Origin of the sequence: Kitasatospora saccharophila (genome assembly GCF_039529925.1) — a bacterium.
GTDB classification, from domain to species: domain Bacteria; phylum Actinomycetota; class Actinomycetes; order Streptomycetales; family Streptomycetaceae; genus Kitasatospora; species Kitasatospora saccharophila.
This window is the reverse complement of record NZ_BAAANS010000002.1, coordinates 111,340-226,682: the sequence shown is the minus strand read 5'-3', so window position 1 is coordinate 226,682 and position 115,343 is coordinate 111,340. Positions and strand designations below refer to the sequence as shown.

The window sequence follows — 115,343 nt, the reverse complement described above, 5'->3', positions numbered from 1 at the left end:
AGGCACGACCGAACACCTCAGGAGCCGTACCGTGTCCCAGCGCACTCTCGTCCTGCTCAAGCCCGACGCCGTGCAGCGCGGCCTGGCCGGCGAGATCATCAGCCGGATCGAGCGCAAGGCCGGTTGGCGGTTCGCTGCGATGGAGCTTCGCACCTTCGACCGCGCCACCCTCGAACAGCACTACGCCGAGCACGTCGGCCGCGACTTCTACGAGCCGCTGCTGGGCTTCATGACCTCCGGCCCGTCGATCGCGCTGATCGTCGAGGGCGAGAACGTCGTCCCCGGCATCCGCGCGCTGGCCGGCGCGACCGACCCGCTGGCGGCCGGCGCGGGCACCATCCGCGGCGACTACGCGACCATCACCCGGGAGAACCTGATCCACGCCTCGGACTCCCCGGAGTCGGCCGAGCGCGAGATCAAGATCTTCTTCCCGGCCCACGCGTGAGGATCCGGTAGCGGTTCGGTGCCCCTGTCCCCATCCGGGCATGGGGCGCCGTTCACGGGGAAGCAGCAGCTCAGCGGCCGGATGGCGGGCCGGGTTGCTCCCTCTGGGCGTTAATCGTCAAATCACGGAACCCTACACTCCGACACGGCGTCCCAATGCCAGGAGAAGGCGATTCGCCCCCGGAGAATGGGCGGCACGCCGTACCCGCCGCCCGCGCTGACCGGCGTGACTACGATGGACCCAACTCACGGGCACGGAGCGGCTGCTCAGCCGCCGTCAGCCCTGCCGCGGGCCCGTACGGCCGGCCCGCTCCCCGCCCTTGATCCGAACTCGGGAAGGCACTCGACATCCCATGGCGAACAACCTGTCGTTTCTCGGCCGGGACCTGGCGATCGACCTAGGCACCGCGAACACGCTGGTGTACGTCCGGGGCAAGGGCATCGTGCTGAACGAGCCGTCCGTGGTGGCGGTCAACACCAACACCGGCGGGATCCTCGCGGTCGGGGCCGAGGCGAAGAAGATGATCGGCCGCACCCCCGGCAACATCGTCGCGATCCGCCCGCTCAAGGACGGCGTGATCGCCGACTTCGAGATCACCGAGCGGATGCTGCGGTACTTCATCATGAAGATCCACCGCCGCCGCTACCTGGTCCGCCCGCGGGTCGTGGTCTGCGTCCCCTCCGGCATCACCGGCGTCGAGCGCCGCGCCGTGGTGGAGGCCAGCATCCAGGCCGGCGCCCGCCAGGTGCACATCATCGAGGAGCCGATGGCCGCGGCGATCGGCTCCGGCCTGCCCGTGCACGAGCCCACCGGCAACATGGTGGTCGACATCGGCGGCGGCACCACCGAGGTCGCGGTGATCTCGCTCGGCGGGATCGTCACCGCCCAGTCCCTGCGGGTGGCCGGCGACGAACTGGACAGCGCGATCGTCCAGCACATCAAGAAGGAGTACAGCCTGCTGCTGGGCGAGCGCTCCGCCGAGCAGATCAAGATGTCGATCGGCTCCGCCTTCGGCCTGGAGGGCGAGAAGGACGAGCACGCCGAGATCCGCGGCCGCGACCTGGTCTCCGGGCTGCCGAAGACCGTGGTGATCTCGGCCGCCGAGGTCCGCGAGGCCATCGACGAGCCCGTCAACTCGATCATCGACTCGGTCAAGACCACCCTGGACCAGTGCCCGCCGGAGCTCGCGGGCGACGTGATGGACCGCGGCATCGTGCTCACCGGCGGCGGCGCCCTGCTGCGCGGCCTGGACGAGCGGCTGCGCCGGGAGACCGGCATGCCGGTGCACATCGCGGAGAACCCGCTGGACTCGGTGGCGCTGGGGGCGGGCAAGTGCGTCGAGGAGTTCGAGGCGCTGCAGCAGGTACTGGACGCCCAGCCGCGTCGTTGAGCAAGGCAATTCGAATACACACCGAGCTGAGCTGATGAGCATTCAGCACGAAGGGGCGGCGGCGTCACCGTGAGGGACACCCGACAGAGTCGACTACTGCTGGTCCTGCTGGTCCTGGTGGCCTTCGCACTGATCACCGTGGACATCAAGGGCGGTGACGACTCGCCGCTCGGCGGTGCCCGCCGGGCCACCGCCGCCGCGCTCGGCCCGGTGGAGAACGCCGCGGCCTCCGCGGTCGACCCGGTGGCCGGCTACATCCGGGCGATCCGCGACGCGGGCACCCACCAGCAGCGGCTCGACCAGATCACCCGGGAGAACACCGAACTGCGCCAGAAGCTCGCCTCCTCGGACGCCGCCGCGGGGCGCAGCAAGCAGCTCGACGACATGCTGCGCACCGCCGGGGCCGGCGGCTACACCGTCAAGGCCGCCCAGGTGATCGCGATCGGCGCCGCCCAGGGCTTCTCCTGGACCATCACCATCGACGCCGGCAGCGACGACGGCCTGACCCGGGACATGACCGTGGTCGACGGCCAGGGCCTGGTCGGCCGGATCACCACCGTCGCGCCCACCACCGCCACCGTGCTGCTCGCCTCCGACCCCGGCTTCACCGCCGGCGTCCGGCTGGAGGGCAGCGGCGAGATCGGCTTCGCCGCCGGCCAGGGCGCCTCGCCGATGAAGGTCGAGCTGCTGAACGGCCGGGCCCAGGTGAAGGCCGGCGACCGGCTGGTCTCCTTCGGCTCGCAGAGCGGCCGCCCGTTCGTGCCCGGCGTGCCGGTCGGCACCGTCAAGGAGGTGCAGGCCACCCCCGGCCAGCTCACCAAGACCATCCTGGTCGAGCCGTACGTGCAGTTCACCCGGCTCGACCTGGTCGGCGTGGTGGTGGTCCCGCCGCGCACCGACCCGCGGGACGCGGTGCTGCCGCCGGCGCCCACCGCCTCCGCCGGCGCCGACGGGAACCCGCAGGCGCCGATCGCCGCCGTACCGCCGACCACCGGGGGGAACTGATGCCGCGTGTGAACCGGATCCTGCTGTCCGCCGTGCTGCTGGTGCTGGCCCTGGTGATCCAGGTCAGCATCCTCGGCCGGCTCCAACTGCCCGGCGCCACCCCGGACCTGCTGATGCTGGTGGTGGTCGGCCTGGGCCTGGTGTACGGGCCCACCGGCGGCTGCGCCGTCGGCTTCTGCGCCGGCCTGCTGGCCGACCTCGCCCCGCCCTCCGACCACGCGGTCGGCCGGTACGCGCTGGTGCTGTGCCTCGTCGGCTACGGCGCCGGACTGCTGAAGCCGGAGGGCGGCCGGCAGCGCTCGGCGCTGTCCGCGCTGGGCGTGGTGGCGGTCGCCGCGGTGGTCTCCACCCTGCTGTACGCCACGGTCGGCGCCCTGGTCGGCGACACCGCGGCCCGGCACGTCGGCCTGACCGGCCTGGTGTTCAGCGCCCTGCTGTACGACGTGCTGCTGGCCCCGTTCACGGTGCCGCTGGTGATGCTGCTGGCCCGCCGCTTCGACGGCGACCGGGTGGTCAACGAGACGGTGCGCGGCGCGGACGGCGGCTCCGGCCTCGGCGCGCTGGCCCGCTACCGCACCACCCGCGAGCCCTCCGCCACCCCCTACAAGAAGAAGCGCGCGCTCGGCCTCGCCAAGCGCCCCTGAACCGGGACGGAGTCCGCGCACGTGAGCAACATCCCCGAGACCGGCCGGACCCGCCGGGTGACGATCCGGTTGGTCGTCCTCCAGGTGCTGGTCCTGTCGCTGCTGGCCACCCTCGGCGGCCGGCTGTGGTACCTGCAGATCCGCAACGGCAAGGAGTTCACCGAGAAGGCCCAGGGCAACCACATCCGCGAGGTGGTGGAGCCCGCCGTCCGCGGCGAGATCCTGGACGCCTCCGGGCGGATCCTGGCCGGCAACGAGACCAAGCTGGTGGTGTCGGTCTCCCGGACCGCGCTGCTGCAGCAGAAGGACCACGGCAAGGCCGTGCTGACCCGGCTCGCCGACGTCCTGGGCGTCCCGGCCGACGACGTCAAGAACAAGGTCCGGCTGTGCGACGCCAAGACGCCGCAGCCCTGCTGGAACGGCTCCCCGTACCAGCCGATCCCGGTCACCCAGCAGGCCACCACCCAGCAGGCGATGCAGATAATGGAACGCCGCGAGGACTTCCCCGGCGTCACCGCCCAGCCCACCGCGCTGCGCCGCTACACCAACGCGGAGGGCGCCAGCGCGGCCCAGATCCTCGGCTACCTCTCGCCGGTCACCGACGACGAGGTCACCAAGAGCGCCGACAAGGCCGGCCGGGAGCGCCGGCTGCCCTCCGACCAGATCGGCCGGGCCGGCCTGGAGTCGGTGTACGACGACGACCTGCGCGGCACCACCGGCGTCGACCGGCTGGAGGTCGACAACCTCGGCCGGGTGATCGGCAGCGCCGGCAACACCCCCGCGCAGTCCGGCAACAACCTGGTCACCTCGATCGACGCCCGGGTGCAGAAGGTGGTCGAGGACCAGCTGGTCCAGGCGATGGCCGACGCCCGCACCCAGTACGACAAGGAGACCCACCGCAACTACATCGCCGACTCCGGCGCCGCCGTCGTGATGGACGTGCACACCGGCCGGATCGTGGCGATGGCCAGCGCCCCCACCTACGACCCCAACCTGTGGGTCGGCGGCATCTCCGCCAAGGACTACCAGGCGCTGAACAGCGACGAGTCCAACCACCCGCTGATCAACCGGGCCATACAGGGTCAGTCCGCCCCCGGCTCCACCTTCAAGGTGATCTCCACCACCGCCGCCGTGCAGGCCGGCTACGACCTCAACGGGCGCTACCCGTGCCCGAAGTCGCTGACCATCGGCGGCCGCGAGTTCAAGAACTTCGAGAGCGAGCAGTTCGGCGACATCACCCTGGAGAAGGCCCTGGAGGTGTCCTGCGACACCGTCTTCTACGGCCTGGCCTACGACCAGTGGATGAAGGACGGCGGCCTCAAGCCCAAGAAGGACGCCCAGGACTGGTTCTTCAAGACCGCCCACGAGTTCGGCCTCGGCGCCAAGACCGGCGTCGACCTGCCCGGCGAGGTGGCCGGCCGGGTCCCCGACCGGCAGTGGAAGCAGTCGTACTACGACGCGATGAAGAACTCCTGGTGCGAGCAGGCGGCCAAGGGCGGCCACGAGTACGCCGACGAGATCGCCCGCGAGAACTGCGCCGACGGCAACCAGATGCGCGCCGGTGACATGGTCAACTTCGCCATCGGCCAGGGCGACACCCTGGTCACCCCGCTGCAGATGGCCCGGATCTACTCGGCGCTCGCCAACGGCGGCACGCTGTACCGGCCCACCATCGGCAAGGCCGTGGTCAGCCCCGACGGCACCCTGGTGCGCGACATCGCCCCGCACGAGGACGGCAAGATCCCGGCCCAGGGCAAGCTGCTGGAGTACATCGACCAGGCCACCGCCGGCGTCGTCACCTCCGGCACCGCCGCCTGGAAGTTCGTCGGCTCCAACTGGCCGCAGGGCAAGATCGAGCTGCACGCCAAGACCGGCACCGCCGAGGTCGCCGGCAAGCAGACCACCTCCTGGCTGACCACCTACAGCAACGACTACGCGGTGGTCATGACGATCAGCCAGGGCGGCACCGGCTCCGGCGGCTCCGGCGACTCGGTGCGCCGGATCTACCAGGCGCTGTACGGCGTCGACGACAAGGGCGCCATCGACAACTCCAAGGCGCTGCTGCCCAAGCCGCAGGCCGAACTGCCCAAGTTCAACCCGGACGGCACCGCGATCGTCCCCACCACCTTCAGCTACGAGCCCGGCGCGACCTTCCTGGACCCGGCCCCGCCGGCCCAGGCCGACCAGGTGGCGAGCGTGCTGCTGGCCGCCGTCGAACCCACCCGCGGCGGCGGGTACGGAAGGGGCCGGGCATGACCCCGTACGACTCCTACCGCAACTTCCGGCTGTCGCCCCGGCGCTCCTCGCTGGGCCGGGCGCTGGCCAAGGACTCCCCGCTGCGGCGGCTCGACTGGATCATGATCCTGGCGGCGCTGGCGCTCTCCCTGGTCGGCTCGCTGCTGGTCTGGTCCGCCACCCGCGGCCGGGACTCGCTGACCCACGGCGACCCGCAGTACTTCCTGTACCGGCACCTGACCAACCTGATGATCGGCCTCGGCCTGTGCGCGGCGGTGATCCTGCTCGGCACCCGCCGGCTGCGCACCGCGGTGCCGTTCATCTACCTGGCCGTGATCCTGCTGCTGTTCGCGGTGCTCAGCCCGCTCGGCTCGACCATCAACGGCGCGCACTCCTGGATCCAGTTCGGCGGCGGCTTCTCCATCCAGCCCGCCGAGTTCGCCAAACTGGCGATCGTGCTGGGGATGGCCGTGGTGCTGTCCTCCCGGGTCGACGCGGGCGAGCGGGAGTTCCCGCCCACCCGCAGCGTGCTGCAGTCGCTCGCGGTGGCCGGCTTCCCGATGGCCGTGGTCATGCTGATGCCGGACCTCGGCTCGGTGATGGTCATGGTGGTCACCATGCTCGGCGTGCTGATGGCCTCCGGCGCCGCCAACCGCTGGGTGATCGGCCTGCTGGCCGGCGGCACCGCCGGGGCGCTGGCGATCTGGAAGCTCGGCATCCTCAGCCAGTACCAGATCGACCGCTTCGCGGCCTTCGCCAACCCGGCCCTCGACCCGGCCGGCGTCGGCTACAACACCGCGCAGGCCCGGATCGCGATCGGCTCCGGCGGCCTGACCGGCATGGGCCTGTTCCACGGCACCCAGACCATAGGGCAGTTCGTCCCCGAGCAGCAGACCGACTTCGTGTTCAGCGTGGCCGGCGAGGAGCTCGGCTTCGCCGGCGGCCTGCTGATGCTCGGCCTGCTCGGCGTCATCCTGTGGCGCGCCTGCCGGATAGCGCGCCAGGCCACCGACCTGTACGGGACGATCCTGGCGGCCGGCGCGGTCACCTGGTTCGCCTTCCAGGCGTTCGAGAACATCGGCATGAACCTCGGCATCATGCCGGTCGCGGGCATCCCGCTGCCGTTCGTCTCCTACGGCGGCTCCTCGATGTTCGCGGTCTGGATCGCGATCGGACTGCTGCAGTCGGTGCGCTCCCAGCGGCCGATAGGGATCTAGCGCCGGTCGACGGTGTGGAAACGGTGACCCTCGGGGCTCGGCTACCCTGAAGGGTCACTGCTTTTTCTGCCGTAAAGGTCCTTGCGCATGACTGTCGAATCGGTCTTCCCACGCCTGGAGGCCCTCCTCCCGCACGTCCAGAAGCCGATCCAGTACGTCGGTGGCGAGCTCAACTCGACCGTCAAGGACTGGGACTCCTGCGACGTGCGCTGGGCGCTGATGTACCCGGACGCCTACGAGGTCGGCCTGCCCAACCAGGGCACCATGATCCTCTACGAGGTGCTGAACGAGCGCGAGGGCGTCCTCGCCGAGCGCAGCTACAGCGTCTGGCCGGACCTGGAAGCGCTGATGCGCGAGCACGGCGTCCCGCAGTTCACCGTCGACGCGCACCGCCCGATCAAGGCGTTCGACGTGTTCGGCCTGTCGTTCTCCACCGAGCTCGGCTACACCAACATGCTGACCGCGCTCGACCTGGCCGGCATCCCGCTGAACGCCGCCGACCGCACCATGGACGACCCGGTCGTCCTGGCGGGCGGCCACGCCGCGTTCAACCCCGAGCCGATCGCCGACTTCATCGACGCCGCCGTGATCGGCGACGGCGAGCAGGCCGTCCTCGACATCACCGACATCGTCCGGGCCTGGAAGGCCGAGGGCCGCCCCGGCGGCCGCGACGAGCTGCTGCTGCGGCTGGCCAGGACCGGCGGGGTGTACATCCCGCGGTTCTACGACGTCGAGTACCTGGCCGACGGCCGGATCGGGCGCGTCGTCCCGAACCGCCCCGGCGTGCCGTGGCGGGTCTCCAAGCACACCGTGATGGACCTCGACGAGTGGCCCTACCCGAAGCAGCCGCTGGTCCCGCTCGCCGAGACCGTGCACGAGCGGATGTCGGTGGAGATCTTCCGCGGCTGCACCCGCGGCTGCCGCTTCTGCCAGGCCGGCATGATCACGCGCCCCGTGCGGGAGCGAAGCATCACCGGCATCGGCGAGATGGTCGAGAAGGGCCTGAAGGCCACCGGCTTCGAGGAGGTCGGCCTGCTCTCGCTCTCCTCCGCCGACCACTCCGAGATCGCCGACATCACCAAGGGCCTGGCCGACCGCTACGCCGAGGACAAGGTCGGCCTCTCGCTGCCCTCCACCCGGGTCGACGCCTTCAACATCGACCTGGCCAACGAGCTGTCCCGCAACGGCCGCCGCTCCGGGCTCACCTTCGCCCCCGAGGGCGGCTCCGAGCGGATCCGCAAGGTCATCAACAAGATGGTCTCCGAAGAGGACCTGATCAACACGGTGGCCGCCGCGTACGGCAACGGCTGGCGCCAGGTGAAGCTGTACTTCATGTGCGGCCTGCCCACCGAGACCGACGAGGACGTCCTCCAGATCGGCACCATGGCGAAGAACGTGATCGCCAAGGGCCGCGAGGTCACCGGCACCAATGACGTCCGCTGCACGGTCTCGATCGGCGGCTTCGTCCCCAAGCCGCACACCCCCTTCCAGTGGGCCCCGCAGCTCTCCGCCGAGGCCACCGACGAGCGGCTCACCAAGCTGCGCGACTCGATCCGCGGCGACCGCAAGTTCGGCAAGAACATCGGCTTCCGCTACCACGACGGCAAGCCCGGCATCATCGAGGGCCTGCTCTCCCGCGGCGACCGCCGGATCGGCGCCGTCATCCGGGCCGTCTACGAGGACGGCGGCCGCTTCGACGGCTGGCGCGAGCACTTCTCGTACGACCGCTGGATCGCCTCCGCCGAGAAGGGCCTGGCCGGCACCGGCGTCGACGTCGACTGGTACACCACCCGCGAGCGCTCCTACGAGGAGGTGCTGCCCTGGGACCACCTGGACAGCGGCCTCGACAAGGACTGGCTCTGGGAGGACTGGCAGGACGCGCTGGAGGAGGTCGAGGTCGAGGACTGCCGCTGGACCCCGTGCTTCGACTGCGGCGTCTGCCCGCAGATGGACACCCACATCCAGGTCGGGCCGACCGGCAAGAAGCTGCTCCCGCTGACGGTCGTCAACGGCTGACGCGGCCTCACCCCGCAGGGCCCCCGCCACGACCCCGTGGCGGGGGCCCTTTGCCTGGGTATTACCATCGCCCGAACGGCCTACGGGGAGTGACGATGGTTCAGCAGCAGGGGCAGCCGCAGCAGGGCGGGGGGTGCCTGGTCGCGGTGGTGCGGCCGGTGGTGGTGGCGGTCGTGGTGCCGCTGCGGCTGCTGTGGGAGCTGGTGGTGCTGATCGGCCGCGGCGTCGGCTGGGTGGTCGACAAGGTGCTGCTGTGGCCGCTGCGGCTGCTGTGGCGGTACCTGCTGCGGCCGCTGCTGAAGTGGCTGGTGGTCGAGCCGCTGCGGCTGCTGTGGCGGTACGTGCTGGAGCCGGTGCTCGGGTTCCTCTGGAACTACGTGCTGGAACCGGCCTGGAACGGGACGGTCGCCGTCGCCCGCGGCTTCGGCCGGGTGATCGCCTGGCTGGGGTACTACCTGGTCGCGGTGCCGCTGCGGGCCTGCTGGCGCTGGGTGTTGGTGCCGATCGGCAAGGCCTTCCAGCACGGGCTGTGGCGGCCGGTGCTGTTCCCGGTGCTGCGCGCGCTGTGGCTGGCGTTCCGCTGGGCCTGGCGGATCGGCGGCCGGATCTGGCGCTTCACCGTGGTGGCCCCGTGCCGCTGGGTGCGCCGGGGCGTCTGGTGGCCCGTCAAGGCGGAGATCCGCCGGGTGGCCCGGGAGGTCCGCCGGGTGCTGTTCGGCTGACGCACCGCGTACCCTTGGTGAGGACAAGGTCCGGCCGGAGCCGCACGCGGTGCGAGGCCGGACGGGGACAACTGACGAAGGACTGAGCCCCCTGGCACGCCGCACGCCCGACGGTCCGCCGCCCGCGCCGACGGTGCAGCGCATCCGTCTCCGCTACACCAAGCGCGGCCGTCTGCGCTTCACCAGCCACCGGGACTTCCAGCGGGCGTTCGAGCGCGCGCTCCGCCGCTCGGCCGTCCCGATGGCCTACTCCGCGGGCTTCACCCCGCACCCCAAGGTCTCCTACGCCAACGCCGCCCCGACCGGCACCGCCAGCGAGGCCGAGTACCTGGAGATCGGCCTCGCCGAGCGCCGCGACCCGGAGGCGCTGCGCCGCCAACTGGACGAGTCGCTGCCCCCCGGCCTGGACGTCACCGAGGCCGTCGAGGTCGCCACGAGCAACTTCGTGGAGCGGCTGGAAGCCTCCGAATGGCTGCTGCGCCTGTCCGGCGTGGAGCCCGCCGAGGCCGAGAAGGCCGCCGCCGCGTTCCTCGCCGCCGACGCGGTCGAGGTCCAGCGGATGACCAAGAACGGCCTGCGCACCTTCGACGCGCGCGCCGCCGTCGCCGCCATCGGACTCGCTCCGGCGGACGCCGCCCTGGTCGGGATCGGTGACAACACGGCCACGGACGGTGCGGACGATGTTCGTACGGGTGCTCCCTGTGCGATACTGCGCCTGGTAGTACGACACGCCACACCCGCCGTACGACCCGACGACGTATTGTCCGGTCTCCGTTCGACGGCCGACCTGGCGCCGCCGGTCCCCGCAGAGGTGACCAGGCTGGCGCAGGGGCCGCTCGACGAGCAGACCGGCACGGTGACCGACCCGCTGGCGCTCGACCGCGCCGCGGCCGAGGTCGGCCGGTAGGCCACCCCGCCGCGCGCAACCGCCGTCCGCCGAGCGGGCGGGAGCGCAGGCACGGAGAGAACTCCGGGCCTGCCGCTTCCCGGCCCCCGCGGCTCCCCAGGGGAGCGAGCGTCGTCGCGCGCAGGCCCGGCCACCCCCTCGGCCAGGCCCTTGAAAACTGAGAAGACTGGTCAGACCAGAAGACTTTTCGCCTCCCCGCGCCCCGCGGGGGGCGAGCGAGACTACGAGCCCCTGTGCGGCCTCGCGTCCGCACGACGGCACCGTGGGAGCCGGACCGCCCGAAGCGGCCTCCGGCTGGTGAACGCGGTGGAGCGTCGTGCCAGGACGCGGAGCCCGGGGGCCTGACGGGAGACACACCCGCATGCTCGAAAACACCGAACCGCAGCCCGCTGCGGCCGACAACAACGACAACGGCCCCGCCGAGGGCGTCTCCGCGGCCCCGCCGCGGCGCCGCCGCCGGGCGGTGTCCCGCCCGGCCGGTTCGCCGCAGGGCGCCGCCGGCGAGGGCGCCGAGACGGTGGTCGCTCCCGCGCCCGCCGCCGAGGAGCCCGCGGCTCCGGCCGTCGAGGCCGAGCCCGCCGCCGAGAAGCCGGTCCGCGCCCGGCGCACCCGCAAGCGCGTCGAGGCACCGGCCGGTGCGCCGGAGGCGCCCGCCGCGGCCGAGCAGCCCGCCGCCCCGGCGGCCGAGGCCGAGCCGGCCGCCGCCGAGAGCGAGCCGGTGGCCGAGGAGAAGCCGGTCCGGGCCCGCCGGACCCGCAAGCGTGCCTCCGCCCCCGTGCAGTCGCCCGCCGTGGCCGAGGAGCCCGCCGAGGGCGTCGAGCCCGCCGTCGAGGGCGTCGAGGCCGTCGCGGAGGCCGAGCCGGCCGCCGTCGAGGCCGAGCCGGTGGCCGAGGAGAAGCCGGTCCGGGCCCGCCGGACCCGCAAGCGTGCCTCCGCCCCCGTGCAGTCGCCCGCCGTGGCCGAGGAGCCCGCCGCCGAGGCCGTCGAGACCGTCGAGGAGGAGCCGGAGGCCGAGGCCGAGCCGGTCGTCGAGGCCGTCGCGGAGCCCGAGCCGGTCGTCGAGGCCGAGCCGCCGCGCGCCCGCCGCCGGGCCGTCCGCCCGTCCACCGCGATCTTCCAGGCGCCGGTGTTCCAGGAGCCCGCGCCCTACGCCGCGCCCGCCGCGCAGCCCGCCAAGGCCGCCGCGCCCGCCGCCAAGGCCGCCGAGCCGGCCCCGGCCGTCGTGGCCGAGCCCGAGCAGACGGCCGCCGAGGAGGAGTTCGAGTACAGCGGCGTCGGCCGCCGCCGCCGGGTCCGCACCGCGGTGCGCGTCCAGCAGCCGGCCAAGCCCGCGAAGGCCGCCGCGCAGCCCGCGAAGGCCGCCGCGCCCGCCGCCGCCAAGGCCGCCGTGCCCGCCGCCCCGGTCGAGGCCCCGGCCGAGGTCGAGGCGCCCGCCGCCGGCCCCGAGCAGGACGCCGAGTGGGAGGACGACCGTCCGTCCCGCCGCCGCCGTCGTGGTGGCCGTCGCCGCCGCCGCGGTGAGGCCGAGGACGCGCACGAGACGGCCGAGGCCGAGGCCGCCGAGGTCGAGGAGGAGGCGTCCCACGAGGAGGCCGAGGACCACGACGAGGCCGAGGACGACCAGGACGACGACCTGGCCGCCGGCCTGTCCTCCTCGCGCCGCCGCCGTCGCCGTCGCCGTCGCAGCGGCGAGGGCGGCGCCGAGCAGCCCGAGACCACCGAGGACGGCGTGCGCACCGTGGTGAAGGTGCGCGAGCCGCGCCGCCGCTCCGCCGAGCCCGCGTTCGACCCGGACGAGGTGCAGTCGATCAAGGGCTCCACCCGCCTGGAGGCCAAGAAGCAGCGCCGCCGCGAGGGCCGCGAGCTGGGCCGCCGCCGGGTCCCGATCATCACCGAGGCCGAGTTCCTGGCCCGCCGCGAGTCCGTCGAGCGGGTCATGGTGGTCCGCCAGAACGGCGCCCGCACCCAGATCGGCGTGCTCGAGGACGGCGTGCTGGTCGAGCACTACGTCAACAAGGAGCAGGCCACCTCGTACGTCGGCAACGTGTACCTGGGCAAGGTGCAGAACGTGCTGCCGTCGATGGAGGCCGCGTTCGTCGACATCGGCAAGGGCCGCAACGCCGTGCTGTACGCGGGCGAGGTCAACTTCGGCGCGCTCGGCGGCCACGGCGGCCCGCGCCGGATCGAGTCGGTGCTGAAGTCCGGCCAGTCCGTGCTGGTGCAGGTCTCCAAGGACCCGATCGGCCACAAGGGCGCCCGCCTGACCAGCCAGATCTCGCTGCCCGGCCGCTACCTGGTGTACGTGCCCGAGGGCTCGATGACCGGCATCTCCCGCAAGCTGCCGGAGAACGAGCGGGCCCGCCTCAAGCAGATCCTCAAGAAGATCGTCCCGGACGACGCGGGCGTGATCGTGCGCACCGCCGCCGAGGGCGCCTCCGAGGAGGAGCTCACCCGCGACGTCCAGCGCCTGCAGACGCAGTGGGAGGAGATCCAGAAGAAGGCCGCCACCGGCAACGCCCCGGCGCTGCTCTACGGCGAGCCCGACATGACCGTCCGGGTGGTCCGCGACATCTTCAACGAGGACTTCACCAAGGTCATCGTCAGCGGCGCCGACGCCTGGAGCACCATCCACGACTACGTCTCCAACGTCGCCCCCGACCTCACCGAGCGCCTGCAGAAGTGGACCTCGGACGTCGACGTGTTCGCCACCTACCGGATCGACGAGCAGCTGATGAAGGCGCTGGACCGCAAGGTCTGGCTGCCCTCCGGCGGCTCGCTGGTGATCGACCGGACCGAGGCGATGGTCGTCGTCGACGTCAACACCGGCAAGTTCGTCGGCCAGGGCGGCAACCTGGAAGAGACCGTCACCCGCAACAACATCGAGGCGGCCGAGGAGATCGTCCGCCAGCTGCGGCTGCGCGACCTCGGCGGCATCATCGTGATCGACTTCATCGACATGGTGCTGGAGTCCAACCGGGACCTGGTGCTGCGCCGCCTGCTGGAGTGCCTGGGCCGCGACCGCACCAAGCACCAGGTGGCCGAGGTCACCTCGCTGGGCCTGGTCCAGATGACCCGCAAGCGGGTCGGCCAGGGCCTGCTGGAGTCCTTCTCCGAGCCCTGTGTGCACTGCAACGGCCGCGGCGTGATCGTCCACATGGACCAGCCCAGCCACAGCCACGGCTCGCACACCGCCGCGGCGGCCGGTGCGGGCGAGGGCGGCGGCAAGCGCCGCCGCCGGGGCCGCGGCGGGGCCGGGAACGCCGAGGCGGACGCGGTCGAGAGCACCACCGAGGCGATCGGCTCGGTGGAGCCCGAGGAGGTGGAGGAGGCCGTCGAGGCGGCCGAGGTCGCGCTCGACGTCGTCGAGGAGCTGGAGCCGGTCGAGGCCTTCGCCGACGCCGAGGTCGTCGAGACCGCCGCCGAGCCGGTGGCGGAGGAGAAGCCCGGCCCGGTGGAGGTCCCGCCGGCCGCCCCCGCGACGGCGGGCCGCCCCCGGCGCCGCGCGGTGCGCAGGGCCACCGCCCCGGCCGGGGCGTCCGGCGAGGCCGAGATCGTGGTCCTGCAGGCCCGCGCCGAGGCCGCGATGGAGGCCGCGCTGAGCGCCGCCGAGAGGTCGGCCGCCCAGGTCGCCGAGACCGCCGCGGAGGTGACGGCCGAGGCCGTCGCCGCGGTGGAGCCCGGGACCGGGGTCACCGTCGAGGTCGACACCGAGACCCCGGCTCCGGCCGAGGCCGAGGAGGCGGCGGCCGAGGAGGCCGCGCCGAAGAAGCGCGCCGCCCGGAAGACCGCCACCAAGACCGCCGCCAAGAAGACCACGGCGGCCAAGAAGACCGCGGCGAAGAAGACCACCACCGCCGCGGCCGCCAAGAAGACCACCGCCCGGAAGACCGCCACCAAGCGGACCGGAGCGGCGGCCAAGAAGGCCGCGACCGCCGAGGGTGACGGCGCCGCGGAGTGAGCCCGAGGGGGTCGGGAGCACCGCTGCGGCGGCGCTCCCGGCCCCCGCGCACGTCCCGGTTTGTCTTCGGATGGACGGGTCCGTATTCTTGACCATCGGCGTGTTGACGCCATGCTCCAGAGCACCTCACCTCCCGGGTGGTCGCCGCTTCGGCGCCCGTCGGGGGAGGCCGCTTGTGTCCATACCCAGGTGGCTGGCATCCGGAGTTCCGACCGAGTTAGGAAAGTAGGTACCGCATGTACGCGATCGTTCGCGCCGGCGGCCGCCAGCACAAGGTCGCCGTGGGCGACGTGCTGGAGATCGACCGCATCGACGCCAAGCCGGGTGACTCGGTCGAGCTCTCGACCATCCTCGTCGTCGACGGTGAGTCCATCACCTCCGACCCGTGGGTGCTCGGTGGCGTGAAGGCGCACGCCGAGGTCGTCGACCACACCAAGGGCGACAAGATCGTCATCCTGCGCTACAAGAACAAGACCGGCTACCGCCGTCGTCAGGGCCACCGCCAGAAGCACACCGCGGTGCGCATCACCAGCATCGACTCGGTCAGCAAGTAACAACTTCCTGCGGTCTTTCCTAGAAAGGGGATAGCCAGATGGCACACAAGAAGGGTGCGAGTTCCACTCGCAACGGTCGTGACTCGAACGCCCAGCGCCTCGGCGTGAAGCGCTTCGGCGGTCAGGTCGTCTCCGCCGGCGAGATCATCGTCCGCCAGCGCGGCACCCACTTCCACCCGGGCGCCAACGTCGGCCGTGGCGGCGACGACACCCTGTTCGCGCTGACCGCCGGTGCCGTGGAGTTCGGCAACCGTCGCGGCCGCAAGGTCGTCAACATCGTGGCCGTCGAGGCCTGAGTCCGTACAGACTCGCTGTGAAGGGTGGGCCGGGATGATCCGGGCCCACCCTTCCGCTTTACCGCAGGACAACCTCATTTCTTCGCACGGGAGGCACCCCTCATGACCACCTTCGTGGACCGCGTCGAACTGCACGTCGCCGCGGGTAACGGAGGCCATGGCTGCGCCTCCGTGCACCGGGAGAAGTTCAAGCCGCTGGGCGGCCCCGACGGGGGCAACGGCGGCGAGGGCGGCTCGGTGATCCTGGTCGTCGACTCGCAGGTCACCACGCTGCTGGAGTACCACCACTCGCCCAAGCGCAAGGCCACCAACGGCAAGCCCGGCGCCGGCGGCCACCGCACCGGCGCGCTCGGCCCCGACGTGGTGCTGCCGGTGCCGGACGGCACCGTGGTGCTGGACCGCCAGGGCAACGTGCTGGCCGACCTGGTCGGCCACGGCACCAGCTTCGTCGCCGCCCAGGGCGGCCGCGGCGGCCTGGGCAACGCGGCGCTGGCCTCGGCCCGCCGCAAGGCCCCCGGCTTCGCGCTGCTCGGCGAGCCCGGCGAGGCCCGCGACATCGTGATGGAGCTCAAGTCCGTCGCCGACGTCGCGCTGGTCGGCTACCCGAGCGCCGGCAAGTCCTCGCTGATCTCGGTGCTCTCCGCCGCCAAGCCGAAGATCGCCGACTACCCGTTCACCACCCTGGTCCCCAACCTCGGCGTGGTGACCGCCGGCGAGACCGTCTACACGATCGCCGACGTCCCCGGCCTGATCCCCGGCGCCAGCCAGGGCCGCGGCCTCGGCCTGGAGTTCCTGCGGCACGTCGAGCGCTGCGAGGTGCTGGTGCACGTGCTGGACTGCGCCACCCTGGAGCCGGGCCGCGACCCGCTCACCGACCTGGAGACCATCGAGGACGAACTCGCCCAGTACGGCGGCCTGGAGGACCGGCCGCGACTGGTCGCGCTCAACAAGGTCGACGTCCCGGACGGCCAGGACATCGCCGACCTGACCCGCGCCTCGCTGGAGGAGCGCGGCTACCGGGTCTTCGAGGTCTCCGCGCTCGCCCACAAGGGCCTGCGCGAACTCTCCTACGCGCTGGCCGAGATCGTCGCCGCCGCGCGCGCCGCCAAGCCCGTCGAGGAGAGCACCCGGATCGTCCTGCGGCCCACCGCCGTGGACGACGCCGGCTTCACCATCGAGGAGGAGGACGGCGCCTACCGGATCCGCGGCGGCAAGCCCGAACGCTGGGTCCGGCAGACCGACTTCGCCAACGACGAGGCGGTCGGCTACCTCGCCGACCGGCTGGCCCGGCTCGGCGTCGAGCAGCAGCTGTGGAAGATCGGCGCCAAGGAGGGCGACACGGTCATCATCGGCCCCGACGAGAACGCCGTGGTCTTCGACTGGGAGCCGACCATGGCCGCCGGTGCGGAGATGCTCGGCCGCCGCGGCGAGGACCACCGGATGGAGACCCAGCGCCCGGCCGTCGACCGCCGCCGCGAGCGCCAGCGCGGCCGCGACGCGGCGGAGCAGGAGTACCTGGACTTCGAGGCGCTCTCCTCCGGTCGCGAGGAGCTCGACCAGTAGTTCCGGGCGGGCCCGGCGGGACCGGGTGCGCTGACGTGCGACAGGGGCGCGGACTCACCGTCCGCGCCCCTGCGGCGTCCTCCGCGCCCGCCACGTCTCACGCCTCGTCGCGATTTCGTGACCCGCGAGCGCGCTCGCTAGATTGCGGACGTACACAGGCTGCGTCGGAAGGGTCGGACTGATGGTGGATCAGTTGCTCCGCGAGGAGGTCGTCTCGGCGCGGCGGATCGTGGTGAAGGTCGGCTCGTCCTCGCTGACCACCGCCGCCGGCGGGCTGGACGCGGACCGGGTGGACGCCCTGGTGGACGCGCTGGCCAAGCTGCGCTCCGGCAAGGACGCGCCCGAGGTCGTGCTGGTCTCCTCCGGCGCCATCGCGGCCGGCCTGGCCCCGCTCGGACTGGCCAAGCGCCCCAAGGACCTGGCCCGGCAGCAGGCCGCCGCCAGCGTCGGCCAGGGCCTGCTGGTGGCCCGGTACACCGCCTCGTTCGCCCGCTACGGGGTGCGGGTCGGCCAGGTGCTGCTGACCGCCGAGGACGCCAGTCGCCGGGCCCACTACCGCAACGCCTACCGGACGCTCGACCAGCTGCTGACGATGGGCGCGATGCCGGTCGTCAACGAGAACGACACCGTCGCCACCGCCGAGATCAAGTTCGGCGACAACGACCGGCTGGCCGCCCTGGTCGCCCACCTGGTGCGGGCCGACCTGCTGGTGCTGCTCTCCGACGTGGACGGCCTGTACGACGGCGACCCGGCCAAGCCCGGCAGCAGCCGGATCGAGGTGGTGCGCGGCCCCGAGGACCTGGCGGGCGTGGAGATCGGCAGCGCGGGCAAGGCGGGCGTCGGCACCGGCGGCATGGTCACCAAGGTCGAGGCGGCCCGGATCGCCACCGGCGCCGGCATCCCGGTGGTGCTCACCGCCGCCAGCCAGGCCGCCGACGCGCTGGCCGGCCGGCCCACCGGCACGCTGTTCCTGCGCACCGGCAGCCGCTCCGCCGACCGGCTGCTCTGGCTGGAGCACGCCTCCTCGCCGCGCGGTGCGCTGACCCTGGACGACGGCGCGGTGGCGGCCGTCGTGCACGGCGGCAAGTCGCTGCTGCCCGCCGGGGTGACCCGGGTGGAGGGCGAGTTCGCCGCGGGCGATCCGGTCGACCTTCTTGGCGAAAACGGTCACATCGTCGCCCGCGGACTGGTCAACTTTGATGCGAGGGAGTTGCCCCGTCTGCTCGGCCGGTCCACCCGAGAACTGGCCCAGGAGCTCGGTGCCGCGTACGAACGCGAGGTCGTCCACCGCGACGACCTGGTCGTGCTGCGCGGCTGAGCACGGGCGGCGGGGCCGGTACGGGGGGTGGGAGCAGCGGGCCGGGGGGTCCGCGCGACACGCTGAACAGGAGGCCGCCGGTGGTTCGCAGGCGGGAGGAAGCGCTGCCGGGACAGAGGCCCGAGCGGCGGCTCACCAGCATCGAGGGCGGCCGGGGCGTCGAGCAGCGGGCTCCGCAGGAGGCCGACCGGAACGCCGGGCCGGACACCGGGCAGGACGCCCCGGGCCCGGTGCGGGAGCAGGCCCGGATGTGGCACGTGGTGCTGAGCGTCGCGGGCGCGGCGACACCGCTGCCCGAGCTGCGGACGGCCCTGGAGAAACTGGCGCACGACCACTCGTTCTTCCTGACGGCCCGGTACGCGGCGGACCACGCCGAGGTCCGCTACTGGGAGGAGGCGCGGGACCTGCACGACGCGGCGGCGATCGCGCTGCGGCTGTGGGGCGAGCACAAGGCCAGCGCCAAGCTCCCGGCCTGGGAGATCGTCGGCCTGGAGGTGGTGGACCGCCCGACGTACCACAAGCGGGTCGCGGAGGGCTTCGGGGACCCGCCGCCGCAGCTGGGCGGCGTGCACCCGTACTGAGCGGGGTGCGTGCGTCCGTACCGGGCGGGGGCGTGCGTCCGCACCGGGCCGGGCCGATCGCTCCGGGGGCTCCGGGGGTTCCGGGGTGGACGTCTCAGCGGGCGAAATGTGCGGCGGGGCGGGGGCGTCGGCTCGCTAGGCTTGGCGGCATGAGCGCTCTCACCGCCACCGCCGACAGTCCCGTCCTCGCCGCCGCGCGCCGTGCCCGGGAGGCGGCCGCCGCCCTGGCCCCAGTGCCGCGCTCGGTGAAGGACGCCGCGCTGCTGGCGATCGCGGACGCGCTGGTCGAGCGGGCCGCCGAGATCACCGCCGCCAACGCGGAGGACGTCGAGCGGGCCCGCGCCGCGGGCACCGCCGAGTCGGTGATCGACCGGCTGACGCTGAACGCGGAGCGGATCGCCGCGATCGCCGCCGACGTCCGCAGCGTGGTCGGCCTGCCCGACCCGGTGGGCGAGGTGGTCCGCGGCTACACCCTGCCCAACGGTCTCGACGTGCGCCAGGTCCGGGTCCCGCTGGGCGTGGTCGGCATCATCTACGAGGCCCGGCCGAACGTCACGGTGGACGCCGCCGCCCTGTGCCTGAAGTCCGGCAACGCGGTGCTGCTGCGCGGCTCGGCCTCCGCGTACCGCTCCAACACCGCGCTGGTGGAGGTGCTGCGCGCGGCGGTGGTCGGCGCGGGCCTGCCGGCCGACGTGATCCAGCTGGTGCCGGGCGAGAGCCGCGAGTCGGTGCAGGAGCTGATGCGCGCGCGCGGCCTGGTCGACGTGCTGATCCCGCGCGGCGGCGCCTCGCTGATCCGCACCGTGGTCGAGGGCTCGACCGTCCCGGTGATCGAGACCGGCACCGGCAACTGCCACGTGTACGTGGACGCGCAGGCCGACCTGGCGATGGCCGTCGGCGTGCTGCTCAACTCCAAGGCGCAGCGGGTCAGCGTCTGCAACTCCGCCGAGACGCTGCTGGTCCACCAGGACGTCGCGGACGCCTTCCTGCCGCTCGCGCTGGCCGCGCTGGCCGGGGCCGGGGTCACCGTGCACGGCGACGACGCGGTGCTCAAGGCCGCCGAGGGCACCGGAGTGACGGCCGTCCCGGCGACCGAGGAGGACTGGGAGACCGAGTACCTGTCGCTGGACCTGGCGGCCGCGGTGGTGCCCTCGCTGGAGGCCGCGGTGGAGCACATCCGCCGATACTCCTCGGGCCACACCGAGGCGATCGTCACCGGCTCGCAGCCCGCCGCCCGCCGCTTCACCCAGCTCGTCGACTCCACCACGGTGGCCGTCAACGCCTCCACCCGGTTCACCGACGGCGGCGAGTTCGGCTTCGGCGCGGAGATCGGCATCTCCACCCAGAAGCTGCACGCCCGCGGCCCGATGGGCCTGCCGGAGCTGACCAGCACCAAGTACATCGTCACCGGCGACGGGCACGTGCGCGGCGAGGCCCGGCAGACCGTCGGCGGCTGACCGCGCGCTCGCCCGGGGGCGTCCCCGCGGGCTCCGCGGGTCCGTGCAGCTCGTGGGGCCGGTGGGGCTCACGCGGCCGAATGCCGTAGTCCGTCCGGACCCGATCGGCGAGACCCACAGACAAACGCCCCGGCCGGTAATACATTGAATCCGTGGCTGAGGATGTGGGGGGCTCGCCGTACTCCGACGGCGCCGACCACGGTGGTGCGGACGACGAGTTCGCCACCGTGGTCTTCGACGAGAGCTTCGTCCGCTCCGCCGCCGTGCACGAGCCGAGCGCCCGGGAGCGGCAACTCGCCGCCGCCGAGGCCCGGCTGGAGCCGGAACAGGCGGGGGCGGCCCGGAGCTACGAGTTCACCGAGCACCCGGAGCACGCGGAGCACCTCGGCGGCGCCGAGGCGCTGCCGCTGGAGCTGCGCCCGCTGCCCGGTGGACTGGACGAGGACCGCTTCTACCCCGACCCGTGGTCCGGCGGCGACCGGCAGGAGCGGCGCACCCGCCGCTCCCGGCTCCGCGCCTTCGACCCGCTGCGCGGCGGCACGGTCGCCCAGCAGCGCTGGCACCGGCCGGTGGCCTGGGTGCTGGCGCTGGTGATGGGCGTCGGCCTGGTCGCGCTGTCGGTCGCCGCGGTGTACCGGGGCGTCGGCGGGGCCGCGCCGCAGTCGCCGGCCCGGCCGAGCAGCGGCAGCAGCCAGAACGGCGGCGGCCAGAACGTCGGCGGTCGGAGCGGGGACCCCGTCGGCGGGAGCCCGGCCGCGGTGCCGGTGCAGCCGTCCGCGGTGGCCGCCGCGCCCGTCGGCTGACACCCTCGGCCGAGACCCCTCCGGGTGGGCAGCGGGCCGGCCTCGGGCGGGCGTCGGACGGGTGCCGAGCCGGCCCCGGGCGGGTGGCGAGTGGGCGTGGGGCTGGTGTCACTCGCCGTCGCGCGCTCGTTACCCGCGCGCCCTCGTCGCGGGCGGCCCGCGAGTCTACCCTGGTGTCATGGGTGACCCGCGCGAGCCTCCTGGGGGCACGCCCGAGGGTGGTTCCAACGATGACGAGTTCCGGTCCGTCGTCTTCGACGAATCGTTCGTCCGGGCTGCCCGGATCCAGGAGCTGTCCGCGCAGGAGCGGCTGGCGGGCGCCCTCGGCCGGGCCACCCGGCCGCGCGGCTGGGGCTGGCTGTCGGTGCCCCGGCAGGCGATCGTCCTGCTGCTGGTGGTCGCGATGGCGTTCGCCGCCGCCGTCTACTTCGGGATCAGCTCCCCGCGCGGCGAGACCGCCCCGCCCAGCGGCACCCAGCTGACCGTCAGCCTCACCCCGCTCGCCCCGCCCGGGGCGGTCACCGCGGCCGCCGACCGCGCCGACCCGTTCGCCGGGCTGCCCGCCGGGTACGCCGACGGCCAGGCCGGGTTCGGGATGCCGGCCGCCACCGCCACCGCGCACTTCACCGGCTCCCAGGTGCAGCGGGCCCTGGACTCCGTCCAGCAGTACCTGGTGGTCTCCGAGCTGACCCCGGCCACCCTCACCGCCAACCAGACCGCGCAGGTCCGGGCCCTGATCACGGCCGGCGAACTCTCCCAGTACGACGACAGCACCAACTCGCCCCGCGACGACCAGCACCACGCCGCCACCGGCTGGATGGTGCGCTTCGACCCCGGGCGGATCGCCCTGGCCACCGACACCGTCAGGACCACCGGAAGCGTGCACGTCGGCGAGCTCAACGCCGACACCCTGGAGGTCACCACCGACCACACCCTGGTGTACGCGCTGCGCCCGGCCGGCACGACCAGCGACCCGTCGGTCACCCTGTACGCGGTGCGCCGGGCGGTGCGCATCGACGTCGACCGCGCCGACCTCGACACCGGACGGCTGCGGGTGGTCGACGCGGCGGTGCAGGCCGGACCGAGTTCCTGTTCGGCCGGGCAGAGCGACTACCTGCAGCCGGTGCTGGCCACCACGGCGGGCGTCCGCGCGAGCGTCCCGCCCGCCGTGACCCCGGCCGACCACGGCCGGCCGGCCTGGCAGTCCTGCGGGGTGCTCGGGCCGATCACCGGCTGAAACCCGTCCGGGCCGGCCCGGGGCCGAAGGGTCAGTCCCGGGAGTCGCCGTCCTCCTTGTCGCCGCCGTTGCCGTTGTTGCCGCCGTTGCTGCGGCCGGCGCCCGCGAAGGTGTCGCGGAGCTTGCCGCCGACCGTGCCGACGCCGTTGCCCAGGTCGCGGAGCAGGCCCATCAGCGGGTCCTTGCTGTCCTTCACCGACTGCGAGTACGACTCGGCGGCGGCCTTCCACTGCGCGCCGACCGAGACGTCCGGGTCGTCGCCGCGGCGCGGGTACGCCCCGGCCATGATCGAGCGGTACTCCTCGCTCTCCGCCCACTTCTTCAGCTGGGCCACCCGCACCACCGCGAACGGGTGCGACTGCGGCAGCACCTGGAGCAGCTTCAGCACGCTGTCGCGCAGGTCGCCCGCCTTGTCGTACTCGGCGGCCTGCTCCAGGAACGCGTCCACGTTCATCTCGGCCATGTGCGCGCCGCCGGCCAGCTTCATCAGCGACCGCATCGACGCCTGCAGGTCCTGCCCCGCCAGCAGACCGGCCCGGTCGCTGGACAGCTCCGCCTTGCGGAACCACTCCTTGAGCGCGGTGATCAGCGCCATGATCGCCAGGTTGCCCAGCGGTATCCAGGCGATCCGGGTCGCCAGGTTGGTGAGGATCAGCAGCATGGTCTGGTAGACCGCGTGCCCCGACATCGCGTGACCGACCTCGTGGCCGATCACCGCGCGCAGCTCCTCCTCGTCCATCAGCTCGACCAGGCCGGTGGTGACCACGATCACCGGGGTGTCCATGCCGATGCAGTACGCGTTGACCTTCGGGTCCTGGGAGACGTACAGGTCCGGGACCTTGTCCAGGTCCAGGAGGTACGCGGCGTCGCGCACCATGTCGTACAGCTCCGGGAACTGACGCTCCGACGTCTTGACCGCGGTGGCCAGGAACATCAGGCGGACGCTGCGCTCCGACACCAGGCCGGCCAGCTTCTTCAGGACGTCGTCGAAGCCGCTGAGCTTGCGCAGCGCGACCAGGCCGGAGCGGTCCGCCGGGTGCTCCCAGGCCCGGGTGGAGATCTCCGGGAAGCGCTGGCGGCGGCGGCTCGGCGCAGAACCCTTGGTCATGTCGGTCATTGAGTACCTCTCCTGGATCGACGCCGGCACCGGCCCCCTGGCCGGCCCCCGCTGCTTTCCACTTCAACGTCGGTGTGTCCGTACTCGTCCCCGCGGTCACGCTACGCCGTCCGCCCCGCGCCCCGGGAGACCGGGGACGCCCCCGGACGGCCCGGACGGGGCGGGCGGACCCCGCGGGTGTCGGGGGTGCCGGGGCGGGGGCGGCGGTAAGCGGGACTACCCTGGCTCTGCCGTACCGAACAAGGAGCTCCGATGTCCACTGCCGCCCTGGTCCAGCTCGCCGGACCGATCTCCAGCGAGAACGGCCCCGGTCTGTTCCTGCGGATCATCCTGATCGCCTCCTTCGTCGGAGTCGGCCTGATGGTGTGGGCGCTGGCCCGGGCCGGCCGCGACGGCGCCAAGCGCGACGCGGCCCGCGCGGCCGCCCGCGAGGCCGAGCCGTCCGGCGCGGCCGGGCGGACCGCCGACGACCTGGGCTGAACCGGGTCCTTCCCGGGGCCGGTCCTGCGTTCGGCCGGTGCTCGGTCGGTGCTCGGTCGGTGCTCGGTCGGTGCTCGGTCGGCGTTCGACCGGTGCTCGGCCGGGGTCGGCGGGCGGAGGACGGCTCACGGGCGGTCAGACGCGGTGGGCCGCCGCGCGGTTGCGCGTCGGGCCCCCGTACGATGAGCGCGCGGGCCGTACGGTCCGTGACCGCCTGGTCCTCACACCGAGCCGAGAAGGTCCCGCCGATCATGAGCTCTGCTGCCCTGCCCGCCATCGCCCGCCTCGCCGAGGAGGGCGGTAACCACGACAGCCTCAACCCCCTGCTGACGGGCGGCGCGGCGCTGTTCATCCTGCTGCTCCTGCTGTTCATCACCACCCGCTTCAACCGCGACCGCTGACCGGCCGCGCCGCCGCCCCGCCGGCCGCGCCCCCGCGGCCTCCCGGGGTGGCGGGCGCGCGGCGGGCGTGCGGTGCGCCCGGGGACCGCTGACCGGCGGAACCCCCGGGACATTCGCGTCGCGTAAGGTGTGGCGCCATGAGAGAGCAGGTCGAGACCTCCGGGACGAACGTGGCGCCGGGCACCTCCGCGCCGGGCACCCCGGTACCGGACGGCGGTCCGCGCAGGCGACGGCTGGGCGTGATGGGCGGCACCTTCGACCCCATCCACCACGGCCACCTGGTCGCCGCGAGCGAGGTGGCGAGCGCCTTCCAGCTGGACGAGGTGATCTTCGTCCCCACCGGGCAGCCCTGGCAGAAGTCCGAGCGGCAGGTCTCGCCGGCCGAGGACCGCTACCTGATGACGGTGATCGCGACCGCCGAGAACCCCCAGTTCTCGGTCAGCCGGATCGACATCGACCGCGAGGGCCCCACCTACACCGTGGACACCCTGCGCGAGCTGAGCAGCCTGCACCCCGACGCCGAACTCTTCTTCATCACCGGCGCCGACGCCCTCGCGCAGATCATCTCCTGGCGCTCCTCCGAGGAGCTCTTCGACCTCGCGCACTTCATCGGCTGCACCAGGCCGGGCCATACTCTCTCCGACACCGGCCTGCCGGTCGGCGGCGTCTCGCTGGTCGAGGTGCCCGCGCTCGCCATCTCCTCCACCGACTGCCGGGTGCGCGTCGCCAAGGGCGAACCCATCTGGTACCTGGTGCCGGACGGCGTGGTCCGATACATCCACAAGCGGGCGCTGTACGCGTCGGCCCGGCCTTGATGCCCCCAGGAGGGACGACGTGACCGGAACGTCCGACGACCAGAACTGGTTCGGCCAGCAGCAGCCCCAGTCCCACTCCCGCCCGCCCCGCCCGGAGCACCCGCAGCAGCAGCCCGACTACTACGCGCAGCAGCAGGGGTACGAGGGCTCCGGGTACGAGCAGCAGGGGTACGAGCAGCAGGGGTACGAGGGGCAGGGCTACGAAGGGCAGCAGGGGTACGAGCAGCAGTCCGGCCCGCACGAGCAGGGCGGTCGGTACGACCAGTACGGCGCCCCCCAGTACCAGCAGCAGTACCAGCAGCACCAGCAGTCGTCCGGGGCGTACCCGCAGGACCCCTACGGCGGCGGGCAGCAGGCCCCCGCACCCGGGTACCCGGCGCAGGGCTACGGACAGGGCGGCCACCGGCAGGGCGGGTACGAGCAGGCGGGCTACGAGCCTTCCGGGTACGAGGCGCCCGGTTACGGGCAGGGCGGGTACGAGCCGCAGGGGTTCGAACAGCGCAGCCACGGGGGACAGTTCGACGGGCAGCAGGGCGGGGACGGGTACGGGCAGCAGTCCTACGACCCCTACTACGGGCAGCGGCAGCCGGAGCAGGCGCCGTACCAGCAGGGTGCGCAGTTCCCGGTGACGGCTCCCGGACAGGTTCCCGGACAGGCTTCCGGTCGGGCGGCGGGGCGTTCGGCGCCTCCGGTGAGCCCGGTGGGCGGGGCCGCCGCCGCGGGCGGTGCGTCCGGGGTGGCGGGTGCGGCGGGCGCGTCCGGGGCCACGGGGGCGGGGCGGCGGGCGCGTTCGGCCGGTGCTGCTCCGCCGGCCGGTGCGGCGAACGTGCCGGCGGAGGAGCCGTCCGAGCTGGTCGGCGGGCGGGCGGCGGCAGCGGCGGCGGCCCGCGCGAAGGGCAAGGGCGGTGACTCGTACACCACGTCCGAGTTCGACTTCGTCGACGAGCAGACGGAGGAGTCCGAGGACGCGATCGACTGGCTGAAGTTCGCCGATTCGCGCAGCGAGGTGCGGGCCGAGCGCCGGCGGCGGCTGCGCAACCGGCTGCTCTCGCTGCTGGTGGCGGTGGCGGTGCTGGCGGCCGGCGGCGTCGGCTACCTGTGGTGGAGCGGGAAGCTCGGCGGCAGCGGCGACGCCGACGCGGCGGTCGGCGGCCGGTACGTCAACGTGGTGCACTTGCGCGACCCGCAGGGCAAGGTCACCACCGCGCTGCTGGTCGACGACGAGGGCGGGAAGAAGGCGACCGTGCTGCTGCTGCCGGACACCCTGCAGCTGCCCAGCAACGGCGACTCCGCGACCACCACGGTCGGCAAGTCCCTGGACGAGATCGGCGCCTCCGCCACCCGTGACGGCCTCTCCGCGGTGCTCGGCGCCAAGGTGGCCGGCACCTGGCGACTGGACACCCCCTACCTGCTGCTGCTGGTCTCCCAGCTCGGCGGCATCAAGGTGGACACCAACGCCGAGGTGCGCGAGGACAACAAGGCGGACGGCAAGGTGCTCGCCAAGGCGGGCAAGGACGTCCTGCTGAACGGGCGCGCCGCCGTCGCCTACGCGACCCTCCAGGCGCCGGGGGAGAGCCGGGACGCCCAGCTCGCCCGCTTCGGGCAGGTGATGGCCGCGGTGATCGGCACCATGCCGACCACCATGTCGGACGCCACCGACGACGTGCACCGGATGAACTCGGTTCCGGACCCGTCGCTCCCGGAGAACGCGCTGGCCGGTGTGCTGGTCAACCTGGCCAAGCAGGGGAAGGCGGGGCACCTGTCCACCGTCACGCTCACCGCGAAGGCCGACGGCACCCTGGACGACGCCGTCGCGGGCAAGCAGGTGAAGGAGATCCTCGGCGGCACCATCGGCAAGGTCAAGGGCACCGGCGGCTCCACCCGGGTCACCCTGGTCAACGCCTCCGGCAACGACCTCTCGGCGGAAGCCGCAAAGGTCATGGTCATCAACGCGGGCATGGACCCGCTGCCCTCCAGCGCCAAGGCGTCCGAACAGGCGACCTCCGAGATCCGCTACACCGACGACGCCAAGCAGCCGGCGGCCCTCACCCTGGCCACCAGCATGAACCTGCCGGACTCGGCGGTGAAGAAGGTCACCGACGAGCAGAACGCGGACCTGGTGCTGGTGATCGGCAAGGACTACCAGCCGCCGGCGACGCAGAAGAACCAGTAGGGAGAACCGGCGGGGAGAACCGGAGGGGATCCCGGCGGGGATCCCGGAGGGGGAGGCCCCGCGGGACACCGCGGAAGCGCGGTCGGGGCCCCGGGCGGAAAACGCTCGGGGGTCCCGCCGCGTTCGTGAGATCCTGGGGGAGTATCCCCACAGCCGATCCGGAAGAGCATCGTGACCGTCACCGACCGAAGCCAGGAACTGATCACCGTCGCCGCGCAGGCGGCGGCCGACAAGCTGGCGCACGACATCATCGCCTTCGACGTCAGCGAGGTGCTGTCGATCACTGACGCCTTCCTGATCGCCTCCGCAGCCAACGACCGCCAGGTGCGGGCGATCGCCGAGGAGATCGAGGACCAACTGCGCGAGAAGCTCGACGTCAAGCCGGTGCGCCGCGAGGGCGAGCGCGAGGGCCGCTGGATCCTGCTCGACTACCTGGACATCGTGGTGCACGTCCAGCACTCCGAGGAGCGCTCCTTCTACTCGCTCGACCGCCTGTGGAAGGACTGCCCCGAGCTGCCGCTGCCCGAGGACGCCCTGGCGACCCGGAACCGGCCGGAGAACGCCGTCACCGACGCCGCCGGCAACGCCGTCTCCGGGGGCGACCTCTGAGCCGGGCCGGGGCCTGGCCGCGCATCGTCCTCTGGCGGCACGGCCAGACCTCCTGGAACCTCGAATCCCGGTTCCAGGGGACCACGGACATCGAGCTCACCGACCAGGGCGTCTTCCAGGCCCAGCGGGCGGCCCGACTGCTCGCCGGGCTCCGGCCCGACCTGTTGATCTCCTCCGACCTGCAGCGGGCCCGGCGCACCGCCGCCGAGCTCGCCGCCCTCACCGGCCTCGAAGTGCACCACCACGAGGGTCTGCGGGAGACCTATGCGGGGGAGTGGCAGGGGCTCACCAACGCCGAGATCCGGGCCCGCTACCCGGAGCAGTACGAGGCGTGGGCGAACGGCGAGCAGGTGCGGCGCGGCGGCGGCGAGCTGGCCACCGAGGTGGCCGACCGGGCCGTCCCGGTGGTGCTGGACGCGGTGGGCAAGCTGCCGGAGAACGGCACCCTGGTGGTGGTCAGCCACGGCGGCACCATCCGCACCATGATCGGCCGGATGCTGGGCCTGGAGCCGCAGATGTGGGAGCGCTTCGGCGGTCTCTCCAACTGCTGCTGGTCCGTCCTCGGCCAGGACTCGCGCGGTTGGCGACTGCTGGAGCACAACGCGGGCACGCTGCCGCAGCCGGTCATCGGCGACGAGACCTGAGGCGGCGCCCGGCGGCCGACCGACCCGGATTTCACAGTTCCGGCTCTGACCAGCTAGAGTCTTCCTCGTTCGCAGTGAGGAACGCAGACGGGAAACCGGGGGCGGGAGTCGCGGAACTGCGGGGCTATAGCTCAGTTGGTAGAGCGATTGCATGGCATGCAATAGGTCAGGAGTTCGATTCTCCTTAGCTCCACTCCGCACCGGTGGTCCGTGAGTGGTCGTCAGTGTCGCGGGGCTATAGCTCAGTTGGTAGAGCGATTGCATGGCATGCAATAGGTCAGGAGTTCGATTCTCCTTAGCTCCACAGCAGTTCCGTGAGGCCGTCATCCGAAGAGGGTGGCGGCCTTCGGTGTTGTTGCGGATGGGCGCGGGCGCCGGGTCGGCCGGGGGCACAGGGCGGACCCGGGGGCGCAGGGCGGACCGCCGCGAGGGCCACTGTGAGGGACGCTGCGAGAAGCACCGTGAGGAGTGCCGCGAGAGGTGCCGTGGGGGGTGCTGCGAGGGGGGCCGCGGGGATCATCGTGGGGCTCCGGAACGGATTAGGGCCGGGGGCGCCGACCGTGTACAGTTGTCGATGTCGCCGAGGGAAACCGCAGGTGGCAGCGGTGAAAGCATGGGGCTATAGCTCAGTTGGTAGAGCGATTGCATGGCATGCAATAGGTCAGGAGTTCGATTCTCCTTAGCTCCACAGCAGTCCGGAGGCCGTCCCACTAGGGGCGGCCTCCGGCCGTTCACCGGACTTCCCTGCCGAGCGGGGGACGGGGCCGCTACGGTCGTGACATGGCCGACCTGGTGCGAAAACGGAACGACGAACTCGCCCGGATACTCCACCAGCTCGGCTGGAGCCCGGAGCGGCTGGCCCGCGAGGTGAACGCGGTGCTCCCGGCCGGCATGGCGATCAGCGCCACCGCACCGTACAAGTGGCGCGACCGGGGGATGGTGCCGCGCTCGCCGCACGACCAGACCGTCTGCGAGGTGCTGGGCCGCAGCGTCGGCATCGCCGTCACCTACGAGCAGCTCTGGGGGCAGATGGGCTCCCACCGGGGCGCGAAGATGCTCTCGCCCCGGCTGCTGACCGACCCGTGGACCGCCGACACCGCACAGACCGCGCTCCGCGAGGCGGGTGCCGACGGTGCCCCGGTGCGCCTGACCGACCTGTTCCGCGGCGACGAACTGGAGCAGGCCGCCCGGCACTGGGCCTCCCCGCCCCCGCCGGTCGCTGGCGGGGAGGGCGCGCTGCGGATCGCCCCCGAGCAACTGGCCGACCTCCGGCTGTCCTACGAGTCCAAGCAGCGCCTGGAGCGCGCCTACGGCGGCGGCCTGATCCTCGACCTGGCCAAGGCGGAACTCGCCATGGTGGGCAAGCTGTTGGAGCTCGGCCGGTACGACGAGCCGCTCGGCCGCGAGCTCTACGGCGCGGCCAGCCGGCTGGCCCGACTGGTCGGCTGGGCCAACTACGACATGGGCAACGACGCCGCCGCGCAGCGCGCCTTCGTCGCCGCGCTGCGGGCCGCGCACGTCTCGGGCGACCCGCGGCTCGGCGTCGGCGTGGTCGGCTGCCTCGCCGTCCAGGCCACGTACAACTCCGGCGGGCGGGGGCTCGATCCGGTGGCGATGCTCTCCACCGCGCTGCGCGCCGCCGACGCCGTGCTGACGCCGCGTGAGCGGGCGCTGCAACTGGGGCGGATCGCCCGGGCGCACGGCCGCAAGGGGGAGCAGATCAGTGCGGAGGCCGTCGCGGAGCGGGCGTTCCGGGTGCTGGAGGGCGTGGAGGGGCACGCACAGGAGCGGGCTGACCTGGAGGGCATGGTCGGCGAGGGGTACCTGCTGCTGGGCGAGCACGCGCAGGCACGCAGCCTGCTGCTCGCCTCGATCGACGCCCTCTCGGTGGAACGGGCCAGGGCCAAGGCGCTGTTGATGGTGCGCCTCGCCGACTCCTACCGGCGCACCGGCGAGCGGGTCGAGGCCGAGCGCACCGCCGACCGGGCCCGGCTGCTCGCGGCCGGCATGCAGTCGGCGCGGGTGGCCCGGGCCCTGCGGGACTTCGACACCGCGATGCGCGCGGAGACGTAGCCCGTGGCCGGGCGGGGCGAGTCGGGCGGGGCGACTGGGGCGGCTGGTGCGGTCGGGGCGGTGCGGGCGGCGGTGGGGCGAGTGGCTGGTGGCGGTGTGGTCGGGCGGGTGCGGGCGGGGGTTGACGTGGTGACGCGAAAGCGGGTTGAGGGGGTGCGGTACCCTGAGCCCATGCGAACCGTGCGCCTGCTTCTTAGCCGGCCGCGCTGACCAGGACCGGCTTGAGGGCCGGAGTCGGCGTGGCGTCCCCTCCTGAGGAGGGGCTTTCTGCTTTCTACGGCCTGTTCGCTGACTGATGACGATGGAGCCTGAAGGACCATGAGCGAGACGACCCCCGCATCCGGCGCGGCCGAAGCCGCCACCGAGCCTTTCCGCTACGGCGCCGCGCTGGCCGCCGAGATCGAGTCCCGCTGGCAGGACTTGTGGGAGAAGGAGGGGACGTTCGACGCCCCCAACCCGACCGGCCCGCTGGCCGACGGGACGTCCGTCGCGACGAAGCCGCACAGCTTCATCATGGACATGTTCCCGTACCCGTCGGGCTCCGGCCTGCACGTGGGCCACCCGCTGGGCTACATCGCCACCGACGTGTACGCCCGCTACCAGCGGATGACCGGCCACAACGTGCTGCACACCCTGGGCTACGACGCCTTCGGCCTGCCCGCCGAGCAGTACGCCGTCCAGTACGGCATCCACCCGCGGGTGTCCACCGAGGACAACATCGCCAACATGCGCAAGCAGCTGCGCCGGCTGGGCCTGGGGCACGACTCGCGCCGCTCGATCTCCACGATCGACCCGGACTACTACCGCTGGACGCAGTGGATCTTCCTGCAGATCTTCAACTCCTGGTACGACGAGGACGCGGCCAAGGCCCGGCCGATCGCCGAACTGATCGCCCAGTTCGAGTCCGGTGAGCGTGCGGTCCCGGGCGGTCGCGCCTGGGCCGAGCTGTCCGGCGTCGAGCGCGACGAGGTGCTGGGCGAATACCGGCTGGCGTACTCCAAGGAGGTGCCGGTCAACTGGTGCCCCGGGCTGGGCACCGTGCTGGCCAACGAGGAGGTCACCGCGGACGGCCGCTCCGAGCGCGGCAACTTCCCGGTGTTCAAGTCCAACCTGCGCCAGTGGATGATGCGGATCACCGCCTACGCGGACCGCCTGATCAGCGACCTGGACCTGCTGGACTGGCCCGAGGCGATCAAGCTGCAGCAGCGCAACTGGATCGGCCGTTCCGAGGGCGCCCGGGTCGACTTCACCGTCGGCGCCGACACCGTCACCGTCTTCACCACCCGCCCCGACACCCTGTTCGGCGCCACCTACATGGTCCTGGCGCCCGAGCACGCCCTGGTCGACACCGTCGTCCCGGCCGAGTGGCCGGCCGGCACCCGCGAGGAGTGGACCGGCGGTGCCGCCGACCCGGCCACCGCCGTGGCCACGTACCGGGCGGTCGCCGCCGCCAAGTCCGACGTGGAGCGCCAGGCCGACGCCAAGGTCAAGACCGGCGTGTTCACCGGGGCCTACGCGACCAACCCGGTCAGCGGCGAGCAGATCCCGGTGTTCATCGCCGACTACGTGCTGATGGGCTACGGCACCGGCGCGATCATGGCCGTCCCGGCGCACGACAGCCGCGACTTCGCCTTCGCGCAGGCGTTCAACCTGCCGATGCGCTGCGTCGTCCGGCCCACCGACGGCCGCGGCGAGGACCCGCACACCTGGGACGACGCCTTCGACACCTACGACTCGGTGCTGGTCAACTCCGAGCGCGACGGCATCTCGCTGAACGGCCTGTCCGTGGTCGACGCCAAGGCCCGGATCACCGCTTGGCTGGCCGAGCAGGGCATCGGCGAGGGCACCGTCAACTTCCGCCTGCGCGACTGGCTGTTCAGCCGCCAGCGCTACTGGGGCGAGCCCTTCCCGATCGTCTACGACGAGAGCGGCGCGATGCACGCCCTGCCCGAGTCGATGCTGCCGGTCGAGGTCCCCCAGGTCGAGGACTACCTGCCGCACACCTACGACCCCGACGACGCCGCTTCCTCCCCGAAGACCCCGCTGTCCCGCAACGAGGACTGGGTCAACGTCGAGCTGGACCTGGGCGACGGCCCGAAGACCTACCGCCGCGAGACCAACACCATGCCCAACTGGGCGGGTTCGTGCTGGTACGAGCTGCGCTACATCGACCCGGTCAACTCGACCTCGGTCGTCGACCCCGCCAACGAGGCCTACTGGATGGGCCCGACGGCGGAGAAGCCGGCCGGCGGCGTCGACCTGTACGTCGGCGGCGCCGAGCACGCGGTCCTGCACCTGCTGTACGCCCGCTTCTGGCACAAGGTGCTGCACGACCTGGGCCACGTCTCCTCGGTCGAGCCGTTCCACAAGCTGTTCAACCAGGGCATGATCACCGCTGACGTCTTCCGCGACGACCGGGGCTTCCCGGTGCCCGCCGCCGAGGTCGAGGAGATCGGTGACGAGTTCTTCTGGAACGGCGAGAAGGTCCGCCGCGAGGCGGGCAAGATGGGCAAGTCGCTGAAGAACGCGATCGCCCCGGACGAGTTCGCCGACGAGTACGGCGCGGACACGCTGCGCCTGTACGAGATGTCGATGGGCCCGCTGGACGTCTCCCGCCCCTGGGACGCCCGCGCCGTGGTCGGCTCCTACCGCTTCCTGCAGCGCCTGTGGCGCAACATCGTCTCGGAGGTCACCGGCGAACTGGTGGTCACCGATGAGGAGCCGGACGAGGCGACGCTGCGCGCGCTGCACAAGGCGATCGACGGCATCCGCGGCGACATGGCGGGCATGCGGTTCAACACCGCCGTGGCCAAGGCCATCGAGCTGAACAACTTCCTGGTGAAGCGCGGCTCCACGCCGCGGCCGGTGGCCGAGCAGATCGTCCTGCTGATCGCCCCGCTGGCCCCGCACATCGCCGAGGAGCTGTGGCGCCGCCTGGGCCACGAGCAGTCGCTGGCCTTCGCGGACTACCCGGTGGCCGACCCGGCGTACGTGGTCGACGAGGCCGTGACCTGCGTCGTGCAGATCAAGGGGAAGGTGAAGGCCCGCCTGGAGGTCGCGCCGTCCATCTCGGACGCCGACCTGGAGGCGCTGGCCCTGGCCGACCCGGCCGTGGTCGCCGCCATCGGCGACGCCCAGGTGCGCAAGGTCATCGCGCGCGCGCCGAAGCTGGTGAACATCGTCACCGGCTGACGGAACTCCGGTCGGCACGTCGCCGGCCAGGCAGGGCCGGTCGTCCCCGTGGTGGGGCGGCCGGCCCTTCGCCGTTCGCGGACGGACCGGCGGACAGACCGGTGGATCGGTCGGCGTGCCGAGCGCCCGGACGGGCCGGGCGGGCCCGGCGGGGCGGCCGAGCCGGGGGAAGCGGGGGAGACGGGGAAGGGGGAGACGGTGGGGGGAAGCGGACAAGGTGGCTCCGTTCTTCGTGCGAGTGTGCTCCGGGATCCCGGGGCGATCGCTTGGGGACATCCCTGAGCTGTCCCTGATCTCGGGGGTGAGGAGCGCCTGCGACCTGCTGTCGACCGCCGCTCCGGGCTACGGTGGAAGTCCGGCGGACAAGCGGACCGCACCGGGCGGTCCAGGGCCGGTCACGGGCGGAAGGTGGGCTCCCGATGGAAGCGCTCGGTGTGGTGGTGGCTCTGGTCGCGCTCTTCGGGGTGACCCTCCTGGTGATGGCTGTGGTCGGGACGGTGAAGGCGGCGAGGGCGGTGGCGGCCAAGGTCGACCGGCACAGCGCCAACGCCCAGCGGGCGATGGAGAACGCGGCGCTGAAGGCGAAGAGCATCGCCAGGCCGGGTGAGCAGGGCCGGATCGCCGGCCTCCGGCTGTCCCTGCGCACCGCGCTGGACTCCACCCGCCAGGTGCTGCAGGGCGGCCTGCCGCAGGACGGCCAACTCGGCGACGCGCTCCAACTACTGGCCCGCCTCGACTCGCACGCCGCGGAACTCGACGCCGAGCTCCGCATGATGGAGCGCGAGCCGACGAACGGCCGGGTCGCCGCCAGGCTCCCCGAACTGCGTGAGCGCGCCGAGCGGATCACCCACTCCGCGGACTCCCTGCGCTGGGCCGCCCAGGACCGGATGCGCCGCTTCGCCGACGACGAACTCGCCCGCCTCGGCAAGGAGTGCCAGGACGAGGCCGGCGCCCTGCGCCACTGGACCTCGTCCGCCCCCGCCGCCGATGGGACGGACGCCTCCGGTACGGCCTCCGCGGCCGCCTCCGCCGAGGAGTCCGCTGACCGCCGCAAGGGACTCGGCTCCAACCGTTCGACCAGTGCCGAGGAACTGCTCGGGCTGGCCGCCGAGCCGCTCTCCCGCCTCGCCGACCGCCTCCGCAAGCCGAACCCGGCGGGCCCCAACCGCTCCTGACCCCGCGTCATGGTGCGGTCGCTCTCCGTGTGCGGAGAAGTTACCCGGCCCATTCCGGGCCAAACCATCGAATGACGACCGCTGTCATCCCGGCCCGGTGGCGGGTAACCTCCGGCTCATGCCCGGCCACCTCGCACTTGTCACGGATTCCACCGCGTATCTGCCCCAGGAGGCGGTGGACCGGCACCGGATCCGGGTGGTACCGCTCAGCGTCGCGGTGGGTGACGAGGTCTTCGCGGAGGGCGTCGAGATCTCCCCGAAGGACGTTGCCGAGGCGCTGCGTTCCAAGCAGCGGGTGACGACCTCCCGTCCCAGCCCCGAGACCTTCGCCGCCGCTTACTGGGCGGCCGCGGAAGCCGGTGCGCGCGGCATCGTCTCGATCCACCTGTCGGCCGAGCTCTCCGGTACGGCGGAGGCCGCCCGGCTGGCGTCCGCGGCCGTGCCGATCCCGGTCCGGGTGGTCGACAGCCGGCTCGTCGGCATGGCGCTGGGGAGCAGCGTCCTGGCCGCGGCCGAAGCGGCCGTGGCACTGGACGAGGCCCGCGCCGGATCGGAGTCCGACGCCGCCCCCGCGGGGGAGGGTGGAGTGGACGCCGGCGCCACCGAGGCGGACCTCGACCTGGTGGTCGCCGCGGCCGAGAACCGGGCAGCCGGTACCGCGGGCTTCTTCTACGTCGACACCCTGGAGCACCTGCGGCGCGGAGGCCGGATCGGAACGGCCCAGGCACTGGTCGGTTCCGCGCTGGCGGTGAAGCCGCTGCTGCACCTGGCCGGGGGCCGGATCGAACCGCTGGAGAAGGTCCGCACGGCCTCCCGGGCGATCGCCCGGCTCGAAGAGATCGCCGTCGAGTACGCCGGGCGGCAGCCGGTCGACGTCACCGTCCACCACCTGGCCGCCACGCACCGGGCCGAACCGCTGGCGGAACGGCTGCGGGAGCGGATCCCGGGCCTGAAGGAGCTCTACGTCAGCGAGGTCGGCGCGGTCATCGGGGCGCACGTCGGCCCCGGTCTGCTGGCCGTGGTGATTTCTCCGATCGTCGCATCGTCGCACTGAACTCGGCCGGATTCACTCGTCCGAGCGACAGGAGTTATCCACAGGCCCGAGTTGTCCACAGGGGCGGACGAATTCTCCGACGGTCCGCCGGCATCGATCTACTGTCCTCGCCATGAGGACCATCACCACACCCCAGACCCGTCGGCGCCAGGCAGGCGAGGCCGTCCGAACCCGCCTCGGCCGGCTCCTCCCGGCGGATCCGTCCAACGACTCCGACCTCTTCGACGCGTCCATCGAATGCGGCGCCGATCCCTCACCGCCGACGCGACCGGCGTGCGGAGCGGAGACCGGCCCGGACGGACAGTCGGAGCCCGAGCGTGGCACCTCCGGATCCACCGAGCCGCTCCGACCGGAGGGAACGGTGGAGCGGGAGCCGGAGGCAGTGCCCGATCCGGTGCCGGAGGCGGCGCCCGGGCCAGGGCTGTCGCCGACCGCCGGCCCGCCGTCGGCACTGTCGTCTTCGAGCGTCCTCGCGAGGTATGGCGCGGCCGCGCGTTGCGTTCGTCCGGCAGGGCCGCCACCGCCCAGCACCGGTGAAGCCGGTGCCTCCGGCCGCAGGAGAGCCGTTTCGCCGTCGGAGCGGGACCCGCCCGCAGCGGCGACCGCCCCGGACGGGACCGCCCAGCCGGAGCGCCCCGTGACACCCCGGTTCCCGCCTCCGGTACCGGACCGGCCCGATGCGTCGTCGGACCCGGAAAACCCGCCCGAACCCCCGTCCGCCCCGAAGCCCGCCACCGTGCCCCACACCACTCCGCCGAGACTCCCCCTGCGGCTGCGCCTCCCAGCCGCGTTCGCCCTCGACCGCCGGGCCGTGCTCGGCCTGACCGTCCTGCTCGTCCTCGCCACGGGCTACGCCGTCCAGCACTTCTGGCTCGGCCGGCCGCACCCCGTGCCCGTCCCGGCCATCGCCATGGCCGAAGCCGTGTCCGACCGGACCGCGGAAGGAGCGCCACCACAACAACCGACCGATCCGTCCCTCGTCGTCGACATCGCCGGGAAAGTCCAGCACCCCGGCCTGCGAACCCTCCCCGCGGGTTCACGGGTCGCCGATGCCCTGGCGGCCGCCGGCGGACCGCTCCCCGGGGCCGACACCAGCCTCCTCAACCTCGCCCGCCCGCTCACCGACGGGGAGCAGATCCTCGTGGACACCGGCCAGGCGCCCGGTGGCGTGGCCCCGACCGGGCCCACCGGCCCGGTGAGCCTCAACCACGCGGGCGCGGACCAACTCGATTCGCTCCCCGGGGTGGGGCCCGCACTGGCCCAACGCATCCTCCAGTACCGCCTCACCCACGGCCCTTTCCAGTCCATCGACCAACTCCGCCACGTCCCCGGCATCGGCGCCCGGAAGTACGAAGACCTCAAACCGCTCCTGACTCTCTGACCCGCCGGCCGACCGCCTCTCCGGCCGTGCACACCCGGAAGCACGGGGAACCGCCCTGACAAGCGGCAGCGCGGAACCGTGCCCCTGCGGAGAAGGCGCCCCTGCCGCCCGCACCCGCGCTCTGTCCTGGCCCGCCCCGCGGGGCGCGGCCGCCGCGACAACACCGCCCACGACTCGGAGGCCGCCCCTGGAACCGGACCCGCCGATCGGCACGACCTGAGCAGGCCCCCGCGCCGAGTGCAACACCCCTGCGGAGAAAGGACTTCGAAGCCTTTCGCACGCCGTCCCGACCCCGCCCGCGTCGATGAGAGGAGGAGCCCCGATGCCGGTCACACCAACCGCCGTCCGCCACCGGACCGACTACCGGCTCCTCCTGCCGGCCTGCACCGCGTGGGCCGTCACCGCCACCGTCCTCGGCCTGGCCCCGGACCGACACCCGGCAGTGCTCGCGGCCGCGCTGGTGGCTGCCGCAGTCTCCCCGGTCCTGCTCCGGGGCGGCGGCACCCGCCGCAAGGCCCACCGCCTGGCCGCCGCCGTCCTGCTGACCGCCGCCACCGCGGCCACCACCACCGTCCTGCACACCGCCGACCTGCACCGGGGCCCGCTACCCGCGCTGGCCCGCCCACCCGTCCCACCTACCGCCGCACCGTCCGTCAGGGCGGGGCCGCGGGCGGATGGCGACCAACGGGACACGGCAGAGCAACCCCGGAAGGAGGACACCGCAACTCCCGAGATCACCGTCGAGTTGACCGTCACGGGCGATCCGAAACAGCACGGCCCGCACACCCGGGGCAGCTCGCTGTCCCGGCCGACCCTGACCGTTCCGGCTCTGGTCACCGAAGTCCGGGCCGCCCCCGCCCGCCTCGGCGGCCCCGCCCCGCCGCCCATCGCCACCCGCACACCCGTCACCCTGCTGATCCGGTCCCCGCAGGACTACCCGTGGCAGCGGCTGATCCCCTCCACCGGTCTGGAACTACGGGCGGAGGTGCTGCCGGAACAGCCACCGGCGGCAGGCCGAGCGGGAAGGGTCGGCACCGACAGTGCGGCGCTGCTCGTCCCGCAGGGGCTGCCGCGGATCACCGACCGGCCGAACCTTCCGCAGCGCCTCGCGGCCCAGCTGCGAAAGGGGCTCCGCGACGCCTGCGACCACCTGCCGCCGGACGTTCGCGGGCTGCTCCCCGGGCTGGTGGTGGGAGACGTGTCCAGACTGCCCGACGACCTGTCGGACGCGTTCCGGGCCACCGACCTCGGCCACCTGGTCGCGGTGAGCGGCGCCAACCTGGCGATCGTCCTGGCCGTCCTGGTCGGTGGTGCGCCGAGCGAGCCCGACGCACCCGGTCGCGGCGGCCTGGCCGGGCTGCTGGGCCTCTCGTTCCGCACCACGGCGCTGTTCGGAACCGTGCTGACGCTGGCGTTCGTCACCGTCTGCCGGCCCGACCCGAGCGTGCTCAGAGCCGCCGCCACCGGGCTGATCGGACTGCTCGCCCTGGCCACCGGCCGCCCCCGGCGAGGGGTGCCGGCGCTGGCCGGAGCGGTGCTGGTCCTGATCCTGGTGGACCCGCACCTGGCCCGGTCGTACGGGTTCCTGCTCTCCTCACTGGCCACCGCCGGGCTACTGGTGCTCGGCCCGAGGTGGACGGCGGCGCTCCGGGCGCGCCGCTGGCCGCACCACCTGGCCTCGGCGGTCGGCGCCACCGCCGCGGCGCAGGCGTTGTGCTCACCGGTCACCATCCTGCTCGCACCCCGGGTCAGCCTGGTCGGGGTGCCGTGCAACCTGCTGGCCGAGATCGCGGTGGCCCCCGCCACCCTGCTCGGGTTCGCCGCGCTCGCGATCGCACCGCTCTGGAAGGGAGCGGCGGAGTTCCTGACGGACCTCGCGGCACTGCCGGCCGGTTGGCTGGTCGCCGTCGCACGGCGCGGTGCGGCGCTTCCGGGAGCCGAACTCGGCTGGCCCGCCGGGCCGTTCGGCGCGGCCTTGCTGGTCGTGGTGATCGTCTCGCTGGCCTGGTCGGTACCGCCGCTCCTGGCGGGTCACCGTGCCCGGGGGCGGAGGACCAGGGCACTGGTCGCGCTCGCTGTCGCCCTGGCGCTGCCGTTGGTCCTGCTGCGCCCGGCACCGGTCGTCCGACTGGCGACCGGCTGGCCCGCGCCGGGCTGGCGGATGGCGATGTGCGACATCGGTCAGGGCGACATGACGGTCCTGTCCGTCGAACCGGGGACCGCCGTGGTGGTGGACGCCGGGCCGGACCCCAAGACGGCCGACGCCTGCCTGCGCAGCCTCGGGGTGACCAGGGTCCCCGTGCTGATCCTCACCCACTTCCACGCCGACCACGCGGAGGGCATCCCCGGGGTCCTGCGCGGCCGGTCGGTCGGATCGATCGAGGTGACCGGCTCGGGCGAGCCGGACGGTGAGCGTTCCCGGGTGCTCCGCTGGGCGGCAGCCGGCGGCGTCCCGGTGGTGCGCGCACAGCGCGGCGAGCGGCGCACCGCCGGAGCGGAACTGGCGTGGGAAGTCCTCTGGCCCGCCTCGCCGTCGGCGCCCGGGGCCGAGGGCCCGAACAACTCCAGCATCGCGATCCTCGCCCTGCTCGGCCCGCCCGCCGCCGCGTTGCGGGTCGCCCTGATCGGAGACCTGGAACCCCCGGCCCAGGCCGCGTTGCTGGCGCTCGGCGCGCTGCCACGGCCGCCGCCCCGGGCCGGGGCCCCGGCCCGGCAGTCGGAGCGCGGGGCGGCCGGCGGCGGACCGACTCCCGGGGACGGAAAGGAGGCTGACCGTGTGGTACCTGCGGAGGAGGCCGGGAACGCCGGGCGGAGCACGGGCCCGAGCGGGCCGGGGCCGCCGCAGGGGACGGGCCCGCCGCGGGTGGGGAGGGTGGACGTCCTCAAGGTCGCGCACCACGGATCGGCGAACCAGGACTGGGCGTTGATGGCCGCGTTCCGGCCGCGGCTGGCCCTGATCTCCTGCGGGGTGGGGAACCCGTACGGGCACCCGGCGCCGCAGACCGTGGCCGGGCTCAGGGCGCTGGGTGCGACGGTGGTCCGGACCGACGACTCCGGGGACATCGCTGTCCTGGGCGACTCGCGGACCCTCGCGGTGGCGACGCGTTCGCGCTCCGGCCACGGCTGAACGGTCGCGCGGGAGCGGGCCCGGCGATCGGCGGCGGACAGCGGGGAGGCCCGCTGGGTGCGGCCCGGGGCCGGTACGGAAACGCCCGCCCGAGCGGGTGGGGTCACCTCGTTCGGGCGGGACCAAGGGGTGTCGAAGAGGAGGGAGTCAGCGGACGAGGGGAGGAGGGGAGGGCGTCAGCCCTGCTCGCGCCAGCCGTCCTGTTCGGCGACCAACTGGTCGAGCTCGGTCAGCAGTCGGGCGGTCCAGCCCTCGTCCTCGGGGGCCTCGACCACCACCAGCCACTGGGCGTCCTCAGCGTCGTCCTCGCCGGCGAGGGAGTCCCGGACCACCTCGACGTCACCCAGTTCGGGCCAGCGCGCACTCAGCTCCTCGGCGACCTCCTCCGCCGCATCGCGGTCGGGGAGGACGAGCAACTGACGGTCATTGTTCTCGATCACGTCATCATTCTCCCCAGCCCCGCACCCGGTACGGAATCGGCCCCGCTTCCCGGAACCGACGGGCGGGTGCGGGCGGGCAGGGCGCGATGGGGAGGGGAGCCGGCGAGGAGGAGCCGGGGTGCGGAGGGCTGTCGGCGCGGCGTGCGATCCTGGTAGGCGATGGCCAGGAAGAGTGCACCCGACGACCTGCTCGCCCCGCTGACCGTTGCGGTCGGCCAGGAGGAGCTGCTGCTCGACCGCGCGGTCGCCGAGGTGGTGGCCGCGGCGCGGGCGGCGGACCCGGAGACGGACGTCCGGGACCTCCCGCCGGGGGGCCTGCAGCCGGGCCAGTTGGCGGAGCTCACCACGCCCTCGCTCTTCGCGGAGCGGAAGGTCATCGTGGTCAGGGCCGCGCAGGACCTCTCGGCCGACTCGGTCAAGGAGGTCAAGGCGTACCTGGAGTCGCCCGCCGAAGAAGTGATCATGGTGCTGGTGCACGCGGGCGGCGCCAAGGGCAAGGGACTGCTGGACGCGGCGAAGAAGGCGGGCGCCCGGGAGGTCGCCTGCGCGAAGCTGACCAAGGCGAACGAGAAACTGGCCTTCATCCGCAACGAGTTCCGCACCCTGGGGCGGGCCGCTAGCCCCGAGGCGTGCCAGGCGCTGCTGGACTCCCTGGGCAGCGACCTGCGGGAACTGGCCGCCGCCTGCAGCCAGTTGACCGCTGACGTCGAGGGGCCGATCGACGAGACGGCGGTCGCCAAGTACTACAGCGGCCGCGCCGAGGCGACGGGCTTCGAGGTGGCCGACCTCGCGGTGACCGGCCGGGCCGCCGAAGCCCTGGAGCGGCTGCGCTGGGCCCTGGCCGTCGGCCAGCCGCCGACCGGCATCACCTACGCGCTCGCCTCCGGCGTCCGCAGCATCGGCCGACTCGCCTCCGCGGGCCGCAACATGCGGCCCGGTGACCTGGCGCGCGAACTCGGCATGCCGCCCTGGAAGGTCGACCGGGTGCGCCAGCAGATGCGCGGGTGGACCGGTGACGGGGTGGCCGCCGCCCTGACCGCCGTCGCCGAGGCCGACGCCGCGGTGAAGGGCGGCTCCGACGATCCCGCGTACGCGCTCGAACGCGCCGTCGTCGCCGTCGCCCGCGCCTCCCGGGCCGGGGCCCGCCCCTACTAGGGCCCGCCCGACCGGGCACAGCCGGGCCGTTCGGGCGGCGTTCAGGCGGCGTTCAGGCGGGGGAGCCGCCGAGGCCGCGCAGTATGTCGCGGGTGTCGCTGACGAGGGCGCTGCGGACCAGGTCGAGGTCGGGGGCGGCCGTCCGGCCGTCCAGGTAGGAGCCGGACCAGCCGGCGTAGCAGGTCATGCCGCCCTGCCGGACGTACAGGACCTGGGTCAGGTAGTGCCGGCCGGTGTCGCCGCGGTCCGGGTCGTCCAGGTAGCCGAGGTACGCCTCGTCGCCGAGTTCGGCCACCGGGCTGATCAGGTAGTGGCGTTGGGCCAGGCCGTCGCGCTGGGCGCCGAACTCCGGGCGCGGGTCGACCTGGTGGTGGAGCTGCACCTGGAGGTAGAGCGAGTAGTGCTCCGAGTCGCCCCCGGCCTTCTGGCGGTACTGGCTGCAGTACATCTCGTCCAGCACCCGGTGGCGCGTCGTGTAGTGGTACGGGCTGCCGGACGGGGACGGGTACAGCCGGGCGAAGGCGGGCAGCGCGGCGGTGGCGCACAGGTCGTCGGCGGCCCGGTAGCCGGCCGGCGCGGGGGCGGCGGGGCGGCCGAGGACGCCGCGCACCAGCGGCGGCAGGGTCAGTACGGCGGCCGACCACACCGCGGAGGCCAGGACCGCGCCGCCGACGCCCCACCACACCCCGCGCCCGCGCACCCGTCGCCGCCCCCGCCCGGCCCGCCCGGTCCGTCCGGCCCGACCGCCCCCGCTCGACGTGGCGCCGAATCCGCCGGCCCGCCCGGGCAGCACGGGGGCGGGGCCGTAGCCGGTGCCGGGAGCGGGTCCGTACCCGGGCGAGGGCGGCGGGGGCGGAGACGGCGGTGGAGTCGGCATCGTTCCCCTGCGTAGTCGGACGGGCACGGAAGGTGCCACGCACCCTACCGCCGCCGTCCGGCCGGAGCCGATTCCGCGCGGGTGCGCGGGTTGACGCCCGTCACCCGTTCACCTGAACCCGGGGCGGGGGAGGGGGCAGAGGGGCCGGAAACGCCGACTGCCCGCCCGGGAGGCCCGGGCGGGCAGTGGGGGTGAGGTCCCGGGGTCGGGCGCTCTCACCGTGGAGCTGGTGTACCGCACCCGCGTGGCGAACGCAGGCCGCGTGCGGTACGGATCGTGCGGCTCACCGGGATCCGGGTAGAGGGCCGGGGTCTCCGGGAGCGGGTGGTCGGCGGTAGCGGGTAGAGGGCCGCGGGTTCACGCCGACCGGGGTGGTGCCGGGAGCGGCACCGGGTGCACGGCGGGGCCGTGCGGGAAGAACCTGGATCAGGCGGCGGCGTTGACGCGCTTGGTGATCGCCGACTTCTTGTTGGCGGCCTGGTTCTTGTGGATGATGCCCTTGCTGACGGCCTTGTCGAGGGCCTTGGAGGCGGCGCGGGCGAGCTCGGTGGCCTTCTCCGACTCACCGGCGGCAGCGGCCTCGCGGGCCTTGCGCAGGGCGGTCTTCAGCGAGGACTTGACGGCCTTGTTGCGCAGGCGCGCCTTCTCGTTGGTCTTGTTGCGCTTGATCTGGGACTTGATGTTCGCCACGAAAGAGCCTCAGTCTGTGTGAATCGACGTGAATCGACGGGTAAACGGGTCGCACCCCGGTACCCGCTCGGGCCTGCTGAGAGGGCATGCCGAGGGCGGAGTGCAGCGCCCCACGCTACCAGGGCCGCAGCGGTCGGCCCAAACCGGACCGCCGGGCCCCGCGGTCGACGGTCCGCCGGCCGGCTGCCCGCACCCGCCCGGCCGCGCACCCGCCGGCCGTCAGGCGGTGAGCAGCGGCTCGCCGTAGTGCTCGACGGTCGGGAACGGGTCGTAGAAGCGGTGCAGCAGTTCGCGCCAGCGCCCGTACTCGGGGGAGCGGCGGAAGCCCTCGGTGTGGTCCTCCAGGGTGTCCCAGCCGACCTGCAGCAGGAAGCGCGAGCTGCTGCCCGCGTCCAGGCAGCGGCGCAGTTCCAGGGAGCGGAAGCCGTGCTGGGCGGCGATCAGGGGGCGGGCCTCGGCGAAGGCGGCGAGGAAGGCATCCTCCTGGCCGGGGAGGACGTCGAGCAGGGCGCTTTCCAAGATCATGGGGGGATCCTCCCGCACACCCGATCGGGCGGGAAGGACCGAGGGCCGTTCGGCATGGGAGGATGGGCGGAACCATATTGATCGGATCAGAAATCGGACCAAGGTGCCCGCGACCCCCAGCAACGTGCCAGAGCCCAGCCGTACTGACCCGGCGGTGATCCGCAACTTCTGCATCATCGCCCACATCGACCACGGCAAGTCGACGCTCGCCGACCGGATGCTGCAGATCACCGGCGTGGTGGACCCCCGGCAGATGCGCGCCCAGTACCTCGACCGGATGGACATCGAGCGCGAGCGCGGCATCACCATCAAGTCCCAGGCCGTCCGCCTCCCGTGGGCGCCCAGGTCCGGTGAGAACGCGGGTACGACGCACATCCTCAACATGATCGACACACCCGGCCACGTGGACTTCACGTACGAGGTGTCCCGCTCCCTCGCGGCCTGCGAGGGGACCGTCCTGGTGGTCGACGCCGCCCAGGGCATCGAGGCGCAGACCCTCGCCAACCTGTACCTGGCGCTGGAGAACGACCTCACGATCATCCCGGTGCTCAACAAGATCGACCTGCCGGCCGCCCAGCCGGAGAAGTACGCCGCCGAGATCGCGCACATCATCGGCTGCGACCCGGCGGACGTGCTGAAGGTCTCCGCGAAGACCGGCCTCGGCGTCGAGGACCTGCTCGACCACGTGGTCGAGAAGATCCCGGCCCCGGTCGGCGTCAAGGACGCCCCGGCCCGCGCGATGATCTTCGACTCGGTGTACGACGCCTACCGCGGCGTGGTCACCTACGTGCGAGTGGTGGACGGCCAGCTCACCAAGCGCGAGCGGATCGCCATGATGTCCACCGGCGCGACCCACGAGCTGCTGGAGATCGGCGTCATCTCGCCCGAGCCGAAGGTCGCCGACGGCCTCGGCGTCGGCGAGGTGGGCTACATCATCACCGGTGTGAAGGACGTCCGGCAGTCCAAGGTCGGCGACACCATCACCTCGCAGCACAAGGGCGCCACCGAGGCCCTCGGCGGCTACAAGGACCCGCGCCCGATGGTGTTCTCCGGCCTCTACCCGCTGGACGGCTCGGACTACCCGCTGCTGCGCGACGCGCTGGACAAGCTGCGGCTGAACGACGCCGCGCTGGTCTACGAGCCGGAGACCTCGGTCGCGCTCGGCTTCGGCTACCGCTGCGGCTTCCTCGGCCTGCTGCACCTGGAGATCATCCGGGAGCGGCTGGAGCGCGAGTTCAACCTCGACCTGATCTCCACCGCCCCGAACGTGATCTACCGGGTGATCATGGAGGACGGCACCGAGCACACCGTCACCAACCCGAGCGAGTTCCCCACCGGCAAGATCGCCGAGGTGTACGAGCCGGTGGTGCGCGGCACCATCCTCGCCCCGAACGAGTTCGTCGGCGCGATCATGGAGCTCTGCCAGTCCCGCCGCGGCACCCTGCAGGGCATGGACTACCTCTCCGAGGACCGGGTGGAGCTGCGCTACACCCTCCCGCTGGCCGAGATCGTCTTCGACTTCTTCGACCAGCTGAAGTCCAAGACCCGCGGCTACGCCTCGCTCGACTACGAGCCCATCGGCGAGGAGTCCGCGAACCTGGTCAAGGTCGACATCCTGCTGCACGGCGACGCGGTGGACGCGTTCTCCGCGATCGTGCACAAGGACAAGGCGTACAACTACGGCGTGATGATGGCCGGGAAGCTGCAGAAGCTCATCCCGCGCCAGCAGTTCGAGGTGCCGATCCAGGCCGCGATCGGCTCCCGGGTGATCGCCCGCGAGACGGTCCGGGCGATCCGCAAGGACGTCCTCGCCAAGTGCTACGGCGGTGACATCTCGCGCAAGCGCAAGCTGCTGGAGAAGCAGAAGGAAGGCAAGAAGCGGATGAAGATGGTCGGCCGGGTGGAGGTTCCGCAGGAAGCCTTCATCGCCGCGCTGTCGACGGACGCGGAGGCCCCGAAGGAGAAGAAGTAACTCCGGGGCAGCACGACGGCGGTGGGCCGGTTCCCCCTCCCGGGAGGGGGAACCGGCCCACCGCCGTTTCAGCGCAGCGACAGCGGCAGGCCCTTGACGATGCCCGCCTTGACCAGCCGCCCGGCCGCGCCGGTCAGCACCCGGGGCCGCATCGAGTCGTCGCCGTGGATCAGCTGCACCAGCGCCTCGCCGCGCCCCAGGCTCAGGCACTGGATGGCGTACCGGAACGCGAACGGCTTGCCGGTGCGGCCGGTGAGCAGCTTGGCCAGGTAGCGGCCCTGCGGCATCGCGGTGGCGCAGGCCATCCGCAGTTCGCCGATGCCGGGCACCTCGACGGCGGCGGCATCGCCGACCACGTACACCTCGGGGTGCGAGCGCGAGCGCAGGCGGTCGTCGACCAGGGCGCGGCCGCGCGCGTCGACGGCCAGGCCGGAGTCGGCGGCCAGCGGGTGCGGCTCCATCGAGGCGGCCCACACCACCACCTCCGCCGGGACCTCCCCGTCCTCGCAGGTCAGCCCGGCCGCGCTGACGGCGGTGACCCGGCGGTGCTCGTCGACGCGCACCCCGAGGCGGCCGAGCACCGCCAGGACGTGCGCCCGGCCGCGCTCCGACAGCCAGCCGCCGACCGGGCCGGAGGCGACCAGCCGGACCTGCCGGGCCGGGTACGCCTCGGCCAGCTCGGTGGCCAGTTCGATGCCGGTCGCCCCGCCGCCGACCACGGCCAGCGTCCCCGCCCCGGGGGCCCCGGCCAGCCGTCGGCGCAGCTCCTCGGCGCGCTCCGCCGAGTACGCGTGTTCGGCCACGCCCGGCACGCCGCCCCAGGCGGTGCGGCTGCCGAGCGCGTACACCAGGGTGTCGTACCCGATCCGCTCGCCGTCCTCGGTGCGCACCTCGCGGGCGGCCAGGTCGAGTTCGACTGCCCGGGTGGCCCGGTGGACGACCCGGCGCCCGCGCAGCACGTGGGCGATCTCGGGGCGGGCCACCCGGCGGCCGGCGGCGATCTCGTGCTGCCGGACGCGGTGGCCGAAGCGCTGCTCGGGGGCGATCAGGGTGACCCGGTCCGGCCCGCGGCCGATCCCGGCGGCGGCGGACAGCCCCGCGTAGCCCGCGCCGATCACCACGATGTGCTTGCCGGTCATCCCGTCCTCCTCCGTGAGGCCGCCGGTGGCGGTTCTGGAAGGGGGACGGGGCGGCCCGCCGGAGTGTGACCGTGATCCGGGTCACAGCTCCCGGAGGTGGCCGAGCTTCTCGGGGTTCACCATCACGTACGCGGCGGTGATCAGGCCGTTCTCGACGGTGAAGGCCATCACGCCGCCGACCGTGCCGGGCGCCGCGTACCAGACCGCGCCCGGTTCGCCGTTGACCACCGCGGGCAGCAGCGGGTGCTCGGCGTCGATCCAGCGGGTGGTGAGCTTGCGCAGCAGCCGGGAGACGTGGAGCGCGCCGAGCACCGGGCGGCGCACCGCGTTGACGATGCCGCCGCCGTCGGCGTGCCAGGCCACCTCGGGGTCGAGCAGCGACAGCAGCGCGGCCAGGTCGCCGCCGGTGGCCGCGGAGGTGAAGGCCGCCACCACCCGGTGGTGCTCGGCCGGGTCGACCGGGCCGCGCCGGCCGCCGTCCCGGATCCGGCGCCGGGCCCGCGAGGCGAGCTGCCGGGCGGCCTCGGGGGAGCGGTCCAGGGCGGGGGCGATCTCGTCGAAGCCGACCGCGAACACGTCGTGCAGCACGAACGCGGCCCGCTCGGCCGGGGTCAGCTGCTCCATCACCGCCAGCATCGCCACCGACACCTGCTCGCCGAGTTCGGCCAGCTCGGCCGGTTCGGCGGGGGCGGCGGCGCCGGCGGTGGTCAGCACCGGCTCCGGCAGCCACTCGCCGACGTACGCCTCCCGGCGGGCCCGGGCCGAGCCCAACTGGTCGTAGCAGAGCCGGGTGACCACCGTGGTCAGGTACGCGCGCGGGTCGGCGACGTCCGAGCGGTCGGCGGACTGCCAGCGCAGCCAGGCGTCCTGCAGCACGTCCTCGGCGTCGGCGACCGAACCGAGCAGGCGGTAGGCGACCGCGCCCAGGTAGCGGCGCTCGGCCTGGAAGGCGGCGGCCGCGACGGCCGCGACGGCCGCGGGGTCGGCGGGGGCGGTCACGGCGGGGTCGGCGGCGTCGGCGGCGTTCTGATCGGGCACCCGGCCACCGTAGCGCGGCGAACGGCGGCCGCGGCAGCCGGTGCTGACCCCGGGTCAGGAAGGAGCCGGGGGAGGCCCGCCGCAGCGAACCTCCCCCGGTGCGTCAGCCCGGCCCGGTCGACCGGCCCGGCCCGGCGCGGCGTCAGTCGACCTCGGCCACGGCCTGGGCGAACTGGGCCTGGTAGAGGCGGGCGTAGGCGCCGCCGGCGGCGATCAGTTCGTCGTGGCCGCCCTGTTCGACGATCGAGCCGTTCTCCATGACCAGGATGACGTCGGCGTCCCGGATGGTGGAGAGGCGGTGGGCGATCACGAAGCTGGTGCGGCCGGTGCGCAGTTCGGCCATCGCGCGCTGGATCAGCACCTCGGTGCGGGTGTCGACGGAGCTGGTGGCCTCGTCGAGGACCAGGATCGAGGGCTGGGCGAGGAAGGCCCGGGCGATGGTGATCAGCTGCTTCTCGCCGGCGCTGACGCCGGTGCCCTCGTCGTCCAGGACGGTGTCGTAGCCCTCGGGCAGGGTCCGCACGAAGCGGTCGACGTGGGCGGCCCTCGCGGCGGCGACGACCTGCTCGCGGGTGGCGGACTCGGCGCCGTACGCGATGTTCTCGGCGATGGTGCCGCCGAACAGCCAGGTGTCCTGGAGGACCATGCCGATGCCGGAGCGCAGGTCCTCGCGGGACATCGCGGCGATGTCCACGCCGTCCAGGGTGATCCGGCCGCCGCTGACCTCGTAGAAGCGCATCAGCAGGTTGACCATGGTGGTCTTGCCGGCGCCGGTCGGGCCGACGATGGCCACCGTGTGGCCGGGGTCGACCTTCAGGGACAGGCCGTCGATGAGGGGCTTGTCGGGGTCGTAGCGGAAGGAGACGTCCTCGAAGGCGACCCGGCCGCGGACCTCGGCGGGGCGCTCGGGGTGCCGGGGCTCGGGGGACTGCTCCTCGGCGTCCAGCAGTTCGAAGACCCGCTCGGCGGAGGCCACGCCGGACTGCACCAGGTTGGCCATCGAGGCGACCTGGCTGAGCGGCTGGCTGAACTGCCGGGAGTACTGGATGAACGCCTGCACGTCGCCGATCGACAGCGCGCCGGAGGCGACCCGCAGACCGCCGACCACCGCCACCAGCACGTAGTTGATGTTGCCGACCAGCATCATCGCGGGCTGGATGATGCCCGAGATGAACTGCGCCCGGTAGGACGCCTCGTAGAGCGCCTGGTTCTCCTGCTCGAAGAGCTCCGCGGCCTCCTTCTGGCGGCCGAAGACCTTCACCAGGCTGTGCCCGGTGAACATCTCCTCGATGTGCGCGTTCAGCTTGCCGGTGGAGCCCCACTGCTTGATGAACTGCGGCTGGGCGCGCTTGCCGACCTTGGTGGCGACCACCACCGAGACCGGCACCGAGACCAGCGCGATCACGGCCAGCAGCGGCGAGATCCAGAACATCATCGCCAGCACGCCGACGATGGTGAGCAGCGAGTTCACCACCTGGCCCATGGTCTGCTGCATGGACTGGTTGATGTTGTCGATGTCGTTGGTGACCCGGCTGAGCACCTCGCCGCGCGACTGCCGGTCGAAGTAGCTGAGCGGCAGCCGGGCCAGCTTCGCCTCGACCTCCTCGCGCAGCCGGAACACCGTCCGGTTGATCGCCAGCGCGGCCAGCCGGCCCTGCACCACGCCGAACAGGACCGCGGCCAGGTAGATGCCGAGCACCCAGAGCAGGACGGTGCCGATGGCGCCGAAGTCCATGCCCTGGCCGGGCGTGAAGTCGATGGTGGAGAGCAGGTCGGCCGTGGTGCCCTGGCCGCTGGCGCGCATCCCGTCCAGGACGGCCTGCTTGCTGGGGGCGCCGGCGAACCGCGGCCCGGTGGCCCCGGCCACGATCAGGTCGGTGGCCTTGCCGAGCACCCGGGGGCCGACCACCTGGCAGCCGATGGCGAGCACGCCGAGGCCGAGCACGGTGAACAGCAGCTTGCGCTCGGGGCCGAGCAGGGCGAACAGGCGCTTCGCGGAGCCGCCGAAGTCCTTGGACTTCTCGGCGCCCTGCGCGCCCATGAACCGGCCCGGGCCGCCCCCGCCGCGCCGCGCGGCGGCCTCCTGCGAACCGGACGCGGCCGGGGCGGCGGGCGCCCCGGGCCGCGCGGGCGCCTCGGAAGCACCGGAGGCTCCGGAAGCCCCGCCGTCCCCGGCCTTGGACAGGTCGGGTCCCTCGGGCCTGCCCGGGCCGCCGGGGGTCTCGGGGGTCTCGGGGCTGGTCACGCCGCCTCCTGCTCGGTGAGCTGGGAGAGCACGATCTCCCGGTACGTCGGGTTGTCGGCCATCAGCTCCCGGTGGGTGCCGGTGCCGACGACGGCGCCCTCGTCGAGGACGACGATCCGGTCCGCGTCGCGGATGGTGGAGACCCGCTGGGCGACGATCACCACGGTGGCGTCGCCGGTCTCCTGGGCGAGCGCGGCGCGCAGCCGGGCGTCGGTGGCGTAGTCGAGGGCCGAGAAGGAGTCGTCGAACAGGTAGATCTCCGGCTTGCGGACCAGCGCGCGGGCGATCGCCAGGCGCTGGCGCTGGCCGCCGGAGACGTTGGTGCCGCCCTGGGCGATCGGGGCGTCCAGGCCCTCGGGGAACTTCTGCACGAAGTCCTTGGCCTGGGCGGTCTCCAGCGCCTGCCAGAGCTCCTCGTCGGTGGCTTCGGGCTTGCCGTAGCGCAGGTTGGAGGCGACGGTGCCGGAGAACAGGTAGGGCTTCTGCGGGACCAGGCCGATGATCTCGGCGAGCTTGACCGGGTCGAGCTCGCGCACGTCCACGCCGTCGATCAGCACCTCGCCGCCGGTGGCGTCGAACAGCCGGGGGACCAGCCCGAGCAGGGTGGTCTTGCCGGAGCCGGTGGAGCCGATGACGGCGGTGGTCTGCCCGGGCCGGGCGGTCAGGTCGATGCCGCGCAGCACCGGGGCCTCGGCGCCGGGGTAGCGGAAGTCGACGCCGCGCAGCTCCAGGCTGCCGCGGGCGTGCAGTTCGGTGACCGGGTGCAGCGGCGCCACGACGCTGGACTCGGTGTCCAGCACCTCCTGGACGCGCTCGGCGCAGACCTCGGCGCGCGGCACCATCATGAACATGAAGGTGGCCATCATGACGCTCATCAGGATCTGCATCAGGTAGGAGAGGAACGCGGTGAGCGCGCCGATCTGCATGCCGCCGCTCTCGATGCGGTGCGCGCCGAACCAGAAGACGGCGACGCTGGAGACGTTCACCACGCCCATCACGATCGGGAACATCAGCGACATCAGCCGGCCGACCCGCAGCGAGTAGTCGGCGAGTTCGCCGTTGGCGCCGGTGAACCGGGCCTTCTCGTGGTCGTCCTTGACGAAGGCGCGGATGACCCGGATGCCGGTGATCTGCTCGCGCATGATCCGGTTGACCGCGTCGATCCGGGTCTGCATGCCGCGGAACTGCGGCCGCATCCTGCCGACCAGCACGGTGACCACCACGCCCAGCACGGGGACCACGGCCAGCAGCAGGCCGGACAGCGGCACGTCCTGGTTGAGCGCCATGACGACGCCGCCGACGCACATGATCGGCGCGGTGACCATCAGGGTGAAGGTCATCAGGGCCAGCATCTGGACCTGCTGGACGTCGTTGGTGGTGCGGGTGATCAGCGAGGGCGCGCCGAACTGGTTGAGCTCGCGGGACGAGAAGTCCTGCACCCGGGAGAACACCGCGCCGCGGATGTCCCGGCCGATGGCCATGGCGGTGCGCGCGCCGTAGTGGACCGCGCCGATCGAGCAGACGGCCTGGGCGAGCGACACGCCGACCATCACGCCGCCGACGCGCAGGATGTAGCCGGTGTCGCCCTTGAGCACGCCGCTGTCGATGATGTCCGCGTTCAGCGTCGGCAGGTAGAGCATGCCGATGGTGGACACCAGCTGCAGCAGCACCAGCAGGCCGATGTCCCGGGAGTAGGGGGCCAGATGGGCCCGTAGGAGTCTGAAAAGCACCGTGACACTCTCGTCTGCGATGGGGATGCGCGCATCCCGATTTCGGGTACCTGTGGGAAAGCTTCACGTCCGGGCCGCTGCTGCACTGCCGACCTGGGGGTGTGCCGCCTGGCGTCACCCCCTTACGGATCGGCTCCCCACCCCCTAGGCTGCTGCTGCCCTTTTGTTACTCACCGGTTAAGTCGGTGTCCGGCCGCCCCGCGGTCGACGTCCGCCCAGTCTCGGTCCAACCGTCCCCGGAGGTCCTCGTTGAGTTCAGCGAAGTCTGTGATCGAGCGGCGCCCGCCCTCCGTGGCGCACCTGTTGCTCAGCAGGGTAAAGGCCACCCCGAACGGCGAGGCGTACCGGTACCCGGTTCCGGTGGACGAGCAGGCCGCGGACAGCGCGCCGGGCGCCGAGCAGTGGCGTTCGCTGACCTGGGCGCAGGCGTACCGGCGGATCTCCGCGGTGGCGGCCGGGCTGATGGCGCTGGGCGTCCGGGCCGAGGACCGGGTCGCGATCGCCTCCGCCACCCGGATCGAGTGGATCCTCGCCGACCTGGGCAACATGTGCGCCGGGGCGGCCACCACCACCGTCTACCCGAGCACCAACTCCGACGAGACCGCGTTCATCCTGGCCAACTCCGGCAGCCGCGCGCTGTTCGCCGAGAACGAGGGCCAGCTGCGCAAGGCCGCCGAGCAGAAGGACGCGCTGCCCGCGCTGGAGTGGGTGGTCCTGTTCGACGCCCCGGAGGGTGAGGTCCCGCGGGCCGACGGCCTGACCGTGCTCACCCTGGCCGAGCTGGAGGAACGCGGCACCGCGTACCTGGCCGAGCACCCCGACGCGGTCGAGGAGGCGATCGGCGCGCTCGACAAGGAGCAGCTGGCCACCCTGATCTACACCTCCGGCACCACCGGCCGCCCCAAGGGCGTGCGCCTGGTGCACGACTGCTGGGCGTACGAGGCCCTGGCGCAGGAGGCGAGCGGGCTGGTGCGGGCGGACGACGTGCAGTTCATGTGGCTGCCGCTGTCGCACGTGTTCGGCAAGACGCTGATCTCCGGGCAGATCGTCACCGGCCACGTGATGGCGGTGGACGGCCGGGTGGACCGGATCATCCACAACCTGCCGGTGATCCGGCCGACCCTGATGGCCTCCGCGCCGCGGATCTTCGAGAAGGTCTACAACGGCATCGCGGGCCGGGCCCGGGCCGAGGGCGGCGCCAAGTACAAGATCTTCATGTGGGCGGCCAGGACCGCCCGCGAGTACGCGCGGACCGTCCAGGCCGCGCAGGTCGCCACCGGCCGGGAGAGCGCCCCGCTGGGCCTGCGGCTGCGGCACTCGCTGGCCGACCGGCTGGTGTACGCCAAGATCCGGGCCGCGTTCGGCGGCCGGCTGCGCGGCGCGGTGTCCGGCAGCGCGGCGCTGGCCCCGGAGATCGGCTACTTCTTCAAGGGCGCGGGCGTCCCGGTGCTGGAGGGCTACGGCCTGACCGAGACCTCGGCCGGCTCCACGGTCAACCGGGCCGAGGACTTCCGGGTCGGCACCGTCGGCCCGCCGCTGCCCGGCACCGAGGTCCGGATCGGCGAGGACGGCGAGATCCTGCTGCGCGGCCCCGGCGTCATGCGCGGCTACCACGAGATGCCCGAGCAGACCGCCGAGGTGCTGGAGCCGGACGGCTGGTTCCACACCGGCGACATCGGCGAGCTCGCCGAGGGCGGCTACCTGCGGATCACCGACCGCAAGAAGGACATGTTCAAGACCTCCGGCGGCAAGTACGTCGCCCCCAGCGAGGTGGAGGGCAAGTTCAAGGCGATCTGCCCGTTCGTCAGCAACGTCCTGGTGATCGGCAACGGCCGCAACTACTGCACCGCGCTGATCGGCCTGGACGAGACGGTGATCATGCCGTGGGCCGCCGAGAACGGCCTGGCCGGCAAGCCGTACGCCGAGGTGGTCGCCGACCCGGCCACCGTCGAGCTGATCGACGGCTTCGTGAAGCGCCTCAACGGCGACCTCCAGCGCTGGCAGACGATCAAGAAGTTCGCGCTGCTCCCGCGCGACCTGGACATCGAGCACGGCGAGCTCACCCCGAGCCTGAAGATCAAGCGCCCGGTGGTCGAGCGGACCTACGCCGACGAGGTCAGCGCGATGTACGCGGGCACCAACGAGGCCTGAACCGCCCGCCCGTCCGGTGCGGCCGGCGGACCCCCTTCGGGTTTCGCCGGCCGCTACCGGACAATGGGCGCATGCCCTCCGCACTCCCCGACGGCGAACCCGTGCCGTCCGACGGCTCGCTGCCCGCCCACGCCCTGCACGGACTCGGCGCGCGGCCGTTCGGCTTCTACCTGCACGTGCCGTACTGCGCCAGCCGCTGCGGCTACTGCGACTTCAACACCTACACCGCCACCGAGCTGCGCTCCTCCGGGGCGGTCGCCTCGCAGGAGACGTACGCGGACAACGTGATCGCCGAGATCCGGCTCGCCCGGCGCGTCCTCGGCGACACCGACCTGCCGGTCGAGACGGTCTTCCTCGGCGGCGGCACCCCCACCCTGCTGCCCGCCCGCGACCTGGTGCGGATGCTGGCCGCGCTGCGCGAGGAGTTCGGGCTCGCCCCGGGCGCCGAGGTCACCACCGAGGCCAACCCGGAGTCCGTCGACCCGGCGTACCTGGCCGAACTGCGCGAGGGCGGCTACAACCGGATCTCCTTCGGCATGCAGAGCGCCCGCCCGCACGTGCTCGCCCTGCTCGACCGCCACCACACCCCCGGCCGCCCCGAGGCCTGCGTCACCGAGGCCCGCGCGGCCGGCTTCGAGCACGTCAACCTCGACCTGATCTACGGCACCCCCGGCGAGAGCGACCGCGACTGGCAGGCCTCGCTGGACGCCGCGATCGGCGCCGGACCGGACCACGTCTCCGCCTACTCGCTGATCGTCGAGGACGGCACCCGGCTGGCCGCCCGGGTCAAGCGCGGCGAACTCCCGATGATCGACGACGACGTGCACGCCGACCGCTACCTGATGGCCGACACCGCGCTCGCCGCCGCCGGCTACCACTGGTACGAGGTCTCCAACTGGGCCACCACCCCCGAGGGCCGCTGCCGCCACAACGAGCTCTACTGGACCGGCGCCGACTGGTGGGGCGCCGGACCCGGCGCGCACAGCCACGTCGGCGGCGTCCGCTGGTGGAACGCCAAGCACCCCGCCGCGTACGCGCAGGCCCTCGCCGAGGGCCGCACCCCCGCGCTCGGCCGCGAGGTGCTGGCCGACGAGGACCGCCGGGTCGAACGCATCCTGCTGGAACTGCGCCTGGCCGGGGGCTGCCCGCTCGACCTGCTCACCGCCGACGGCCGCGCCGCCGCCGACCGGGCGCTCGCCGACGGCCTGCTGGAGCCCGCCCCGTACGCGGCCGGCCGGGCCGCGCTGACCCTGCGCGGGCGGCTGCTGGCGGACGGGGTGGTCCGCGACCTGGTCGACTGACGGCGGCGGCGGGCAAGGTACGGGGGTCGGGCACGGGGGCGGGCCGGGCGGTGCGGGGGCGGGGTGAAACGGTCCGGCGCGCTGCGGCCAAGTACTCGGTGAAGGAACCGCACGGGTTCCCCGACCGAGGAAGGGACGCATGCGCATACCCCAGCGACAACGGCGCGCCGCGAGTCCCGAGGACCGCCCGCCGGAACTGGCCACACCGGACGGCTTCGGCGCGTTCTACCACCAGCACGTCGACGCGGTGCTCGGCTTCGTCACCCGCCGGGTCAGCGACCCGCACCTGGCCGCCGACCTGACCGCCGACATCTTCGTCGCCGCCCTGGAGGCCGCCGACGGCTACCGGCCCGAGCGCGGCAGCGCGATCGGCTGGCTGTACGGCATCGCCCGCAACACCATCGCCGGCCACCGCCGGGGCGACGACCGCGAACGCCGCGCGCTCGGCCGGCTGCAGGGCCGCCGACTGCTCGCCGAGGAGGACATCCTCGCCCTGGAGGAGCGGATCGACGCCGAGCGCGCCGTCCGCGACCTCGCGCAGCGGCACGCCGGGCTCAGCGCCCCGCTGCGCGAGGTGCTCGACCTGGTCGTCATGGACGGCCTGAGCACCGCCGAGGCCGCCCAGGCCCTCGGCATCTCCCAGGCCACCGTCCGGGTGCGGATGCACCGCGCCCGCCGCCGGCTCGGCGCCGGGCCCGAGACCGCCCGCCCGGCCCCGGAACCGCCGCTCCACCGCACCACCAGGACCGAACCCATGCTTGAGGTGACCTCGTGACCAGCGCCGACCGCACCCCGTCCACCGCCGCCTTCGAGCGCAAGCTCGGTGAGGAACTGATCGCCATGGCCGCCGAACGCGCCGCCGGGAGCACCGCCCCCGCGCCGCGCCGTGCCCCCGCGCGCCGCCGCCCGCTGCTGGCCGCCCTCGCGGTCGGCGCGGCGGCCGTCGCCACCGCCGTGGTGCTGCTCGCCGTGCTCGGCGGCGAGCACGGCGGCAACGCCGCGTACGCGGTCACCGAGGAGTCCGACGGCAGTTTCCTGCTGGAACTGCGCGACCCGGCCGGGCTGTCCGACATGGTCGCCGAGTTGCAGGCGCACGGCGTGGAGGCGGCCGGGCTCAAGCACGTGCAGGGCACCGCCGACGACGACTGCCCGGCCGCCCCCGAGCAGCGGTCGCTGGCCCCGGACGCGGTCCGGTTCGCCCACGACTCCCGGCACCACGGGTCGGTGGTCGACCCCGCGAAGATCCCGGCCGGCGCGACGGTGCTGCTGCGGTTCTGGTCCTACGACGGCGGACAGTGGACCTTCAGCCCCACGGTGGTCGACACGGTGCCCGCCTGCCTGCCCGCGAACCAGGGCGTGCAGGTGGGCCGGCAGAGCCCCGCCCCGGTCCCCCCGTCGGACGCGCCCCCGTCGGGCACCCCGTCCGGCGAGGTGACCCCGGTCCCGACCGCGCCCGTTCCCTCCGGCACCGGGATCCCGACCCCGTCCGGCAGTCCGCTCGGCTGGACCCTGTACTAGCCCGGTCCGGCGGCCGGGTCCGGCGGCCGGGTCCTGAGCGGCGGCTCAGGACCCGGCCGTGCCGGGCAGGGTGACGAAGTCGATCAACTCCTCGACCCGGCCCAGCAGTTCCGGCTCCAGGTCCTTCCAGCCGTCGACCGCGGCGAGGATCCGCTTCCAGGCGGCGGGGGTGTCCACCGGCCAGCCCAGCCGGCGGCACACCCCCTCCTTCCAGACCTCGCCGCGCGGCACCGCGGGCCAGGCGGGGATGCCCAGGGCGGAGGGTTTGACGGCCTGCCAGACGTCCACGTACGGGTGGCCGACGACCAGCACGTGGTCGCCGGTCACCCGTTCGGCGATCCGGTGCTCCTTGGTGCCGGGCAGCAGGTGGTCGACCAGCACGCCCAGTCGGCGGCCGGGGCCGGGGGCGAAGGAGTCGACGATGGCGGGCAGGTCGTCCACGCCCTCCAGGTACTCCACCACCACGCCCTCGATCCGCAGGTCGTCGCCCCAGACCCGTTCGACCAGCTCGGCGTCGTGCCGGCCCTCGACGTAGATCCGCGACTCCCGGGCCACCCGGGCCCGCGCGCCCGGCACCGCCACCGAACCGGAGGCGGTGCGACCCGGGCCGCGCGGCGGGGCCGGGGCGGCCGCGGCGGGCCGCACCAGGGTCACCGCCCGTCCCTCCAGCAGGAACCCGCGCGGCACCAGCGGGAACACCCGGTGCTTGCCGAAGCGGTCCTCCAGCGTGACGGTGAACCCCTCGGCGGTCCGCTCGCAGCGCACCACCGCCCCGCAGAAGCCGGTGGCCGCCTCCTCCACCACCAGGTCCCGCTCCGCCGCCACCTCCGGCGCGGGCTGCTGCCGCTTCCACGGCGGGGTCAGATCCGGCCCGTACTCCCTGCTCCGCATGGGCGGCAGTCTACGGACCGCGCCCCCGCCGGGCCGACGGCGCGGCAGGCTTCGGGCGGCCGGGGTTCAGCCCTCGATGCCCGGCGCGCCCCAGACCGGGAACCAGCGCGACAGGTCCGGCTCGACCCGCAGGTCGTCCCGGAGCAGGTTCGAGACCTCGATCTCCAGCGGGTTGTCCCGCTTCTCCTGCCCGGCGACCTTGCACATCGGGTAGAAGGTGCCGCGCTTGTACAGGTACACCAGCGCCAGCGAGCGGCCCTCGCCGTCCCGGAAGCCGACCAGCGAGCAGAGCAGCTGCGGCCCGAAGCCGCCGGCCTCCAGCTCGCTGTTGACCGCGTGCAGGTCGTTGACCAGGTCGGGCAGCTCGTCGGGGGTGTGCCGGGCGAGCAGCCAGGAGTAGCCGTAGGAGTCCCGGGACGCCTCCACCGGGATCCCGCCGCGCCCGGTGTCCGCGTCCAGCAGCGCCCGGACCTGCTGCTGCACCTCGGTGAAGGCCGCGCCCTCGACCGCGGCGAAGCAGACCGAGCCGAGGCCGGTCGGCTCGAACCCCTTGGCGGCCCGCAGGGTCAGCGCCGCCGACGGGATGCCGAACAGCTGGTCGAGGTCCGGCTTGACCGGCTTACTGCGGCCGAACAGGGCGTCCAGGAATCCCACGCGGAAGGCTCCTCACTGGTGGTCGGTGGCCGGGCTCACTGCCCGAGTTCTTCGGAGACCTTCCGCAGCTGCGCCAGCCGCTGTTCCAGCGACGGGTGGGTGGACATCAGCTGCGAGGCCGCCTCCTTGGCGCTCAGCGCCGGGGCGAAGTAGAAGGCGTTGTACGGCTGGGACTGCCGCAGGTCCTTGGTCGGGATGGCGGCGATCTGCCCGGTCACCTTGGTCAGCGCCGAGGCCAGCGCCGCGGGCCGCCCGGTCAGCTGGGCGGCGGCCCGGTCGGCGGCCAGCTCGCGGTAGCGGGAGAGCAGCCTGGTCAGCAGGAAGCTGACCGCGTACACCACCATCGAGGCCAGCGGGATCAGCACCATCGCGATCGCCGCGTTCTGGTCGTTGCTGTTGCGGTTGCCGCCGCCCATCATCCCGCCGTACAGGGCGATCCTGGTCATCGCGCCGGCCAGCACGCCGAGGAACCCGGCGACCGTCATCACCGCGACGTCCCGGTGCGCGACGTGCGACAGTTCGTGCGCCAGCACGCCCTCCAGCTCCTCCGGCTCCAGTCGGCGCAGCAGGCCGGTGGTCACGCAGACCACCGCGTTCTGCGGGTTGCGGCCGGTGGCGAAGGCGTTGGGCATGTCGTTGTCGGCGACCGCGACCCGGGGCTTGGGCATGTCGGCCAGCGCGCACAGCCGGTCCACCGCGCCGTGCAGCTGCGGGTACTGCTCGGGGGTGACCCGGTGGGCGCCCATCGCCCGTTCGGTGATCTTGTCGGAGAACCAGAACTGGGCGACGAACAGGCCGCCGGAGATCAGCACCACCAGCGGCCAGGCGCCGCGCAGCAGCACGATCAGCAGGCCGGTGAAGCCCACGTAGAGCAGGCCGATCAGGAACATGGTGGTGACCATCCGACCGGTCAGGCCGCGGTCGGGGGCGAACCTGGAGTGCTGGGAAGCGGACATCGCTGCTCCTCCTCTGCCTCGCGCGGGCCGGGCCCGGCCGCTCGCCCGGCTGCCCCGCTCGCCTTCGATGCTGCCACCGGGCGGGCCCGCGGGCACCATCCGAAACGGTGGGAATTCGGTGGGAACCGGACGACCTCCGGGCGCGTCGCACCTTCTTCGGACGAGGATCACGCGGGCGCACCGTTCCTGCCGTCAGGCCCGGGCCGTACACTGGCACGTACGGTTCTGGCACTCTGCCCAGCTGAGTGCCAGGCCGGAGCGGACACCGGAACAACGGACGACGACGGAGGTGCGTGCCCCATGCCGGACGACGGCAAGCCCGACGGCCGACTCATCGACCCGCGCCCGTCCGCCCGTCCGCTGGACGAGCGGCGGCTCGCGGTGCTCCGGGCGATCGTCCAGGACTACGTGGGCACCGAGGAGCCGGTCGGCTCCAAGGCCCTGGTGGAGCGGCACAACCTCGGCGTCTCCCCGGCCACCGTCCGCAACGACATGTCCGCGCTGGAGGAGGAGGGGTACATCCACCAGCCGCACACCAGTGCGGGCCGGATCCCCACCGACAAGGGCTACCGGCTGTTCGTCGACCGGCTCGCCGAGGTCAAGCCGATGACCCCGCCGGAGCGCCGGGCGATCCGGCACTTCCTGGAGGGCGCGGTCGACCTGGACGACGTGGTGGCCCGGACGGTGCGGCTGCTCGCCCAGCTGACCCGGCAGGTCGCGGTGGTCCAGTACCCTTCGCTGACCCGCTCCACGGTGCGGCACATCGAACTGGTGTCGCTCACCCCGACCAAGCTGATGCTGGTGCTGATCACCAACACCGGCCGGGTCGAGCAGCGGATGGTCGACTGCCCCGCCCCGGTCGGCGAGGCCCTGCTGGCGGACCTGCGGGCCAAGCTCAACGGCATGGCGGGCGGCTGCCGGCTGCCCGAGGTGCCGACCGTCCTGGAGGACCTGCCGGCCGGTTTCGAGCCCGCCGACCGGCCCGCCGTCAGCACCGTGCTGACGGTCCTGTTCGAGGCGCTGGCCGAACAGAACGAGGAGCGGATCATGCTGGCGGGCACCGCCAACCTGACCCGCTTCGGCCACGACTTCCCGCTCACCATCCGCCCGGTCCTGGAGGCCCTGGAGGAGCAGGTGGTGCTGTTGCGCCTGCTGGGTGAGACGGCGGACTCGGCGATGACGGTCCGGATCGGCCACGAGATCGCGTACGAGGGGCTCAATTCCACGTCCGTGGTCTCGGTCGGTTACGGTTCGGGCGACCAGAGCGTGGCAAAGCTGGGAGTGATCGGTCCGACCCGGATGGATTACCCGGGCACAATGGGGGCGGTGCGCGCGGTGGCACGGTACGTCGGCCAGATCCTGGCGGAGTCGTAGCGGAACGGCGCAGCGGAACGGCGCAACAGGCAGCGTGCTGTCGCAGGCACTTCTAGAGGCGGAACAAACCGGAGCATTTGGTGGCCACGGACTACTACGCGGTACTCGGCGTCCGACGCGACGCGGGGCAGGACGAGATCAAGAAGGCGTTCCGGCGCCTCGCCCGTGAACTGCACCCGGACGTCAACCCGGACCCGAAGACGCAGGAGCGGTTCAAGGAGATCAACGCCGCCTACGAGGTGCTCTCCGACCCGCAGAAGCGTCAGGTCTACGACCTCGGCGGGGACCCGCTGTCGCCGGGCGGCGGCGCGGGCGGCTTCGGCGCGGGCGCGGCCGGGTTCGGCTTCTCCGACATCATGGACGCCTTCTTCGGCGCCGCGACCGGCCAGCGCGGCCCGCGCTCGCGCACCCGCCGCGGCCAGGACGCCATGATCCGGCTGGAGATCACCCTGGAGGAGGCCGCCTTCGGCACCACCAAGGAACTCCAGGTCGACACCGCCGTCACCTGCACCACCTGCAGCGGCGAGGGCGCCGCCCCCGGCACCTCCGCGCAGACCTGCGACATGTGCCGCGGCAAGGGCGAGGTCTCCCAGGTCACCCGGTCCTTCCTGGGCCAGGTCATGACCTCCCGCCCCTGCCCGCAGTGCCAGGGCTTCGGCACCGTCGTCCCCACCCCCTGTCCCGAGTGCGCCGGCGACGGCCGGGTCCGCGCCCGCCGCACCCTCACCGTCAAGATCCCGGCCGGCGTCGACAACGGCACCCGGATCCAGCTGGCCGGCGAGGGCGAGGTCGGCCCCGGCGGCGGCCCCGCCGGCGACCTGTACGTCGAGATCGCCGAGACCAGCCACCCGACCTTCCAGCGGCGCGGCGACGACCTGCACTGCACCGTCACCATCCCGATGACCGCCGCGTCGCTCGGCACCCAGGTGCCGCTGCAGACCCTCGACGGCCTGGAGGAGGTCGACATCCGGCCCGGCACCCAGTCCGGCCAGTCGATCCCGCTGCACGGCCGCGGCATCACCCACCTGCGCGGCGGCGGCCGGGGCGACCTGATAGTGCACGTCGAGGTGCAGACGCCCACCAAGCTCGACCCCGAGCAGGAGGAACTGCTGCGGCGGCTCGCCGTGCTCCGCGGCGAGGAGCGTCCCTCCGGGCAGTTCGCGCCCGGCCAGCAGGGCCTGTTCTCCCGGTTGAAGGACGCCTTCAACGGCCGGTGAGACAGCGGTCGGCGACCCCGACCACCCGTACGACCCGGGCCGGGAGCGGTGCGGGGCCGCGTGCCCCCGCCGCTCCCGGCCCGTTCTCCCCCCGAGACGGCTCCCGCCGGAGAGGACCGCTGCACCGATGACCGCACCCGTGTTCGTCGTCGACGACCTGACGGGAGCCGCGCCCGGCACGACCGTCCGCCTCGACGGCCCCGAGGGCCGGCACGCCGTCGCCGTCAAGCGCCTGGAGCCCGGCGAGGCGCTCACGCTGGCCGACGGCCGCGGCCGCGGCGCGGACGGCACCGTCGCCGCGCTGCACGGCAAGGACGCCCTCGACGTGCTGGTCACCGCCGTCCGCGAGGAACCCGCCCCCGCACCCCGGATCACCGTCGTCCAGGCGCTCCCCAAGGGCGACCGCGGCGAACTCGCCGTCGAGACCATGACCGAGGCCGGCATCGACGTGATCGTCCCCTGGGCGGCCTCCCGCTGCATCACCCAGTGGAAGGGCGAGCGCGGCGCCAAGGCGCTCGCCAAGTGGCGGGCCACCGCGCGCGAGGCGGGCAAGCAGTCCCGGCGGCTGCGCTTCCCCGAGGTCCGGGACGCGCTGACCACCCGGCAACTGCTGCCGCTGCTCGCCGCCGCGGACTTCGCGGCCGTCCTGCACGAGGAGGGCTCGCGGCCGCTGGCCACCGCGGCGCTCCCGGCCGCGGGCGAGATCGTGCTGGTGGTCGGACCCGAGGGGGGCGTCTCCCCGGACGAGATCGCCGCCTTCGCCGAGGCCGGCGCCGCACCGCACCGCCTCGGCCCCTCCGTCCTGCGCACCTCCACCGCGGGCGTCGCGGCCGGCGCCCTCCTGCTCGGCCGCACCGGCCGCTGGGGGTAGCGGGGAACCGCCGCGCGCGCACCCGGTTCCGAACGCGGTCGGCGCAGCAGTTCTCTGACGTTCCGTGAGCTTCGCGTCCTAGGCTGGCGGGATGACGGAAGCTACGCGCGGTTACCTGCGCCACCCCCACCTGCACGACGGCCTCGTGGCCTTCGTCGCCGAGGACGACGTCTGGCTGGCGCCCGTGGAGGGCGGGCGGGCCTGGCGGGTGACGGCGGACCGGGCGCCGGTGGGCGCGGTGCGGTTCTCGCCGGACGGGCGCTCGCTGGCCTGGGCGTCGACCCGGGACGGGGCGCCGGAGGTGCACGTCGGGTCGGTGGAGGGCGGGGCGCCGCGCCGGCTGACGTACTGGGGGAGCCCGTACACCGCGCTGGTGGGGTGGAGCGCGGACGGGCGGCCGGTGGCGATCACCACCGCGGGCCAGGAGACGATCCGGCGGACCTGGGCGTTCGCGGTGCCGCTGGACGGCGGGGAGCCGTCGCGGCTGCCGTACGGGCCGATCGGCGCGCTGGCCTTCGAACCGGTGCCGGAGGGTGCCACCGGCGGGCGGGTGCTGCTGGGCACGCACAACCGGGAGGCCGCGCACTGGAAGCGCTACCGGGGCGGCCGGGCCGGGAAGCTGTGGATCGGCGCCGGCACCTTCGAGCGCCTGCACGCCGACCTGGACGGGCAGTTGGAGTGCCCGATGTGGGTCGGCGACCGGGTCGCGTTCCTCTCCGACCACGAGGGCACCGGGCGGCTGTACTCCAGCCTCCCGGACGGCTCCGACCTGCGGGCGCACGGCCCGGCGGACAGCGCCTTCTACGCCCGGCAGGCGTCCACCGACGGCACCCGGGTGGTCTGGCAGAGCGCGGGCGAGCTGTGGCTGCTGGACGACCTGGACGGCGCCGAACCGCGCCGGCTGGACGTCCGGCCGGCCGGGCCGCGCACCCGGCGCCTCCCGCACCCGACCTCCGCCGCCGGGCAGGTGGAGACCGCCGCCCCGGACCGCACCGGCCGGGCCGCGGCCGTGGTGGTGCGCGGCACCGTGCACTGGGTCACCCACCGGGAGGGTCCGGCCCGGGTGCTGGACGAGACCCCGGGCGCCCGGGCCCGGCTGGCCCGGGTGGTCCCCGGCGAGGACGGCGCGCAGGGCGCGGTGTGGGTCACCGACGCCGAGGGCGAGGACGCGCTGGAGCACGCCCCGGCGGTGCTGGGCGCGGAACGCCGGCGGCTGGCGGCCGGGCAGCTCGGGCGGGTGCGCGCGCTGGTGGTCTCGCCGGACGGCAAGCAGCTCGCGGTGGCCTCGCACGACGGCCGGGTGCTGCTGGTGGCGCTCAGCGACGGCGCGGTCAACGAGCTGGCGCGCAGCGGCGACGGCGAGGTCTCCGGACTGGTGTTCAGCCCGGACGCGGCGTGGCTGGCCTGGTCGCAGCCGGTGCTCGGCCCGTGGGCGCTGCGGCAGATCATGCTCGCCGACCTGACCTCGCGCACCGTCAGCGAGGCCACCCCGCAGCGCTTCCACGACTACTCGCCGGCCTTCACCGCGGACGGCAAGCACCTGGCGTTCCTCTCGGTGCGCAGCTTCGACCCGGTGTACGACCAGCACGCCTTCGACCTGTCCTTCCCCGGCGGCACCCGCCCGTACCTGCTGACGCTGGCCGCCGAGACCCCGTCGCCGTTCGGTCCGCAGCGCGGCGGGCGGCCGGCGGGCGGCGAGGAGGAGGACGCCAAGGACGGCGAGAAGGACACCGCCGCGGCGCCGACCACCCGGGTCGACCTGGAGGGCATCGCCGACCGGATCGTGCCGTTCCCGGTGGAGGCCGGGCGGTTCGGCGTGCTGCGGGCCGCCAAGGACGGGGTGCTGTGGACCAGGTACCCGCTCGGCGGCGAACTCGGCGACAGCGCCGCCTCGTTGGACGACGAACCGGCCCGCACCGCGCTGGAGCGGTTCGACCTGGCCAAGCGCAGGGCCGAGGAACTGCTCACCGGCGTCGACACGTTCGCGGTCAGCGGCGACGGCGCCCGGCTGGCGGTGCTCGACGGCGGCTCGCTGCGGATCGTGCCCGCCGACCAGAAGGCCGGGGAGGACGAGGAGGCCGAGGTCGGCCTGGACCGGGTCCGGGTCACCGTCGACCCGGCCGCCGAGTGGCGGCAGATGTTCGACGAGAACGGCCGCCTGATGCGGGACAACTTCTGGCGCGCCGACCTGGCCGGCGTCGACTGGACGGGCGTGCTGGCCCGCTACCGGCCGCTGGTGGAACGGGTCGGCAGCCACTCCGACCTGGTCGACCTGCTCTGGGAGACGGTCGGTGAACTCGGCACCTCGCACGCGTACGTGATGCCGCCCGGCCGGGGCACCGAGGCCGCCCGGCTGCAGGGCCTGCTCGGCGCGGACCTGGTGCGCGACGGCGAGGTGTGGCGGGTGGCCCGGGTGCTGCCCGGCGAGTCCTCCGACCCGCGGGCCCGCTCCCCGCTGGCCGCCCCCGGGGTGGCGATCCGCCCCGGCGACGCCCTGCTGGCCGTCAACGGCCGCCCGGTCGACCCGGTCACCGGCCCGGCCCCGCTGCTGGCCGGCACCGCCGACCAGCCGGTCGAACTCACCGTCAGCGGCAAGGACGGCGGCGAGCGGCACCCGGTGGTGGTGCCGCTCGACGACGAGGAGGCGCTGCGCTACCACGACTGGGTGGTCGGGCGGCGGGCCGCCGTCCGCGAGCTGTCCGGCGGCCGGCTCGGCTACCTGCACGTCCCCGACATGCAGAGCGCGGGCTGGGCGCAGCTCCACCGCGACCTGCGGTCCGAGATGTCCCTGGAGGGCGTCGTCCTCGACCTGCGGGAGAACCGCGGCGGCCACACCTCCCAGCTGGTCGTCGAGAAGCTGGCCCGCCGGATCGTCGGCTGGAACCACGGCCGCGACCTGCTCCACCCCGAGCCGTACCCCAGCGACGCCCCGCGCGGCCCGGTGGTGGCGCTGGCCAACGAGTTCTCCGGCTCCGACGGCGACGTCGTCAACGCCGCGATCCAGGCCCTCGGCATCGGACCGGTGGTCGGCACCCGCACCTGGGGCGGCGTCATCGGCATCGACAGCAAGTACACGCTGGTCGACGGGACGCTGGTCACCCAGCCCAAGTACTCGTACTGGGTGGAGGGCTACGGCTGGCACCTGGAGAACCGCGGCGTCACCCCCGACGTCGAGGTGCCGATCGCCCCGCACGACTGGGCGGCCGGCCGCGACCCCCAGCTGGAGACCGCCGTCCGGCTGGCCCTGGAGACCCTGGACCGCACCCCCGCCAAGACCGCGCCCGCGGTCGACTGACCCCGCCCGGGAACCATTCGCCGACGAACGACCGGCCGCCCGTCGGGCGGCCGGTTTCCCGGTGCGTCCTTTCGGCGCCGCGTTGTTACCGCTAGGGTGCACGCAGTGACGACCGGGGGGGGACCGTTGGGAACACCGGATTTCGGCGTGGACCACGAGGCGCTGGAGGAGTGCGGCCGGAAGCTCGGCCGGGCCGGGGACGACCTGGAGACGGCCGGCAGCGGGCTGGAGTGCCTGGGCGTCATCACGGCCGCCCGGGTCGGCGACTACGGCGTGGCCGACGCGGCGGACAACTTCTTCGGCTCCTGGCGGGACGAACGGCTGCTCAACGTCGAGGCCCTGTACGAACTCGCGGACAGGGTGCGGCAGAGCGCGGCGAACTACCGCGACACCGACGAGGCGGTGGCCGGCTCGCTGCACCGCACGTCGTACTGAACCGCGAGCCGGACCGCGCCCCGCCCTGCACCGCGCCCCGCCCTGCACCGCGCACCGTCCCGCACCGCCTGTACCGCGCACCGCCCGGTACCTCGCACCGCGCCGGACCGCCGGTCGCGCCCGCACCGGCCCGGAGGAAGCAGCCCGTCACCGCCGAGGGGGAGTCAGCACACCGATGAGGACGCACCGGGAACAGGTGGAATCGCTCAGCCGCGCCATCGCCGCCCTGCACGGCAAGTGGTGCGCCGCCGACTTGAAGCACGCGGTGGACGAGGCCGCCCGGCTCCCCGGGCCCGCGGGCAGCCCGGACGCCGTCGACAGCCTGGGGCGGGCCTGCGTCGACGCCGCCGCCCGGATCTCCGAGGTCCGGCTGGTGGTGGCGAACATCGGCTCCGGCGAACTCCCGGACGCCTGGACCGGCCGGGTCGGCGAGACCGCGGCCGAGGTGGTCAGGGCGTCCGGGGACGACCTGGAGCGGATGGCCGAGGCGTACCGGCTGGCCGGGCGGCAGCTGCTCGAACTGTGCGACGTGCTCGACCGGGCGAAGGCCCGGCACGACGGCGCCCGCGGCCCGCTGTTCCACGCCTCCGGCATGCTGGCCCACCTCACCACCGAGGAGGGCCTGCCCAACCCGGTCACCTGGGACGACGAGCAGCTGCACCAGGCCGAGGAGGCCGCCCGGGAGGGCATCGCCGCGATGCTGGACGCCGCCCGGCAGGCCGAGGAGGCCGGGCACCGCGCCGCCGCCGAACTCAACCGCCTCGCCGCCGGAGCCGAGGCCGCCCGGCTCCGGGCCGGGGGACTGACCGCCGCCGACCGCCTGGCGCTCACCGACACCACCGCGCTCGGCGACCTCCGGCGGATCCTCGGCCCCGAGGACGCCACCCGGGCCGGCCAGTGCCTCGACCGCCTCGCCCCCGCCGACCGGCAGCGGATGGACCGCCTGCTGGCTGACTCCGGCTCGCCCCAGGAGCGCGCCTACCTGATGAAGGCGCTGGCCGCGGGCCACGGCGTCGACGAGATCGCCGCCTTCGACCGGCAGATCCACGACCACGGCTCCGACCCGCACTGGCTGGGCGACCGGCTCAGCCCGCTCAAGCTCGACTCGGCCGCCCCCACCGCCGGCATCGAGTACCGCCGGTCGGTCGGCGAGCCGGGCGCGCTGTGGGCGCAGCCGGAGAAGGCGCCCACCTGCGTCGCCGCCTCCACCGTCACGATGCGGGCGATGGCCGACCCGCTCTACGCCCTGCAGCTCACCACCGGCGGCCACCCCGGCGACCCGAAGTACGACAGCCCGGGGGCGTTCTCGCAGCGGCTGACCGCCGAGCAGAACCGGGTGTACCGGGAGGGCCGGGACTGGTACCAGGACCTGCCGCTGGTCGGGCAGGACGGCATGAGCGACGGCCAGGCCCGGGACGTGATGAACGACGAGGTCGGGGCGTCCACCGGCACCGAGTACCGCAACGTCCCGCTCGGCGGCCAGGACGCCCGGCGGGACGTGCTGGTCGACGTCGAGAAGGCGGTGGACCTGGGCCGGCCCGTCCCGGTGACCATCCGCGGCGGGGACGACGGGCACCAGCTGATGATCATCGGGCACAGCGGCGACAGGCTCCAGGTCTACAACCCGTGGGGCTACACCGTCTGGATCACCGAGGACGACTTCGTCAACGACCGCATGGGCAACACGCTCGACCAGACCTCCAAGATGAACACCGCCACCAGCGTCCGCCTACCGAAGTGAGCAGAGCGCACCGATGACCACCCCCGCACCCCCGCCCGGCCGCACCGACGCGGAACTCGCCGCCCTGGACGTGCCCGCCCTGCTGCGCTTCGGCCTGCCCGCCGACGGACCGCACCGGCAGGCGCTGTTCGCCGACGGGGCGGTGGCCGCCGCGCTGCTGGCCGAGCGGTGCGAGGTGCCGCCGTACGCCGTCGCCTACCTGGCCGAGGTGGTCCGGGCCGCCGGGCTCCGGGCCGCCGCCGGACTGCCGGAACCACTGGTCGGCCCCGGCGCGGCCGAACTGGCCGGGGGCTGGCTGCACGCGGCCGGCGCGGTGCTGGACGCCGGCGACGTGGGCGCCGGGGCCCTGGTGGCCGACTGGCTCGCGGCGGTCGCCGCGCTGCTCGAACTGCGCCGCGCGGACCGCGGCCGGTGAGGGGTGTGCGGGGCGTGCCGGGCCGGCGGGGGCCGGGGCCGGCCAGGGCGGCGGCCGGGGCGGCCGGGGCGGCTAAGGGGCGGATCGCCTGGGCGGCGGTGCTGGTGGTGCTGGTGGCGCCGCTCTGGGGGCCGCGCTGGCAGACCAACCACGGGAGGGTCTTCGTCGCGGAGGCGCGGGAGATCTCGGTGCGGCCGGGGCAGGTGTTCTCGCTGCACTGGAAGCTCGCCGTGCAGCCGGGGATGGAGCACCGGCCGGTCGACCCCCCGTTCGACCCGGCGGTACTGGCCTTCACCGGCGCCGACCGGGTCCGCGGCAACCCCGCGTACATGGGCGACGGCGGGGAGCTCTACCTGGTGTTCCGGGCGGAGGGCCGGGGCGCCACCGAGCTGACGGTCGACAACTGCTGGTCCTCCTGCGAGGGGTTCATCGGGAACTACCGCGAACGCCGGACCTACCTGATCACGGTGCGCTGACCGCTGTAAGGTCGTGGCACCAGTGACGGATCCTCGGGAAGGAACGCGGGAGATGGCCGGCGAGCCGCAGGCGGACTGTGTGTTCTGCAAGATCGTGTCGGGGGACGTCCCGGCGACCGTGGTGCGCAGGACCGACCGGACGCTGACGTTCCGGGACATCAACCCGCAGGCCCCCACCCACCTGCTGGTGATCCCGCGGGTGCACCACGCCGACGCGGCCGAACTGGCCGCCGCCGAACCGGAGGTGGCGGCCGAGCTGCTCACCGAGGCGGGCGGGGCGGCGGCCGGCGAGGGCCTGGAGTCGTACCGGCTGATCTTCAACACCGGTGCGGGCGCCGGGCAGACGGTCTTCCACGCGCACGTGCACGTGCTGGGCGGCAAGCCGCTCACCGAGGGACTGGTCTGAGCGTTGTCGCAGCGCGAACTCGTCGTCCTCGGCACCGCCAGCCAGGTCCCGACCAGGCACCGCAACCACAACGGGTACCTGCTGCGCTGGGACGGCGAGGGGCTGCTGTTCGACCCGGGGGAGGGCACCCAGCGGCAGATGCTGCACGCCGGGGTGAGCGCCACCGGGATCACCCGGATCGCGGTCTCGCACTTCCACGGCGACCACTGCCTGGGGCTGCCCGGCATCGTGCAGCGGATCAACCTGGACCGGGTGCCGCACCCGGTGGACGCCTACTACCCGGCCTCCGGGCAGGAGTTCTTCGACCGGCTGCGGCACGCCAGCGCCTACCACGCGACGGCCGAGATCCGGGAGCGCCCGGTCACCGCCACGGGCCCGCTGGAGGCGCCGGGCGCCCCGTTCGCGCTCGGCGCGGTGCGGCTCTCCCACCCGGTGGAGTCGTTCGGCTACCGGCTGACCGAACCGGACGGCTTCCGGCTGCGGCCCGAGAAGCTGCGCGAACTCGGCCTGCGCGGACCCGCGGTGGGCGTGCTGCAGCGCGAGGGCCGGATCGAGCTGGACGGTCGGACGGTCACCGCCGAACAGGTCGGGGAGGTCCGGCCGGGCCAGCGGTTCGCCTTCGTGATGGACACCCGGCTCTGCGACGGGGTCCACGAACTCGCCGAGGGCGCCGACCTGTTGGCCATCGAGGCGACCTTCCTCGACCGGGACGCCGGGCTCGCCGAGGAGCACGGCCACCTCACCGCCGCCCAGGCCGCCCGGGTGGCCGCCGGGGCCGGGGTGCGCACGCTGGTGCTCACGCACTTCTCGCAGCGCTACCCCGACCTGGCCGGCCACCTCGCCGAGGCCCGGGCGCACTTCGACGGAGAGATCGTGGTCGCCGAGGACCTGGCGAGGATCCCCGTCCCGCCGCGCCGTTGACCGCCGCCGGGCCGTCGGCCGCCGTCGCGGGGCAGCCGGCCGCCGTCGCGGGGACGACCGCCGGGCCGCCGACCGCCGCCGGGTCGCGCGGCCGGGGCCGGACGTGCGGAAAACCGTTCGCGCATCGGGGCGGCAGACCCCACCATCGAAGCCGCCGCGCCGCTCCGGCGAACACCTGCGCGGCGTACCCTGGTGACCCGGAGAGCCCGAGCCACACGACACGACGGATTGGGATGAGGCAGGCCGCAGCGCCGACCCATGACTGACACACCGCAGACCCGAACCGACGGACAGCGGCGCCCCGACGAGGCGTCCACCAGCACCCGGATCGTCATTCCGGAGAAGCACCCGATGGTCACCCTGCTGGGCGCGGCCGACTCGCTCCTGCGAGTGATCGAGGACGGCTTCCCGGGCGCCGACATCCACGTCCGCGGAAACGAGGTGACGGCCACCGGCTCGCCCGCCGAGGTCGCGCTCGTCAAGCAGCTCTTCACCGAGATGATGCTGGTGCTGCGCACCGGCCAACCCCTGACGGAGGACGCCGTGGAGCGCTCCATCACCATGCTCAGGAGTGCCGCCGAGGACCCGGCCCACCCGGCCCCGTCCGAGGTGTTCACGGCGAACATCCTGTCCAACCGGGGCCGCACCATCCGCCCCAAGACGCTCAACCAGCAGCGCTACGTCGAGGCGATCGACAAGCACACCATCGTCTTCGGCCTCGGCCCGGCCGGTACCGGCAAGACCTACCTGGCGATGGCCAAGGCCGTGCAGGCCCTGCAGGCCAAGGAGGTCAACCGGATCATCCTGACCCGGCCGGCCGTCGAGGCGGGGGAGCGGCTGGGCTTCCTGCCCGGCACCCTCTACGAGAAGATCGACCCGTACCTGCGCCCGCTGTACGACGCGCTGCACGACATGATGGACCCCGACTCGATCCCGCGGCTGATGGCGGCCGGGACGATCGAAGTGGCCCCGCTCGCGTACATGCGCGGCCGCACCCTGAACGACGCCTTCATCATCCTCGACGAGGCGCAGAACACCTCGCCCGAGCAGATGAAGATGTTCCTGACCCGCCTGGGCTTCAACTCCCGGGTGGTCGTGACCGGCGACACCAGCCAGATCGACCTGCCGGGCGGCACCCGCTCCGGCCTCAAGGTCGTCCAGGAGATCCTCGCCGACGTGCCGGACATCCACTTCTCGGTGCTGACCAGCACCGACGTGGTGCGGCACAAGCTGGTCGGCCGCATCGTTGATGCGTACGAACGCTGGGACGCCCGGCAGGAGTCCGAGGAGTCCGGCGACCGCAAACCCGTCCAACGGCGGGGCGCCCGGGCGCCCCGGCAGTCCCATCGCACCGAAAGCTGAGTACTGAGCCCTCCATGTCGATCGACATCGCCAACGAGTCCGGGTGGGACGTCGACGAGGAGTCCATCCTCGACGTCGCCCGCTACGCCCTCGACAAGATGCGGATCCATCCGCAGTCCGAGCTCTCCGTGATCCTCTACGACAGTGAGTCGATGGCGGAGCTGCACGTCCAGTGGATGGACCTGCCGGGACCGACCGACGTGATGTCCTTCCCGATGGACGAGTTGCGTCCGGGCAAGGAGGGCGAGGACCTCCCGGAGGGCCTGCTCGGCGACATCGTGCTCTGCCCCGAGGTGGCGAAGCAGCAGGGCCTCGCCGCCCCCACCGGGCACTCGATGGACGAGGAGCTGCAACTGCTCACCGTCCACGGGGTGCTGCACGTGCTCGGCTACGACCACGAGGAGCCCGACGAGGAGCGCGAGATGTTCGCGCTGCAGAAGCGGATCCTGGACGACTGGCGGGCCGGCCGCGGCCTGTCCGGCCTGTCGCCCGCGCCGACCGTCCACTGAGGGCCGGCCCGCTGTGAGTGGTGAGAGTACGAGCTTCCTGATCGGCGCGCTGCTGCTGGTCGGCCTCGGCTGGCTGGCGGCGTGCGCCGAGGCGGGCATCTCCCGGATGTCCCGCTTCCGGGCCGAAGAGGCGGTCCGCTCCGGGCGGCGCGGCTCCGGCCGGCTGCTGACCCTGGCCTCGGACAACATCCGCTACCTGAACCTGGCGACGCTGATCCGGGTCGCCAGCGAGATGGGCGCCGCGGTGCTGGTCACCGTGGTGTGCGTGCGCAGCTTCCAGCAGACCTGGCAGGCCGTGCTGGTGGCGTTCGGCGTGATGGTGCTGGTGTCCTTCGTCGCGGTCGGGGTCTCCCCGCGCACGATCGGCCGCCAGCACCCGCTGAGCACCGTCACCGCCGCCTCCTACGTGCTGCTGCCGCTGGCCCGGATCCTCGGGCCGATCCCGCGGCTGCTGATCCTGCTGGGCAACGCGCTGACGCCCGGCAAGGGCTACAAGGAGGGCCCGTTCGCCTCCGAGGCCGAACTGCGGGCGCTGGTCGACCTCGCCGAGAAGGACGACCTGATCGAGGACGAGGAGCGCCGGATGGTGCACTCGGTCTTCGAACTGGGCGACACCATCGTGCGCGAGGTGATGGTGCCGCGCACCGACCTGGTGATGATCGAGCGGCACAAGACCGTCCGGCAGACCCTCACGCTGGCACTGCGCTCGGGCTTCTCGCGGATCCCGGTGGTCGGCGACAACGAGGACGACGTGGTCGGCATCGTCTACCTCAAGGACCTGGTGCGCCGCACCCACATCAACCGGGACGCCGAGTCCGACCAGGTCGACTCGGTGATGCGTCCGGCGGTGTTCGTCCCCGACTCCAAGCCCGCCGCGGACCTGCTGCGCGAGATGCAGCAGATGCGTTCGCACGTCGCCATCGTCATCGACGAGTACGGCGGCACCGCCGGACTGGTCACCATCGAGGACATCCTGGAGGAGATCGTCGGCGAGATCACCGACGAGTACGACCGGGAGATCGCCCCGGTCGAGGACCTCGGCGACGGCTCGTACCGGATCACCGCCCGGCTCACCGTGGAGGACCTCGGCGAGCTGTTCGGGATCGAGCTGGACGACGAGGACGTGGAGACCGTCGGCGGGCTGCTGGCCAAGTGCCTCGGCCGGGTGCCGATCCCCGGCTCCTCCTGCGAGGTGCCGGTGCCGGAGGGCAGCGGACTGGCCGCGATCGGCCTGACCGCGGAGAGCTCGGCGGGCCGGCGCAACCGGATCGGCACCGTGGTGGCCACTCCGGTGCGGGTCGCGGAGGAGAGCGAGGAGCAGGCCGAGGAGGCCGCTTCCTGACCTCCGGGCGCCCGCGTTCCCGGTGACGGGCCCTTGGTGGCGGGCTCCTGGCGACGGGCTCCTGGACGGGCTCCTGGACGGGGCGTCCCAATCGGCGGTGCCGGTTGGGACGCCGCGTCCCGGAGCCCGTTTGCCAGGCCGCCCGGGGCGTGCGCACCGTGGAAGACATGGCACATCTACTGCGCGCGGAGTACGGCCCGAGCGGGCCGGCCGGCGGGGTGGCCAGGTGGCACGTGGTCCGTGCCGTCGACCCTTCGCACGGCATGTGCGGCGCCGAGATCGCCTCGGACGCCGAGAGCAGGCCGGAGGAGGCCTGGGGCACCGGGCTGCACTGCTGCCAGCAGTGCGGGTCGCTGTACCTCCACGAAGTGCCGTTCCTCCGGTCCGACCACGCGGGGAGGACCCGGTGAAACTGCACGACGAACTCCCGGTCGACCACCGGCTCGGCACGGTCTACCGCTACGGCGCGGGCCTGTGCGGGCTGTTCCTGGTGGTGTTCGGCATCCTCGGGCTGACCGGCGCCCACCCCGGGTTCCTGGACACCTCGGGCAAGGAAGTGATCGGCCTGTCCAGCAACGGGGCGCTGAGCGTGCTCTCCCTGGTGGCCGGCGGGATCCTGATCCTGGGCGCCGTGATCGGCGGCAACACCGCTTCCAACATCAACATGATCATGGGCGTGCTGTTCGTGCTGGCCGGCTTCGTCGGCCTGATGGTGCTGGACTCCAGCGCCAACCGGCTCGCCTTCCACATCTCCAACGTCATCTTCAGCTTCGTCTTCGGCTTCGTGGTGCTGACCTTCGGCATGTACGGCCGGGTCAGCAGCCACCTGCCGCAGGACAACCCGTACTGGAAGGAGCGGCACGCGAAGGCCGCCGACCAGCCCAACGGCCCGCCCGCCCTGGTGAAGGTGCTCCGGCCCGGCCCGCCCAAGCCGACCGGGCACTGACGACCGGCCGGGCCCGGGCACTGACGACCGCCGGGCCCGGGCCGGGCGGTCCCACGACCCGGGCTGGGCGGCCGGGGGGTGGCGGGCGGTAACTATGCTCGGGCCATGACCGAGATTTCCGAGCTGGACCCCGAGGACAAGAAGATCATCACGCTGGCCCGCTCGGCCCGCGCCCGCAACGGCGTGGCCGAGGGGGCCGCGGTGCGCGACGAGACCGGACGCACGTACGTGGCCGGGACGGTGGCGCTGGAGTCGCTGAAGCTGAGCGCGCTGCAGACGGCGGTGGCGATGGCGGTGGCGAGCGGGGCGAAGGGCCTGGAGGCGGCCGCGCTGGTGTCCGAGACGGACGTCCCGGCGGCGGACGACCTGGCCGCCGTGCGGGACCTGGGCGGGGCCGGGACGCCGGTGCTGCTGGCCGGACCGGACGGGGCGCTGAAGCTGGCCGCCGCAGCGGAGTGAGGCCCGCCGGGGGGCGGAGCGAGACCCGCCGGAGCGGGGCGGGAGCCGGGTGGGCGGGGCGTCCGGAGGGAGCCCCGCCGCCCTTTCCGCCCACCCCCTGGGTGCGATAATCGCACCGGCCGGGGCCGGTCCCGGCGGGGGAGGGGACATGGGCGTCGCGGCGTTCTTCTGCGGACTGATCCTCTGCGTCATGGGCTTCGGGCGCTGGCACGAGACCGGCTCCCCGTGGTGGCTGGCCGGCACCCTGACCCTGCTGGTGCTCGTCCTGGTCGGCGCGATCACGGGCGGCGGTAAGAAGAAGGCCGACTGAGCGGCCGGGCGGGGCGGTCGGGCCCGACGGTCGGACGGGCTCGGCGGGTGGTCGACTGAGCGGTCGGGTGGGGCGGTCGGACGGGCTCGACGGGCGGTCGACCGAGCGGCCGGGCGGGGCGGTCGGGCGGTCGGCGGCGACGCCCGGGCGTGCCCGGTGAGCGGGGCGGCCCCGGGGATCGGCGACAATGGGTGCCATGAATGCCCCTTCCTCCCCGTACCGCTCCGGGTTCGCGTGTTTCGTCGGCCGTCCCAACGCGGGCAAGTCGACCCTGACCAACGCCCTGGTCGGGACGAAGGTCGCGATCACCTCCGACCGACCGCAGACCACCCGGCACACCGTGCGCGGCATCGTGCACCGCCCCGACTCCCAGCTCGTGCTGGTGGACACCCCCGGGCTGCACAAGCCCCGCACCCTGCTCGGCGAGCGGCTCAACGACCTGGTCCGCACCACCTGGGCCGAGGTCGACGTGATCGGCTTCTGCGTGCCCGCCGACCAGAAGCTCGGCCCCGGCGACAAGTTCATCGCCAAGGAGCTCGCCGAGATCCGCAAGACGCCGAAGGTCGCGATCGTCACCAAGACCGACCTGGTCGACTCCAAGCGACTGGCCGAGCAGCTGATCGCCGTCCACCAGCTGGGCGCCGAACTCGGCATCGAGTGGGCCGAGATCATCCCGGTGTCGGCGGTCGGCGACCAGCAGGTCGAGCTGGTGGCCGAGCTGCTGACCAAGCTGCTGCCCGAGGGCGTGCCGCTGTACCCGGACGGCGACCTGACCGACGAGCCCGAGCAGACCATGGTCGCCGAGCTGATCCGGGAGGCCGCGCTGGAGGGCGTGCGCGACGAACTGCCGCACTCGCTGGCCGTGGTGGTCGAGGAGATGATCCCGCGCGAGGGCCGCCCCGCCGACCGTCCGCTGCTGGACATCCACGCCAACGTGTACATCGAGCGGCAGAGCCAGAAGGCCATCGTGATCGGCGCCAAGGGCTCCCGGCTCAAGCACGTCGGCACCACCGCCCGCAAGCAGATCGAGGCGCTCCTGGGCACCCCGGTCTACCTGGACCTGCACGTCAAGGTGGCCAAGGACTGGCAGCGCGACCCCAAGCAGCTGCGTAAGCTCGGCTTCTGACAGGGCGTCGCGCGGGGAGGGGTCGACCGGGATGGAACTGCACACCCACGAGTGGGGCACGGGCGGGCGCACCGCGCTGCTGGTGCACGGCATCCAGGGCGACCACCGCACCTGGCGGGTGATCGGGCCGGCGCTCGCCGAACGCGGCTACCGGGTGCTCGCCGTCGACCTGCGCGGCCACGGCGCCTCCCCGCGCGGCACCGGCGCGACCCCCGCCGAGCGGTACGGGCCCGAGCGGTTCGCCGAGGACCTGGTCGACACCCTGCCGGTCGGCGCCGACCTGGCGATCGGCCACTCGATGGGCGCCCTGGCGCTCCGGCTGGCGGTCGAGCGGCTGAAGCCCGCCCGGGCGGTCTACAGCGACCCCGCGTTCGTGTACGTCCGCCCCGGGCTCGGGCCGGAGCCGTTCATCGGCTTCAAGCGCTTCGGGACGAGGGCGTTCATCACCGGCATGCACCCCAAGTGGGCCACCGAGGACGTGGACGTCGAACTCGCCTCGCTGGCGTGCTGGGACAGCGACACCGCGCTCGGCCTCTGGGCGCACCCCGGGCTGTCCGTGCTGCCGGACGCCCCGGTCGTCCCCTCGCTGGTCCAGCTCGCCGACCCGAGCACCCTGGTGACGGACGAGGACGCCGCCGAGCTGCGCCGCCGCGGCTTCGAGGTGCGCACCGTGCCGGGCGCCGGGCACTGCATCCACCGCGACGACCCGGCGGGCTTCCTAGCCTCGCTGCACGACTGGATCTGAACTCCAGCCCCGTGGCGCCCGGTTGACGGTGCGTCAGGCCCCTTCGCGCAGCACCAGGCTGACCAGTTCGCGCTGGGAGTCGGTGAGCTTGGGGTCGGCGCAGTGGACGGTGCGGCCGTCGACGGTGATCTCGTAGTGGAAGCCGTCGGGCACGCCGTACGCGGGCGCGCGCAGTCCGCCGGCCACCGCTTCGCGCGCCAGGGCGTGCACGTGCGGGGCGTCCGGGCGCTCCGCGGTGTCCATCTCGGCATACCGGAGCAGGCCGGCGAACCCGCCGGTGCGGGTGACCTGGATACGCATGGTTGTCAGTGTGCTACGCAACGAAGGGGTTTGCCGAGGCTTTTCACCAACTCCCCGCAGCCCGTTCGGGTCGTGCCGCGGGGGCGGCGGGAGCGGGGGCGCCGTCTCAGTGGGTGGGATCGTGGCGGGGCTCACTGCGCCGCCCCGCCCGGTCTTGTTACAGTGGCGACATCATGCGTATCCGGCTGCTTCTTCTTAGCTGCCGCGGCGAGGGCCTGTAGTCCAGTCAAGGCCGGCCCCCTCGCCGCGGGGAGTCGTGTTGCGCCCAGTGTGATCCTCCGCGGCGCATTCAGTCGGCCGAGTTCGGGTGTCCTGTATCCCCCGACCGCAGACAGCCTTCGACAAGGGAAGCCGAGAGCCTCACCCATGACCGAACAGTCCTCCGTCGCCCGCGCGTTCATCGACCGCCCCACCCCGATCACCGCCGCCACCGTGCAGCAGAAGCCCTCGGGGATGCCGTTCCAGCGCTACGTACCCTTCGGCACCATCGACCTGCCGGACCGCACCTGGCCGAGCAAGGTGATCACCCGGGCCCCCCGCTGGCTGTCCACCGACCTGCGCGACGGCAACCAGGCGCTGATCGATCCGATGTCGCCGGCCCGCAAGCGCAAGATGTTCGACCTGCTGGTGAAGATGGGCTACAAGGAGATCGAGGTCGGTTTCCCGTCGTCCGGCGCCACCGACTTCAACTTCGTCCGCTCGCTGATCGACGAGGGCGCGATCCCCGAGGACGTCACCATCTCGGTGCTGACCCAGGCCCGCGAGGACCTGATCGAGCGCACCGTCGAGTCGCTGAAGGGCGCCCCGCGGGCCACCGTCCACCTGTACAACGCGACCTCGCCGCTGTTCCGCCGGGTGGTGTTCAAGGCGAGCAAGGACGAGATCAAGGCCATCGCGGTGGACGGCACCCGCCTGGTGATGGAGTACGCCGAGAAGATCCTGGGCGACGAGACGGTCTTCGGCTACGAGTACTCGCCGGAGATCTTCATCGACACCGAGCTGGACTACGCGCTGGAGGTCTGCGAGGCGGTGATGGACGTCTGGCAGCCCGGCGAGGGCCGCGAGATCATCCTGAACCTGCCGACCACCGTCGAGCGCTCCACCCCGAACGTCTACGCCGACAAGATCGAGTGGATGTCGCTGAACCTGTCGCGCCGCGAGTTCGTCTGCCTGTCCACCCACCCGCACAACGACCGGGGCACCGGCGTGGCCTCGGCCGAACTGGCCGTGATGGCCGGCGCCGACCGGGTCGAGGGCTGCCTGTTCGGGCAGGGCGAGCGCACCGGCAACCTGGACCTGGTCAACGTCGGGATGAACCTGTTCTCCCAGGGCGTCGACCCGATGATCGACTTCTCCGACATCGACGAGATCCGCCGCACCGCCGAGTACTGCAACCAGATGCCGGTGGCCGAGCGCCACCCCTACGCGGGCGACCTGGTCTTCACCTCCTTCTCCGGCTCGCACCAGGACGCGATCAAGAAGGGCTTCGACGCCCTGGAGGCCGACGCGGCCGCCGCCGGCGTCCCGGTCTCCGAGCACACCTGGGGCGTGCCCTACCTGCCGATCGACCCGAAGGACGTCGGCCGCAGCTACGAGGCGGTCATCCGGGTCAACTCGCAGTCCGGCAAGGGCGGCATCGCCTACGTGCTGAAGAACGACCACAAGCTGGACCTGCCGCGCCGGATGCAGATCGAGTTCTCGCGGATCATCCAGGCCAAGACCGACGCCGAGGGCGGCGAGGTCACCCCCGCCGACATCTGGGCGGTCTTCCAGGACGAGTACCTGCCGACCCCGGCCAACCCGTGGGGCCGGATCTCGCTGAGCGGCTCCCGCAGCCTGACCACCGAGGACGGCCGCGACGTGCTGAGCACCGAGGCCGTCGTCGACGGCGCCCCGGTCGTCCTGACCGGCACCGGCAACGGCCCGGTCTCCGCGTTCGTCAACGCGCTGGCCTCGATCGGCGTGGACGTCCGCGTCCTGGACTACGCCGAGCACGCGCTGAGCGAGGGCGGCGACGCGCAGGCCGCCGCGTACGTCGAGTGCGCCGTCGGCGACAAGGTGCTGTGGGGCGTGGGCGTCGACGGCAACACCGTGCTGGCCTCGCTGAAGGCCCTGGTCAGCGCCGTCAACCGGGCGGCGCAGCGCGACTGACACCCGCCACCCGCGCTCCCGCGCGCTCCGAGGGGACCCGTCACCGGCGGGTCCCCTCCGCGTTTCCGGCCCGTCGGTCTCGCGGCCCTCGCCGGGTACGGACATTGACGGATCATCAGGAGATATCCGGCCCGCGGCGCGGGCGTTCGGGTGGTGTCGTCGATCACATGTGGCCCCGGTCACAAATTTTCCCCCCGGCACCCGTTCAGGGTGCTGACACGAGCCTGTAACCGTGGCAACATCGTCGAACCGGAACCGGGGTCGGTGGGACGACTCCGGCGTCCGGACGCGTGACCTGCCCATTGATGTGCAGGCCGCCTGCCATGTCTGGGGAGTGGCGCCGTGACAGGGTTGTGGGGTGTTCGCCCTCGGTGGCGGACGGATGTCCTCGGTGAATTCTTCTGCCCGGGCTGTGGTGGAGACCGCAACTACCGCCGGCAACACGGCCGGCGGTGGCTGCGGTTGCTCGGGACCCCGGTCCTGCCGCTCGGCGGCGTGGTCCGCAGCGTCCAGTGCACGTCCTGCCGCGGCCGCTACGGGGTCGACGCCCTGGACCAGTTGACCTCGGTCCGGCTCGGCGCGATGCTCCGGGACGCCCAGTACACCATCGCCCTGGCCGCGCTCGCGGCCGGCGGCACCGCCGGGCGCAGCGGGCGCGAGGCCGCCTGCACGGTGATCAGGGAAGCCGGGTTCGACGACTGCGGCGAGGCCCAGGTGCTGGCCGCGCTGGCCGCGCTCTCCGGGCACGGCGGCGGCGAACCGATCGACGTGGACATCGAGGGCGGCGGTCTCGCCGTCGAACTGCACGCCGCGCTCGAACCGCTCGCCCCGCACCTCGCCCTCCAGGGCCGGGAGCGGCTGCTCACCCTCGGCGCCGTGGTCGCCCTCGCCGACGGCCGCTACCTCCCGCAGGAGCGGGCCGCGCTCGCCGTGGTCGGCCGCTGCCTGCGCCTCACCGAGCAGCAGGTCGACCGGTTGCTGGAGGCGGCCACCCGCGCCCCGCACTGACCCGACCCGATCCCCTGCCGTCCGTTCCGCTCCCGTCCTTCCGCACCACCCACGAGCCGGGCCCGAAATCCCCCCTCCCGGGCCCGCCGTGTCCCGCACCGCACGGGTGAAAGCCCCCACAACCCCGGTGCGGGTTCACGGCTGCGCGCCGTGGGCCGCCCGGCCCCTCCGGGGTCCGTCCGCAGGGCCGGCCGACCTGGTTCGTCCGCGGGATCCGTCCGCGGGTCCGGCCGGCCGGGTTGTCGGCGGGGTGCGGGACAATGGGTTCCACCATGAGTCTCTTCCGCGACGACGGCATCGTGCTGCGCACCCAGAAGCTCGGCGAGGCCGACCGGATCATCACCTTCCTGACCCGCCAGCACGGTCAGGTGCGGGCGGTGGCCCGGGGGGTGCGCCGGACCAAGTCGAAGTTCGGCGCGCGCCTCGAACCGTTCTCGCACGTCGACGTCCAGTTCTTCAGCCGCGGCAGCGAACTGGTCGGCCGCACCCTGCCGTTGTGCACCCAGGTGGAGACCATCGCCCCCTACGGCGCCCGGATCGTCGACGACTACGCCCGCTACACCGCGGGCACCGCGATGCTGGAGACCGCCGAGCGCTTCGCCGAGAACGAGGGCCAGCCCGCCGTCCAGCAGTACCTCCTGCTGGTCGGCGGCCTGCGCACGCTGGCCGCCGGCACCCACCACTCGCACCTGGTGCTGGACGCGTTCCTGCTGCGCTCGCTCGCCGTCAACGGCTACGGCGCGAGCTTCACCGACTGCGCCCGCTGCGGCCTGCCCGGCCCCAACCGCTTCTTCTCGCTCCAGGCCGGCGGCGTGCTGTGCGGCGACTGCCGGGTGCCCGGAAGTGCCGTACCCTCCCCTGAGACACTGGTACTGCTCGGCGCGCTGCTCTCCGGAGACTGGCAGACCGCCGACGGCTGCGAGCCGCGGTACTGGCGCGAGGGCAGCGGGCTGGTGGCCGCCTACCTGCAGTGGCACCTGGAGCGGGGCATCCGCTCGATGAGATACGTGGAGAAGTGAGCATGGTCGCGCGACGGCTGTTCGGCAGCAAGCGGACGTACGAGGCTCCGGCCCCGCACCCGAGCGGCGCCCAGCCGCCGAAGATCCCGGGCGAACTGGTCCCCAACCACGTCGCGGTGGTCATGGACGGCAACGGCCGCTGGGCCAAGGAGCGCGGCCTGCCCCGCACCGAGGGCCACCGGGTCGGCGAGGGCGTCGTCCTCGACGTGCTGCGCGGCTGCCTGGAGGTCGGGGTCAAGAACCTCTCGCTGTACGCGTTCTCCACCGAGAACTGGAAGCGCTCCCCGGACGAGGTGAAGTTCCTGATGAACTTCAACCGGGACGTGATCCGCCGCCGCCGCGACGAGATGGACGCCATGGGCATCCGGATCCGCTGGGCCGGCCGGATGCCGCGGATGTGGAAGAGCGTGGTCCAGGAGCTCCAGGTCGCCCAGGAGCAGACCAAGAACAACGACGCGATGACGCTGTACTTCTGCCTCAACTACGGCGGGCGGGCCGAGATCGCCGACGCCGCGCTGGCCATCGCCCGCGACGTCGCCGCCGGGAAGCTCAACCCGGAGAAGGTCAACGAGAAGCTCTTCGCCAAGTACCTCTACTACCCGGACATGCCGGACGTCGACCTGTTCCTGCGCCCCAGCGGCGAGCAGCGCACCTCCAACTTCCTGGCCTGGCAGTCGGCCTACGCCGAGCTGGTCTTCCAGGACGTGCTCTGGCCGGACTTCGACCGCCGCGACCTGTGGCGCGCCTGCGAGCAGTACGCCCGACGCGACCGCCGTTTCGGCGGCGCGCTCCCCAACGAGGTCGGCAGCGGGCTTCCGCCGCAGCGCTGACCGCGGACGCGCGCGGCGCGGCGCGGGTACGGCCGAGGGCCCGGATCGGACTGTTCCGATCCGGGCCCTCGCCGTTGCTGGGGCCGGGGCCGTTGCTGTTGCCCTTGCCCTCGCCGGGGCCGCTGCCCGGGGCGGACGGTGGCTGCCGCCCGGCCGCCGGGCGGTTACTGCTCCTGCTGCTTGGCGGCGCACTCGCCGCAGGTGCCGAAGATCTCCAGGGTGTGCGCGATGTCGCTGAACCCGTGTTCGGCGGCGACCGCGTTGGCCCAGCGCTCGACCGCGGGGCCCTCGACCTCGACGGTCGCCCCGCAGTGCCGGCACACCAGGTGGTGGTGGTGCCCGCTGCTGCACCGCCGGTAGACGGCCTCGCCCTCGGCGGTGCGCAGCACGTCCACCTCACCGGCCTCGGCGAGGGACTGCAGGGTGCGGTAGACGGTCGTCAGACCCACCGAGTCGCCCCGGTGCTTGAGCATGTCGTGCAGTTCCTGCGCGCTGCGGAAGTCCTCAATCTCGTCCAGGACCGCCGAGACGGCGGTGCGCTGCCGAGTCGAACGCGCGCGCGGCGACGGGCCTGCGGTGGTCACCGTGGGTCCTCCTGCTGATCGGGTGGTTTCGCACATCATTGTGCCAGCCCCCGACTTGACAGTGACTCCCCCGACCGCGGCGCATCGACCGTGGTTCCCGCCGGTGCCCGGACCGGCTCCGTGCCCTCCAGGACTGCGATCCGGCCCCCCGCGGTTCCAGGGTCGCCGGGGGAGTCCCCGGCCGCGCCGGGCAGGACCACGTCGCACACCGCCGGGCCGTGCTCGGCGGACGCCCGGTGGCGCCGCCTGGCCAGCGGCGCGGCGATCGCACTGAACAGGGCGAAGGTGAGGATGGCCAGGAACACGATGGTCGGGCCGGACGGCAGGTCGGCTTGGTAGGAGGTGCCGACGCCGAACAGCGCCGTCACCACGCCCACCCCGATCGCGGTGGCCTGGGTGGCCGCGAAGGAGCGGGTCAGCTGCTGGGCGGCCGCCACCGGGACCACCATCAGCGCGCTCACCAGCAGCAGGCCGACCACCCGCATGGCGACGGTCACGGTGACCGCGGCCATCACCGCGAGCAGCAGGTTCAGCACCCGTACCGGCAGGCCCGTCACCCGGGCGAACTCCTCGTCCTGGCACACCGCGAACAGCTGCCGCCGCAGACCCAGGGTGACCGCGAGGACCACCGCCGCGAGCAGGCCGATCACCGCAAGGTCGCCGGGGGAGACGAACAGGATGGAGCCCCACAGGTAGCTCTCCAGGCTGCCCGCACCGGACTGGCTGCTCATCGAGACCAGCAGCTTGCCGCCGGCCATGCCGCCGTAGAAGAGCATCGCCAGCGCGATGTCGCCGCGCTGGTTGCCGCGGGCCCGGACCAGCTCCATCACGACGGCGCCGAGCACGCAGACCAGCACCGCCGTCCACATCGGGTTGGCCTGGAACAGGAAGCCGAGGCCGACACCGGTCAGCGCGACGTGCCCGATGCCGTCGCCCATCAGCGCCTGTCGGCGCTGCACCAGGTAGATGCCGATCGAGGGCGCGGTGACGCCGACCAGGACGGCGGCGAGGAACGCCCGCTGCATGAAGTCGGGTTGGAACATCTCGATCATGCCAGTAGCCCCTGGGTGGTGCGGTGGTGGTCGTCGGCGTGCGGGTGGACGTGGTCGTGGCCGGGCAGCGCGTGCTGGCCGACGCCCCGGGGCGGCGGCCCGTCGTGGGCGACGCAGCCGTCGCGGAGCACCACGGCGCGGTCGATCAGCGGTTCGAGCGGTCCGAGTTCGTGCAGCACCAGCAGGACGGCGCAGCCGCGCTGGACCTCGTTGCGGAGGATCTCGGCGAGCACCTGCTGGCTGTCCACGTCGACCCCGGCCATCGGCTCGTCCATGATCAGCAGGTCGGGGACGCCGACCAGGGCGCGGGCGATCAGCACCCGCTGGTGCTGTCCGCCGGACAGGTGGGCCACGCGGTCGCCGGCCCGGTCCAGCATGCCGACGGCGGTCAGTGCCCGGTCCACCGCGGCCCGGTCCTTGCGGCGGAACGGCAGCAGGCCGTGCTGCGGCAGCCGCCCGGTGGAGACCACCTCGCGAACGGTGGCCGGCACCCCGCCGGCCGCGGTGGTGCGCTGCGGTACGTACCCGATCCGGTGCCAGTCCCGGAACTTGCGGTACGGCCGCCCGAACAGCTCCAGGCTGCCCCGGTCCAGCGGCACCGAGCCGATCACGCTCTTCACGGTGGTGGACTTGCCGGAGCCGTTGGCGCCCAGCAGGGCGACCACTTCGCCGGCCCGGACGGTCAGGTCGACGCCGCGCAGCACCGGCCGCCCCCCGACGGTGGCGACCGCGCCCCGGAGGCCGACGACCGCCGGCCCGGCGTCCTCGGGGGAGGACGGACGCGGCCGGTCGGAGTCTGCCGGGGCAGTGACAGCACTCATGGTGATTCCTCGCTCTGTTCTCGCCGCTCGTTCAGGTGTCCGCTCGGTGGCGCGTGGCGCGTGGCGCGTGGCGCGTGGCGCGTGGGTTCGGCGGGGTCGGTTGCTCGTGGGCTCAGCGGGTGCCGAGCGCGGCCCGCAGGTTGGTCAGGTTCTGCCGCATGACGGAGAAGTAGTCGTTCCGGTCCGGCTCCTTGATCCCTTCCAGCGGGTCGAGCACGGCGGTCTTGAGTCCGAGGTCGGCGGCGACGGTCTCGGCCAGCTTGGGGCTGACCAGGGCTTCGAAGAAGACGGTGGTCACGCCGTTCTCCTTGGCGGCGCGCTGGATCGCGGCCATCCGGGACGGGGTGGGCTCGGCCTCCGGGTCGACCCCGTTGATCGCGACCTGCTCCAGTCCGTAGTGGTCGGCGAGGTAGCCGAACGCGGCGTGGCTGGTGACGAAGGTCCGGGTGCCGGTGTTCGCCAGGCCGTCCTTGAACTCCTGGTCCAGGGCGGTCAGCCGGGTCACCAGGTCGTCGGTGTTGTGCCGGTAGTCGGCGGCGTTGGCGGGGTCGATCTCCGCGAGCCGGGCCCCCACGGCGCGGGCCACCGCCGCGTACCGGGTCGGGTCGAGCCAGATGTGCGGGTCTCCGGCCGGGCCGCTGTGCTCGTGCCCGTGCTCGCCGTCGTGCGCCTCGCTCCCGTCCGCCCCCTCCTCCCCGCCCTCGTCGAGGTGGTGGTCCACCAGGGGGGAGACGGCGGTGGCGTCCACCGCGTGCTCGACGTGGGACTGTGCGACGGCCTTGTCCACCGTGGGCTGCAGGCCCTTCAGGTAGACCACCGCGTCGGCCCGTTCGACGGCCGCGACCTGCTTGGCCGTCAGCTCCAGGTCGTGCGGTTCCACCCCGGGGGCGGTCAGGTCGGTGACCTTGACGTGCTCCCCGCCTATCTGCCGGGTCAGGTACTCCATCGGGTAGAAGGAGGCCACCACGTCCAGTCGGCCACCGTCCTTGCCTGCCGCGTTGCTGACACCGCCGCAGCCGGAGAGCAGTAGTGCTCCGGTGACGGCGGCGGCAGCGAGTGCTATCCGGGGGGACGGGCGGTGAATCCTCATGACAACCATTCTCATCTTATCTGGAAATGATTGTCAACTTGCATAGGGTGGGGGCGTCGCGTACCGGTGCCGGGCGCCCGTTCCGCCGCGCCTCCGCCGACCGCCAACACGCCGGAGGGCGCACTGCTGTTCACTCCCGGTACAGCCACCCGGCGGCCCGCCCGTGCCACTATCGAGTTGATCCCCGCCCCCGCATCCCCGGTACCCTGAGTTATTCGGGCGCGCGCAACCAGCGGCGCCCTGACCGTGCCGTCGTACTGAAGAGAGCACTGTGGCCGCCGACAAGATCGACACGATCGTCAGCCTGAGCAAGCGCCGTGGCTTCGTCTACCCCTGCAGCGAGATCTACGGCGGTACCCGCGCCGCCTGGGACTACGGTCCGCTGGGAGTCGAGCTCAAGGAGAACATCAAGCGCCAGTGGTGGCGCGCGATGGTCACCGCTCGGGAGGACGTCGTCGGTATCGACTCCTCGGTGATCCTGGCCCGCGAGGTCTGGGAGGCGTCCGGCCACGTCGCGACCTTCAACGACCCGCTGACCGAGTGCCTCTCCTGTCACAAGCGCTTCCGCGCCGACCACCTGGAAGAGGCGTACGAGGCCAAGCACGGCAAGCTGCCCGCCAACGGCCTCGCCGACCTCAACTGCCCGAACTGCGGCAACAAGGGCGCCTTCACGGAGCCCAAGGAGTTCTCGGGCATGCTGAAGACGCACCTCGGTGTCACCGAGGACGCCTCCGGCCTGGCCTACCTGCGCCCCGAGACGGCACAGGGCATCTTCACCAACTTCCGGGCCGTCCAGACCACCACGCGGAAGAAGCCGCCGTTCGGCATCGCCCAGGTGGGCAAGAGCTTCCGCAACGAGATCACCCCCGGCAACTTCATCTTCCGCACCCGCGAGTTCGAGCAGATGGAGATGGAGTTCTTCGTCAAGCCGGGCGAGGACGAGACCTGGCACGAGTACTGGCTCGAGCAGCGCTGGAACTGGTACGTCGACCTCGGCCTGCGGACCGAGAACATGCGCTTCTTCGAGCACCCCAAGGAGAAGCTGTCCCACTACGCCAAGCGCACGGTGGACATCGAGTACCGCTTCAACTTCGGCGGCAGCGAGTTCTCCGAACTGGAGGGCGTGGCCAACCGCACCGACTACGACCTGACGGTGCACAGCGAGCACTCCGGCCAGGACCTCAAGTACTTCGACCAGGACGCGAACGAGCGCTACTTCCCGTACGTGATCGAGCCCGCGGCCGGCCTCAACCGCGCCATGCTGGCCTTCCTGCTCGACGCCTACTTCGAGGACGAGGCGCCGAACGCCAAGGGCGTCATGGAGAAGCGCGTCGGCATGCGGCTCGACCCCCGGCTCGCCCCGGTCAAGGTCGCGGTGCTCCCGCTCTCCCGCAACGCCGACCTCTCGCCGAAGGCCCGCGGCCTCGCCGCCGACCTGCGCTCCGCCTGGAACGTGGAGTTCGACGACGCCGGCGCGATCGGCAAGCGCTACCGCCGCCAGGACGAGATCGGTACCCCGTTCTGCGTCACCGTCGACTTCGACACCCTTGAGGACAACGCGGTGACCGTCCGCGAGCGGGACACCATGGCGCAGGAGCGCGTGTCGCTCGACCAGGTGAAGTCCTACCTGGCCACCCGCCTGATCGGCTGCTGACACCGGACGCCGGAGTAGCAGGGCCGCGCTTTCTTCGTCCGGCCGGTGAGTGCCCCGAACGGGGGCGTCCACCGGCCGGACGGCGTTCCGCCGCCGGTGCGGTCGTCCGCTCAGCGGCGCTGACGGGACTTCGACCTGGGCCGGAGGGCCAGTTCGGTCGGCAGCCCCGCGGTGCGCAGCGCCGCGAACGCGCTGCGGGCCCGACCCTCCTCCAGGTCGTCCGCGGCGAACAGCACCGCGTTGTACAGTTCCACCGAATCCCGGACCGCAGCCGCGAACTGGCCGACGTCGTCCGCCGAACGCATCCGCACCAGTTCGCCGACCAGTTCGGTGGCGGATTCCTCGTCCAGCACCGCGGCGATCGCCGCGACCTCCCCGACCGGTCGGCCCGCAGCCTGGCGCAGCAGGTGACGGGCGTCGCCGGAACGCCCTGACGCCCGCAAGTTCCTTGTCAGTTCGGAGAGTTCATCGGCGGGCGCGGAGGCCCGTTCCCACAGCAGGGTCTGTCCGTCGGCCGACTGCCCCGACTGTTCCAGCGCCGCGAGCAGGGCGGGGAAGGTCTGTGCGCTCACCGTCCACAGGGCGTGGAACAGGTCGGCCGCCTCCTCCACCAGCCCCTCGCGGCGCAGTTCCGCCAGTGTGGCCGCCGCGTGCTCCGGGGCGCCGAGGGCCACCGACCTGGCCAGGTAGGTGGAGGAACCGGTCGGCCCCTCGCTGCGCAGGAGGGTGGCCAGCCCGACCAGGTCGGCCGGCGCGATCGTCAGCGCCACCTGGCCCACGACGGCCGCGGACTCGTGCACCGCGCCCTGTCGGTGCAGGTCGGTGATCCGTTGGACGAGGGTGATCAGTTCGGCACCCGTCCGGGGCCGGGCCCCGCCCGTCGTCGGGGGTGTCGTGGTGCCACCTCCGGTGATTCCAGAGTCCCCGGGCGCTCCGGAGCCCCCGAATCCGGTGTTGCGGTCGCCGGTGGAGGAGCCACTGCCTGCGACGGTTTCCGTACCCGTACCCGTACCCGTACCCGTACCCGTACCCGTGCGGGTGTCCGTGCCATGGTCGCGTCCGGTGCGGGGGCGCCATGTCTGCGCGGAGGCGGCGCTCTGGGTTCTGTGGTCGTCGAAGCCCTTGCCGGGAAGGGGTGTTCTGGCCCACGAGGTGCCGACGTGTTCCTTCGTTCCGGCAACCGGTCCGCCGGGGCGGTCGATCGGGTCGGGTTCGCCGGTGCCGGGCGGGGCGCCGGCGGAGGTTGTGCGGTCGTCGTTCTTCTGGGCGGCGCGGCGGGTCCGGCTGATCCTGAAGCGGGCGCCGCGAAGTGGCGGGGGGACGGTGGCCGGGGCGGGGTCGATCGTGTCATCGGTTGTGCCGTCCGGAGCACCGGCGGGTTCGGTGTGGGGCCCTCCGCCGAAGCGGGCTCCGGTCGGGAACGCGCGCTGCGGGGGAGCCGGGCGGGCGGTCGGCCCGGTCGAGTGGTGGGACCAGGGGTCTGCGGGGAGGTTCTCGGGAGTGCCGTTCGCTGTGGTGGCGGGCGCGGGCGGGGCGCCGTTGGCCAGTCGGCCCGCCAACTGCCGGTCCTCGGCGGCGAGGAGGCGGTCACTCAGTTCCAGACAGCGTGCGCCGAGTCCTTCGCGGAGGTTCTGGGCCTGGGCGAGCTGTCGCATCAGCTCGGGGTCGGGCTGTCGGGGTGGGCGGCCGTACATGGGTGCGTGGTCGGGTTCGTGGCCGGCCCGGACGGCCTCGGCGAGTCTGCGCTCGCGCTGCGCGGCGAACTGGCGCGCTCTCAGTAGTTCGTCCAACTCCGCTCTGAGCGTCTGGACATCGGCCGAATCCGGCCCCGTATCGCGTACGGTCATCGCGCCCCGCCCCGACCTCTCCACGGAGGCCACCCGACCGGCCTCCGAACACAACGACTGGTGGCCATCCTGGCGCTGGCGTACGGCGGCCACGTTACGGGAGCAAGTCTTAACCTTTTCGAGATGGGGGTGCGAGTGGCCGGTGTGGTGCGGGAGACCGGTGGAACTCGTGAATTTCGGCCAAAAACCGTCCGACTTGTCCTGCTTGTGCCGGGTGCAGTCAACTCCCCATTCGCTGAACGGAGTTGGGTCGGGCAGATCAGCTCGCCAGTCGCGTCCGCGCCTCCATCAGCGCGAAGCCGAGCAGGTTCAGACCCCGCCAGTGGGACGGGGAATCCGCCCGTTCGTCGTCGGCCGCCAACCCGATGCCCCAGATCCGGTCGAGCGGGCTGGCTTCCACCAGGACGCGCTGACCGGTACCGAGCAGGTACGCGCGGAGCCGCTCGTCCTGCCCGAACTTCGCGGTGCTGCCAGTCACCACCAGTTCGAAGCGGTGCGCCACCCACTGCTCCTCGTCGAACCCCTTGACCAGACGGCCGAGGTTCTTCGCCTCGGCGGGCGTCCGGGCCCGGAGGATCTTCGGGACCGCCTCCTCGTCCTCGAACAGCCGGGCCTTCCCGGCCATCATCCAGTGCTCGGCGGTGAGGTACCGGACCCCGTCGACGGTGAACGGGGAGGGCCACCACTGACTGAGTGCTCCGGGCCCGATCTGCCCGTCCCGCTGCGGCCGGTGCCCCCAGAAGCGCAGGTACTTCGGGCGCGCCCCGGAACCGACCGCAGCCGCCAACTGCTCGCGGGTGCGCGTCTCGTGCGGCGGGAGGGGCGGGTTCGTCGTCATGCCGCCATCCTCGCACCGGCCCCGGCTGTCGGCTTTTCATTTTCCTGCGGCCACCCACGGTGATGCCCGCCCGCACCCGGGGCACCGCTCCAGGTCTTGCCGCCCGCCGGGCGCCCGTTCTTTCCGTGCCGGACGACGCACGGCACTGCGCCCGCCGACCGCACGCCGCACCGGCGAGCGCGACCCCGGGGACGGGGCCGATGGCCGGAACGTGGTCGTCGGTCGGCAGGGCGAATCGCACTGTGCAGGAATCAAGGATCGGAAGACCCGGAGGGAGAACAGCGGAGACGGGAGACGATCGGATTGACGGTGGTGTCCGCCGGATCACCGCAGGACCAGGCAACTCCTTTCGGCCCGGGACCGGGCGCGTTGTTCAGGGCGGCGAGGGAGGGGCAGGGGACGGGTGGGCCCGTTCAGGGCCGCTCCAAGGGCTGTTCAGACCCCGGCCGAGGAACGGCGGCGCGAGCCGGCCGCGTACCGGTGGGACTGCCGCGAGCGCACTTCCCCGGAGCGGCACCGTTGCTCCGCGGCGAGGCGGTGCCGTGCGCCGGGACCCCCGGGCCCGCCCCGCACGGAGCCGGCCGCTCCCGCAGCAGCGGACACCACCCGGCGCGGCCGATCCGGGCGACGCCCGGAGGCCCAGTGCCCGGCTCGGACCTGCGGCCCGGCGGCCGGCGCTCGGTCGGGCGGTCGCACCGGGCGGCCGCACCCGCTCGCGGCCGGGGTCGTCGAAGAGTCCCTGCCGGGGGCGGGGCGTGACGGTTCACCAGGGGACCGGTGAACCGGCTCGTCGCCGGTCACCCGCAACCGGCGCGACATTCCGGCGTACACCCGGCTGGCCGGGACGCCGGTCACCACGCCCGAAACGGACTGCACCGTCAGGTGGACGTTCTGCACAGACACTCCTTCCGTGGGGAACCCGGCGGGCCGCGCGCCCACCGGAGACGAGGGGGCGGCACGCCACCGGAGCAGCCGGGGGCGACGACGCCGACCGGCCGCCGACACCGGGGCACTGCTCCTCCGGAACGCCGTCGACCAGCACTTCGCGGCCAACGGCAGTTCCGCGCACGCCGCCATCAGCAGGGCGGCCAGCAGTTCGCGGCCGCCGGACGCCGTGGCTAGGTCGCACCCGGCGTCCAGGACCAGCAGGGCACCGGCCAGAACGGCGGGCCAGAACGGGCTCAGGCCCCGCCGCAGCCGTACGCCGGCCGTGCACAGGGCTGCTGCCTCGCCCAGGTCGAGCACGGCCCAGGGGCGGCCGCCGGGGAAGGCGGCGAGCAGAGCGGCCCAGGGCAGCAGGAGCACCCCGCAGCCCAGGAACAGCACCTCGGCCCGCAGCCGACCGGCCCGTCGGCCCACGATCGCGGGCCGCCCCGGCCGGACGGTGCCTCCGGCACCGGCGGGGACGGGCGTGCGGACGGACCCGATCACGTCGTCCTCCCCCGGGCCGGGCGGTCGGCGCAGGCGCAGCCGGCCGCGGTCGGCAGTCGTGCCCAGCGGAACTGCCCGGCCGTCGAGCCGAACCAGAACCGGCCCGCCACCCGCACCGCGGCGGTTTCGGCGGCCCGCCGCCGCAGACCGCCGGTGAGGAAGCGCACCGGCGGGGCCGTTCCGCAGGGCGGCAGCCGGCCCCACGCGCACGAGACCGGCCCTCCCCCCGGGCCTCCGAACGGATCGCGCCGTGCTCCGCGCAACCCGGAGCCGCCGAGCGAGGAGTCGACCACGACGTCGAGCAGTTCGCCGTACTCGTAGACCTCCATGGCCGGACGGCGGCCCGTGCGCAGCCGCGCCACCCAGGGGCCGATCGCGGTGATCAGCCCCGACTCGCCGGGCCCGCCGGAGAGTTCGGGGCAGGTGTGGGAGAAGCCGGGGGCCGTTGCCCGGACGGAGGAGAAGGGGACGCGGCCGCAGCGGAGCAGGTTCGTGTTCGTCATGCCGTCAAGAATCCTTCGACGCAAAGATCCTGTCGGTAGCCTGCGGTTCCGTCTTTATGGTGTAGCCAGCTACACCATAAAGACGGAGGCCCACGCCATGGATGCCGGAATCGGGCGGACCCTACGCTGATCCGCATGTCCCAGTCGAAGATCGATACGCCATCGCACCGGGCAGCCCGGGGAGCCGCGGTCCGTGCCGCCCTGGCCGCGCGCACGCCGTGGTCCGCGAGCGCTCGACGGGACTCGCTGTTCCTGGCCGCGGGCCTCCCGTTCGGCCTGCCCGCCGTGATGGTCCTCAACGGTCCGCACGGCCTGGTGCTGATGTACCTGCTCCTGGCGGTGGTCCTCCTCGACCTGCTGACCACCGCCCAGCGCAGCCGGGTCCGGGCCCTGCGCGGGGTGGAGGTCCCGGGCCGGGTCCCGCCGGAGGCGGCGTGGCTGGTCCGGCTCCGCGCGGGGCTGACGTGGCGCCAGGCGGTCCACCACCTGGTGGTCGCTCCGCTGCAGGCCCTGTGCGCCGGGCTGGTGCTCGCCCTCTGGGGGGCGTCGGCCGTCCTGCTCGGCTTCTTCGGCTGGGTGTGGCTGCTGCCGCCGGACAACCCCCTGCGCACCAGACCGGGTTGGGCCGTCGAGGGCGTCTCCGCCACCGTCGGCGGCCTGCTCCTGCTGGCCGCCACCCCCTGGCTCGCCGCCCTGTTCGCCGCCGTCGACCTGTGGACGGTCCGCGCCCTGCTCGGCCCCAACCGGGCGGAGGTGCTGGAGCGGCGGGTCGAGCACCTGGCCCGGAGCCGGGTGGACGTGGTGGACGCGGCCGACGCCGAGCGGCGCCGCATCGAGCGGGACCTGCACGACGGCGCGCAGCAACGCCTGGTCTCGCTCGCGATGAACCTCGGCCTCGCCCGGCGCACCCTCAAACACCTCCCGCCCGAAGCCATGGAGGTCATCACCGCCGCGCACGAGGAGGCTCAGGCCGCCGTCAAGGAACTCCACGACCTGGTCCGCGGCCTGCACCCGGCGGTCCTGGAGGACCGGGGGCTCGACGCGGCGCTCTCCGGGATCGCCGCCCGCAGCCCCGTCCCCGTGCACCTCACGGTCGACCTCCCGGGCCGGATAGCCCCCACCGTGGAGGCGGTCGCCTACTTCACGGTCTCCGAAGCGCTGGCCAACGCCGCCAAGCACTCCCGGGCCTCCCGGGTCGACCTCGTCCTGCGCCGGTCGGCCGACCGGCTGCGCATCACCATCACCGACGACGGTGTCGGCGGGGCGGACGCCGGCCGGGGCAGCGGCCTCACCGGCCTGCGCAAACGCGCCGCCTCGGTCGACGGATCGTTCACCATCACCAGCCCCCGCGGGGGCCCGACCACCATCACCATGGAGCTGCCGTGCGAGCTGTGATCGCCGAGGACTCGGTCCTGCTGAGGATCGGCATCGTCAAGGTGCTGGAGAGCGAGGGGTACGAGGTCGCCGCCGCGGTGGGGGACGCCGAGGCACTGCTCGCCGCCGTCGAGGAGCACCGTCCGCAGATCGTCGTCGCCGACGTCCGGATGCCCCCGGGCTTCGCCGACGAGGGCGTCCGGGCCGCACTGATGATCCGACGGCAGTGGCCCGACACCGCGGTCGTCCTGCTCTCCCAGTTCGTCGAGGAGCGCTACGCCGCGGACCTGCTGGCCAAGAACACCAGTGGCGTCGGCTACCTGCTCAAGCAGCGGGTCGCCAACGTGGACGAGTTCGTGGAGGCGCTGCACCGGGTCGCCCAGGGCGGCACCGCCCTCGACCCCGAGGTGGTCGCCCAACTGTTGCTGCGCCGGGACAGCGATCCGCTGCACCGGCTGACGCCCCGGGAGCGGGACGTCCTGGCGCTGATGGCCGAAGGGCGTTCGAACACCGCGATCGCCGAGTCCCTGGTGGTCAGCGACAGCGCCGTCTCCAAGCACATCAACTCCATCCTCACCAAGCTCGACCTGCCGCCCGCGGAGGAGACCCACCGGCGGGTGCTCGCGGTGCTGCGCTTCCTGGAGGTCAGCCAGTGACGCGGACCGCACCGCCCGAACCCCGGGCCGCTCCCGCGCCGGGCCGGCTCTCCCGCTGGCTGCCGGCCCCGGGTCCGCCCGGCCCGCCCGCCGCGCCCGGCCCCGGCGAGCGCCGGGCCTGGCGGGTCGTCGGCGTGCTGGCCCTGGTCTGCGCCGTCCTGGCGGGTGCCGCCGTCGCGGGGGCACTGCTCATCCAGCAGGAATCCGTCCGGGAACGGACGTACTTCGAGGCGGTCGGGCAACTCGACGTCGACTCCGGCCCCGCCCAGGTCACCGTCCGCGTCGGCGGCACCGACCGGGTGGTGGTCTCCGAGAAGACCGGCTGGGCCGTGCGGAGGCCCGTGGTCGCCACCCGGATCGACGCGGGCACGATGTCGATCTCCGTCGACTGCCCGGAGGCCCGGTTCCTGCACGGGTGCCCGGTCGCCCTGGAGATACAGGTACCGCCGTCGACCGCCGTCCACGCGCGCAACGGCTCCGGACGGACGGAGTTCGTGGGCCTGGCCGGCAGCGTTTCGGCGGAGACCGGCAGTGGTCAGATCGAACTGACCGGGGTCAGCGGCCCGATCCGGGCGAAGAGCGGCTCCGGGCAGATCATCGGTACGGGGCTGAGCGCGTCCAAGGCCCAACTGTCCTCTTCTTCCGGAGCGATCACCCTGCAGTACGCCCGACCACCGGACGAGGTCACCATCCGCCTCGCCTCCGGGAACCTCGTCCTGCACCTGCCCGACGACCGCAACCGGTACCGGATCGACCTCAGCAGCGACAGCGGCGGCCAGACGATCGACCGGTCCCTCCAGGACGTCGACTCGTCGAGGCTGATCGACGTCACCTCCGTCTCCGGCAGCGTCACCATCGACCGGGACGGAGAACCCTGACCACCGCCCCAACCGCCCACCGGTCGGCGACACCCCCCAGTAGCCCCTCCCGGCAGTCCGATCTCCGGCGTCCCCGCTTCCCGGGAGGCCCCGCTTCCCGGGAAGCCCCGCGCTCCCTGGGAAGCCCCGCTCCCCGGCAGGTCCCGGCCTCGGGCGGGGCGGTCCGGCGGGTGGGAGAGAATGGAGAGTCCGGAAGCCCGCCATTGGGGCCCTACCCGTATGAGGATCCGCCGCGCATGACCACCACGCCCGACACCGCCCAGGCCACCCCGGCAGCACTCGGCGCACCGGAGTTCGCCCCGTTGAACATCGGGCCGATGGAGGTCTGGCCGCCGGTGGTGCTGGCCCCGATGGCCGGCATCACCAACGCGCCCTTCCGCACCCTCTGCCGGGAGCAGAGCGGCGGCAGGGGCCTGTACGTCTCCGAGATGATCACCACCCGTGCCCTGGTCGAGCGCAACGCCAAGACCATGCAGCTGATCAAGTTCGACCCGAGCGAGAAGCCGCGCTCGATCCAGCTGTACGGAGTGGACCCGGAGACCGTCGGCAGGGCGGCACGGATGATCTCCGAGGAAGGGCTCGCCGACCACATCGACCTCAACTTCGGCTGCCCCGTCCCCAAGGTGACCCGCAAGGGCGGCGGCTCCGCGCTGCCGTACAAGCGCAACCTGCTGCGCGACATCCTGCGCCAGGCGGTCGCCAACGCGGGTGACCTGCCGGTCACGATGAAGATGCGCAAGGGCATCGACGACGACCACCTCACCTACCTCGACGCCGGTCGGATCGGTGCGGAGGAAGGCGTCTCCGCCATCGCCCTGCACGGTCGCACCGCCGCCCAGCACTACGGCGGCACCGCGGACTGGTCGGCGATCGCCCGGCTCCGCGAGTCCGTCCCGGCCGGCATCCCGGTGCTCGGCAACGGAGACATCTGGTCCGCCGACGACGCGGTGCGGATGATGCGTGAGACCGGCTGCGACGGCGTGGTCGTCGGCCGGGGCTGCCTCGGCCGGCCCTGGCTGTTCAAGGACCTGGTGTCGATCTTCGAGGGCGACGTCGACTACGCCCGCCCCACCTTCGCGTACGTGGCCCGCGCCATGGTGCGGCACGCCCAGCTGCTCGGGGAGTGGCTCGGCGACGAGGCCCGCGGTGTCATCGACTTCCGCAAGCACGTCGCCTGGTACACCAAGGGCTTCTCGGTCGGTTCCGAGCTGCGGGTGAAGCTCGCCGGTTCCAGCTCGCTGACCGAGCTGGCCGAGACGCTGGCCCTGGTCGACCAGGAGCAGAACTGGCCGATCGGCGCGGACGGCCCGCGCGGCCGGACCAGCGGCAACAACCGGGTGGTCCTGCCCGAAGGCTGGTTGGACGATCCGTACGAGTGCGCCAAGCTCGCCGAAGACGCCGAGTCGGATACATCTGGCGGATGATCTGTACGTATCGGCAGATTCGGCTCGGACACGAGTCTGGCCGTGACGTCCCGGCCGGATTGTCCAAGGTGGACAGGAGGGCTCCTTGGAGGCGAATTCGAGCAACACAGAGCAACGGGACCATCAACGGAAAGCGACGGCTGGCGTAGGTCGACTCGGCTCGACAGCTGAGATGCGCTCGTGACGCTGGCCACATATCGTGGCGAGTGACAGTCGGTCAGCGGACTTCGCCAAGGTGTACAAGTCCGGATCGCTTCCCGAAGGGGCCCCGGGCGGATCGCCGCAGCTGGCTGCAGGAAATCAAGCCGGGGAAACGTGGCGGAGCGAATGCCGTCACCGTGTGTCCGGTTCGCGTGAGCTGCACGTGGCGATGCGTTCATTTCTTGAACTCTCGCAAGCGTCATCCGGACGATTTCGGCAACGCAGGCAAATGCTCATCCGGACATTAGATCTGCTGGCCAATCGCCCGTTCGGCGGCTCGTACGAGCTATTCGCTCCCCTAGACGGCCTTCGAAATGGGTATGTTCTCCGGCGTCAGGGCAACCGTGTGCGAGGAGAACGACCCGTGGCGGCGCAGCAGAAGTTTGTTTACTCCTTCACCGAAGGAAACAAGGACCTCAAGGATCTTCTCGGCGGGAAGGGTGCGAACCTCGCCGAGATGACCAACCTGGGCCTCCCCGTCCCTCCGGGGTTCACCATCACCACCGACGCCTGCAAGGTCTTCCTGGAGACCGGGACCGAGCCGGGCTCGCTGAACGAGGAGATCACCGGCCACCTGGTCGCCCTTGAGGGGCAGATGGGCAAGCGGCTCGGCCAGGCCGACGACCCGCTGCTGGTCTCGGTGCGTTCCGGTGCCAAGTTCTCGATGCCCGGAATGATGGACACCGTCCTGAACATCGGCCTCTCCGACGCCTCGGTGACCGGGCTCGCCGCCCAGTCCGGCAACGAGCGCTTCGCCTGGGACTCGTACCGCCGCCTGGTCCAGATGTTCGGCAAGACCGTGCTGGGCGTCGACGGCGAGCTCTTCGAGGAGGCGCTGGAGGAGGCCAGGCACGCCAAGGGCACCGCCAACGACCTGGACCTCACCGCCGCGGACCTGGAGTCGCTGGTCGCCACCTTCAAGGCGATCGTGCTCCGGGAGACCGGCCGGGAGTTCCCGCAGGACCCGCGCGAGCAGCTGGACCTGGCGATCCACGCGGTCTTCCACTCCTGGAACGGCGACCGGGCCCGCCTCTACCGCCGGCAGGAGCGCATCCCGAACGACCTGGGCACCGCCGTCAACGTCTGCAGCATGGTCTTCGGCAACCTCGGCGAGGACTCGGGCACCGGTGTCGCCTTCACCCGCGACCCCTCCACCGGCACCCAGGGCGTCTACGGCGACTACCTGCAGAACGCCCAGGGCGAGGACGTGGTGGCGGGCATCCGCAACACCCTGCCGCTGGCCGACCTGGAGCAGCTCGACAAGAAGTCGTACGACGAGCTGATGACCATCATGCACACCCTGGAGAACCACTACCGGGACCTGTGCGACATCGAGTTCACCATCGAGCGCGGCAAGCTCTGGATGCTGCAGACCCGGGTCGGCAAGCGCACCGCCGCGGCCGCGTTCCGGATCGCCGTCCAGCTCGTCGACCAGGGCCTGATCGACCTGGACGAGGCGCTGCACCGGGTCACCGGCGGCCAGCTCGCCCAGCTGATGTTCCCGCGCTTCGCGCCCACCTCCGAGACCAAGCCGGTCGCGTACGGCATCGCCGCCTCGCCCGGCGCGGCGGTCGGCAAGGTGGTCTTCGACTCGTACACCGCGGTGAAGTGGTCGCGCTCCGGCGAGCAGGTCATCCTGGTCCGCCGCGAGACCAACCCGGACGACCTCGAAGGCATGATCGCCGCCGAGGGCATCCTCACCTCGCGCGGCGGCAAGACCTCGCACGCGGCCGTGGTCGCCCGCGGCATGGGCAAGACCTGTGTCTGCGGCGCCGAGGAGCTGGAGGTCGACACCAAGAACCGCAAGTTCACCACCGCCGACGGCCAGGTCGTCCACGAGGGCGACGTGGTCTCCATCGACGGCGCCAACGGCAAGGTGTACCTGGGCGAGGTCCCGGTGCTGCCGTCCCCGGTGGTCGAGTACTTCGAGGGCACCATCCACGCCGGCGCCGACGTCCAGGGCGGGCTGGTCCAGGCCGTCCACCGGCTGATGTCGCACGCCGACGGCCGCCGCCGCCTCGCGGTGCGCGCCAACGCAGACAACGCCGAGGACGCGAACCGCGCCCGCCGGTACGGCGCCCAGGGCATCGGCCTGTGCCGCACCGAGCACATGTTCCTCGGGGAGGAGCGCCGCAAGGAGGTCGAGCACCTGATCCTGGCGGACAACGACAAGGACCGCGAGACCGCGCTGTCCAGCCTGCTGCCGCTGCAGAAGGGCGACTTCCTGGAGCTGTTCCAGTCGATGGACGGCCTCCCGGTGACGGTCCGGCTGCTCGACCCGCCGCTGCACGAGTTCCTGCCCGACATCACCGAACTGTCGGTGCGCGTCGCCCTCGCCGAGGCCCGCAAGGACCCGAACGAGAACGACCTGCGCCTGCTCCAGGCCGTCCACCGGCTGCACGAGGCCAACCCGATGCTCGGCCTGCGCGGCGTCCGCCTCGGCCTGGTCATCCCCGGCCTGTTCGGCATGCAGGTCCGGGCGATCGCCGAGGCCGCGGCCGAGCGCAAGCTGGCCGGTGGCGACCCGCGCCCCGAGGTGATGATCCCGCTGGTCGGCACCGTCCAGGAGCTGGAACTGGTCCGCGACGAGTGCGAGCGGGTGCTCGCCGAGGTCGCCGCGTCCACCGGCGTCAGCCTGGACATCAAGCTCGGCACCATGATCGAGCTGCCGCGCGCCGCCGTGACGGCCGGTCAGATCGCCGAGGCCGCCGACTTCTTCTCCTTCGGCACCAACGACCTGACCCAGACCGTGTGGGGCTTCTCCCGCGACGACGTCGAGGCGTCCTTCTTCACCGCCTACCTGGAGAAGGGCATCTTCGGGGTCAGCCCGTTCGAGACCATCGACCGCGACGGCGTCGGCGCCCTGGTCAAGAACGCCGCGCAGGCCGGCCGGGCCACCCGCCCCGACCTCAAGCTCGGCGTCTGCGGCGAGCACGGCGGCGACCCCGATTCGGTCCACTTCTTCCACGAGGTGGGGCTGGACTACGTATCCTGCTCTCCCTTCCGGATTCCGGTGGCGCGCCTGGAGGCAGGCCGCGCCGCCATCGAGACGGCGGGAAGTGACTCGCGCTGACACGAAGCGGCGCGGTTCACTGAACGCAACCCTCCGCAAGGGAGGGGCGTGCGGCGGAGCTCGGCGCAGGAGAGCCGCCGTACGGGAGCAGCCGGGGCGGGAACGGACAACGGCGTCCGGTCCCGCCCCGGCGGCGTTCCCCGCGCGGCCGGTCGCCGCGGATCGGGCGCGTGCCGCGTGCCGCGCGGCCGAGTGCCGTGCCGCCGTGTGCCGTGCCGCCGTGTGCCGTGCGCCGTCCGGGTGAGCGAATGCGGCAGGCTGGGGCCATGAACAGCCGAAACCGCCTGATCAGCCTCGTTGCCGTGGTCCTCCTCGGCATCGCCGCGGGCGTCGCCGCCCTGCTGAACGGCGGGAACGATCCGGACGGCGCGGGCAGCGCGGGCGGCACGAAGTCCCCGTCCGCCGCGTCCGCCCCCGTCACCGCTTCCGCCTCCGCTTCCGCCTCCCGCAGTGGAGCCGCGAGCGCGCCCAAGCCCTCGGCTCCGGCCAAGTCGCCCACCGCGCGGGGGAGCTGGGTGCCCGACGACCCGGCGCTGGCCGACGTCTGCCGGGGCAAGCTGCCCGCCCAGGCCCTCGACACCCTCGGCCTGATCGCCCGGGGCGGCCCCTACCCGTACCGCTCGGACGGCATCGTCTTCGAGAACCGGGAGGGTCGGCTGCCCCGTCAGGGCAGCGGCTACTACCACGAGTTCACCGTGGTCACGCCCGGGTCGGACGACCGCGGGACCAGGCGGATCGTCACCGGGAGCACCGGCGAGCAGTACTGGACGCCCGACCACTACGGCACCTTCCAGGAGATCGATCCGCGCTGCTGAGCAGCGGACTGACGGGCAGTCAAAAAAATAGTTTCCCTTCCAGAAAGTATGTGTCAGAGTGTGAGAACTTGATCCGGCAGTAGGCCGGATCCGACGGCACGTCCGCTCGGGGGATCCGATGGTTGACGACAAGCAGCACGAGCAGTCCGAGGAGTTCACGCCCGCGCAGGCGTTGGCGATCGCCCGGCGCGCGCAGGCCGCGGCCCGGCGGCCCGCGCCGATGCCCTGGTGGTACGGCCCCGGGGTGGGCGCGGTCCTCGCGGTCTACTGCGCGGCGATCGGGCAGAGCTTCCAGCGGCAGGCGCAGTGGTTGATACCGCTGTGCGCGGCCGCCCTCGCGGTGGTGGTGGCGGCCATAGTGCGGGTGGCCATGCGTTCCAGCGGCGTCGCCGCGCGGCTGGAGAAGACCAAGGTCCCGCCGGGCGTCCTGCGCGCGCTCGGCCTGAGCGTCCTGCTGGCGGTGCTGGCCTGGCTCGGCACCTGGCTGGTCACCGACGACCAGGCGTGGGCGATGGCCGCCGCGGGCGCGGTCGGCGGCCTGGCCGTCTGGGGCGTCATCGCCATGGCAAATCGGGAAATCAAGGAGCAGAGCATGAGCAACGAACGGTGAACGGTCTCGCCCCGATACTCCACCAGCCCACCAGGCTCACCGTCCTGGCCTTCCTCAGCGGGTGCCAGGAAGCCGAGTTCTCCGTGGTCCGGGACTACTGCCAGGTCTCGGACTCGGTGCTCAGCAAGACGGCGGCGGGCCTGGAGGCGGCCGGTTACCTGCGGGCCCGCAAGGGCTACGTCGGGAAGCGGCCCCGCACCTGGCTCTCCGCGACCCGGCAGGGCCGCGCCCTGCTGGCGGCGCACCTCGCGGCCCTCCAGCAACTGGCCGCCGCCGCGGAGGCGGCCGGTTCCGCGGCCGGTTCCGGGACGGGTTCCGAGCTCGACCCCGGGCCCGAGCCGGGGGGCGGGGGCGGGGCGCGGGCGGGCGGGGACGGCGGCTGAGCCGGGGCGGAGCGCGGGTGCGGCCCGGCGGAGTGTCAGCAGGATCACACCCAGGAACGGAGGTGGGCCGAACCCCGTGCGGTCCGTGCTCCTTGACAACTCGACAGAGTGCCGAGAATCCCCGGGAGGAAACGGCCGGGGCGGGGGCGCGACACCGCTGGCGTCGCGCCCCCGCCCCGGACCGGAACGGCCGGCCGCCGGCTCAGGCGGCCGGCATCAGGGAGTCGCCGATCATCGGATCGGCGACCAGGGAGCTGCCGTGTCTAAGGCACTCCTGGTTGAGCGGCGCCGGGTCCGGCGCACTGGGCGAGGTCGCGGCGGCGATCCGCAGCTCGATGATGTCCCGGACGGCAGGCCACTCCTCGTCCAGGATCGAGTAGAACGCGGTGGACCGGACCACCCCGTCCAGGCCGCGCGAGTGCGCCCGGCGGACCCCCTCGGAGGTGGCGCCCAGCCGCTCGATGGCGACCCGGGAACGGGTGTTGCGGGCGTCGGCCCGCAGCGAGATCCGCTGCACCCGCCACACCTCGAAGGCGTGCCGCAGCATCAGCAGCTTCGCCTCCGTGTTGATGCCGGTGCCCTGGGCCCGCGGGGACAGCCAGGTGTTGCCGATCTCCGCGGCGTCCGGGACGGCCTCCAGCGGGTCGCCGTGCGGCACGCCCGGGGCGGGCGGCCAGACCAGCGGGCCCTGCCAGTAGTCGAGTTCGAGGAACCGGGTCGAGCCCACGACCCGGTTGTCGGCCGTGCTCACGGTGGCGAACGGCATCGACCGGCCCGCCGCGCGATCGGCGAGGGCGCGGGCGATGTACTCCCGGGCGGCCTCCAGGCCGTGCGGAACGGGAGTGAAGGCGTAGGTCGTACGGTCCTCGGAGCCTGCCACGGCCAGGGCCGCGGCGTGGTGCTCGGCGAGGGGCTCCAGCCGCACGGTGCGGCCGTAGAGGGTGACGGGTACGGGCACGGATCCTTCGGTCCTTCGGCGGTCGTCGGGGCCGGCGTGCCGGGTTCGCGGCGCGCGGGCAGTGGTCGATGTCGCCCCGGCCCCGGAGAACGGCCGCCCGGGGGCGCTACGCCAGAGGCTCGGGCGTGCGGCGGGACGGCAGCCCGGAGGCGGGCAGCGCGGTGCCGGTACGGACACGGGTCGACGGACCGATCCGGCGGGAGATGAGCGACGGGACAGTGTGCGTCCGCGAGATGGCCGAGAGAGAAACGAGATCACGAAGCGAAGCAGGCGGCCAGGTGAAGGCAAGGTGCGCGTTGGATGGCTGGCCGCGCAACGGACCGGGGCGTGGCCCACGACGTGACAGACGGCGTGGCGCGACGACGCGACGATGCGAGGCAGCGAGAGGACGATACCCGCCAGAAGGCGGTGCGTCACTTCGCGCCGCGCCAACGGGGGCGTGCGGGTCCTTTCGGCACGCCGGGACGCCCCCTCATCCTACCGGCCGACCCGGTTGCCACGCCCGCGACCAGGGGCTTTGCCCGGAGGTGAGAGGATTCGAGAGACGGCGTGAAGACTCGTGCGCGGGCGGGAATTCCGGCGGGCCGTCGCACGCTGGAGAGATCAGATCCGGAAGCATTCCGAGACGACGAGACGGAACGGGGATGGGTGCGCCGTGCGTGATCCCAAGGAGCTGTACGAGCTGGAACCGCAGGGTGTGACCGCCCTGGCCGCGGCCCGTGCCGCTGCCGAGGCCGGCACCGGTCTGGTGCTGCTCTACCACTTCGAGGGCTTCATGGACGCCGGCGAGGCGGGCGGCCAGGTCGTGGCGCACCTGCTGGAGCAGGGCTCCCCGCAGGTGGTGGCCAGGTTCGACCACGACCGGCTGGTCGATTACCGGGCCCGCCGCCCCGCGATGACCTTCGACCGCGAGAGCTGGACGGACTACGACCCGCCGGAGATCCTGCTCCAGCTGGTGCGCGACTCGGTGGGCGCGCCCTTCCTGGTGCTCACCGGCCCCGAGCCGGACACCGAGTGGGAGCTGTTCGCGGCCGCCGTCGGCGACCTGGTGGAGCGGTTCGAGATCCGGCTCGCGCTCTCCTTCCACGGCATCCCGATGGGCGTCCCGCACACCCGTCCGGTCGGCCTCACCACGCACGGCAACCGGGTCGACCTGGCCGCCGGCCACCCCAGGTGGTTCGACCAGGCGCAGGTGCCCGGCAGCGCCCAGGCGCTGGTCGAGTACCGGCTCAGCGAGGCCGGGCACGACGTGCTGGGCTTCGCGGCCCACGTCCCCCACTACATCGCCCGCTCGTCCTACCCGGCCGCCGCGCTGGCGATCCTGGAGGCCACCCAGTCCGCGACCGGCCTGGTCCTGCCCGGCAGCGAGCTGCGCACCCGGGTCAACGAGGTCTACGCCGAGATCGAGGACCAGCTCTCCCAGGGCGACGGCGAACTGCGCTCGGCGATCCAGGGCATGGAGGGCCAGTACGACGCGGTCTCCGGCGCCGTCGACCGGGAGAGCCTGCTCGCCGAGGCCAGCGACCTCCCCTCGGCCGACGAACTCGGCCGGAGGTTCGAGGAGTTCCTGGCCGAGCACGAGCGCGGCGCCGAGTAGGGTGCGCCGCCGGTGGTCGGCCGCCGCGGCGGCCCTGGCCGGGGTGGTCCTGATCGGTACCGCCGGGTGCGGCGCGGGGGCGACCGCCCCGGCGCCCGCGCCCGAACGACCCTCGCCGACGCCCTCCGCCACCCCGGTCACCGGGCCGTACGTGGCCCTCGGCGACTCCTACACCTCTGGCCTGCGGATCCCGCCCCAGAGCGGTTCCCCGCAGGGCTGCGGCCGCTCGGGCGCCAACTACCCGTCGCTGGTGGCCCAGCGGCTCGACCTCGGGGACTTCACCGACGTCAGCTGCAGCGGCGCGCGCACCGGAGACCTGACGGCCTCCCAGCGGACCGACGACGGGACCAACCCGCCGCAGTTGGACGCGCTCGGAGCGGCGACCCGGCTGGTGACGCTCGGGATCGGCGGCAACGACGCCGGCTTCCTCGACGTGCTGGGCCGCTGCGCGATCGAGAACCTCCGGCACGGCCTGACCGGCGAGGGCGACGACGCCCCCTGCCGGGCGTACTACACGACCGGCGCCGGGCGGGGCGAGGTCCAGCAGAAGCTGGCGGCCACCGGCGAACGGCTCGGCACCGCCCTCGACGAGATCAAGCGGCGCGCCCCGCAGGCCGAGGTGCTGCTCGTCGGGTACCCGGCCCTGCTGCCCGAGGACCCGGGCCGCTGCGCCGGGACGCTGGGCGGAGGCATCGCCGGTGCCGACGTCGGCTTCGTCTCCCAGCAGGAGCAGCGGTTGAACGAGATGCTCCGGCAGCGGGCCGAAGCCGCCGGGGTGGCGTTCGTCGACACCTACTCCTCCTCCGCCGGCCACGACATGTGCGAGGACGCGGCCACCCGCTGGATAGAGCCCCTCGCCGCCGGGCAGGGGCTGGCGCCGGTCCACCCGAACGCCCAGGGCCAGCAGGGCATGGCCGCCGCCGTACTCGCCGCGCTCCGGCAGCGGCACTGACCCCGCCCCCGCCGGCGGGACGGCGGGGACGGGGTCAGTCGGAAGGGCGGTCGAACGGGGCCGGTCGGGTGCGGGGCGGGCGGGCCGCCCCGGTCAGACGGAGCGGGCCGTGTGGACGGCGATCCGGACGTCCTCGTCGTCCAGGCACTCCCCGGTGAGCAGGTCGAAGCGCTGCTTGAGCAGCGGCGAGGCCACGTACACCCGGCCGTCCGCGGTGGAGCCGAGCAGGCCCCGGGAGAGGACGTACGCGCCGGTGAACGGGTCGCGGTTGTCGACGGCGTAGAGGCGGTCGTTGCCGTCGCGGAACACGGCGGCCTGGCGGCCGTCCGGCAGCAGGACGGCGACGCCGCGGCCGGGGACCAGCAGCTCCCAGTCGCAGACCGGGGACCAGCCGGCGGGGGAGAGCAGCTCGACCCGGGCGGCGGTGGCGGTGGCGGTCATCGGGCTTCCTCCAGGATGCGGGCGGACGGGGCGTTGTCGGGGTCGAGGGCGGCCAGCAGCTGGTCCGCGGTGGCCAGCACCACCAGGTCCGGCTTGACCTGGTCGCGCTCGGGCACGAAGCGGATGCTCGGGTCGGGCACCCCGGGGGCGTTGACGAAGGAGACGAACCGGCGCATCCGGTCGGGGTCGGCCAGGGTGGCCGCCCACTCGTCCTGGTAGTCGCCGATGTGGCGCGCCATCAGCGCCTCCAGCTCGTCGGCGATGCCGAGCGTGTCCTCGACCACCACCTCGCGGACGTGGTCCAGGCCGCCCTCGATCCGCTCCAACCAGGTGGAGGTGCGCTCCAGCCGGTCGGCGGTGCGGATGTAGAACATCAGGAAGCGGTCGATCAGGCGGACCAGCTGCTCGTCGTCCAGGTCCTGGGCGAGCAGGTCGGCGTGCCGGGGGGTGGCGCCGCCGTTGCCGCCGACGTACAGGTTCCAGCCGGTGGCGGTGGCGATGACGCCGAAGTCCTTGCCGCGGGCCTCGGCGCACTCGCGGGCGCAGCCGGAGACCGCCGACTTGAGCTTGTGCGGCGAGCGCAGGCCCCGGTAGCGCAGCTCCAGCTGGATCGCCATGGCCACCGAGTCCTGCACGCCGTAGCGGCACCAGGTGGAGCCGACGCAGGACTTCACGGTGCGCAGCGACTTCCCGTAGGCGTGGCCGGACTCGAAGCCCGCCGCGACCAGGCGGCTCCAGATCATCGGCAGCTGGTCCACGCTGGCGCCGAACAGGTCGATCCGCTGACCACCGGTGATCTTGGTGTAGAGGCCGAACTCCTTGGCCACCTCGCCGATCACGATCAGCCGGTCCGGGGTGATCTCACCGCCGGGGATCCGCGGCACCACCGAGTAGGAGCCGTTCTTCTGCAGGTTGGCCAGGAAGTGGTCGTTGGTGTCCTGCAGACCGCTCTGCTCGCCGTCCAGGATGTGCCCGGACGCCTCCAGCTCGGGCGCCAGCGAGGCGATGATCGAGGCGACGGTCGGCTTGCAGACCTCGCAGCCCTCGGAGCCCTCCGGCACCCGGCCGTGCTCGGCGAGCAACTGCCGGTGCGTCGGGATCCGCTTGACCAGGACGATCTCGTAGAGCTCGGCGCGGGTGTGGGCGAAGCACGGGCACAGGCCCCGGTCGACCTCGACGCCGCTCGCCTCCAACTCGTCCGCGACGATCGTGCCGAGCAGCTTCACGCAGGAACCGCAGTTGGTGCCCGCCCGGGTGCACTTCTTCACCTCGGGGACGGTGGTGCAGGCGTGGTCGGTGACCGCCGCCCGGACCGTGCCCTTGGTGACGTTGTTGCAGCTGCAGACCACCGCGTCGTCGGGCAGCGCGGAACTGCCGAGCGAGACGGCGGTGTCCGCGCCGGCCGGCAGGACCAGCGACTCGGCGGGGACGGGCAGCGGGCGCCCGGTGCCCGCCAGCGGGCGGAGCGTGGCGTAGGCCGAGGCGTCGCCGACCAGGATGCCGCCGAGCAGCGCCCCCTCGCCGCTGACCACCAGCTTCTTGTAGACGCCGGAACGCGAGTCGGAGTACACCACGTCGAGCGAGCCGGGCGTGGAGCCGAAGGCGTCGCCGAAGCTGGCCACGTCGACGCCGAGCAGCTTGAGCTTGGTGGAGAGGTCCGCGCCGGTGAACGGCTGCGCGGCCTGCTCGGCGAGCTGCCGGGCCACCGAGACGGCCATCTCGTAGCCGGGGGCGACCAGGCCGTACACCCGGCCGTCCACCGCGAGGGCGCACTCGCCGATGGCGAAGACGTGCGGGTCGGAGGTGCGGCAGTGCTCGTCGATCGCGATGCCGCCGCGCTCGCCGACCGTCAGGCCGGCCTCGCGGGCCAGCTGGTCGCGGGGGCGGACCCCGGCGGAGAACACCACCAGGTCGGTCGCCAGTTCGGAGTCGTCGGTGAAGGACATGCCGACCGCGCGCCCCCCGGCCACGGTGATCGCCTTGGTGCCGACGCCGGTGTGCACCACCACGCCCATCGACTCGATGGTCCGGCGCAGTGCGGCGCCGCCCGCCTCGTCGACCTGCACGGGCATCAGCCGCGGCGCGAACTCCACCACGTGGGTCTCCAGGCCCAGGCCCTTCAGCGCGCCGGCCGCCTCCAGCCCGAGCAGGCCGCCGCCGACCACCGCGCCGACCCGGGCGCCGGCCGCGTAGGACTCGATCGCCTGCAGGTCCTCGATGGTGCGGTAGACGAAGCAGCCCTCGGCCTCCCGGCCGTCCACCGGGGGGACGAACGGGTAGGAGCCGGTGGCCAGCACCAGGGTGTCGTAGGAGAGGGTGCGCCCGGCGGCCGTGGTGACGGTCCGGGCCGCCGGGTCGAGCGAGACGGCGGGGGAGGAGAGGTGCACCTCGAACCCGTGCCGATCGGTGAAGCCCTCTTCGGCGAGCAGCAGGTCGTCCGCGCTCCGGCCGGAGAAGTAGGAGGTCAGGCCGACCCGGTCGTAGGCGGGTCGGGGCTCCTCGGCGAGGACGACGACCCGGTAGCGGGCAGCGGCCCCGGTGTCGGCCAGGGCCTCCAGGAAGCGGTGGCCGACCATGCCGTAGCCGACCAGGAGCAGTGTGGGCTTGGTGGTGGTCATCGGGAAGTCCCTCCGAGGTCGTGCTCCGGACGGTGGGTGGTCGGAGCTGGCGGGCTGACCGGGCGCCGACCGGATCGCCTTCGGTCCGGTGGCGCAGCGCACCTCCGGTCCCGCCGGAGGCCTCGACCGGGCGGGCCGTCGGTGGCCCGCGACCTGGTCGCTGTCGTGGCACCGAGCATGCGCGGGGGGTGTTTCCCGACCGGGGCCGCCCTGTTTCACCGCCGGAACTTCGCCCTCAGCGGCACCGGGCGGCGGCTGTGAGAGCGTCCGGACCCCGGCCGCGTCCGAGAGCCCGCCGGCGGACCGGTCCGCCGGCGCGACGGCCGGCGGACCGGAGGCGTCCGGAGGCGCCCGGGGCGGCGTTCTGAGGGCCCAATACCAGGCGGCGGACCCCCGCGGAGGCAGGAACGCCGATCTGGAACGTGATTCGCGGTGAAGTCGGTACGACGGGGTGCGGGAGTGCGTACCCTGCACGCAGGGGAGCGGATTCGAAGATCCGGTCCGCGTCCGGCCGGGAGCTGGCATGACCACAGACGTGCAGGTGAGGGGCCGGGCAGCCCACTCCGCGGTGCTGCGCGAACTCCTGTCGCTCTGGGACGAGGCCCGCCGGGCCGACGGGCGGGCGATCACCCAGAAACGGCTGGCCAGGATCGGCGGCATCGGCCCGTCCACCCTGTACGGCTGGCTCTCCGGACGCTCGGTGCCCCGCGAGGTGGACCGGCTCACCCTGGTGGCGGGCGAGTTGGCCCGCGCCGCGGGCCGGCCGGTGCGGCCCTCCTCCTACTGGGCCGCGCTCCTGGAAGCCGACCGGGACCGGGTCCGGATCCCCCGTCAGCAGGTCGAGGACCCGTCCGGCGGTCCGGGGGATCCCGGGGACCCGGTCGGTGCCGCGCCGTGCCACGCCGTCAGGCGGGTGGTGGCCGTCCGGGGAACGGCAGCGGTCCGGGCCGCCGACGGCGCGCCCCGCCGGATCCGGTCCACGGTGGTCGCCGGAGCGGGCGGCAGCGTCCGCCCCGGCGCCGGCCCCGGACCGGCCGGGGCCCGGCTGGTGAAGCGCTACCGCGCGGCGCCCCCGGCCGCCCGGGCCGTGGTCGACGCCGCGCTGGACGCGGTGCGCCTCGGCCACCCTCCGGTCCTGCCGGCCGCGCTGCTGGCGGCGTCCGCCCCGCACTACCTGACCTCCCGGGAACGGAACGCCCTCCGGCCGGGCTGGATGGCCGACGGGCTGGAGTACCTGCGCAAGGCGGTCCCCGGGACGGGCGCGCTCCTGACGGCCGGCGACCCGCTGTCCGGCCGGGCGCTGTCCGCCCGGGTTCCGCGCGGCGCCGTGGCGCCCCGGGGCGCGGAGGCGGCCCGCGGCGCGGGCGGACCCGAGGTACGGCTCGCCGAGGCCCTGGTCCGGCAGTTGCGGCCGGAACGCGAGGGCCGCACCGTCCCGGCCGGGCTGTGGGAGTGCCTGGCCCGGTACGCCCACCCCGCCGACCGGTCCACCCTCGCCCGGTCGGCGGCGACCCGGGGGCTCACCCGGATCGCGGTCGGGCTCTGCGCCTCGGCCGCCGAGGCGGGCGACCCCGCCGCACTGTCGGTCGGCGCCGCCCTGCTCGCCGACGCCGGCCGGACCGCCGAGGCCGCCGACTGGTACGCCGCGGCAGCCGACCGGGGAGTACCGCAGGCCGCGCTCCGGGCGGCCGAACTGCTGGAACGGGACGGCAGGTTCGAGCAGGCCGTCGCCTGGTACGACCGCGCCGCGCTGGCCGGGAGCACCGACGCCCGCTACCGGGGCGCCGAACTCCTCGGCCGCTCCGGCGGGAACGGGATCGCCCCCGCCCTGCAGCGCTTCGAGCAGGCCGCCCGGGCCGGCCACCCCGCCGCCCGCCACCGGGCCGGCCAACTGCTCGCCGGACTCGGCCGCCGCGACGAGGCCCTGGCGTGGTTCGCCCGGGCGGCGGAGGACGGACACCCCGGGGCGGCCGCCGACTGCGCCCGGCTCTGCGCCGCGGCCGGCCGGATCGACGAAGCGGCCGCCTGGTGGGAACGGGCCTGGACCGTGGGCGCGGTGACCGGCGTGCACGAGGCCGCCGGGATGCTGGAGGCCGCCGGCCGGATCGACGAAGCCGCCGCCTGGTGGGAGCGCGCGGCCACCCGCGGCGACGAGACCGCCTGGCACGAGGCGGCCGCCCTGCTCGCCCGGCACGGCCAGTACGGCAACCTGCCCTGGTACGCGCACATCGGCGACCCGCAGGCGCTGCGCGACCGCGCCGAGCAGTGCGAGCGGGACGGCGACCCGGACGGCGACCCGGACGGGGCGCTGAACTGGTACCGGAAGGCGGCCGAAGCGGGCTGCGAGACCGCCCTGTTCCAGGCCGCCGACATGCTGGAACGGCACGGCGACCGCACCCGCGCCGTCCACTGGTACGAACGCGCCGCCGCCCGCGGCGACGTCTACGCGATGCGCGAACTCGGCCGCCTGCTGGGCGAACTGGGCCGCACCCGGGAGGCCGCGCACTGGTACCGGGCCGCGCTCGCGGCCGGCGACCGGCGCCTCCTGCCGGACCCGGCCCGGGCCGCCGTCGTCCTCGCGCCGGGCCTCGAACGCCGGGCACCGCAGGCGCCCGCGGGCCCGACCCGCCCCGCGGCAGCACCCGCGGCGCCGGCCGGGGCCTCGACGCTGGACGGGGCGGTGGAACTGCTCAAGGAGGCCGGCCGGTTCTTCGAAGCGGGCCTGCTGCTGCGCTCCACCGACCGCCCGGAGCGGGAGCGGCTGCGCGAGGCGGCCCGGATGCTGTCCGGGGCGACGAACGGGGACGGGGCCATTGCCTGGGTCCAGCGGCTCGCCGACGCGGGCGACGGGCGGGCCGTCCGGGAGGCCGCCGAGATGCTGGAGAGCCGGGGCCGGGTCGACGACGCGCTCGCCTGGTACGGGCGCGCGGCCGACGAGGGCGACCGGGACGCGCTGCTCGCCGCCGCCCGGATGCTCGCCGAGCGCCGCCAGCCGCAGCGCGCCGCGCAGTGGTACCAGCGGGCCGCCGACGCCGGTGACCCGCTCGCCCACCGCGAGGCGCTGATGCTCCTCCAGGAACAGGGGACACCGGCCCGGTCGGCAGGAACGGCCACGGTCGCTCCTGCGGTCGTGCCCGCCGTGCCCGCCGTGCCCGCCGTGCCGTCCGGGGGCGACCCGGTGCGTCCGTCGCGGGTGCCGCAGCAGCCCGGGGCGCGGCCGCCGGCCGGGCCCTGACCCGCACCGCCGTGCCGCGCGCCCGCCATCCGGTCCGACCGTTCGGGCGGCCGGCCGTCGGGCGGGCGGCTCACCCGGGCGGGGCGGCCGGGTGAGAGCGGGGTAACCACCCGTGACCGGTGGGCAACCGGGGCGAAACAGGGGTCCGGCAGAGTGGAGGTATGACCGCCACATCGTTCCCCGGCCGCCTCGCCCCGTTGCGGGTGCTGCACGCGGCCCGCCGCCCGGCCCTGGTGCTGGTGGCGCACGGCTCGCACGACCCGGCCGCGGCCGCCGAGCTCGGCCTGTTGCACGCCCGGCTGCGGCGGGTCCGGCCGGAGCTGGACATCCGGCTCGGGCACCTCGGCCTGAACGACCCGTTGCTGCCCGAGGTGCTGGACGGGCTGAGCGGCCGGGTGGTGCTGGTGCCGCTGCTGCTCGGCCGCGGCTACCACAGCAAGGTGGACATTCCCCGGACGCTGGCGGCCGCGCCGCACCTGGCGGGCGTGTGCGCCCCGCCGCTCGGACCGGACCCGCTGCTCACCGAGGCGCTGACCGACCGCCTGGTGTCGGCGGGCTGGCGGGGCGAGCCCGTGGTCCTCGCGGCCTCCGGCTCCCGCGACCGGGACGCCGCCGAGGACGCCGGGGCGCAGGCCGCGCTGCTGTCGGCCCGGCTGGGCGTCACCGTCCGGCCGGGGTACGTGGCGGCGAGCGGTCCGAGCGTCGCCGAGCGGGTCGCCGAACTCACCGCCGAGGGCCACCCGCGGGTCGCCGTCGCCTCCTACTTCACCGCACCGGGCGACTTCGCCCGCCTGGCCGCGGCGGCCGGTGGCGCACTGACTTCCGCCCCGCTCGGCGACCACCCCGCACTCGCCGGGCTGGTCCTGGAGCGGTACCAGTCCTGCGTCACCCGGACCCTCCGGCTCGCGGGCTGACCGGCCGTCACCAGCCCCGGCGTCCGACCGACGGGACGGCCGACGGTCACCGTGCTTCCCTGCCGTCCGACTCGCACGGCTCCGGGCACCCGCCGCCCGCCGCTCCGTCCCCGTACGCGCTCCCGGCTCCGTCCCCGTACGCGCCCCCGCCCCCGTGGGCGGTCGTCCGCGGGCAGTTCCCGCGGACCGGCGCGCGGTGTTCGGTGGGCAGGTCGCGGACGCGGCGCATCGGCGAGCACCAGAGGACCAGTGCGGCCAGCGGCACGCCGGCGGTCATCAGCCACATCGCGGGCCGCACGCCGAGCTGGGTCCCGAGGACGCCGGCCAGCAGTGCGCCGAGCGGGATGGAGCCGAAGTTGAGCACCGCGCTGCTGGCGGAGAGCCGGCCGAGCAGTTCCGGCGGGCAGTAGCGCTGCTGGAAGGTCGCCTTGATGACGTTCCCGGCGACGACCCCGCAGGAGGCGCCGAAGCCGCCGATCAGGTACCAGGCCAGTCCGGCGCCGCGGCCGGTCAGCGGGATCAGCACGGCCAGCGCGGGCAGGGCGAGTTCCAGCACCAGCACCGCCCGCGAGGTGCCGAGCCGGGCCGCGGTCCGGCGGGCGACGGCCGCGCCGACGATGCCCCCGGTGGAGGCGGCCGCGACCAGCAGGCCGACGGTGCCCTCGCCGACGCCGACCTCGCGGATCAGGAAGACCACCAGGAGCGACTGGTAGCCGGTCAGGGCCAGGTTGGACGCGGCGCCGAACAGCGCGAAGGTGCGGAACCAGACGTCGGAGCCGAGCAGCCGCAGCCCCTCGCCGATCTCCCGGCGCAGCGCCCGGCGGGGCCGTCCGCCGGGCCGGGGCTCGCGGTGGCCGATCCGGGCGGTGCAGTAGAGCGAGAGCAGGAACGTCGCGGTGTTGGCCAGCAGCCCGTTGACCGGCCCGGCCAGCTGGGCGATCAGGCCGCCGCTGCCCAGTCCGACGATGCCCGCCGCCGAGGCGCTGCCGTGCAGTTTGGCGTTGCCCTCGGACCGGTCGGCGGGTGCGAGCAGTTGCGGCAGGTACGCGGTGTACGCGGTCTGGAAGAACACCCCGGCGGCCCCGGTGAGCAGTGCGACGGCCAGCAGGTGCCACAGCGTCAGCGCCCCGGCGAGCGCGGCCAGCGGGACGGTGGCGTACAGCAGCAGCGGGACGGCGGTCGCGACGAGCATGATCGGGCGGCAGCGCAGCCGGTCCACCCACACCCCGGCGGGCAGGCCGATCAGCAGCCAGGGCAGCCAGCCCGCCGCGCCGAGCAGCCCGACCTGGAGGGTGCTCGCGTGCAGGGTGCTGACCGCGATCAGCGGCAGGGCCAGGCCGGTGACCGCGGAGCCGTACTTGTTGGCGGTCTCGCCGACCCACAGCATCCGGAAGTCGCGGTGCCGCCGCAGCAGCCCGGCGGGAGCGGGCGCGGGAGCGAGGACGGCCTCGGGGACGGGAGCGGTCATGGCCGGTCGGGGTCCTTCCTGGGGAGTGCCTGGATCTGGACGACGACCGGTCGCGCCGCCGGGTCGGGGGCGGCGTCCGGGTCGGGGGTGTGCCGGGCGACCACGGCGGACAGCTCGTCGATGAGGGCCTGGAGCTGGGCGGGAGTGAGCCGCAGGTTGCTCCAGTCGGTGACGGAGCCGGTGCCGCGCCACTCGCCCTGCCAGTCGGCGGCCAGCGAGTCGGCGACCTGCTGGTACTGCCGGCGCAGGTTCTCGGCCTGGTACACCGAGAGCGCGGCGCGGGAGGCGGGGTCCCGGTCGAAGTCGGTGGCGGACAGCACGATGGCGCCGCGCGCGGCGCGCCACCAGCGTTCCCGCTTGGTGCCGCGGCCGGTCTCCTCCTCGATGAAGCCGTGCTCGGCGAGGTGCCGCAGGTGCCAGCTGACGGTGCCGGTGGACTCGCCGGTCCGCTCGGACAGCCGGGCGGAGGTGGCGGGGCCGTTCAGCCGCAGCTCGTCCAGCAGCCGCATCCGCAGCGGGTGGGCGAGCCCGCGCAGCGAACCCGCGTCCAGCCTGCGGCGCGGCGCGCCCCCGGACGCCGGGGCAGTGGCGGGGGAGGGGATCGGGTCTTCGGGGCGGTGCTCGGTCATGGCCCCAGCATAGGTTGCAGAGGATCCTCTGCATAGACCTCTCTGCAGAGAATCCTCTGCATCATTCGATCGGGCGCCCGTCCGCTCGCCGCCGCCCGCCACCGCCCGCCCGCCACCGCCCGCCCGCCACCGCCCGCCTGCCACTGCCCGCCCGCCACCTCCCGTTCG

Annotated in this window: 97 protein-coding genes and 3 tRNA genes; 75 read left to right on the top strand and 25 right to left on the bottom strand. The window is 73.4% G+C overall.

Annotated features, from left to right (window positions below; all coding sequences use genetic code 11):
* The first annotated feature begins 31 nt into the window (after positions 1-31).
* The 18 genes from ndk (at position 32) to ABD345_RS02735 (ending at position 22,348) form a co-directional block, all read left to right on the top strand.
* The gene (gene ndk, locus ABD345_RS02820) at positions 32-445 is read left to right on the top strand and encodes a nucleoside-diphosphate kinase (RefSeq protein WP_100836136.1); all 414 of its coding nucleotides are present in this window, start codon (positions 32-34) and stop codon (positions 443-445) included.
* Between the two features lie 364 nt (positions 446-809).
* A complete protein-coding gene (locus ABD345_RS02815) occupies positions 810-1,835 on the top strand; it encodes a rod shape-determining protein (protein WP_033217100.1) in 1,026 nt (341 codons plus the stop codon).
* 69 nt (positions 1,836-1,904) lie between these two features.
* Positions 1,905-2,840 (top strand): rod shape-determining protein MreC, encoded by a 936-nt coding sequence (gene mreC / locus ABD345_RS02810; RefSeq protein WP_344550058.1) that lies wholly within the window; start codon positions 1,905-1,907, stop codon positions 2,838-2,840.
* Positions 2,840-3,484 (top strand): rod shape-determining protein MreD, encoded by a 645-nt coding sequence (mreD, locus tag ABD345_RS02805; protein WP_344550057.1) that lies wholly within the window; start codon positions 2,840-2,842, stop codon positions 3,482-3,484. The genes mreC and mreD overlap by 1 nt, the downstream gene beginning before the upstream one ends.
* 21 nt (positions 3,485-3,505) lie before the next feature.
* Complete coding sequence (gene mrdA, locus ABD345_RS02800) at positions 3,506-5,740, top strand: penicillin-binding protein 2 (protein WP_344550056.1); 2,235 nt, start codon at positions 3,506-3,508, stop codon at positions 5,738-5,740.
* Positions 5,737-6,936 (top strand): rod shape-determining protein RodA, encoded by a 1,200-nt coding sequence (gene rodA, locus ABD345_RS02795; RefSeq protein WP_344550055.1) that lies wholly within the window; start codon positions 5,737-5,739, stop codon positions 6,934-6,936. The genes mrdA and rodA overlap by 4 nt, the downstream gene beginning before the upstream one ends.
* An 87-nt stretch (positions 6,937-7,023) precedes the next feature.
* Positions 7,024-8,952 carry a TIGR03960 family B12-binding radical SAM protein gene (locus ABD345_RS02790; protein ID WP_344550054.1) on the top strand — a complete coding sequence of 643 codons (1,929 nt, stop codon included), beginning with the start codon at positions 7,024-7,026 and terminating at the stop codon, positions 8,950-8,952.
* A gap of 95 nt (positions 8,953-9,047) precedes the next feature.
* Positions 9,048-9,674 (top strand): hypothetical protein, encoded by a 627-nt coding sequence (locus ABD345_RS02785; RefSeq protein WP_344550053.1) that lies wholly within the window; start codon positions 9,048-9,050, stop codon positions 9,672-9,674.
* 133 nt (positions 9,675-9,807) lie between these two features.
* Positions 9,808-10,581, top strand: a complete 774-nt coding sequence (locus tag ABD345_RS02780) for a TIGR03936 family radical SAM-associated protein (protein ID WP_344550052.1) — start codon at positions 9,808-9,810, stop codon at positions 10,579-10,581.
* 361 nt (positions 10,582-10,942) lie between these two features.
* Positions 10,943-14,539, top strand: coding sequence for an Rne/Rng family ribonuclease (locus ABD345_RS02775; RefSeq protein WP_344550051.1), 3,597 nt, complete (start codon positions 10,943-10,945; stop codon positions 14,537-14,539).
* Positions 14,540-14,775: 236 nt separating this feature from the next.
* Positions 14,776-15,093 (top strand): 50S ribosomal protein L21, encoded by a 318-nt coding sequence (rplU, locus tag ABD345_RS02770; protein ID WP_100836127.1) that lies wholly within the window; start codon positions 14,776-14,778, stop codon positions 15,091-15,093.
* Positions 15,094-15,131: 38 nt separating this feature from the next.
* Positions 15,132-15,389: a 50S ribosomal protein L27 gene (rpmA, locus tag ABD345_RS02765; RefSeq protein WP_030906548.1), complete on the top strand. Its 258-nt coding sequence runs from the start codon at positions 15,132-15,134 to the stop codon at positions 15,387-15,389.
* Positions 15,390-15,491: 102 nt separating this feature from the next.
* Positions 15,492-16,952, top strand: a complete 1,461-nt coding sequence (obgE, locus tag ABD345_RS02760) for a GTPase ObgE (protein WP_344550050.1) — start codon at positions 15,492-15,494, stop codon at positions 16,950-16,952.
* A gap of 181 nt (positions 16,953-17,133) precedes the next feature.
* The gene (proB, locus tag ABD345_RS02755) at positions 17,134-18,270 is read left to right on the top strand and encodes a glutamate 5-kinase (protein ID WP_344550049.1); all 1,137 of its coding nucleotides are present in this window, start codon (positions 17,134-17,136) and stop codon (positions 18,268-18,270) included.
* Positions 18,271-18,350: 80 nt separating this feature from the next.
* Positions 18,351-18,851, top strand: a complete 501-nt coding sequence (locus ABD345_RS02750; RefSeq protein ID WP_344550048.1) for a hypothetical protein — start codon at positions 18,351-18,353, stop codon at positions 18,849-18,851.
* A 149-nt stretch (positions 18,852-19,000) separates the two neighbouring features.
* On the top strand, positions 19,001-20,308 hold the full coding sequence (locus ABD345_RS02745; protein ID WP_344550047.1) for a glutamate-5-semialdehyde dehydrogenase: 1,308 nt from the start codon (positions 19,001-19,003) through the stop codon (positions 20,306-20,308).
* A gap of 152 nt (positions 20,309-20,460) precedes the next feature.
* Positions 20,461-21,111, top strand: a complete 651-nt coding sequence (locus ABD345_RS02740) for an SCO2584 family spore wall biosynthesis protein (RefSeq protein ID WP_344550046.1) — start codon at positions 20,461-20,463, stop codon at positions 21,109-21,111.
* Between the two features lie 178 nt (positions 21,112-21,289).
* Entirely contained in the window at positions 21,290-22,348 is a 1,059-nt protein-coding gene (locus tag ABD345_RS02735) for an SCO2583 family membrane protein (protein ID WP_344550045.1), read from the top strand.
* 31 nt (positions 22,349-22,379) lie between these two features.
* Here the strand turns inward: ABD345_RS02735 and ABD345_RS02730 are convergent, their stop codons facing one another.
* A complete protein-coding gene (locus tag ABD345_RS02730) occupies positions 22,380-23,465 on the bottom strand; it encodes a M48 family metallopeptidase (protein ID WP_344550044.1) in 1,086 nt (361 codons plus the stop codon).
* A gap of 252 nt (positions 23,466-23,717) precedes the next feature.
* Here ABD345_RS02730 and ABD345_RS02725 point away from each other — a divergent pair, with 252 nt between their 5' ends.
* From ABD345_RS02725 to ABD345_RS02655, 15 genes are all read left to right on the top strand, one after another.
* Positions 23,718-23,945, top strand: coding sequence for a hypothetical protein (locus ABD345_RS02725; RefSeq protein WP_344550043.1), 228 nt, complete (start codon positions 23,718-23,720; stop codon positions 23,943-23,945).
* 251 nt (positions 23,946-24,196) lie between these two features.
* Complete coding sequence (locus tag ABD345_RS02720; RefSeq protein ID WP_344550042.1) at positions 24,197-24,346, top strand: hypothetical protein; 150 nt, start codon at positions 24,197-24,199, stop codon at positions 24,344-24,346.
* Between the two features lie 137 nt (positions 24,347-24,483).
* Complete coding sequence (gene nadD / locus ABD345_RS02715) at positions 24,484-25,161, top strand: nicotinate-nucleotide adenylyltransferase (RefSeq protein ID WP_344550041.1); 678 nt, start codon at positions 24,484-24,486, stop codon at positions 25,159-25,161.
* A 19-nt stretch (positions 25,162-25,180) separates the two neighbouring features.
* Positions 25,181-27,334, top strand: a complete 2,154-nt coding sequence (locus ABD345_RS02710; RefSeq protein WP_344550040.1) for a LytR C-terminal domain-containing protein — start codon at positions 25,181-25,183, stop codon at positions 27,332-27,334.
* 171 nt (positions 27,335-27,505) lie between these two features.
* On the top strand, positions 27,506-27,943 hold the full coding sequence (gene rsfS, locus ABD345_RS02705; RefSeq protein WP_030458222.1) for a ribosome silencing factor: 438 nt from the start codon (positions 27,506-27,508) through the stop codon (positions 27,941-27,943).
* Positions 27,940-28,587 carry a histidine phosphatase family protein gene (locus ABD345_RS02700; RefSeq protein ID WP_344550111.1) on the top strand — a complete coding sequence of 216 codons (648 nt, stop codon included), beginning with the start codon at positions 27,940-27,942 and terminating at the stop codon, positions 28,585-28,587. Before rsfS ends, ABD345_RS02700 begins: the two co-directional genes overlap by 4 nt.
* Before the next feature lie 120 nt (positions 28,588-28,707).
* Positions 28,708-28,780 (top strand) — tRNA-Ala (locus tag ABD345_RS02695).
* A 38-nt stretch (positions 28,781-28,818) separates the two neighbouring features.
* Positions 28,819-28,891, top strand: a tRNA-Ala gene (locus tag ABD345_RS02690).
* 311 nt (positions 28,892-29,202) lie between these two features.
* A tRNA-Ala gene (locus ABD345_RS02685) sits at positions 29,203-29,275 on the top strand.
* 92 nt (positions 29,276-29,367) lie between these two features.
* Positions 29,368-30,660 carry an NsdA family TPR-like regulatory protein gene (locus ABD345_RS02680; RefSeq protein ID WP_344550039.1) on the top strand — a complete coding sequence of 431 codons (1,293 nt, stop codon included), beginning with the start codon at positions 29,368-29,370 and terminating at the stop codon, positions 30,658-30,660.
* Positions 30,661-30,978: 318 nt separating this feature from the next.
* Complete coding sequence (gene leuS, locus ABD345_RS02675; protein WP_344550038.1) at positions 30,979-33,852, top strand: leucine--tRNA ligase; 2,874 nt, start codon at positions 30,979-30,981, stop codon at positions 33,850-33,852.
* A gap of 419 nt (positions 33,853-34,271) precedes the next feature.
* Entirely contained in the window at positions 34,272-35,027 is a 756-nt protein-coding gene (locus ABD345_RS02670; RefSeq protein WP_344550037.1) for a hypothetical protein, read from the top strand.
* Positions 35,028-35,145: 118 nt separating this feature from the next.
* A complete protein-coding gene (locus tag ABD345_RS02665) occupies positions 35,146-36,081 on the top strand; it encodes a DegV family protein (protein WP_344550036.1) in 936 nt (311 codons plus the stop codon).
* 736 nt (positions 36,082-36,817) lie between these two features.
* Positions 36,818-37,462: a ComEA family DNA-binding protein gene (locus tag ABD345_RS02660; RefSeq protein ID WP_344550035.1), complete on the top strand. Its 645-nt coding sequence runs from the start codon at positions 36,818-36,820 to the stop codon at positions 37,460-37,462.
* A 322-nt stretch (positions 37,463-37,784) separates the two neighbouring features.
* Entirely contained in the window at positions 37,785-40,589 is a 2,805-nt protein-coding gene (locus ABD345_RS02655; RefSeq protein ID WP_344550034.1) for a ComEC/Rec2 family competence protein, read from the top strand.
* 176 nt (positions 40,590-40,765) lie between these two features.
* Here the strand turns inward: ABD345_RS02655 and ABD345_RS02650 are convergent, their stop codons facing one another.
* A complete protein-coding gene (locus tag ABD345_RS02650; RefSeq protein ID WP_344550033.1) occupies positions 40,766-41,029 on the bottom strand; it encodes a hypothetical protein in 264 nt (87 codons plus the stop codon).
* A 159-nt stretch (positions 41,030-41,188) separates the two neighbouring features.
* On the opposite strand from ABD345_RS02650, the gene holA reads away from it, so the two are divergent.
* Positions 41,189-42,184: a DNA polymerase III subunit delta gene (gene holA / locus ABD345_RS02645; protein ID WP_344550031.1), complete on the top strand. Its 996-nt coding sequence runs from the start codon at positions 41,189-41,191 to the stop codon at positions 42,182-42,184.
* 52 nt (positions 42,185-42,236) lie between these two features.
* Here holA and ABD345_RS02640 read toward each other — a convergent pair whose 3' ends face one another.
* The 3 genes from ABD345_RS02640 to ABD345_RS02630 all read right to left on the bottom strand — a co-directional run bounded on the left by ABD345_RS02640 (position 42,237) and on the right by ABD345_RS02630 (position 44,276).
* The gene (locus tag ABD345_RS02640; protein ID WP_344550030.1) at positions 42,237-42,884 is read right to left on the bottom strand and encodes a hypothetical protein; all 648 of its coding nucleotides are present in this window, start codon (positions 42,882-42,884) and stop codon (positions 42,237-42,239) included.
* Between the two features lie 603 nt (positions 42,885-43,487).
* Positions 43,488-43,751: a 30S ribosomal protein S20 gene (gene rpsT, locus ABD345_RS02635; protein ID WP_344550029.1), complete on the bottom strand. Its 264-nt coding sequence runs from the start codon at positions 43,749-43,751 to the stop codon at positions 43,488-43,490.
* Positions 43,752-43,970: 219 nt separating this feature from the next.
* Positions 43,971-44,276: an antibiotic biosynthesis monooxygenase family protein gene (locus tag ABD345_RS02630; RefSeq protein ID WP_344550028.1), complete on the bottom strand. Its 306-nt coding sequence runs from the start codon at positions 44,274-44,276 to the stop codon at positions 43,971-43,973.
* 103 nt (positions 44,277-44,379) lie between these two features.
* Here ABD345_RS02630 and lepA point away from each other — a divergent pair, with 103 nt between their 5' ends.
* Entirely contained in the window at positions 44,380-46,248 is a 1,869-nt protein-coding gene (lepA, locus tag ABD345_RS02625; protein WP_344550027.1) for a translation elongation factor 4, read from the top strand.
* A 68-nt stretch (positions 46,249-46,316) separates the two neighbouring features.
* Here lepA and ABD345_RS02620 read toward each other — a convergent pair whose 3' ends face one another.
* From ABD345_RS02620 to ABD345_RS02605, 4 genes are all read right to left on the bottom strand, one after another.
* The gene (locus ABD345_RS02620) at positions 46,317-47,387 is read right to left on the bottom strand and encodes an NAD(P)/FAD-dependent oxidoreductase (protein ID WP_344550026.1); all 1,071 of its coding nucleotides are present in this window, start codon (positions 47,385-47,387) and stop codon (positions 46,317-46,319) included.
* Positions 47,388-47,468: 81 nt separating this feature from the next.
* Positions 47,469-48,425 (bottom strand): RNA polymerase sigma factor SigJ, encoded by a 957-nt coding sequence (sigJ, locus tag ABD345_RS02615; RefSeq protein WP_344550025.1) that lies wholly within the window; start codon positions 48,423-48,425, stop codon positions 47,469-47,471.
* 142 nt (positions 48,426-48,567) lie between these two features.
* Positions 48,568-50,670 (bottom strand): ABC transporter ATP-binding protein, encoded by a 2,103-nt coding sequence (locus ABD345_RS02610; protein WP_380273310.1) that lies wholly within the window; start codon positions 50,668-50,670, stop codon positions 48,568-48,570.
* A complete protein-coding gene (locus ABD345_RS02605) occupies positions 50,667-52,400 on the bottom strand; it encodes an ABC transporter ATP-binding protein (protein WP_344550024.1) in 1,734 nt (577 codons plus the stop codon). Before ABD345_RS02605 ends, ABD345_RS02610 begins: the two co-directional genes overlap by 4 nt.
* Positions 52,401-52,649: 249 nt before the next feature.
* Between ABD345_RS02605 and ABD345_RS02600 the strand changes: the two genes are divergently transcribed.
* The 4 genes from ABD345_RS02600 (at position 52,650) to ABD345_RS02585 (ending at position 57,370) form a co-directional block, all read left to right on the top strand.
* On the top strand, positions 52,650-54,551 hold the full coding sequence (locus ABD345_RS02600; protein WP_344550023.1) for an AMP-dependent synthetase/ligase: 1,902 nt from the start codon (positions 52,650-52,652) through the stop codon (positions 54,549-54,551).
* Positions 54,552-54,622: 71 nt separating this feature from the next.
* Entirely contained in the window at positions 54,623-55,852 is a 1,230-nt protein-coding gene (gene hemW, locus ABD345_RS02595; RefSeq protein WP_344550022.1) for a radical SAM family heme chaperone HemW, read from the top strand.
* A 139-nt stretch (positions 55,853-55,991) separates the two neighbouring features.
* Positions 55,992-56,627 carry an RNA polymerase sigma factor gene (locus ABD345_RS02590; protein ID WP_344550021.1) on the top strand — a complete coding sequence of 212 codons (636 nt, stop codon included), beginning with the start codon at positions 55,992-55,994 and terminating at the stop codon, positions 56,625-56,627.
* Positions 56,624-57,370: a hypothetical protein gene (locus tag ABD345_RS02585; protein ID WP_344550020.1), complete on the top strand. Its 747-nt coding sequence runs from the start codon at positions 56,624-56,626 to the stop codon at positions 57,368-57,370. The genes ABD345_RS02590 and ABD345_RS02585 overlap by 4 nt, the downstream gene beginning before the upstream one ends.
* A gap of 45 nt (positions 57,371-57,415) precedes the next feature.
* Here the strand turns inward: ABD345_RS02585 and ABD345_RS02580 are convergent, their stop codons facing one another.
* The 3 genes from ABD345_RS02580 to htpX all read right to left on the bottom strand — a co-directional run bounded on the left by ABD345_RS02580 (position 57,416) and on the right by htpX (position 59,871).
* On the bottom strand, positions 57,416-58,261 hold the full coding sequence (locus ABD345_RS02580) for a DUF3097 domain-containing protein (RefSeq protein ID WP_344550019.1): 846 nt from the start codon (positions 58,259-58,261) through the stop codon (positions 57,416-57,418).
* A 66-nt stretch (positions 58,262-58,327) separates the two neighbouring features.
* A complete protein-coding gene (pspAB, locus tag ABD345_RS02575; RefSeq protein WP_344550018.1) occupies positions 58,328-58,915 on the bottom strand; it encodes a PspA-associated protein PspAB in 588 nt (195 codons plus the stop codon).
* A 35-nt stretch (positions 58,916-58,950) separates the two neighbouring features.
* Positions 58,951-59,871, bottom strand: a complete 921-nt coding sequence (gene htpX, locus ABD345_RS02570) for a zinc metalloprotease HtpX (protein WP_344550017.1) — start codon at positions 59,869-59,871, stop codon at positions 58,951-58,953.
* A 300-nt stretch (positions 59,872-60,171) separates the two neighbouring features.
* Between htpX and hrcA the strand changes: the two genes are divergently transcribed.
* The 19 genes from hrcA (at position 60,172) to ABD345_RS02475 (ending at position 77,821) form a co-directional block, all read left to right on the top strand.
* A complete protein-coding gene (gene hrcA, locus ABD345_RS02565; protein ID WP_344550016.1) occupies positions 60,172-61,245 on the top strand; it encodes a heat-inducible transcriptional repressor HrcA in 1,074 nt (357 codons plus the stop codon).
* Positions 61,246-61,325: 80 nt separating this feature from the next.
* Positions 61,326-62,462 carry a molecular chaperone DnaJ gene (dnaJ, locus tag ABD345_RS02560; protein ID WP_344550015.1) on the top strand — a complete coding sequence of 379 codons (1,137 nt, stop codon included), beginning with the start codon at positions 61,326-61,328 and terminating at the stop codon, positions 62,460-62,462.
* A 127-nt stretch (positions 62,463-62,589) separates the two neighbouring features.
* Positions 62,590-63,333 (top strand): 16S rRNA (uracil(1498)-N(3))-methyltransferase, encoded by a 744-nt coding sequence (locus ABD345_RS02555; protein WP_344550014.1) that lies wholly within the window; start codon positions 62,590-62,592, stop codon positions 63,331-63,333.
* Positions 63,334-63,424: 91 nt separating this feature from the next.
* The gene (locus ABD345_RS02550) at positions 63,425-66,628 is read left to right on the top strand and encodes a S41 family peptidase (RefSeq protein ID WP_344550013.1); all 3,204 of its coding nucleotides are present in this window, start codon (positions 63,425-63,427) and stop codon (positions 66,626-66,628) included.
* 147 nt (positions 66,629-66,775) lie between these two features.
* Entirely contained in the window at positions 66,776-67,063 is a 288-nt protein-coding gene (locus ABD345_RS02545) for a WXG100 family type VII secretion target (RefSeq protein WP_344550012.1), read from the top strand.
* A 175-nt stretch (positions 67,064-67,238) separates the two neighbouring features.
* Entirely contained in the window at positions 67,239-68,804 is a 1,566-nt protein-coding gene (locus ABD345_RS02540) for a hypothetical protein (protein WP_344550011.1), read from the top strand.
* A 13-nt stretch (positions 68,805-68,817) separates the two neighbouring features.
* Positions 68,818-69,219: a hypothetical protein gene (locus ABD345_RS02535; protein WP_344550010.1), complete on the top strand. Its 402-nt coding sequence runs from the start codon at positions 68,818-68,820 to the stop codon at positions 69,217-69,219.
* A gap of 14 nt (positions 69,220-69,233) precedes the next feature.
* Positions 69,234-69,695, top strand: a complete 462-nt coding sequence (locus tag ABD345_RS02530) for a hypothetical protein (protein ID WP_344550009.1) — start codon at positions 69,234-69,236, stop codon at positions 69,693-69,695.
* Between the two features lie 52 nt (positions 69,696-69,747).
* On the top strand, positions 69,748-70,101 hold the full coding sequence (locus ABD345_RS02525; protein WP_344550008.1) for an HIT domain-containing protein: 354 nt from the start codon (positions 69,748-69,750) through the stop codon (positions 70,099-70,101).
* 3 nt (positions 70,102-70,104) lie between these two features.
* The gene (locus ABD345_RS02520) at positions 70,105-71,022 is read left to right on the top strand and encodes a ribonuclease Z (protein ID WP_344550007.1); all 918 of its coding nucleotides are present in this window, start codon (positions 70,105-70,107) and stop codon (positions 71,020-71,022) included.
* A 258-nt stretch (positions 71,023-71,280) separates the two neighbouring features.
* Positions 71,281-72,384: a PhoH family protein gene (locus tag ABD345_RS02515; RefSeq protein WP_380273299.1), complete on the top strand. Its 1,104-nt coding sequence runs from the start codon at positions 71,281-71,283 to the stop codon at positions 72,382-72,384.
* A gap of 14 nt (positions 72,385-72,398) precedes the next feature.
* A complete protein-coding gene (gene ybeY, locus ABD345_RS02510; protein WP_344550006.1) occupies positions 72,399-72,893 on the top strand; it encodes an rRNA maturation RNase YbeY in 495 nt (164 codons plus the stop codon).
* Positions 72,894-72,906: 13 nt separating this feature from the next.
* The gene (locus ABD345_RS02505; protein WP_344550005.1) at positions 72,907-74,235 is read left to right on the top strand and encodes a hemolysin family protein; all 1,329 of its coding nucleotides are present in this window, start codon (positions 72,907-72,909) and stop codon (positions 74,233-74,235) included.
* 167 nt (positions 74,236-74,402) lie between these two features.
* Complete coding sequence (locus tag ABD345_RS02500) at positions 74,403-74,645, top strand: hypothetical protein (protein ID WP_344550004.1); 243 nt, start codon at positions 74,403-74,405, stop codon at positions 74,643-74,645.
* Entirely contained in the window at positions 74,642-75,181 is a 540-nt protein-coding gene (locus tag ABD345_RS02495; protein ID WP_344550003.1) for a DUF4383 domain-containing protein, read from the top strand. The genes ABD345_RS02500 and ABD345_RS02495 overlap by 4 nt, the downstream gene beginning before the upstream one ends.
* Before the next feature lie 105 nt (positions 75,182-75,286).
* Positions 75,287-75,640: a cytidine deaminase gene (locus ABD345_RS02490; RefSeq protein ID WP_344550002.1), complete on the top strand. Its 354-nt coding sequence runs from the start codon at positions 75,287-75,289 to the stop codon at positions 75,638-75,640.
* A gap of 148 nt (positions 75,641-75,788) precedes the next feature.
* Positions 75,789-75,950 carry a hypothetical protein gene (locus tag ABD345_RS02485; RefSeq protein WP_344550001.1) on the top strand — a complete coding sequence of 54 codons (162 nt, stop codon included), beginning with the start codon at positions 75,789-75,791 and terminating at the stop codon, positions 75,948-75,950.
* Positions 75,951-76,146: 196 nt separating this feature from the next.
* A complete protein-coding gene (gene era, locus ABD345_RS02480) occupies positions 76,147-77,076 on the top strand; it encodes a GTPase Era (protein WP_344550000.1) in 930 nt (309 codons plus the stop codon).
* A 31-nt stretch (positions 77,077-77,107) separates the two neighbouring features.
* Positions 77,108-77,821: an alpha/beta fold hydrolase gene (locus tag ABD345_RS02475; RefSeq protein WP_344549999.1), complete on the top strand. Its 714-nt coding sequence runs from the start codon at positions 77,108-77,110 to the stop codon at positions 77,819-77,821.
* 33 nt (positions 77,822-77,854) lie between these two features.
* Here the strand turns inward: ABD345_RS02475 and ABD345_RS02470 are convergent, their stop codons facing one another.
* Positions 77,855-78,121, bottom strand: a complete 267-nt coding sequence (locus ABD345_RS02470) for a protealysin inhibitor emfourin (RefSeq protein WP_344549998.1) — start codon at positions 78,119-78,121, stop codon at positions 77,855-77,857.
* Between the two features lie 366 nt (positions 78,122-78,487).
* Here ABD345_RS02470 and leuA point away from each other — a divergent pair, with 366 nt between their 5' ends.
* The 4 genes from leuA to ABD345_RS02450 all read left to right on the top strand — a co-directional run bounded on the left by leuA (position 78,488) and on the right by ABD345_RS02450 (position 83,129).
* The gene (leuA, locus tag ABD345_RS02465) at positions 78,488-80,272 is read left to right on the top strand and encodes a 2-isopropylmalate synthase (protein WP_344549997.1); all 1,785 of its coding nucleotides are present in this window, start codon (positions 78,488-78,490) and stop codon (positions 80,270-80,272) included.
* A gap of 462 nt (positions 80,273-80,734) precedes the next feature.
* Positions 80,735-81,280: a TerB family tellurite resistance protein gene (locus ABD345_RS02460; protein WP_344549996.1), complete on the top strand. Its 546-nt coding sequence runs from the start codon at positions 80,735-80,737 to the stop codon at positions 81,278-81,280.
* 272 nt (positions 81,281-81,552) lie between these two features.
* On the top strand, positions 81,553-82,299 hold the full coding sequence (gene recO / locus ABD345_RS02455) for a DNA repair protein RecO (RefSeq protein WP_344549995.1): 747 nt from the start codon (positions 81,553-81,555) through the stop codon (positions 82,297-82,299).
* Between the two features lie 2 nt (positions 82,300-82,301).
* Positions 82,302-83,129, top strand: coding sequence for an isoprenyl transferase (locus ABD345_RS02450; protein ID WP_344549994.1), 828 nt, complete (start codon positions 82,302-82,304; stop codon positions 83,127-83,129).
* Between the two features lie 164 nt (positions 83,130-83,293).
* Here the strand turns inward: ABD345_RS02450 and ABD345_RS02445 are convergent, their stop codons facing one another.
* From ABD345_RS02445 to ABD345_RS02430, 4 genes are all read right to left on the bottom strand, one after another.
* Complete coding sequence (locus ABD345_RS02445) at positions 83,294-83,713, bottom strand: Fur family transcriptional regulator (RefSeq protein ID WP_344549993.1); 420 nt, start codon at positions 83,711-83,713, stop codon at positions 83,294-83,296.
* A gap of 35 nt (positions 83,714-83,748) precedes the next feature.
* On the bottom strand, positions 83,749-84,765 hold the full coding sequence (locus tag ABD345_RS02440; protein ID WP_344549992.1) for a metal ABC transporter permease: 1,017 nt from the start codon (positions 84,763-84,765) through the stop codon (positions 83,749-83,751).
* Positions 84,762-85,586 (bottom strand): metal ABC transporter ATP-binding protein, encoded by an 825-nt coding sequence (locus ABD345_RS02435; RefSeq protein ID WP_344549991.1) that lies wholly within the window; start codon positions 85,584-85,586, stop codon positions 84,762-84,764. Before ABD345_RS02435 ends, ABD345_RS02440 begins: the two co-directional genes overlap by 4 nt.
* A 112-nt stretch (positions 85,587-85,698) precedes the next feature.
* Positions 85,699-86,676: a metal ABC transporter substrate-binding protein gene (locus tag ABD345_RS02430; RefSeq protein ID WP_344549990.1), complete on the bottom strand. Its 978-nt coding sequence runs from the start codon at positions 86,674-86,676 to the stop codon at positions 85,699-85,701.
* A 271-nt stretch (positions 86,677-86,947) separates the two neighbouring features.
* Here ABD345_RS02430 and ABD345_RS02425 point away from each other — a divergent pair, with 271 nt between their 5' ends.
* Complete coding sequence (locus ABD345_RS02425; protein ID WP_344549989.1) at positions 86,948-88,330, top strand: glycine--tRNA ligase; 1,383 nt, start codon at positions 86,948-86,950, stop codon at positions 88,328-88,330.
* A gap of 110 nt (positions 88,331-88,440) precedes the next feature.
* Here the strand turns inward: ABD345_RS02425 and ABD345_RS02420 are convergent, their stop codons facing one another.
* From ABD345_RS02420 to ABD345_RS02410, 3 genes are all read right to left on the bottom strand, one after another.
* Positions 88,441-90,120: a hypothetical protein gene (locus ABD345_RS02420; RefSeq protein WP_344549988.1), complete on the bottom strand. Its 1,680-nt coding sequence runs from the start codon at positions 90,118-90,120 to the stop codon at positions 88,441-88,443.
* 316 nt (positions 90,121-90,436) lie between these two features.
* Positions 90,437-91,015 (bottom strand): riboflavin biosynthesis intermediates N-glycosidase, encoded by a 579-nt coding sequence (gene ybiA, locus ABD345_RS02415; RefSeq protein ID WP_344549987.1) that lies wholly within the window; start codon positions 91,013-91,015, stop codon positions 90,437-90,439.
* 1,427 nt (positions 91,016-92,442) lie between these two features.
* On the bottom strand, positions 92,443-92,949 hold the full coding sequence (locus ABD345_RS02410; RefSeq protein ID WP_344549986.1) for a hypothetical protein: 507 nt from the start codon (positions 92,947-92,949) through the stop codon (positions 92,443-92,445).
* A gap of 135 nt (positions 92,950-93,084) precedes the next feature.
* Between ABD345_RS02410 and ABD345_RS02405 the strand changes: the two genes are divergently transcribed.
* The 8 genes from ABD345_RS02405 (at position 93,085) to ABD345_RS02370 (ending at position 102,363) form a co-directional block, all read left to right on the top strand.
* Positions 93,085-94,344, top strand: a complete 1,260-nt coding sequence (locus tag ABD345_RS02405) for a sensor histidine kinase (RefSeq protein WP_344549985.1) — start codon at positions 93,085-93,087, stop codon at positions 94,342-94,344.
* Entirely contained in the window at positions 94,332-94,979 is a 648-nt protein-coding gene (locus tag ABD345_RS02400; RefSeq protein ID WP_344549984.1) for a response regulator, read from the top strand. Before ABD345_RS02405 ends, ABD345_RS02400 begins: the two co-directional genes overlap by 13 nt.
* Positions 94,976-95,857 (top strand): DUF4097 family beta strand repeat-containing protein, encoded by an 882-nt coding sequence (locus ABD345_RS02395; RefSeq protein WP_344549983.1) that lies wholly within the window; start codon positions 94,976-94,978, stop codon positions 95,855-95,857. The genes ABD345_RS02400 and ABD345_RS02395 overlap by 4 nt, the downstream gene beginning before the upstream one ends.
* A gap of 317 nt (positions 95,858-96,174) precedes the next feature.
* Positions 96,175-97,281, top strand: coding sequence for a tRNA dihydrouridine synthase DusB (gene dusB, locus ABD345_RS02390; RefSeq protein ID WP_344550108.1), 1,107 nt, complete (start codon positions 96,175-96,177; stop codon positions 97,279-97,281).
* A gap of 565 nt (positions 97,282-97,846) precedes the next feature.
* Positions 97,847-100,555 carry a pyruvate, phosphate dikinase gene (gene ppdK / locus ABD345_RS02385; RefSeq protein WP_344549982.1) on the top strand — a complete coding sequence of 903 codons (2,709 nt, stop codon included), beginning with the start codon at positions 97,847-97,849 and terminating at the stop codon, positions 100,553-100,555.
* A gap of 266 nt (positions 100,556-100,821) precedes the next feature.
* A complete protein-coding gene (locus ABD345_RS02380; protein ID WP_344549981.1) occupies positions 100,822-101,370 on the top strand; it encodes a ribonuclease in 549 nt (182 codons plus the stop codon).
* Between the two features lie 118 nt (positions 101,371-101,488).
* Positions 101,489-101,980 carry a hypothetical protein gene (locus tag ABD345_RS02375; protein WP_344549980.1) on the top strand — a complete coding sequence of 164 codons (492 nt, stop codon included), beginning with the start codon at positions 101,489-101,491 and terminating at the stop codon, positions 101,978-101,980.
* Positions 101,977-102,363 carry a transcriptional regulator gene (locus ABD345_RS02370; RefSeq protein ID WP_344549979.1) on the top strand — a complete coding sequence of 129 codons (387 nt, stop codon included), beginning with the start codon at positions 101,977-101,979 and terminating at the stop codon, positions 102,361-102,363. Before ABD345_RS02375 ends, ABD345_RS02370 begins: the two co-directional genes overlap by 4 nt.
* Before the next feature lie 202 nt (positions 102,364-102,565).
* On the opposite strand, the gene ABD345_RS02365 is transcribed toward ABD345_RS02370, so the two are convergent.
* Entirely contained in the window at positions 102,566-103,321 is a 756-nt protein-coding gene (locus ABD345_RS02365; RefSeq protein ID WP_344549978.1) for a GNAT family N-acetyltransferase, read from the bottom strand.
* Positions 103,322-103,976: 655 nt separating this feature from the next.
* Between ABD345_RS02365 and ABD345_RS02360 the strand changes: the two genes are divergently transcribed.
* Positions 103,977-104,918, top strand: coding sequence for a PAC2 family protein (locus ABD345_RS02360; RefSeq protein ID WP_344549977.1), 942 nt, complete (start codon positions 103,977-103,979; stop codon positions 104,916-104,918).
* 1 nt (position 104,919) lies between these two features.
* Positions 104,920-105,870, top strand: coding sequence for an SGNH/GDSL hydrolase family protein (locus ABD345_RS02355; RefSeq protein WP_344549976.1), 951 nt, complete (start codon positions 104,920-104,922; stop codon positions 105,868-105,870).
* Positions 105,871-105,963: 93 nt separating this feature from the next.
* Here ABD345_RS02355 and nirD read toward each other — a convergent pair whose 3' ends face one another.
* Together nirD and nirB are read right to left on the bottom strand one after the other, a co-directional pair.
* Positions 105,964-106,311: a nitrite reductase small subunit NirD gene (gene nirD, locus ABD345_RS02350; protein WP_344549975.1), complete on the bottom strand. Its 348-nt coding sequence runs from the start codon at positions 106,309-106,311 to the stop codon at positions 105,964-105,966.
* Positions 106,308-108,929, bottom strand: coding sequence for a nitrite reductase large subunit NirB (gene nirB / locus ABD345_RS02345; protein WP_344549974.1), 2,622 nt, complete (start codon positions 108,927-108,929; stop codon positions 106,308-106,310). The genes nirD and nirB overlap by 4 nt, the downstream gene beginning before the upstream one ends.
* Before the next feature lie 523 nt (positions 108,930-109,452).
* On the opposite strand from nirB, the gene ABD345_RS02340 reads away from it, so the two are divergent.
* Both ABD345_RS02340 and ABD345_RS02335 read left to right on the top strand, forming a co-directional pair.
* Entirely contained in the window at positions 109,453-112,164 is a 2,712-nt protein-coding gene (locus tag ABD345_RS02340; RefSeq protein WP_344549973.1) for a hypothetical protein, read from the top strand.
* A 161-nt stretch (positions 112,165-112,325) separates the two neighbouring features.
* A complete protein-coding gene (locus ABD345_RS02335) occupies positions 112,326-113,078 on the top strand; it encodes a sirohydrochlorin chelatase (protein ID WP_344549972.1) in 753 nt (250 codons plus the stop codon).
* 46 nt (positions 113,079-113,124) lie between these two features.
* Here ABD345_RS02335 and ABD345_RS02330 read toward each other — a convergent pair whose 3' ends face one another.
* On the bottom strand, positions 113,125-114,546 hold the full coding sequence (locus tag ABD345_RS02330; RefSeq protein WP_344549971.1) for an MFS transporter: 1,422 nt from the start codon (positions 114,544-114,546) through the stop codon (positions 113,125-113,127).
* Positions 114,543-115,175: an ArsR/SmtB family transcription factor gene (locus tag ABD345_RS02325; RefSeq protein WP_344549970.1), complete on the bottom strand. Its 633-nt coding sequence runs from the start codon at positions 115,173-115,175 to the stop codon at positions 114,543-114,545. The genes ABD345_RS02330 and ABD345_RS02325 overlap by 4 nt, the downstream gene beginning before the upstream one ends.
* Positions 115,176-115,343 lie beyond the last annotated feature (168 nt).

What these genes read in the sequence shown, in the direction of transcription:
- mreD (WP_344550057.1), top strand. Translation starts at nt 2,840, where the DNA reads ATGCCGCGTGTGAACCGGATCCTGCTGTCCGCCGTGCTGCTGGTGCTG.
- rodA (WP_344550055.1), top strand. Translation starts at nt 5,737, where the DNA reads ATGACCCCGTACGACTCCTACCGCAACTTCCGGCTGTCGCCCCGGCGC.
- ABD345_RS02790 (WP_344550054.1), top strand. Translation starts at nt 7,024, where the DNA reads ATGACTGTCGAATCGGTCTTCCCACGCCTGGAGGCCCTCCTCCCGCAC.
- ABD345_RS02785 (WP_344550053.1), top strand. Translation starts at nt 9,048, where the DNA reads ATGGTTCAGCAGCAGGGGCAGCCGCAGCAGGGCGGGGGGTGCCTGGTC.
- ABD345_RS02775 (WP_344550051.1), top strand. Translation starts at nt 10,943, where the DNA reads ATGCTCGAAAACACCGAACCGCAGCCCGCTGCGGCCGACAACAACGAC.
- rplU (WP_100836127.1), top strand. Translation starts at nt 14,776, where the DNA reads ATGTACGCGATCGTTCGCGCCGGCGGCCGCCAGCACAAGGTCGCCGTG.
- rpmA (WP_030906548.1), top strand. Translation starts at nt 15,132, where the DNA reads ATGGCACACAAGAAGGGTGCGAGTTCCACTCGCAACGGTCGTGACTCG.
- obgE (WP_344550050.1), top strand. Translation starts at nt 15,492, where the DNA reads ATGACCACCTTCGTGGACCGCGTCGAACTGCACGTCGCCGCGGGTAAC.
- proB (WP_344550049.1), top strand. Translation starts at nt 17,134, where the DNA reads ATGGTGGATCAGTTGCTCCGCGAGGAGGTCGTCTCGGCGCGGCGGATC.
- ABD345_RS02745 (WP_344550047.1), top strand. Translation starts at nt 19,001, where the DNA reads ATGAGCGCTCTCACCGCCACCGCCGACAGTCCCGTCCTCGCCGCCGCG.
- ABD345_RS02735 (WP_344550045.1), top strand. Translation starts at nt 21,290, where the DNA reads ATGGGTGACCCGCGCGAGCCTCCTGGGGGCACGCCCGAGGGTGGTTCC.
- ABD345_RS02730 (WP_344550044.1), bottom strand. Translation starts at nt 23,465, where the DNA reads ATGACCGACATGACCAAGGGTTCTGCGCCGAGCCGCCGCCGCCAGCGC.
- ABD345_RS02725 (WP_344550043.1), top strand. Translation starts at nt 23,718, where the DNA reads ATGTCCACTGCCGCCCTGGTCCAGCTCGCCGGACCGATCTCCAGCGAG.
- ABD345_RS02720 (WP_344550042.1), top strand. Translation starts at nt 24,197, where the DNA reads ATGAGCTCTGCTGCCCTGCCCGCCATCGCCCGCCTCGCCGAGGAGGGC.
- nadD (WP_344550041.1), top strand. Translation starts at nt 24,484, where the DNA reads ATGAGAGAGCAGGTCGAGACCTCCGGGACGAACGTGGCGCCGGGCACC.
- ABD345_RS02680 (WP_344550039.1), top strand. Translation starts at nt 29,368, where the DNA reads ATGGCCGACCTGGTGCGAAAACGGAACGACGAACTCGCCCGGATACTC.
- leuS (WP_344550038.1), top strand. Translation starts at nt 30,979, where the DNA reads ATGAGCGAGACGACCCCCGCATCCGGCGCGGCCGAAGCCGCCACCGAG.
- ABD345_RS02670 (WP_344550037.1), top strand. Translation starts at nt 34,272, where the DNA reads ATGGAAGCGCTCGGTGTGGTGGTGGCTCTGGTCGCGCTCTTCGGGGTG.
- ABD345_RS02665 (WP_344550036.1), top strand. Translation starts at nt 35,146, where the DNA reads ATGCCCGGCCACCTCGCACTTGTCACGGATTCCACCGCGTATCTGCCC.
- ABD345_RS02655 (WP_344550034.1), top strand. Translation starts at nt 37,785, where the DNA reads ATGCCGGTCACACCAACCGCCGTCCGCCACCGGACCGACTACCGGCTC.
- holA (WP_344550031.1), top strand. Translation starts at nt 41,189, where the DNA reads ATGGCCAGGAAGAGTGCACCCGACGACCTGCTCGCCCCGCTGACCGTT.
- ABD345_RS02630 (WP_344550028.1), bottom strand. Translation starts at nt 44,276, where the DNA reads ATGATCTTGGAAAGCGCCCTGCTCGACGTCCTCCCCGGCCAGGAGGAT.
- ABD345_RS02620 (WP_344550026.1), bottom strand. Translation starts at nt 47,387, where the DNA reads ATGACCGGCAAGCACATCGTGGTGATCGGCGCGGGCTACGCGGGGCTG.
- hemW (WP_344550022.1), top strand. Translation starts at nt 54,623, where the DNA reads ATGCCCTCCGCACTCCCCGACGGCGAACCCGTGCCGTCCGACGGCTCG.
- ABD345_RS02590 (WP_344550021.1), top strand. Translation starts at nt 55,992, where the DNA reads ATGCGCATACCCCAGCGACAACGGCGCGCCGCGAGTCCCGAGGACCGC.
- ABD345_RS02580 (WP_344550019.1), bottom strand. Translation starts at nt 58,261, where the DNA reads ATGCGGAGCAGGGAGTACGGGCCGGATCTGACCCCGCCGTGGAAGCGG.
- htpX (WP_344550017.1), bottom strand. Translation starts at nt 59,871, where the DNA reads ATGTCCGCTTCCCAGCACTCCAGGTTCGCCCCCGACCGCGGCCTGACC.
- hrcA (WP_344550016.1), top strand. Translation starts at nt 60,172, where the DNA reads ATGCCGGACGACGGCAAGCCCGACGGCCGACTCATCGACCCGCGCCCG.
- ABD345_RS02555 (WP_344550014.1), top strand. Translation starts at nt 62,590, where the DNA reads ATGACCGCACCCGTGTTCGTCGTCGACGACCTGACGGGAGCCGCGCCC.
- ABD345_RS02550 (WP_344550013.1), top strand. Translation starts at nt 63,425, where the DNA reads ATGACGGAAGCTACGCGCGGTTACCTGCGCCACCCCCACCTGCACGAC.
- ABD345_RS02540 (WP_344550011.1), top strand. Translation starts at nt 67,239, where the DNA reads ATGAGGACGCACCGGGAACAGGTGGAATCGCTCAGCCGCGCCATCGCC.
- ABD345_RS02535 (WP_344550010.1), top strand. Translation starts at nt 68,818, where the DNA reads ATGACCACCCCCGCACCCCCGCCCGGCCGCACCGACGCGGAACTCGCC.
- ABD345_RS02525 (WP_344550008.1), top strand. Translation starts at nt 69,748, where the DNA reads ATGGCCGGCGAGCCGCAGGCGGACTGTGTGTTCTGCAAGATCGTGTCG.
- ABD345_RS02515 (WP_380273299.1), top strand. Translation starts at nt 71,281, where the DNA reads ATGACTGACACACCGCAGACCCGAACCGACGGACAGCGGCGCCCCGAC.
- ybeY (WP_344550006.1), top strand. Translation starts at nt 72,399, where the DNA reads ATGTCGATCGACATCGCCAACGAGTCCGGGTGGGACGTCGACGAGGAG.
- ABD345_RS02500 (WP_344550004.1), top strand. Translation starts at nt 74,403, where the DNA reads ATGGCACATCTACTGCGCGCGGAGTACGGCCCGAGCGGGCCGGCCGGC.
- ABD345_RS02490 (WP_344550002.1), top strand. Translation starts at nt 75,287, where the DNA reads ATGACCGAGATTTCCGAGCTGGACCCCGAGGACAAGAAGATCATCACG.
- ABD345_RS02485 (WP_344550001.1), top strand. Translation starts at nt 75,789, where the DNA reads ATGGGCGTCGCGGCGTTCTTCTGCGGACTGATCCTCTGCGTCATGGGC.
- era (WP_344550000.1), top strand. Translation starts at nt 76,147, where the DNA reads ATGAATGCCCCTTCCTCCCCGTACCGCTCCGGGTTCGCGTGTTTCGTC.
- ABD345_RS02475 (WP_344549999.1), top strand. Translation starts at nt 77,108, where the DNA reads ATGGAACTGCACACCCACGAGTGGGGCACGGGCGGGCGCACCGCGCTG.
- ABD345_RS02470 (WP_344549998.1), bottom strand. Translation starts at nt 78,121, where the DNA reads ATGCGTATCCAGGTCACCCGCACCGGCGGGTTCGCCGGCCTGCTCCGG.
- leuA (WP_344549997.1), top strand. Translation starts at nt 78,488, where the DNA reads ATGACCGAACAGTCCTCCGTCGCCCGCGCGTTCATCGACCGCCCCACC.
- recO (WP_344549995.1), top strand. Translation starts at nt 81,553, where the DNA reads ATGAGTCTCTTCCGCGACGACGGCATCGTGCTGCGCACCCAGAAGCTC.
- ABD345_RS02450 (WP_344549994.1), top strand. Translation starts at nt 82,302, where the DNA reads ATGGTCGCGCGACGGCTGTTCGGCAGCAAGCGGACGTACGAGGCTCCG.
- ABD345_RS02440 (WP_344549992.1), bottom strand. Translation starts at nt 84,765, where the DNA reads ATGATCGAGATGTTCCAACCCGACTTCATGCAGCGGGCGTTCCTCGCC.
- ABD345_RS02435 (WP_344549991.1), bottom strand. Translation starts at nt 85,586, where the DNA reads ATGAGTGCTGTCACTGCCCCGGCAGACTCCGACCGGCCGCGTCCGTCC.
- ABD345_RS02430 (WP_344549990.1), bottom strand. Translation starts at nt 86,676, where the DNA reads ATGAGGATTCACCGCCCGTCCCCCCGGATAGCACTCGCTGCCGCCGCC.
- ybiA (WP_344549987.1), bottom strand. Translation starts at nt 91,015, where the DNA reads ATGACGACGAACCCGCCCCTCCCGCCGCACGAGACGCGCACCCGCGAG.
- ABD345_RS02410 (WP_344549986.1), bottom strand. Translation starts at nt 92,949, where the DNA reads ATGACGAACACGAACCTGCTCCGCTGCGGCCGCGTCCCCTTCTCCTCC.
- ABD345_RS02405 (WP_344549985.1), top strand. Translation starts at nt 93,085, where the DNA reads ATGTCCCAGTCGAAGATCGATACGCCATCGCACCGGGCAGCCCGGGGA.
- dusB (WP_344550108.1), top strand. Translation starts at nt 96,175, where the DNA reads ATGGAGGTCTGGCCGCCGGTGGTGCTGGCCCCGATGGCCGGCATCACC.
- ABD345_RS02380 (WP_344549981.1), top strand. Translation starts at nt 100,822, where the DNA reads ATGAACAGCCGAAACCGCCTGATCAGCCTCGTTGCCGTGGTCCTCCTC.
- ABD345_RS02375 (WP_344549980.1), top strand. Translation starts at nt 101,489, where the DNA reads ATGGTTGACGACAAGCAGCACGAGCAGTCCGAGGAGTTCACGCCCGCG.
- nirD (WP_344549975.1), bottom strand. Translation starts at nt 106,311, where the DNA reads ATGACCGCCACCGCCACCGCCGCCCGGGTCGAGCTGCTCTCCCCCGCC.
- nirB (WP_344549974.1), bottom strand. Translation starts at nt 108,929, where the DNA reads ATGACCACCACCAAGCCCACACTGCTCCTGGTCGGCTACGGCATGGTC.
- ABD345_RS02340 (WP_344549973.1), top strand. Translation starts at nt 109,453, where the DNA reads ATGACCACAGACGTGCAGGTGAGGGGCCGGGCAGCCCACTCCGCGGTG.
- ABD345_RS02335 (WP_344549972.1), top strand. Translation starts at nt 112,326, where the DNA reads ATGACCGCCACATCGTTCCCCGGCCGCCTCGCCCCGTTGCGGGTGCTG.
- ABD345_RS02330 (WP_344549971.1), bottom strand. Translation starts at nt 114,546, where the DNA reads ATGACCGCTCCCGTCCCCGAGGCCGTCCTCGCTCCCGCGCCCGCTCCC.
- ABD345_RS02325 (WP_344549970.1), bottom strand. Translation starts at nt 115,175, where the DNA reads ATGACCGAGCACCGCCCCGAAGACCCGATCCCCTCCCCCGCCACTGCC.